This is a genomic window from Agarivorans albus, assembly GCF_019670105.1.
Taxonomy (GTDB): domain Bacteria; phylum Pseudomonadota; class Gammaproteobacteria; order Enterobacterales; family Celerinatantimonadaceae; genus Agarivorans; species Agarivorans albus.
Genome location: NZ_AP023032.1, coordinates 3,838,187 through 3,953,529, shown reverse-complemented (window position 1 = coordinate 3,953,529; position 115,343 = coordinate 3,838,187). Strand labels below are relative to the sequence as shown.

Genomic DNA, 115,343 nt, shown 5'->3' with positions numbered 1-115,343 from the left:
TCGAGTGTTACCGGGTTTACCACCGCAATTTGTGGATCGCTGTTGGCTATCTCTAATAGCGGTGGAAGCCAATTGGCCGTTACGTTTGAATCATTATCAAGAAACATTACGTATTCTGTTTCGATAAGAGGTCTCACTTTTTGCATTGCTTGAATTGGCGAGATTAAACCATAGCTAAGCAGTTCGGCATTATGGTGTTGAGCTAGCTCTTTTTCGATTTTTTGCTTAAGTGAAGACGGATAATCTAAGTCGATGACTTTTAGCTCAAAGCGTTGTTCGGTGCATAGGTATAAATTGCGAATACAATTAATAATGCCTGAGTAACGGTCTCGCGGGGTAATTACAACGGTTATCGAGTTCTTGTCCATGCTGCTCTCGCTTAAGCTTCCTTGAGAAGTTGGTTAAAAATACCTAAATAATTATTAATCATATGCTGGGTATCGAACTGTGAGCGAACACGCTGCTCCGCTGCCTCACCAAGTTTTTCGCGCAATGCTTCAGAATCAATTAGCTTAGAAATGGTGGCTGCTAATTGTTCTGGCTTTGCGGCCGGCACTAAAAAGCCGGTTTCACCATCTATTACAATATCGGGGATGCCGCCAACCTGAGTTGCCACTACAGGAGTATGGCGCAAGCCCGCTTCGATAAATACTAGACCAAAGGCTTCTTCTAACGAGGGTTGCACAAAAATGTCTGCAGCCTCCATCCATTCTGCGGTGTTATTAATTTGCCCAAGGAAATGCACCCGTTCTTGCAGTCCTAATTTATCGCGATAGCGCAGCAGCGCCTTGCTCTCTTTTTTTGAGCCACTACCTGCTATAAATAACTGGCAGCTTTGCTGCTGTGGCAACAGTTTAAAAGCCTTCAGCGTATCTTGATGGCCTTTAATTCGCCCTAAGTGGCCGGCACTAAACAAAATAATTTGATTGTCGGGAAGCTGGAGGTTTTTGCGCGCTTGAGCAGGTTGTAAAGGAGCAATTTGGGTATCGACTCCAGCATGATTAGCTAAGCAGCGTTGTTCGCTTAAACCCAGGTTTTGCATAAGCAACTGCCTGCGTTGCTCGGAAACTGCAACAAAGCAGTTGGCTAAGCGCCTTAAAATGCGATTTATTCGATTTTCTTGGTAGTAGCGTAAAATTGAACGATGAAAAGTAAGTACAGTAGGCACATTGCACACCTTAGCCGCCAAACCTGCCCAGATCATACTGCGGTCGCAGTGGCAATGAACTAAGTTAATCCGGTGTTTTTTAATCAATCTGACTAAGTTGTAAAAAATACAAGGGCCGTCAAAGGCCTTAGTATGCAGCACTTCTAGCTGGTCGGGTTGTTGATCGCTACTGTGAGGCGTTTTAAAACTTACCGGCAGCACAAACACACCGTTGTCTCTTAATCCAGCTACGGTGGTAATGAATCTAACTGTGCGACCGCCTCGCTCGAGGCTTTGTACCACCTCAAGTACTCGCAATGAAGAATCCATTCTGTTAAACCCTTTGATAAAAATTAACAATTTCTTTGAGTTAGAGAGTGATCCTTCACCCCTAACTGGCTTATCATAATGCCACTAAGGATAGTCAAATAAGTAATGATATTGTGAATAGCGCGTTAAGTAAAAAGATATCTCATGTTGTGAGTAGTTTACAGGTGGGAGGAGCAGAACGCTTTGTTATTGATTTATGTGTAGAACAGCGTGCTCAGGGAATGGAGCCTGAAATTATATCTCTGGGGCATCATGATGACCCTCTTGTGGCGGTTGCTGAAGAGCTTAATATTAAAGTGACGGTAATACGCGGCATGAAAGGTCTTGTGCAATTGCGCTTGTGGCAAGCTTATCGGCGTCACCCAATTATTCACATGCATTCTCCTTCTGCAGTTATGTTGTCCCTACCTATCTTGCCGTTTTGTTTAGAGCGTAAAATTGTTTATACCCGCCATGGCGCAGCGCGATTAGCGACTAATCGTTGGCGTAAAGTGCACCGCTTTGCCCGCCGATTTATCGACAGCATTTGTTTTGTTTCGGAAGAGGGTCAGCAAATCTTTCACGAAGAGCACGGATGGGAGCATGTAGATTCTTCGGTAATTGATAACGGTATTGCGATGCCGGAGGAGAAAGACATTGTTCCTCATCCGCAAGATGGGCGTTTACGTATTGGCTCAGTTGGGCGCTTAGTAAGCCTTAAACACCAAATTAGTTTGCTTGAAGCAATCCGCTTATTGCCTAGTGATATACAACAAAAGGTTGAAGTGCACTTTTTTGGCACTGGCGACCAGTTGGCTCCGCTGCAAGAGTTTACCCAACAGCATTTGGCTAATGCCGAAGTTGTTTTCCATGGCATGGTAAGCGATCGCAGCAAAATCTATAACTGTTTCGAATTGCTGGCGATGACGTCAAGAACCGAAGGTATGTCTTTGGCCATTATGGAGGCATTGGCCTACAAGCGGGCAGTGGTTGCCAGCAAGGTGGGCGGAAATGGAGTTCTGGTGCAAGAGCAGCAAAATGGTTGGTTATTTGATTTTGATGATAGCCAAAAGCTAGCAGAGATCATCCAAACTGCACTCGCTGAACCGCAGCGACTCATTGAATTTGGCCGCGCAGGCCGGCAACGGGTTTTGGATGAGTTTTCTTTACAGCGCACTCAACAGCAATATCAGAAGATTTATGAGGATTTTGGTACCAGCATATAACATTGGCCAATTTAAGCTATTGGCCTAACTCGATACTATTGTTATTGGTGTTTTTCTAGCAACTGGCTCTGTAGGCCAATGGCTAGGCAAGCTATTTGGTGAGGGCGCGCTTAGCGCCTTTTTTATTTTGCGGATTACCCATAAGCAAAATACTGCTGTAGCGAGCAGTGATAAAGCCACGGCCAGTGACTCCCATTGGTTTAGGCTCTCAGAGCTGGGAACTGTATTTGCTACGGCACTGCTGCTAAGTAAGCTAGATAAAAGACATAAGCGATTCATAAAGCACCTAGATTAAATGATAATCATTATCATTTAATCTAGGTGCTTTTGTTTTTATATGCAAGCCTTTTAGTTACATATCGCGATGGTGGACTTTGAACATGCGCTTCGCTTCAGTAATCACTAAGTCGCGAAGTGGGTTTTCGGGGGTGTCGTTACGCCATACAAAGGATAAAGACCGTTCAATGTTTAGCTCAGGTACGTTTAGCCTAACCAGCTCACCTAACTCTAGAGCTTTTATTACGTCTAGGTAAGGCAGGCAGCTTAAATAGCTATTGTTGGCCACTAAGGAACGCAGCACCGGCACGTGCTCGTATTCCCGGTGAACCTTTAGTGAGTCAATGGTGCCTTGAATAGCGCTATCAAATACTCTTCGGGTGCCTGCTCCTTGCTCGCGCAGTACCCAACGAGCCTGTTCGAGCTGGGCAATACTCACCCGCTCTAACTTAGCGTAAGGGTGGTGGGCGGCGGCCACAATCACCAAGTGATCGTTACACCATACTTGGTGAGCAATTCGGTCATCGTCACAGCGCCCTTCAATCACACCTAGCTGGTAATCGTAGTTAATTAAGCCGTTAATCACTTCAGCGGTATTTTCTACGGAAAAGCTAATGCGTAGCTGGGGGAAGTTATTATCAATATTACTGATGAGATCCGGGATTAAGTGTTCAGCAGCGGTTTGGCTAGCGCAAAGCTGCAGCTCGCCACTTACTAGCTGCTGTTCGGCAAACCCTTCTTCAATTTGCATGGCGTCTAACAGTAACTGCTTGGCCTTTGGCCGCAGCCACAGGCCCCACTGACTGAGCACCATCCGCTTGCCACGCCTATCAAATAGGGGCTTTCCTAATAGTTTTTCAAGCTGAGCCAACGACATGCTCGCTGCAGATTGAGTGAGCGCGAGCTTGTCGGCGGCTGCACTTACGCTGCCGTGGGTTGCAACGGCTTCAAATACGGTAAGTTGCTTTAAAGAATAGCGCATCGCTTACTCCAGAAATGTTTTTAAGAGGCTGTATTAGCTGCTAAGTATAGTAAACATAGGTGCTATAAGAAGTTTTGATATAGCTCATAAAAATTATCCGCTTACCAGCCCAACGCTTTATCGATATTGTAATAACACGTTCAGTCATTAGCGACTCTAGTTGCTTGTTATTACAGGTTTTAGTGTAGATGAATCATATTCAAGTGGAGCGATTGCCAGCTCCTACAGTAGTAAGCAGTGAAAAGCCTAAAGAGAGCATTTCATCCGCCGCGCTAAGCCCCGATCAAATGACCCAGTTTGCCGAGCAGTATGCTTATAAAAAGGCAACTAATACTACTGCTAAAACCTTGAGTTTAGCGCTTAGTGCTGGCGTGTTTATTGGTTTAGCTTTCGTTTTTTACATCACGGTAACTACTGGATCTTCAGGAGTGGGCTGGGGAGTTAGTCGCCTACTTGGTGGCTTGGCTTTTAGCTTAGGTTTAGTGATGTTGGTGGTATGTGGCGGTGAGCTATTCACTAGTAGCGTGTTGTCAATTATTCCGCGGGCCAATGGGCAGCTTAATACACGCGCCATGCTAGCTAACTGGAGCAAAGTATACCTAGGAAACTTTGTTGGCGCCTTACTGCTAGTACTGGTGGTGAGTGGAGCAAAGCTTTACCAGCTAGATCACGGTCAGTGGGGGCTTAATGCCTTATCTATAGCGCAACACAAATTAGAACATGGCTTTATGCAAGCGGTGATGCTGGGCATGTTATGTAACTTATTGGTGTGCTTAGCCGTATGGATGACCTTTAGTGCTAAAACCAGTGCCGCTAAAGCTGCCTTGGTGATATTGCCTGTCGCCATGTTTGTTAGCACCGGCTTCGAACACGTAGTGGCAAACATGTTTATGGTACCACTCGGCATTGCAATTAAAGCCTGGGCTGAACCTAGCTTTTGGGCACAAGTTGGCGTTCAAGCAAGTGCATTCGAGCACCTAACTTGGGCAAATTTTGCCTCACACAATTTAATACCAGTCACTATCGGCAACATTATTGGCGGCGCTGTGATTGTAGGCTTGGGTTACTGGTCGGTATATAGCCGCGGTAGTCAGCTTGAGCCTGTACGTCCTAAATTTTCTGTTTTATCAAATCAATATTCTGGTCCTGTTGGAGAACCTACTATGCAAAACTTAAAAACAATTACAGTCGCTGACATCATGTCTCCTGCCGACAATGCACTTAGCCCTGACATGACCATTGCAAGTGCTTGTGACGCGCTGGTAGCTCAAGAGTTATCTGGAGCGGTTGTGGTAAACGAAAACAACGAGCTACAAGGCTTTGTTTCAGAGTTAGAAATCTTAAGAAAACTGTGGCTAGAAGATTACAGCAAACCAAGTACAACAACCGTAGCAAGCATTATGCAAAAGGATATTATGACCGTGGCACCTAATCACAACTTATTAAAATTAGCTGAGTACATGAGTGTTGATGTTGCCCAAGTTTACCCAGTATCTGAGTCAGGTGTTTTGCTAAGCTCTACTCACCAACCTTTAGAAGAGCGTTTACGTAACAGTAGTGTTTACCGTCCGAAGATTTTCCCAGTAGTAGATAGTGGTAAACTAGTTGGTGTGGTTACACGTCACCAAGTACTTAAAGCCCTACGCCCAGCTTTAGGAGCTCCGGTAAAGTTAGAAGAGCCACAAGCTGAGGTGGCTGAATCAGTCGCGTAAGCTTTATCGCTAGGCTAGTGATGCTAGCTTGATATAAATTACTCTTATGAGCAGCTGCCCTTACGCAGCTGCTTTTTTATGGGCGAAAATCAACAAATCTAGCTTTTAGAATAAGCTTTAATCTTTATTTTACAGATAGTTAATGTAACTACTGTCCTATACTCATGCTGCTTTGCTTGTAGAGCCTACTTCTTTAACTATTTTTTACAAACTGAGCTATCGCTTACCTAGCTAACAAGTAAGACCTTAAAACTGTATTTGCTGTTTTCCAATAGAGGTAACTAAGGGACAGAAGTTATGATTAATAAAAATAAGGGCTTAAAGGGATTACGGCTAGCCGGTAAAGCGTGCTTTGGCGAGCTTTGTGGCGATATCAATGTTCGCTAGCTAGGCTGATTGTTTCGATTATGCTGCCAGTTCGGGGCTATTCCTATTGGTATCATAAAAAATGATGCTTGATCTAAGTTTTTGTTTTTGTGAGGATTATTTTCTGTTGTTAAGGAGGAGACTTTTGGCTTAAGTATTCTCATGTTTGATTGACAGAGTGTTTGAGCAAGTGCTGGTTTGCCTAAGGGCTGCTATTTCGGTTTAGCTCAGCCCCCAAAAGGCTTTGTTAAGCATTGAACGGGGCGAATTTGACTGAATGTAAGCAGTTTTAAAATACTTAGCTTGGTTTCAATGAGCTAATAACTGCACTTTTGTTAAGTTTTAAATATGTATCAGATTTATTGATTCATATGTAGAGTGCTATTTGAGGTACTTGATGCCACTTAGCTGCGAATAGTTTTAACTAAATTTTATCTGCAAAAGACTAAATAAGTGCCTTAAATCTTTGGGCTGTGAGCTACTTAAGTTAAGCATAAATACATAGCGCTAAAAGTGCTTGCTCAATTAAGCGTTGTTTTTGCAAAAATTAACTCATATATGGATGAATATCATGTAAAATCGGCGTTTGTTTTTTAACATATCTGGCTCAAGGATGAATCGGCGGATCTCTCTACGTTATATTTTGTTTGTTATTTGCATGTTTGCGGCTTTGCTGCCGACCTTAATGGTTAGCTCTTGGGTTCAGCATCAAGTTCAACAAAATGAAACCGCCACAGTGCATGAAAAGCACTTACTAATCGCGCGCAATCTAAGTACTGCACTGGCTCGTTATGCCAACGATACAGCAGCTATTTTTAGCAGTGCTAACCAGCAAATCAGTCTTGAACATTTTCATAATGACTTATCACCACTACTTAAAGAAATAAACTTATACGCCTTGTTTGAGTGGCAGCAAGGGCGAGGCCAACGCTTCTTTTATGGCGAATCATCCTTAAGCATTTTCAACAGTGTGCCTGCGCAGGTTCAAGTAGCTATGGAGCAAGCTCGAGCAAACAAAAACCAAGTGTATTTTAGTGGGGTAGTGGTAGAAGGGGTGCCTCAGCCGACCATCTTTTTAGCGGTTTACCAAGGCCAAGATCGTTTCCTAATGGGCGCTTTGGGCACTCAATACCTGCTAGAAAGTCAGTCTGAAGTGCGATTTGGTGAGCTAGGACATGTGGCTATTTTTGACCAATACGGGCGAGTTTTAGCGCACCCTAACGAGCAGTGGAGTATTCGAGCGAAAGATCTTTCTGGCTTAGCGCCAGTTGTGCTGATGCGAGATAACAACTTTGGTGTGAGTGAGTTTTATTCACCCGCATTGCAAGCCGACATGATCGCTGGTTACGCCAAGGTCGAAAATACTGGCTGGGGGATTATTGTTCCTCAACCCCTCACTGAGCTGCAGGCCTACTCTTTAAAACTGCAGCGCTATGCATTTTTTGTCAGCCTGCTTTGTGTATTTGTGGTGGGTGTAATTAGCTGGTATTTGGCCTGTATGATCGTGCGGCCAATTAGCCAAGTAGTAGATACTGCTCAAGGTATTTCTCATGGTGAGATGGGCAAGTTTGTAAACCCTAAACGCTGGTTTATACCGGTTGAGATTGCCGCGTTAATTGCCAAATTTAATGCTATGGCTGGTGAGGTTTATACCAGTAGAACCTTGTTGGAGCAGCGAGTTAAACAGCGTACTGCGGCACTGAGTAAAGAAGTAGCGGTGCGTAAAAAGGCCGAAGAACAAGTATGGCAGCAAGCAAACTTTGACCCACTTACCGGCTTACCTAATCGGCGTATGCTCAATCGGCTTCTTAGTGATGCCTTAGCCACGCGTTTAGAAACCGAGCGCGTGAGTTTAATGCTGTTGGATTTAGACCAATTTAAAGGCATTAACGATACTCTGGGTCACGACATGGGTGATATGTTGCTGCAAATTGCTGCTCAGCGTATTCAACATTGTATATTGCAAGGTGAACATGTCGCCCGCTTAGGTGGCGACGAGTTTATTATTTTGCTCAATGAATCCGGTGACGGTAGTAGGGTAGCGGAACTGGGGGAGGCGGTACTTAAGACTTTGAGCACCCCGTTCCAGCTTGGCATTGAGCGGGTGTATATTTCAACCAGTATCGGTGTGGCGTTTTCGCCAAATGACGGTGAGAAAATTGACGACCTTCTAAAACATGCCGACCAAGCAATGTATGTGGCCAAACAAGAGGGGCGTAACCGTTTAAGTTACTTCACTGCATCCTTGCAGGAGCAGGCTCAAGTACGCCGTTTGTTAGCAAACGATTTACGCCAAGCGGTCGCTAAAAAGCAGCTGCATTTACACTACCAACCCATTGTGGACTTGAATACCGGTGAGCTGCTTAAGGCAGAAGTCCTAGTACGCTGGTTACACCCTAGCCAAGGCTGGATAAGCCCTAGCGATTTTATTCATGTTGCTGAAGAAACTGGTGTGGTAGTAGAAATCGGTAATTGGGTATTTAGCACCGCGGTTGCTCAACTAAAAGCCTGGAAAGAGCGCGGCTTAAGTCCAATTCAACTAAGTATTAATACTTCTCCCAAACAATATTATGAAGCAGAATGCGATGTTAATCAGTGGCTAAACGAATTGTCGGAAGCGGGTTTATCTAGCGCCGATGTTGTAATGGAAATTACCGAAGGTTTGCTGATGGAAAACAGCCCTGTAGTGAATGAAAAGCTATTAGCCTTTAGCAAGGCTGGCGTTGAGGTAGCCTTAGACGACTTTGGTACCGGTTATTCTTCACTGGCTTACCTGCAAAAATTTGATATTGAATATCTCAAGATTGATCGCATGTTCATTCATAACCTTGAGCAAGACGGTGATGACTTAATTGTGTGTAAAGCGATTGTGGTGATGGCGCATAAACTGGGCATTCATGTTATTGCAGAAGGTATTGAAACAGAGCACCAAGCTAACTTACTGCGTGAAGCCGGATGTGATTTTGCCCAAGGTTACTGGTTTGCTAAGCCCTTGCCTCATGAAGAGTTTGAACTCATGCTTAGTGAAAGCTCGGCTTGTTTGCTGCCACAAAAGCGTTAATAGCCGTTCAACATTTGGTGGCCATTAAGGCTTGATACTTTGGTATTGCCCCTTGCAGCAGTTTGTTACAATGACCACTTCTAGGCGCACAGGCTACTAATAAATTATGCTGGAAATATCTAATACCGTTAGTTTAGGTGAATGGGAAATTGAGCTCAGCGCTATTCGTGCTCAAGGTGCTGGCGGGCAAAACGTAAATAAAGTCTCTAGCGCGGTACATTTGCGCTTTGATATTCCCCATTCAAGCTTGCCTGCATTTTATAAAGAGCGCTTGCTTAAACTCAACGATCAACGAATAAGCAAAGACGGTGTATTAATCATTAAGGCGCAAAGTCATCGTACTCAAGAACGAAATAAAGAAGATGCCTTACAACGCTTAAAAGAGTTGATCCTAAGCGCGGTGGTTGTACAAAAAAAACGTCGTCCCACCAAGGCTACTTATGGCTCTCAGCGTCGCCGCATGGATAAAAAAACGCAGCGTGGCCAAACCAAGCAGCTACGTGGGAAAATTTCTTACTAAACGCGCATTTCTGCTATTTCATTTCTTGAGTTTTTTCAGCTCGTGACCTCGCTCGGAAAATCTTGGGAAACAGCCACAATCTTTTCCTTAGCGGCTGACGTCTGCAGTTTTTATGTGTAACGTTATCTAGCCATTCTTATCGAGGACACACTATGCCGCGCTTACTCGCTTTTGGTGAAGTATTGGTGGATTGGATCCCTTTGGAGTTTCAACGCCAAGGTAAAATAGATATTCCTATTTATGGGCAATATCCTGGTGGCGCGCCAGCCAATGTAGCAGTGGCCGTTGCAGGCTTAGGCCATCAAGCCTTAATGCTAGGGCAAGTGGGAGACGATGCCGCAGGGCACTACCTGCGAGACTGCCTAGTACGTCAAGCGGTAAATTGTGACTACCTGTTAAGCTGCAAGCATTACGCCACTCCTATGGCCTTTGTGAGTTTGGACGCAGAAGGAGAGCGCAGCTTTAGCTTTCAACGCAGTGAGACTGCAGATCTAAAAGTGCGCCTAAATGATTTCCCACAACAGGTGCTAGAAGAGGAGGGTATTTTACATGTTTGCTCTAATACCCTTACCGAAAATGATATTGCAGAAACCACCTCTAATATTTTGTCTGCAGCTAAACAAGCTGGTTTGCTTATAAGCTTTGATGTGAATATACGCTTGCCGCTTTGGGCAAGCACCGAGCAGCTTTTTCAGCGGGTGATAGATACGGCCGCGGCTAGCGATATGCTTAAGCTCAGTCAAGAAGAGTGGGATTACCTTAGTAAACTTGGCCAGGTAAATGATTTAGCGACATTTCTTTTTGAGCGAGGGGTAAGCCTTATCCTATTAACCGATGGTGCCAAAGATGTGCAGCTCCTAACGGCTAATTGGCAGACAAGCCTTGCTACACCCAAGGTTACTGTGGTTGATACCACTGGGGCTGGGGATGCCTTTACCGGGGCTTGGCTGGCTTCACTTATGCAGCAAAACATTTGTAAGCGGGAGTCGTTAACTCAGGCTATTGATTCACAAACTCCACTGCTAGATGCCTTACAAGCGGCAGTGGTCGCAGGGGCGCTAGCCGTTACCAAACGCGGTGCATGGAGCGCCTTACCCAGCGCTGCAGACATTCACGCATTCATTCAAAGCAAGGAGTAGTCATGCTTCCGGTTTTTCGTAGTTCTCAGTTTTTAGAGCAGCATGTAAGTGCGCTTAGTCAGTTTTATCAGCAGCATGCCATTGACCCGCAAGGCGGATATTTTCAAGCCATTGCCGCTAATGGGGAAGCCGAAGAAAAAGGCCTTAAGCAGTTGGTGAGCTCAACACGACTCGCTTACATATTCGCCCATGTTGGTTTATTGGATAATAATACCGAGTATTTGCAGCTGGCAGAACATGGCTTTAAGTTTGTTGAGCAACAGCATTTTGACTCACAACGACAAGCTTACAATTGGGTACTTGATGGTGATAGCCCAATAGACAAAAGTAACCTTTGTTATGGTTTAGCATTTGTAGTGCTGATGTATTCAGCCGCCGTGAAGCTGGGGCGAGCAGGTGCCAAACAACAGTTAGCCGCTACCTTTGATTTGATGGAACAGCGCTTTTGGCAAGCAGAATGGGGCTTGTACGCCGATGAAGCCAGTGCCGATTGGAGCGAATTAAGCGATTATCGTGGCCAAAATGCCAATATGCATGCTTGTGAAGCGATGATTGCTGCGTATGAGGCTACTCAAGAGCAACGTTATTTGCATCGCGCTATCACGATTGCACAAAACATTTGTTTACGCCAAGGCTACACCACAGACGGTTTGATTTGGGAGCATTATCAAGCAGATTGGCAGGTGGATTGGGACTTTAATCGCGACGATCCTAAAAACCTTTATCGCCCTTGGGGCTTCCAGCCTGGCCACCAAACCGAATGGGCAAAATTGTTGGTGATGTTATCTCGTCATCATAAGGCTGGGTGGTTACTCCCTTGTGCAGAGAAACTGTTTGGCTTTGCCATGGAGAAAGCCTGGGATCACCAATATGGTGGCTTATATTACGGAATAGCCCCAGACGGCAGTGTTTGTGATGATGAAAAATACTTTTGGGTTCAAGCTGAATCTTTTGCCGCCGCCGCGCTGTTAGCAACAGCAACCGGCAAGCAGGAGTATTGGAGCGCTTATGACAGCCTGTGGAAGTATAGCTGGCAGTTTTTCTGCGAGACTCAACATAAGCCTTGGTGGCGAGTATTAAGTAGAGAAGGGCAGGTACAAGATACACTTGTTGCAAGGCCCGGAGCAAAGATTGACTACCACACCATAGGCGCCTGCTTAGAAGTGCTACGTGCCATGCAAGCTTAACCCTAGGCAATCCGCTCAATCTTTAATAGCCAACACCCTTAGGTTGGCTATTGGCATTCACCTCTGGATATTTTCATTTCTCGAAATATTGCTTCGTCTGTTAGAGCTTTTGTTTGCGTAGCTGCGCATGGGGAAACCGTTGCTCTTTTAGTAGCGGTGTTGCCTATACTAAAGGCACATCTTCTTGGCAGTACTCGCTGCTCCGCTAAAGGGACTTAAGTCTTGGAAACCTATTACAGTCTTTGTTACTTGGCTGCCTTGGCTATGCTGATTGCTTATATCAATAGCCGAGTGGGGTCGGTGCAATCAACCATTACTATAACCGCTGCCTCTATTGTCCTTTCTTTGATAATGATGTTGTTGGGAGAAACTGGTGTACTAAAAAGCTTTCCGCAGCTTATAGCGTCTATTAATGCGATCAACTTTCAGAATCTGTTGTTGCATGGCATGTTGGGATTTCTGCTATTTGCTGGTGGCTTGGGCATAAACTTAAAACACTTAGCGAGCCAAGGCGTGGAGATTGCTGTTTTGGCGCTATTTTCAACCTTGTTATCGAGTTTCTTAGTGGCTGGTTTGCTCTGGTGCTTATTGCCTTACATCGGTTTACCCTTGGATTTTATTTATTGTCTGTTGTTTGGCGCGCTTATTTCGCCAACCGATCCCATCGCCGTGCTGGCTATTGTGAAGAAAATGAATGCGCCTCAGCAAATCGCGATTCAGGTGGAGGGTGAGTCTCTATTTAACGATGGCTTCGGTTTAGTGATGTTTGTGTCGGTATTTGGCATTGCTTTCTCCCATGAAACCTTGAGTGTTCCCGCTATTTCTTGGTTGTTTTTGCAAGAAGCCGGTGGTGGCATAATTTATGGTTTTGTTTTGGGTTTAGTTGCCAACTATTTAATTAAACATACCGACGATGATTCATTGGAGCTCTTGGTGAGTTTGGCTATTCCCACTGCTGGCTTTGTATTTGCTGAGCAATTGGGCGTGTCTGGCGCCTTAGCAATGGTTGTGGCGGGCATCTATATTGGCAATATCACCCGCGAGCAGCATTTTACCCAAGCTAGTAAACAAAGCTTTGACCACCTATGGCATGTACTCGAAGAGTTCTTGAATAACCTATTGTTTTTGATGATTGGCTTGGTGTTGATCAGCTTTGTTTTTCATTTAGAAGATTTGTGGTTAATGCTATTGGCCATCCCTTTGGTATTGCTAAGCCGTTTAGTGAGTGTTGCTCTTCCTTACTTAGGCTTTTCACTGTTTAAACAGTACAACCCAATGTCACTACCAATTTTAACTTGGGGCGGATTACGTGGTGGTTTGGCTTTGGCTATGGCCATGTCTGTGCCTGCAGGTGTGATGGTATTACCGGAGAAGAACATCGATGTTCGTGAGATGATTTTAGTGATGACCTATGCAGTAGTGGTTTTTTCTATATTGGTGCAAGGAGCTAGCATTGTTCCTTTGATCAATAAGTCTAAATCTTATGAGTCTTAAGTGGCGCAGCATTTATTGCTATTGCTTACTGCGGGGCTAAGTAACGCTGTTTGGTTTTTTCAACAAAACCTTCGTCGTGTAAAAGTTGGATCTGGATGGCGATTTGCTGAACCAGCTTAACATCGGTATTTTTAGAAGCAGCTAAAAATAATAAGTTCGTGACAACGGGATCGCCAATAATGAGTGGCTGCTCGGGAAATTGCTGGTTCCAATACCAAATAGACTCAGGTGTGCCATTAAACCAAGCATCAATGCGGCCTAATTGCAGCATCTTGGCGGTGCTTGGCCCTATTTTGAGTTCCACTATTTGGCTATCTAAAAAATTTTTGTTTTTAAGTATTTGAGCCTGCGCCGAACCTAGACCTACCCCTACCTTGTTAAGTGTTTTTTTGGCTTGTTGATAGTCATTAATACGCAGCTTAGTGGTGGCAAAGCTACGCTCTAGATCCATTATATAAGCTACCCAAGTAAAGTGCTCTTCGCGGCTAGGTAGCAAAGCCAGAGGCATGATAAATATGTTTTTGCCTTCGCGGGTAATCCGTTGGGCGCGTTTCCAGGGTACTTCTTGAAGTAAAACTTGGTGTCCTAAGCGGGTGAATGCTTCGATGACCACATCTCCTACAATGCCAGCTTGTTTCGTATCAAGCATGGTAAGGGGTGGGGCATCGATGCTGTAAACAGTATAGGTAGCGGCCTGCAGGCTGTGGCTTTGCAAGATTTTAAACAATAGCAACAATGCCAACATAAAGCGCATTAATTGGTGTCTCTCAAGATTAAAAAATGTTCTTATAAAAATAGCCTATGCTTTTAAAAACAGCGAGTTATTAAGGTTCTATGTATTCTTTGAAGCGATGAAGCTGCCAGTGTAAAGTTGCCGGACTAGGGTATAATCTTGCTAAGCGAGTTAACGCGGCTTTTGCTAGCTAAATTGAAGTTTTGATACAACAGGATGTTGCTAATGACTAAAAAGGGATGTTTGGTACTTGTAGCACTTATGCTGCAGGCCTGCTCGGCTCAAATTACCGCGCCAGATTATGCGATTGAAGACTCGTGGACAAGCCAACAACTAGAAGATAGGCGCTGGCGTGCAGCAGATGAGCTAGAAAAAGACTATTTAAAACTCGCCTCAGAATCTGAGTTACCTAGCCAACCGGCAACAGTGAAAGTTGTTGGCTCCACGACCGAAGAGGCCATTCAAAGTTTAGCTATTAAAATCCACCTGATTGAACAAGCACAACATAGTGTAGATCTTGCTTACTATATATTTACTCCCGACCTTTCTGGTGATGCCATTTTGGGAGCGTTATGTGAGGCAGTAAAGCGCGGCGTTGATGTGCGCATTATGGTCGACAGTTTGGGCTCGCTAAGTATGGAACATGGCGATCTAAAAGGCCTTATTGAGTGTGCTAAAAGTGCTGGTTTTGTAAAGGCCCGCAATGGTGAAGTTACCACCAATCGAGCACGTGTTCAGGCGGTAGTGTTTAATGCTCTCACCCAGTTTGGTTCAGACGCAAATCGTCGTTCTCACGACAAATTGCTCATTGCTGATGGTGCTTATCCAGATAAAGCGTGGGTAATGACCGGTGGACGTAATGTTTCGCTGCATTACTACGGTTTAGACCATCATGGTGAGCTTGACCCTAATGCTTTTAAAGATTTAGAAGTGCTTATTCGTCCGTTAGCTGACGCTCATATAAAGAATTCTCCCGCACAATTAAGCGAATATTATTACTCGGTGCTGTTCTCAAAGCCTGGCAATAAACGCCTATCAATTACATTTCCTTATAGCGCGAGGATGCAGCAGTCTTTGGATTCGCTAGCAGAGCTTAAAGGGAACGTCGAGTTTGCGGCGGCTTACCAAACCATCGACCAATATTTACAGGAAGGGTTCTCTCCGGTTGATACTCGTTTTGCTCATGAACTTGATAACTTAAGCTCAACGGATTTAGTGAGCAACTACAGTAGCAACAAAAAGGCTAATGCTAATTCAATTAGTGGTATCTTGGCGCGCGCAGCATACGGTGACAATGACTTAACGACTATTCGTGTAGTGTCACCCTACCTGTTTTTACAGTCTGACCTGTTGAAAGATGAAGGGGTGTTAGAAAAAGATGTAAATACGGCCTTAGAGTGGCTGAATAAAGATCCTGAGCGCAAAATTGAAATCATTACTAACTCGGTTCTAAGTAGTGATAATTTTTTCACTCAAGCAGTGATTGATATGCACACTGTGCCGTCTATTTTAATGAGTGAAGAGATGCGCCAAACCTGGTTAGAGTCTGATTTAGATTTACACGAAAATAACCCAGATTTTATCGCCTCGGCAGAATGGCAAGCCTTAGTTAATCACCCTCGAATTTTCTTTTATCAATTAGGTAAACCTGATGCGGTGTCTTTGGGAGGCGATACTTATTACGGCAAATTGCATGCGAAGTTTATAGTAGTAGATGAGTCTGCTTTTGTAGGAACTACCAATCTTGATTTCCGTTCGTTACTTTACAATAACGAAGTGGGCTTTTTCTTCCAGGGCGAAGAATTAGTAGAGCGTTTAAATCAAGAGTTTGAGCTACTTAAGTCACAGTCTTCTCGTTGGGGAAGTAGTGAATGGCTTGAAATTCGCCAGAAGCTACGAGACCAGGGTGGCATGAAAGGAACCACCACCAAAGGCCAGCGAGGTATTTATAAAACCTTGGATAAAACTGGCCTTAAGTATCAGTTTTAGTTGAAACAAAAAACGGCCCCAAGGGCCGTTTTAAATCTGCAAGTTATGGCTGCTTGGTAAGAATAAAACGGCCGTCGCTGCTTACTACAAAGCCATTACGTAAGTAGTTCTTACCTAAAATCATGCTATAGCTAAAGTTCTCTCGGTTTTGCAAGTTAACCCGTACTGTCTCTGTTACGTTTCCTAGTTTAACTTCCATCATTACAACCGGACGAGAATTGGCTTTTTCGCCTACTCGCGCCTTAATGGTCATTTCGTCAACCACTTCTCGGGTGAACTCCTGCTCTAAACCGTCGCTATTGCGATAGGTGAACGTCACCATGGGTTTGCCATTTTTTTCAAAGCGTTTTACTTGCTCAGCATGCATCGAACTGACATCTGCACCGGTATCCAATTTTACTGAAATCGATAAGCCTTCTACTTTGGCTTGTTCTACATAACCGGCGCGAATTACCGCTCTTTTATCAAAAATATTGTTGGTACGTGTATTCACCCATACCGGGCCATCAGCAAAACTCTCGCCGATGAGCAGCTCTTCAGGCTCGTCTTTACTGGCTAGCTCTAGTGCAATGTCAGTTTGGTAGTTTTTGCCAGCTAGGACAATTTTGGGAGTGATCACTGGGCGAGTAACTTCACCAACAACAATGTTGCGGTCAATCGGCTGTTCAAATACATAAACCTTGTTGTAGATGTCAGTGGCTGAAAACGCTGCTATTGGCTTATTTTGCTCGCTTCGTTCTAGTGTTTTTAAGCTTTTCACCCTCATTAGGGAAGTATTAACAGCAAAAGAGGGTTCGGCTTTAAAAGTAACATCATCAATGGTGAGCAGCTCTTCTGGGCTCATCATTAAAGGTGGCTTATTTGCAAAGTCCATGGCAGATTTAAGCGCTTTATCAGCTAAAAACTCAGCACTTAAATCAATGAGGAAGTACTGGTTTAGTGCTTCGGTGCCAAGACGCAGCTGAGTAGAGCGTTTAGAACGATCACGCAGTAGTAACTCTATATGTTTTAGTTCTTGGCCAATACTAATAGGCATGTTCACCATTGGGTGATGTTTATCGCCAATTTTCAACATTTTAAGCAGTGGTAAGGTATAAGCTTTGGATTTATTGTTTTTGCCTACTGCCTCAAAGCTCACTTGCTTCTTGTCTTTATCTACCTTTATATTCGCAGCATTGAGGCTGGTGCGTCGATTAGCCAAAGATACACTTATTGCTAAAGGAAGGTCGTCTAAATAGGCGGTTTCTTTATTGCTGATGATTTTTGCTTCAGGTTCTTGCTGCAAGTAGTCATAACTCGAGTCCACCCAAGCTTGCTCTCGCAAAAAGGTTTTACCAATTAAGATGGGGTAGGAGAAGGCGCTGCGATCGGTAAGGTTTACCGCTGTGTTTACCGTAATGTCGCCCGACGACAAAGCAAGCTCAATCACCGGGCGGTAGAGTATGCCGTGGTCTCCGCGCCCTTGAATACCACTGAGCCTAGCAAGTGGTCGCTCTAAAGTAATTGCTTCACCAGTATGGGGGTGAATTAAATCAAACTTTACTGTGGCATTGATATTTCGCTCAGGCGTATCAAAACTGTCTAGCCACCATTCGCTATCTGGATCGCCAAAGCTTTCTGCGATGCTTTTAAGTAAGGCTTCGCCTTGTAAATCGGCAAATTTGGGGTTGCTACTTTGAATGCTAATGTTAAGTGCATGAATCGAGGTGGTATCGGCACCTGTGTCAATTTTAGCTGGTACTCCCACTCCCTTGAGCGAGTCAACATCAGCATAGTAGATGAACTCGATTCGACCCATTACCAGCTTGTTGTCTAGATGGTAATGCGGTCCATTATTGTAGAAAGGACTTTGTTCTAGAGAGGTAGCTAAGCTGTGAGATTGAGCAGCGAATATACACAGCAAAGAGATGAGAGTTCTGGAAATAAATTTCATCATTGGCCTTTCTTTCAATAAAGATATATTTGTTATAGCACTTAATGTCTTTAATCATAGCGCCATGTAGCGAATAAAGTGAGTTTTTTTAATAAGTTGCCGTATTTAGATAGCAAACTATTTGGTTGGTTCAGAATTATCAAAAGTAGAGTGCGTGCGGCTAAGATTAGTCACTAAGATCGATGTACAGGTCGCCTTTATTACTTGGCTTACTATTCTTCGGAATTGCAGATTGATTGAGCCTGTCTCGAGCTTGGTTTAGGCGTGAGTCAAAAAAGCTGGCTTGTTGGGCAAGTTGGTCTAGCGGTTTTGGCTCGGCGTTTATCATTGCTTTTTGTGCATGATTGATAGCCTGTTGGCTATTGCTGGCATCGATACCCATTACCGATACTCCCATTTGGCTTTGGATAGCCCCCAAGCTGGCTTGGTCGTTGGGTTTCAATAATTGGGTGATAGCTTTATTTAAACGTTGCTGAATAAGTTGTAGCTTTTTGGGCGCACTTAAGAAGCCAGAAATGGCTCCTTTGCCTAAAAAACCTATTGATATGGCTTGGTTGAGTTTTTTTAAATTACCCAGCAATAGCTGTTTAAGGCGTAGGCTTGCTTCTTCATTTTGATGTTCTAGTTTTAGCGCAAAAACGATTAATGTTTCTTGCCTTGATAGTTTCTTTTGAGCCAGTGCCAGTTGTTGAGAAAATTTAGCTTCGCTATTCCAAACCTGCTGTTGTTGAGGGGCTAATTCGGCAACCAGTTGATAAAGGGTAAAGCGTCGTTTTGGGGCGTTAGTATGGATGCTTTTTAAACGAGCATCTAGCGGTACTCGCTGGCCACCAAGGCTTTTAATGTAGTGCTTAACCTTGCCGTTTTCATCGGCATCGGAGTGAACCACTTTACTGGCAAGCAATTGGTAACTGGTTTGTTGTAACGAGGTGCAAGCTGCTTGATTGAGCCAAATAATCGTATCATTTTGATTGCAGATCACTGCAGGAATGAGTTCTGCGCTTAAGTGTTCTTGAATTAACTCTCGTTCTTCAGCTTTACTCAGTAAGGGCAGAATAAACTCGATGGAGCCGTTTACTTGGTTTATTTGTTCTCGCCAAATTAATACTTGGCCAATATAGCGTTTACCTTTGATATTAAAAATCAGGTTTAGCTCTAAAGTTTGTTGCTGGTTCTGAGAATCGAAAATCGCGCGCTGCAAATAAGTGATTTGCTCGGCTTCTAAACGGCTAATTAACTGTTTTAAGCTTAATTGCTGTTCGCTGGGGTACGATAAGGCATCAATTAAAGGTCTATCGCAATGTACTTGGCTGTTGTTTCGAACCCAGTGCCAGGCGAGAGGAAAGCCCTGTAATTGCTTTATGAGATCTTTATCAGTCATACTAACACCATAGAGTCACCAGTAGCTTAACTGTTGATCTTATTTCTAAATGAATAACTCAATATAAACCTTTCAGCTTAAATATTAGGTGATGGATTTGTAAATACAAATAATTGCTGCGCTTTTAAGTTGTTTTGAAGACGTGCTTTTTGCGGGTTGAGCATGATTTAACTCAGTTAGTACCACAATAGTATGATTACCTTAACTGTTTTAATGCCTGTTGATTGCACCTTTGATTGGCTGATTGGTATAGTGCCGCTAATCAATAGTGATAGGTGGTTATGATTGCCACCAACATAGTAGTGTTGGGTTTGTTGCGAACAAACCCAAAGGGAAAGGTCATGGACGCTGAAAATATAGATTTCTTGGTTCACCAAATGCTCGCTGAAGGCGGCTCATTTGATGAAGCATTCTTGGTGGATTTTTTAACCGAGCATAATGGAGAGCCCCCCTCTCAACAGCTTATTGAGCAGGCTAAAGCCAGTGCTCAAAAACAGCTCACTAAAACTTATCAGCAGCAACATGCTATTGCGCAATTGCCGAACGGTTTCGCTAATTCACTAAATGATTGGTTTGTGCAGTTGGCGCAATCAACAGAAGCAAGAATCGAGCGGCTTACCCAAGAAAAACAGCAAGGCTGGGAAGAAGGCCGCGAGACCCTTATTGTGGCGCACCGCCAGCAACTTGATGAAGCCGCAAAGCTACAAAAAAGTGCCGAGCAAGAGTGCCAAGAACTGCGTGAAAAATTAGAGCAAGCAGCAGCCAAAACTAGCGAGCTTTTTGGTGAGTTAGATAAGTCTAAACAACAAAGTGAAGAGCAGGTTCAGCAGCTTAAAGACGCACAGCGAGCCCTACATGATAGCGAACAAAGCACTCAAAGCTACCAGGAGCAGTATCAACAGCTTGAGCAACAAGTTCAAAGCCTTCAAGCTGAGCTACAAGCAGCAGAAAATGACCAGCAAACCTTACAGACCTTGCAGGTAGCAAAGCTAGAACTTGAGCAGCAGCTACAAGAGAATCAACAAGAGCTAGAGGCTTACCAGCAAAATGGTAAAGAAGCCCAGCAACAGCAAACTGAAGTGGAACAGGCTTTGCGCAAGCAATTGGGAGAAATGAGTGAAGCTCTAGACAAAGAGTTAGCGCTAACCAAACAGCTTACCGAAGAACACTGTGATGTAAGTGAGCGAATGACTAGCTTGGTGAAAACTAAGCAAGGCTTAGAGGCCACCAATCAAGAGCTACAAACAAGTCTTGAACAACAGCAGAAACAATTGCAAGAGCGGGATACACAAAGCCAAACATTACAGCAGCAAAGTGACCAACAGCGTGAAGAGCAGCAGCAACTAGCAGAACAAGTCGAGCAACTAAGCCAAGAGTTAGCCGCAGCTAAGCAAGCTCATTCTGAGCTGCAAGAACAAGCTGCCGATGGCAGTGAATTAGCAGCCGCAGCGGAACGTGAAGAAGAGCTTTCTCAAAAGCTGATTGCATTAGAGCAGCGTTGTTTGGAAGATGCCCAAACAATTCAAGAGTTAACTCAGCAACAACAGATTGTGAACCAAGAACTAGAAGAGTTGCGTGGTGATAAACAGGCTTTAGATACTGTGAGTCGAAGCGCAGAAGCTCAGCTAGAGCAAGTACTTCCAGAACTAGAGAAAACGCAGCAACAAGAACAAGAGCTGCGTGAGCGAGTAGAAAAAGTAGAATCTAAATACCTAGAAGCTACTTCCGAGTTAGACCAAATTCGTAAGCAACTTGCAGCAGCTAACTCTCAGCTTGAGTTAAGCAATAGCATGGCAGATACGGATAGCCGCTTATTGGATAAGGAGCATCAACTTAAAGAGCTCAAGCAGCAATTGGTAACGCTCGAATCTAACTACCGAAAAGAGCAACAAGGGCACTCGTTAACTAAGCAAGCCTTGAGCCAGCTAGATGAGCAAATCCTTGATGCTCAAATTGACAGTGGTAACTTGCAGGGGCAACTAAACGAGCTGGAAGACAAGCTAAAAGCCGGTGAGTTAGCTAATCGTCAGCTACAACGAGAAATTGCTGAAGCGCACCAAGATATTAGTCAACTTAGCCAAGCGAACGTAACACTCAATGACAAGCTGGAGTTAGCCTTAAAAGCCAAGGCTAAATCTCCCGCATAGTCTGTTTGTTTTATAAAAAAGGCTAGCAATTTGCTAGCCTTTTTCGTTTATAGTTGGTGGATATTAGCTGTTTGCTAAAGCCTTAAACACCTACCGCTAAACAGGACTCCACTAAACGTGGGATAAAGGTTTTGGCTAAACCTGCTACGTTTATTCTGCCACCACTCACTATGTAAATAGCGTGCTGCTCGCGCAGTTGCTCAAGTTGTAGCTGGTTAAACCCGGTTAATGAAAACATGCCTTGATGCTGGGTTAGATAATTAAAGCGATCGCTGCCCGATTGCAGGGCAAACTCCTGCGCTAAGCATTGGCGTAAATCACGCATGCGTTGGCTCATTTGATTTAGCTCTTGCTGCCATTGTTGGCTTAGCTGAGCATCGTTTAGGATCTCGGCCACAATAGCTGCACCCCAGTTGGGTGGCATGGTGTAGCTGCGACGTGCAAGCTCAAATAGTTTTCCACGGGCATTGGTGGCTTGTTGTAAGGTTTCTCCCACTACTATGGCTACACCACTGCGTTCACGATACAAACCGAAGCTTTTTGAGTTTGAGCTGGCAATCAGCAGCTCTGGGACTTGTTGAGCGAGATGTTGTAAGCCTAGGATATCGTCCATTAAACCTTGGCCAAAGCCTTGGTAAGCCAAATCAACAAAAGGCAAAAAGCCATTTTTGAGTGCAAGTTCAGTAATGCTTTGCCAAGCAGAAAAAGAGATGTCAGCGCCAGTGGGGTTGTGACAGCAGCCATGCAATAGCAATACGTCATTAGGCCCTAGCTTAGCGATTTGCTCTAACATCGCTGGCTCGTCAACTTGCTTGCTAACAGGGTCGAAATAGGGGTAAAAACCCACATCCAAACCTGCTGCCTGCATTATGGGTTGGTGGTTCACATAGCTGGGGTTAGACAGCCATACTTTGGCGTTCGGTTTGGCGCTGGCGATAAGATCGGCCAGTAAACGTAATGCGCCGCTGGCCCCTGGGGTTTGCATGGCTATCGCCCGTGAAAAAGCGTCGGTGCCATTAAGCAATAAGCCTAACATGGCTTGGTTGTAACTGGCGTTCCCCGCTAAGCCAATATAGGCCTGAGTGGTTTGCTGATCCAATAAACGTTGCTGAGCAATACTTACCGCTTTCATTACCGGCGTAGCGCCGTGTTCGTTACGGTAAACCCCTATTCCTAGGTCAATTTTGTCGCTGCGAGGGTCATCTTTAAAGGCTAAGCCTAATGACAAAATAGGATCATCTTTTGCGGCTGGAAGATTAGCAAACATGGTTATTCCTTAAGGTGTAATGCAGGCGCTTTGCTTGGCTTATATCCACTGGCAATCACAACGCCAATGACAGTGCTTATAATACCGAATATTGTTAGTGGGTCGAGGTTTTCAGCAAACAGCCAAAAGGCCAGCAGCGATGCTAATACTGGGGTGAGTGAGCCCAAGGCCGAGCTTAACTCTGCGCCTAAGCGGCTAATGGCAAAGCTATAACAACAGCTTGCTAGTAGCCCAACAATAATACCTTGAATCAGCATGTGACTGAGCAACTCGGAAATGGGAACGTGCCCTGCACCCCAGTTATGGTTTGGGTTTAGCCAAGTATAAATTATAAGTATGAGGCCATTAGGAACGGTAATTATCGCTGCTGTCTCTAGTGGGCTAAGACTACTTTGGCGGGCAGACAAAGTAAAAATTGCCCACAACAAGCTCGCGCATAAAAACATTGCTTGCCCAAGTAGCTGCTGGCTGCTGGATTGGCTAAAGCTGTTAGCTAACAGCAGCAATACTCCAACAAAGATGGCGGTTAAACCTATTTTCTTATAACGCTCAAAGGGCTGCTTAAATACCAATACCGCAATGGCGGTAACAAAAAGTGGAGCGACGCCTGGCACAAGTGTGCTGCCTTGAGCCACGGGCGTATAAGACATCGCAATGGCGGAGCACAAGAAAAATGGCAATCCAGCTCCGGCAATCATTCCCAACAAATAAGGCCAAGCTACCCCAGTGATTTTAGACCAACGTTTTATCAACAGTTGGCATAGTAGGACTGCTGGAATGACATAACGAAACAGGCTTATTTCAAGCACGCTAAGCGGTGAAAGAGCGCTACTACGCAAAGATAGAAAGTAAGTGGACCAAATAATAATGGTTGCAATTGCTGCAATAAAGCCTGAGCGCCTTTGTTGGCGGGAGCATAAGAGTGGAATAACCTGCAAATTAGCTAAGCCTGCTGGAGTGCTTGTTGTAGCCATGATTCATATCCTTATGGAGATAAGGTATTGTTGCTAATGATGGCTAGTTAACGGAGGCTTAATAAATAAAATTTGGCCTTGTTGTTAGCTCAGATTGCTAATCTTTGAATAAATATTGGTTTTGAATGCTGGTGGTGTGGGATGAATAAAGTTGATCGAGAGTTATTACATTTGATTCAGCGTGACTGTCGGCTTACTACAGCAGAGTTGGCGGAACAGGTAGGCTTGTCGGCGTCTCCGGTAGCTAGGCGTTTACGCTTACTTGAGCAGCAAGGCTATATTGAGGCTTATCGCGCTCACCTCAACAAGGCCAAGCTAGGCCTGCAAATTACCACCTTTGTGCACGTTCGTTTAAAGGAGCACCAAGATGCACCGGTAATGGCCTTTGAAGCGGCAGTAAAAGACATGCCGGAAGTGGTCAGTTGCCATACTGTATCAGGCGCTTTTGATTACTTGCTTCAAGTATTAACAGCAGACTTAGCGGCCTATGAAAAGTGGGTGAGGGAGCTACAACGCTTAACTATGGTAAGCCAGTTAGATAGTAGCTTTGCTATACGTGAAGTAAAAAATCATCAGCCATTGCCTGTTTAAAGTTCCGAGAGGCGTATGATTGCTGGTAAACCTAGATAATGACTAACACCACAAGGCTACACTATTACGCTTAAATTTGGGCGTGACGGTTAACAGCTACTCTCAATAGCTTGTTGTTTGCTGAACAGACCTTACAAAAAAGGCGTAGTAGGTATTAACCTTCTACGCCTTTGTATGTGGTGGCCCTTCACAGACTTGAACTGTGGACCTAACGATTATGAGCGCGAGGAAAACAACGTTGATAAAGTTTGATGAACATACTTAATTATATGATTTTATAGTATTTTATCGACGCTTATCTTCGCTCTCGTGCAATTCAAAATAGATGCTTATACCCTGTTTTTGACGCCTTTTATGGCACATACGTGGCACAGGATTTCTCATATGAGCAGATATATTAAGTTTAGCAAGCGTGAAATTGATAACCTAAAGCCGCCTCGGCGCCGCACTCGATATAGGGATAAGGCAGTAAACGGGCTTATTTTAGAGCATATGCCCACGGGATTATGTGTTTTTAGGGTGCGAAAAAATTTCAATGGGAAAGGTGTTACCGTCACTTTAGGCCATTATCCAGAGCTCTCGCCAGAGCTCGCTAAATCCCAAGCAAGAATTATTCAAGGGCAATTAGCTACTGGAATTAATCCAAATCAAGAGAAGCGCAAACAGGCTTCTTTAGGCGTCACGCTGCAAGAGGCTTTAGACAACTACTTAGAGTGTAGAGAGGGAAAAATTCAACCTCGCACAGCCAAGCAGTATCGCAGCGTGTTATCTACCTACTCTTATGCTTGGTTGAATAAGCCGCTTGCCGCAATACGTCGAGCCGATATTCAAAAGATGCACAATAGCATTACCCGAGGAACTATTACTTGGAAGAATGAGCGAGGAGACGTTCAGCGAATGAGAAGGCCTAGCGAAGCCCAGGCTGACTTGTGGGCCAGAATATTTCGAACGATTTTCAATTTCTCCAAAGACTATTATCGTGATGAACACGACCAGCCACTGCTGCCCGAAAATCCTGTGTCGGTATTATCAACTACTCGGCAATGGCACAATGTTGAGCGAAAAAATACTCGAATTCGTAACCACCAATTGAGTACGTGGCTAGATGCCATAGATTTTGTGAGAAATACGGCTGAAGAAGAGTACAACTTAACTCGTGTGGCTATATGTGATGCATTGGAGTTTACTTTGTTTACTGGGTTAAGACGGTCTGAAGTGCTGCAATTAACTTGGAGCAGAGTAGAACTCGATGGGGGTTATTTTTGGATTAGCCAAACAAAAAACGGCCAGGAATTAGAATTGCCAATTACTGAGTCACTTAAAAAAATTTTGTTACGCCGGAAAGAACAGAAAAATGATAGTGAATATGTTTTCCCAAATGCGAATACCCAAAAATGTATTAATGATCCTAAAAAAACCATCTGGGAGATCGAAGCACAAGCTGAAGCGCTTGGAAATCCAATTAACTTTCGGAGTCACGATCTGCGCCGAACCTTTGCAAGTCTAGCTGAATTGGCTGGTGTAGGAACGTACACCATTAAAAGGCTGATGAATCATAAAACGTCTAGATCCCCAGACGTAACACAAGGCTATGTGGTCTTTTCAGCAGATGAGTTGCGTATACCAGCGGAAAAAGTCGAGTCCTATATTTTGGAACGCGCTGGTCGACTAGAAGCAGATAAGAAGTTGGAAGAGCAGATCGTAAACTTATTTTTCAAGTGCGATGGGCAGACTAAAAAGAAAATGGTCAAAATGCTGGGGGTGATGGTCGGTGAAGATAGCTCTGACAGTATTATTATGAAGGCGGAACCGTCTAGCGAATTAAGATAAGTTTTAAAACGTGATATCGACTGATTGGTTTCATCTTTGCTTTTGGGTAATCTACTAATTAACACTTTAGTTATTAATTTTTTGCTGTTTTGAGGACTATTTATGGCGATCCTTTTTACTAAAGAGCAAGCAGTTAAAGAGCTTCCTTTTATCAAAGATAAAGCCTTATACAAGAGCGTTGATTTAGCTTTATGGCTGTACTTAGATAAGCATTGGTGCTTGAAAAATGCAGTAAATAAAGCTGCAGAAAAGCACTCTATAAAACCCAAAGTTGCTATTGAAAGGCTCCTTCGTCAAGTGATCCCTGAAGAATTGATTTGGGAAAGAATGAGTGGAGCTAAACCAAGAAATAAACAGCCAGTTTCTAAAGAGACTGCGATTAGAAGCCAAAAAGTCAATAAAATGGAAAAAGAAGCCAAATCACATGTTATAGATATAACTAGGCGCTGACCGAATAGGCCCTGTAATCTATAAAGTGTTGGTCGAGTGTTTACCTATGATCTCAAGAGGACATCCAGTACGTCTTCTAATCTAAAAGGATAGTTAAATCTAAAACAGAACTCGATTTAGTACAGTGGGAAATAATGATTACCATTATTGCGTTAGAAATGAACTTTCTGCATGTTTCTACAACTCAACATTTTAGCCTAAATTTTTCAGCCCTTCTTTGCCTCTTTTCTGATGTATACCTAATTTCGCATTGAGTAATTAATGGCGAAAAACTGTGCATCGTCGTTTCTGGTGGTGAACACCGATGTTCGTAAAATGTCAATTATTAGTGAAGTTAAATCGTATGATTGTTTGTTTTCTTCCACTAACTAGTAGCTAGGTCAATGTTTTCGAAGGATAAGCTACAAAAACCGTTGATAAGATTGTTTCAAGAAAAGTGGATTGGTAGTATCAAATTAACAAAAATATCTATAATTTCTGAAGGTGAAAATGAAACCTGAAACTAAGACGGGCTCTGCTGTTACCTTTAGAGAGGCACTGGGCGTTCTATCCAAATCTTCCCCTTATTCGGTTTCTACGGAAAGAGAGCCTTCTTCCGATCTCTATCTAGATGAACTCAAGCGTTATTTGTACATACAAACTGATATTGAGAAAGACTTTAACAGCCAGCTCTCTCGTTTGTCATATGAAGGAGAGAGAAAAACTATTTTTCTTTGTGGTAGTAGCGGAGATGGAAAATCTGAAATACTAACCCGAGCAAAGCTAAAATACCCCAAAGTAGCAAGCTATCATTTGGACGCTACGCATAGTTTTAGTCCAGGACAAACAGCGATCCAAGCTCTTGACGAATGTTTTTTGGCGTCTAAAGAGCAATCTAGCTCTTTGGTTATAGGTATTAATGTCGGAATGTTAGGCAATTATGCTGAAGAAGGAGCTGAGCAACATGACGATATTAAAGCTTCTATAAAAGCGTTCCTGGAAAACAGAACCGGCGATATTCCAGATAACCACATTTTCTTAGATTTCGAACAATACCCGAAATTTACGCTGGGGCATGAAGTTAGCACTTCTGACTTTGCAGCCAAGTTTCTAGCTCGTTTAACTGAGCAAACGTTAGATAACCCGTTTTACGCACTTTATGACAGTGAAGTTCAAAAGCTAGGTCACAGCAAGCTCTCGGCGAACTATGCGTTGCTGGGGCTGGAATCTGTGCAGAAGAATATTATTTCTTTGCTACTGAAAGCTCGCTTAATCAAAGATCAGTTCCTAACGGCGCGAGCGTTACTGGACTTTGTGTACCAGATCTTAGCGGGCGATGACTACCTGTTCGATAATCTATTCTCTGGCTCAGATAACGAGCTTTTAGAGCATATTCAAAGCTTTGACCCTAGCAATATTCACACTCGCAAAATCGACGAATTCGTTCTTCAGTTTGGTCTAGGGATTGAAGACCAAGGCTTTACACAACTTAAAGAGCAGGTGAAAGCACAAGGTGTATTTGATGTGCTCACTGCTGCTTCATACCTGCGCATGGTTTATCTGTTGAAAGACGAAGAGCAATTTGCGAATGATTACATTAATGAGCTGAAAGCAGACTTTGATAACTCTTTGGTTGATCTGTACGCAAACATCTGGCTGCTTCACCGTGAGTTTGATGGTTCAGGAAAGCAGAAGAAAGAGCTGAATAAGTTCTATAAAGACACTCTCATTTCAGCTGTGCATCGCTACTGTAACCGCAATTCGCCATCACTTGATAAAGACCAGTTCTTTATCTCTGAATACAACGGCTTTAAAACAGCGGCTGAACTCGAGGTGAAACCTGATTTTTCATCGATTAAAACACAAGCGGTGAGCAAGATAGGCTCATTTAACGCTCATATTCGAGTTGACGAACATTCACTTTTTCCAATGCCGATAAGTATTAACTTGTTGGAGTTGTTGGAAAAAATCAACCAAGGGTACCGTCCGAATAAGCATGATAAAAATGCGGTGCTTTTGTTGGATGAAGTAATAGAGCAGATCATCACGGTAGCGAACGAAAAGAATACTCTGTTTATTCTGAAAAACGACAAACGCTACAAGATCGTGAATGAAGATGATGAATATTTCGAAGTGAGTGGCTTATAAAATGACAATGGATAATTACACCCCACCATTTAATCAATCGTTGCCACAAACTGCGGAAGGCGTGCCGAATAAAAACAGCCTAAGCAGCTACTTACCTATTCGAACTAAAGGCAATGATTTTGATTTTGATGCAGTTATAGGTTTGGTTTTGCGAGGGCTTCTGCGTAAAAAGGTAGAAGGTTATAGCTACGAACAGTTTGTGGCCGACTGCCAAAGTGCGTTTGAAGAAAAGCTTGGTGAAGAAGAGTTTTGGCAGGTGCTAAAAGAGATGTATTTTGAAAATAAAGACATCTTTACTGTGAGCCCTGAACTCCTTCTGTTCCGTGCTCAAAAAGGTGAATTTGCAGCAGGCGATTCACGTGTTGCTTCTATGTTTACTAACTTACTTCAGAACATGCGCGTCGAAGAGTTTGAAGCTAAGTTAAACTTCGTTGAGCGTGAGATGCTTTCTACTTTGCGCGAAAAAATGAAGCCTGATTCGTCGTTGCAAGCGAGCGAAAAACCTTACTTACCATACCTTTCGAAAGCATTTCGTGAAGACCTGAAATTTTTAGCTAGCCGTCCTAAGTATTTGCTTAGTGAAATTGAGTCATTTTTGTCTTTTTACGGTTTTACTTACACTGTTCAGTTAAGTCTAGCTCTAGTGGATTGGCGAAGCGGTCAAGAGCCCGTTGCCAAACCATTGTATTTCATTATGGATCACGAGCGTGCGAGTAACGAACGTACGCATATTAAAAATCATGGCTATAAGCTGTTCAATGAATCAGCCACTCGACTTTTCCCTATGCTGACCATGCTTGAAATACTTCAACCCAGCTCGAGTGAGAAAGGCGCAATAAAAGTTCCACTGTGGGAAATATCTAAGGGTATTCAGGAATCAAAGCTTACTCACTTGAAAGAACGCTTAGAGAAATTTGCTCGTGCGTTCAAGTCGCAGCGAAATCTAGATACGGTTTTAGACGAGTCGGATGCTGCACTGGATTGGTTAGGCAATGTTATGAAGCTAGCATTGGCGCAGTTCAGTATAGGAGAGCGATTCAATATCAACAAGAGATATGTATTGGAAGTCGAGAAATACCTCGCTTCTCACTTTATTCAAAATAGAGGCCGAAGTGGTCGAGTATTAGTGCTCAATCAAGACTACATTATTTTATTAACCAATCTTGTAGTTGGAGAAAAAGATAAACTCCGTTTCTACGAATTGATCACAGCCTTTGAGCAACGTGGCATTTTTGTCGACAAACAAACAGAACAAGAACTAATTAAATTCTATGAGCGCATTGGTAATGTAGAGCGCATGAGTGATAGTGGAGACGCAGTGTATGTCCGTAAAACAATTTGAGACCTTTTTGGTCGAGCAGTTTTTGGCAGACGCTGAAACACACATTAAGGCTGGCTTTCGTTATCAATTTAAGTCACCAGACTATGAAAATAGCATGCGTTTGTATCGGTCTATGACGGCGCATTCTGAAAATAGTATTGATGCGACTAATGACATTAAATTGCCATTCATTGAACTGTCAGGCTGTAGGATCGTACCTGTAATTCACAGTGAAAACCCATCAGAGTTTGAAGGGTTCACTGAAAATTATATCTCACATTTGCGCGACGAAGTGGCGAGCCAATCTGGTTACTTAAAAGGCTGCGCGCTGGTAGTGATCCACAACAGCTTGCTTGATACCTTGATAAATTCTGCAGAAGACTTGGCTCAAGTGGGACAGGTTTGGAGCGCATCAAAGATCAAAGCGGCAATGAAAGGGTTAATCGATCAGCAAGATAAAGGGCGCGATGTGTCAAACTGTCTGCTTGATGATCAATTCGATGCCATTTTAGAAGATGGCGCAACCATGTTTGGTTTCGAGTCCCTATACAAAGCCGTTGAAGACGGTGACTTACGCTTCAATGAATTAGGCATGTTTGAAGATCCGCTCGTAGCTGAAATGAGCGGCAATCCTAAGCAAATAAAAAAACGCCTAGAAGATAACCGTGCACTTTACGAAGAGCTCTCTTTTGAAGTTGAACACTTTGGTGGTCAGCTTCAAGACCGCTTGAAATCATTCGGCGAGAAATTTATTAAAGAGAACTTCTCAGAAACGGATGCATGGAAAGACGTTGAGTTCGAAGCATTCCTACAAGAGAAAAAGCGCAATGCTCAGCAGCAGCTTGTTCTTGAAGAGGAGCAGGCTAGTGACGGTATGACTATCACAGCTCGCAATCGTGCAGAGACCAAAGCAGGCATGCGTGATCGCCACTTAATCATCGAGTTAGATGAAGGTGTAAATGAGTTTGAACTGAAGCTGATCTTCCAAGGCGCGAGTAATCTCGATAAAAGCCAGTTCAAAATTCAGCCAGCAAAAGCGCTTGATAATGAAGAAGTGATTACCACACTGAATGGTCTGAAAACGACACGAGCTAGCTTAAAAGGTACGTACAAGCATGAGCCATTGTTTTTTAACTTGGCTCTAAAGCGTGAGAACAAATCTGAGGTTTATAACTTCCGTTGTTTAGTTGTTCGTAAAGGCGAGTTCTATATTGAACCGTTCAAAAACATCTTCTTGGTAGAGCCTGCACCAGCGAAGCAGCGTTTAACCTTGAACATGGAAGAGAACAAACTGCAAATCAGAGCCAACGAAGGCAGCGCATATTCACTGCTTGATGCCAAGCAGGTTGTCGATGCTGCAGATTACGCCTTCGTGGATTTTGAAGCGTTAGCTAATGAAGCTGACGAAATAGATTTTGCCGTTAAATCAGGTGATAACCAGCTCAAATTTAATGTTGAAGGTGCAGTTGCGACTGATTCATTGAGTTTACCTTTACTGCTTAATAGAGGTCGTTACCACAAGCTTTTCAAAGATGAATATAACGGTGAATTTTATTCTCAAAAAGGCAAAGTCGGCATTGATAACAGTGAGTTTGTTGTTCCAGGTATTCGTTTAAGACTGCTGCGTTGGGAGGAAGAGTTCATCAACAACAAAGTAGTGTCTATTGCAGATTCAGGGGCAATTAAGCTTGATGACCTGCAAGCGATTGATGATGCTATTCATGGTTCTTACGTTGAGCTTTTTGATTACCTAGAACAACGCCGTAGTACGCCATCATTGGTATCTTGGGGCGATGAGTTTACAACACTCGTCCAAAATACAGTTGATGCTTGCTTAGCGTATTTTGAAGCAATCCCAACGGGTAGCATGCTGACAAAAGAGCAAAAATCAGCGTTGAAAATTGGATTGGTACAATCTGAAGATGAAGAGTACTACTCGCCTTTCCATCCGCTGATTTTGGCTTACTACCTCAACCTAAGAGATGCGATTCGTGATGATAAGAGCTTTGCTCAGCTTCCTGATGTCACTTTTGAACGCCTGTCGCCAAAAGGTTTGCTGCCATATGTTTACCATCCAAAGCATGAGTTTTCCTACAACCAGCAAGTGAAAGAGAACGCGTTCTGGATTAAGAGCGTGCCTCAAGAGAAAAGTTCTCTTACGTTCGTTCGTAAGCTGGTAAAAGAGAAAATCGATGAGTTCCAAACTGCATTCAGCCAACTGTTCACTGGCTCTGAGAAGAGCATTATCGTTAATGCGGTGAACCAAGACAGTGCTGAAGAGCTGTTTATGGGGCTGGTGGATTACATCCGTAGCAATCAAGAGCAGTCAGCATCGATTCACATTAACCTGTATGACGATAAGCTAGCGTTTAATGCGTTTGACCGATTCGCAGAAACAGCCAATTACGATGAACTGAAAGAGTGGTTAGAGCTTAACAAGGGTAAAGTACGAGAGGTTGCCGATACTATTATCGATATCCTTCGTACTCGCCTAACGTACAGTAAGTTCACAAATACTCAGGCTGAGAAAGATGGTCAGTCTTACGCGCATCTTTCTTTCTTCCGTAATAACGACAAGGTTGATTGCTCAGATATTGCAATAGAAGACATGGCATCAGGCATTGCATGTGATGGCCTACTAACGGGTGATGCTTCTGAAAGTAAATCAGGTTCTTACTTTACGGGCTTTGGATTGAAAGGTACGGACTACCAAGATCACCCACATTTAATGATGGCGAAGTATGTTGGTGCTTTATTAAAGCCTGCACTCAAACCGAACACTCAATATCACGGTGCAAATGCAGTTGCCTTAGCAGTCAGTGAGGACTTTAAAGGCTTACTGGAACGTTCATACGATAGCTCTATCTGGACGACTATTATTGACCCTAAAGTGACGTTGGACTTCTTCCACAGTAATGAAGATGTAGTATTGATTCACTATTCAGATCAGTACACCAGCTCATCTAGCTACGATGCAATCACCGTTACTGCGCAGCGCGGTTTGTTTGAGAAAGTCATCAAACAAGGTGATGGTGGCCAAATCAATGAGTTCAACGCGTTCAACGGTGATTGGCTGTTGAAAATGATGACTTGCGCGCCAACCATCAATAAAGAGCGCAAAGGTGTGATTGGTGCCTACAAGTTTGTGACCAGCCTAGTGCATGATTCAGATATTACATGGGTGCCGCTGTCTGTTGCCGAGATGATTCGAGTATCGGGTAATATTGGTCTGAAGATGTCTGACAGCGAATTCTCCCGTAACGTTCAAGGTTACAAGAAAGGTGAAATTTCTGATGATGTATTGCTGGTTGGTTTCAAAGACCAAGACATGTATCTGCTACCTGTCGAAGTTAAAACGGGTTCCGTGCCGAATTACAATAAAGCCGTTAAACAATCGAAAGAGCTATTGCGTTACTTAAGCCAAGACTTACTTGGCAACAAAGACTTAGCGAGCAAGTTATACCGTGGTTTGTTCATGCGCCAAGTTTTGATGCAAGTTGATAAGTATCGCTTATACAAAGTATTTGCTGATGATTACTTCGACACTTTGCTAGCAAACAAAGAAGAGTGGCTAAAAGGTGACTATTCACTTGGTCAAATCGCAGATTACCCAGAAGGCTTTGTGGTTAGCCACCTTGAAGGGGCTGGCTGTTTACAACCTGACTACCAAATGATGGAAGGGGTGTTAAAAGTCGACCTACCTATGGGGCTACTTCCTGGCTTGGTTGAAACTCCGCTGCAAGAAGTATTGAACGAATTAGATGTCGTGAAACTTTGCCACGTGCCAAGTGAGTATGTGCTGAATGGTGAAACTCGATTAGAAAAACTCCCTGAAGCTGAACCACAGCCAGCGGTGGTGGAACCTGATGAGGTTGACACTACAGAATCAGTGCAGCTTGAACAACCAGTTGTTGAAGAGCAAGTAATGCCAGCAGTTGAGCCTATGAAGGTTGAGGCTAACAGCAACCTAAACGTGCTATTTGGCCACAATGCGCTAACACAAGCACCATTGAACTGGGAGCCAACCAATACTGCCAAATTCATGAATACCAATACCGGTATTATCGGCACCATGGGTACAGGTAAAACGCAGTTTACCAAATCGGTGATTACTCAGCTTTACCGCAATCAAGCTGACAACGTAAACGGCGCGCCAATTGGTATGCTTATTTTCGACTACAAATCCGATTATGTAGACGACAAATTCCAACAAGTAACCACGGGTAAGAAGTTCAACCTTCACAAGCTGCCATATAACCCACTTAGCCTGTTTGGTGATACACCGATGTTGCCAGTGCATACCGCACGAGGCTTCTCTGAAACCATGGGTAAAGCCTTTGGTTTAGGTCAAAAGCAGCAACTGCGCTTACGTAAGTTGGTGGGTGAAGCGTATGAGTTAGCGGGTATTCGCAAAGCAGATCCAAGTACTTGGTCAAAACCAGCGCCTACAATCTCACAAGTATGGGACTTGTTCATTGAGACAGACCCAGATGAAGATTCATTATATGCGGCACTCGAGAGCCTGTATGAGTTAGAGATTTTTGAAGATGACAACACCAAGTGCATGAGCCTTTATGACTTGGTTGATGGTATCACTGTCGTAGAGCTAGCAGGTTACCCAGCAGAGATTCAGAACCTTGTTGTTGCGCTTACGTTAGATCTCTTTTACTCACAGATGCAGAAGAAGGGTAAGCCAGAAGTGCAGGGCGACTTCCGCCAAATCACTAAAATGATCTTGGTGGATGAAGCCGATAACTTCATGTCTCAAAACTTCCCAAGCTTGCGTAAGATCTTGAAGGAAGGCCGTGAATACGGTGTTGGTGTGATCCTTTCCACACAAGACATTACCCACTTCCAAACAGGCGAGAACGATTACTCAAGCTACGTGCTTACATGGGTAATCCACCGCGTAGCGAAGATTCGTCCACAAGAGCTAAAAGCGATGTTTGGTGTCAATGAGAAAGCTGAACAAGAGAAACTAATGGAAACTATCAACAAGCTAGAGAAGCACTATAGCTTATACATTGATGGAGGGAAGAAGATACTTCCTATGAGAGATAAAGCATTCTGGGAGCTTCTTCAATAAATATCTGATTTTAAAAGACCTTTGTGGGCGTTTTTTGATCTCATAAATACTAACATATGACTCAGTGTGTATAATCGCACTGGGTTTTTATTGTGGAAGTTACTGATGGATCTACTCGAAAAAATTCAAATGATTTCACGATGGCGACGCGGAGATCAACGCGCTCCGAACAAACCCCTAATGTTGTTGTATGCCTTATCTCAGTACAAGCAAGGCCATGAGCGCTTGTTCCAGTTTGAGAAGGAAGTGGACTACCAGGTTAAAGAGCTACTTGTTCAGTATGGCCCTTCGCGAAAAGCCTACCATCCGGAGTATTCATTTTGGCGCTTGGCTAATGAGAAGGATCCATTTTGGGAATTAAAAAATGGTGAAGAGTGCATTCCTCGCAAAAGCAATACAGACCCGAAAAAGTCAGAGCTCATTAAATACAATGTAATGGCGGGGTTTGACGCTTCCTCGTATCAGAGCTTAATTTCTAATCCAGAGTTGATAGAAAAAATTGCTTCTAAGCTAATCCAAGACAACTTCCCTGATACGTTACAGGAAGAATTGTTTGTTCGTTTTGGTTTTGAAGTTGATACATCAACTAAGCAACGTGATCCTAGTTTTCGTAAAAATGTTCTACGTGCTTATAACTATCGCTGTGCAGTGTGTGGTTTTGATTTAGCTTTAGATACTGTCCCTGTGGGTATTGAAGCTGCTCATATAAAATGGAAGCAGTACTTTGGCCCTTGTGAGGTCTCGAATGGTATTGCTCTTTGCAGTATTCACCATAAGGCACTTGATAGAGGCGTAATTACTTTCAATAGTGAACTCAAAGTACAGGTATCTCCAGCTGTGACAGGCGGGAGTATGGTAGAGCGTATGATTTGGGATTATGAGAACAAGCAGATTTACCTACCAAGAGATACGTATTTATATCCATCTGAAAAGGCGTGTGAATGGCATGTAAGAGAGGTTTTCAAGCTTATCTAATATTAAGTCGTTTTATATCGACAGGCTAGAAATACGAACGATATATAAGAATAGTATTTCAGGTTTTAAAAATGACTATCGGGTACTAAATAAATTTTAGATGATGGTGGATTATCATCAATTTTATATAAATTAATTAATCTATTGAGGTATACATGTACAGTGACTATCTAAAAGAAAAAGAATTACCTATTGATAAAATATTTCTTGATCCAAATAACCCTAGGTTTTTTGAAGAAGATAAGAGAGTACCATTTAGTAAGTATACTTCCGATAAGGTTCAGAAAGACTCCCTACGTTTAATTCAAAGATACAATATAGAAGAATTAGTAAACAGCATTCTGATTAATGGCTTTTTACCAATGGATCGAGTAGTTGTTAAAAAAGTAGAAGGTCAAGATGATCAATACTACGTACTTGAAGGAAACCGAAGAATATCTGCAATAAAAACTTGCATTGAAAGGTATGAGTCAGGTGATATTGATGATGCAGAGTTAGGTGAAGATTATGTTGAAAAACTAATTGAATCGATAAAAAGCTTAAAAGTGCTAGAGTATTCAGGGACTGATGAAGATATTTCATGGATGCTGCAAGGTATAAGGCATATTTCGGGGATAAAAGACTGGTCGCCTACTCAACGAGCTAAATTGATACTCGACCAAATAGAAATTAAGAATAAAAGTTTTACAGAGGTGGGCAAACAGTTTGGTTTGTCTGCAAAAGCTGTTGGTAGCTTATATAGAGGCTATAAAGGGTTGCAACAGATGGAAAATCATCCTGAACTTCGTTACAAAGCGAAGAATGAATACTTTTCACTTTTTGAGCAAGCTTATAAAAATAAAGATGTAAGAGTATGGATGCAGTGGAATGATGATGAATATCGTTACGAGAATGAGGATAACTTTAGGCAGTTTTGTGAATGGATAAGTCCAGATGAGGAAAATACTGAACTTGGCAGTACTGGACGAAGAATACATGATCCTAAGCATGTTAGGTATATCGGTAATCTAGTAAATAGAAAAAGAGATGATCTAATCGCAGAAGTTGATAATTTTGACATATCTATAGAGCAGGCTTGGGGAAGAGCTGAACAGACGAAAGAATACGATTGGAAAACAGAAGTTTTAAGAGCGGAGAAAGCAATAACTAATATACCTTATGCTACCATACGAAAATCTAGAGACGATGTGTTTTCTAGCTTGAAGCAATTACGAGAAGTTATTAATAGTATGTTGGAAGAGTAGCTTCCATGACTCCTTCTGAATTAGTTAAAAAACTTGACGAGTTTACTGACAATTTTGAGGATATTGGCGTAAAAAGTTTTACGCCATACTCTTTGGCATACCGTTACTTAAAAGACCAAGAGCACTACAAGCCTTTAGATGCAGAGAAGTTGGCAAAACGTTGCGATGCTGCTATCGAAAATAGAATTGATAAAATCATAGATAGCTATAATTGCCTCGGAGTTTCTCCACCAATATTTTGGATTTCAAAAGACAAGGTCGCAACTCACAAGCATCAGCAAGCTGAATTGAAGTTCGACTGGATTGAATCAAAGAAACTAAATGAATTAATTAGGGGGTTTTGCCCTGATAAACTTCTTCTTGTATCTGTACTATATGTTTTATGTCAAGGTTACCAAAGAGTTATTATTGTTGATGGTAATAATGATGGCGGAATTGATATAATTGCTAAACTATCAAACTCTAGAACTGCTGTAGAGCAAAGAGTGCTTTTTATTCAATCAAAGAAATGTGGTAAGACATTAGATAAGAAATTGGTTGTTTATGAGGATGCATTTTTTCAAGATAGAATAAAGTCGAACTCTGGAATAAGAGAGAAATATTTCAATAGATTAAATGTTAATGCCGCCAGTCCGTCATATGACTTATCCTATTTATTCGTAACCAATGGGAAGTTAACTAATACTATCAGAGATTATGCAATAAGAAATAATATTTGCTTGCGTGATTCATTCTTGATTTCACAAGCTATTTTATCAAGTATGAATTATCAAGATGTATTAGATAAGCTTGATTCTTGGTATGTAAATAAACTCTACCAAAGGGATAGTGAATTTTAGGCTAGCTATACATTATAAATTAGTCTTCTAGAGGCATCACTAGAAGACTAAAGTGTATTATATATTTAATGATAAGTTATTGAGAGTTTTGTGAGTTCTAATTGGTGCAATCCCGTCCTCAACATGTGCTGCCCAAGCCTGTTGATACTCTTTTGTATCAAGTTCTGGATAGTACATTTTCAGCATTAGCTCAGTTACTTCACCAGTCTCACCAAGCCATGTGTACTTATCTAGTACAAGTGAGCCGTCTAGCTTAGTTTCTTGCCCTTGGTATCGAAAGTCACTTTCAATAGAGCGGAAGAAAGCGATACGAGCCGATACGTTTGGAGTGATTCCAGTATAACCCTTTAGCTTTTTGAGCTGCTCTTCTGTAGAGCGGGTTAAATTCATGCGGTTAGGTAGCATTAAAGAGCCTCCTTTATCGATTCTTTCCAGAAGTAACCTTCTTTCAATGTTGAAGCCTTAGTTGTACCGTCGAAACAGATCTCGTAAGTGCGAGCAATATCGTCTTGAATGAGACTTGTGTAGTTTCTATCGATTTCTGTATCTGTCGATAGAATTACCACTTGGTGGCTTGCAGTTGGGAAATAGTTCTCTACCAGTTTGTCACGGTGATGTGAGTCTAATCTGCCTAGCGGAGTGTCAATGATGATAGGTAGCTTACGACCAGATGTACGACCAAGAGCCTCTAGAATCGAGATCGCATAAATCTGTTTTTCACCCGCAGACATCGCCTTACGGTTGATCTTAATACCGTGTTCATCAACTAATTCAACATCGAATGTTGCTGGGTTGATTGAAGCAGTTAGCTGTAAATCTTCCTTACGAGCAAGCTTTTTGTATGACTGAACGAACTCATTTTCTAACTGATTAACACGAGCTTTAGTTAACTGCTCACCAAACATCTTTAGCAATAAGATAGAGTTTTGAGCGTTGCTAATGCTTTGATCTTTATTCGATTGATCTTTGTGCTTATCGTGTAGCTTCTGAATTTGGCGCGCTGTTTCTAAAGCTAGTCGAAGTTCTTGCTTAGCCTTTTCCAGCAAGTCATGATATTTGATAATCAGCTTTTCTTTCTTCTTATCTAAAGCGCGGACATCTGCAAACAACTCCTGCACTTGCTCTTGCTCTGGTGCTCGCGCGATATTGTTTGAAGCGTTGTCGATTTCGTCTTCGACTTTTTGAAGGCGTACTCGTGCTTTGTCGAAACGAGAGAAAGAATCTTGTGATAAGTTTGATAACTGGTAGTCGATGGTGTTCGCTTGGCGATCAGATATATCCAACATAAGCAGAGTTGAATCGAATTCACCGACGTGTGCTTTGAAGCTGTCTGTGATTGCGTTTTGCGCCATCTCGGTATCAAAGCTTGGGTATTTTGAGCATAGAGTTTCTAGGAAGGAATCTAGCTCATTACTAAAGTTCTGCTTCTTCTTAACTTGTTGTTCTTGCTTGATCTGAGTTTGAAGCCTTTGCATCGCCTTCGGAGCAAGTGAAAATGGAAGGTTGGTTTCCATTTCCATTCGAATCTGCTTCTCAAGCTCGACTTTCTCTCTAAGCAAGCTCGTAACTTTGTGTTGTTCATCTTCTCTGGTTTTTGCCCAAGCTCCACCATTCTGTGAAAGCTTGTTCTCCAGAGTAAGAATATCGCGTGATACTAGCTCAATTTGAGCATCAACAATATCAGCCTCACCACGAAGCTTCTCAGCTTTACGTTCGTGATCAATTCTTTGCTCATCTAATGCATTCATCTCTTCTTTTAGAGATTGGCTTAAAGCTTCTGAACCTTGCTTTTTCAAGAAGATATTTAGGTCGCTTTTAAGTTTCGCAATTACATCCAAACCGAGCAGGCGACGCACAGCCGTTTTAAGCACGCTACCTGATTCATCTTCCGCTAGTTCAGCGATTTTTTCGCCGTCAAAGAAAAATAAGTCAGCAATACCTGTTGGAATAAGCTCATTAAGAAAGCCTTGGCATTGCTCGTAATTAAGCTCTGGAATTTGGATGCCATCTTTTTCAAGACATAGGTTGTCTTTCTTGCCAAGTTTCCAGCTTCGAATCACTTTATAAGTACTTTCTTCACCGTTTTGGCTGTATTTAAAGTCGAGCTCGATAGATGCGTTATCTTGACCCCCACCGTGGCCGACACCTTTATGGATGAGCTCGGATAGGGCATCTACATACTCGCCATTGGATAGCACTTGGCTGAATGATTGACGGCCAAAAAGAGCGAGTCGTACAGCTGTCAGGATCGATGTTTTACCAGCACCGTTAAGACCACCAAATAGAATGATAGGTCGTGGGAATGTTATTTCTTGACCTTTTCTATTTACTTGAGCTGGGGCTGGCATCAAATCTATTTCGTGAACACCACGAAATACTCTAAAGTTGTTAAGCGTTAATTTAGTTATTAGCATGGCTTAAGTTAAAACTCTTTTTGTAGCTGTTTATCGACTTCAGCGAGTTGTTGGTTGTAACGTTCTATTTCCTGAGAGTGTATGTCGAATTCGGCTTTACTTTGCAGGGCCGCGTGTTTCTGTTTGATGTCTTCTAAACTTCCCCAATCTCGTTTCAATAGCGATGCGATTTTGTTGGTGATACCACTGCGACGACTTAAGCCTTCCATAGAGATTTCCAGCTCGATCAGTTTCATGATCATCTCTGGCTCTACATCGAAATTGTCGCAAAGTTCATGAATTAACTGTGCGTCATCTTTACCAAAACTTGCGTTATCGTCGTATACCCAATCTAGGTCATAACCATAAACATCTCTGAAGAGTGTCGGTAGAGAGTCATCCCAGTCTGGTTCATTTGGATCATGAATCCACTCTTGGCGAATAGCGTGCAGCTCAGGTACTGTGATTAGTTCAATTTCTCGGCCTTCTGCCTTAAATTTCTTATCTAGCTCTAGTAGTTCACGCAGCCATTGGCGGCGGTATTTAAGCCAGTAAGGACCTGGAGTGTATCGCGACCAAAACCAAGCTTTTCTCTTTTTTTCATCTTTTGAGTCAATCTGATAGCTGGCAGTCTCAACAACAATTTCACCGTCAAAAATTTCGATCATATATGGTTGATTCTTTGAATCATTTACTACACGGAACTCTTGTGTTTCATATAGTTCATCGTGTTTCTCTGATTTTATGTAATTGATAGCCGCTTCTGGAGTTTTTATGTCATAGGGTAACTTCTTAAGTTGATCATGCACTCGGCCTGTTCTTCTCTTGAAGTTTCGAAAAATATCTTTGTCTCTAGGGACATTTGTATCGGCGAGGTTATTTCTAAATTTTAGTAACGGAGCCATCCACTCCTCGCCATTTTGTATGAGACTTTCCATGGCTCGGTCTTTCGTTACAACCGTGCACGTCCAACAGCCAAAACGAGAGTTACCGCAAGAAGGTGTTGTTTCGTCAATAACCATTGGGCATTCGCCTTGGCCTGAAGAGTCTTTATAAAGATTCCAAAGCACAAGGTTTTTGCCACCCCATGGGTTTTCCCACTCTAGGTCATAGTTATCTTTCCAGATGTTTCTAGTACCTAATGGTGTTTCTTTTGTCTCTAGGTGACATAGACGTAAGATTTTCCATACGTCATCGACAGCCCAAGTATCAATCGGCGTGTAAATGAATGCGTTGGCTAAAGTTGTATGGCGAGCTAAACGAGAACCATCAATTTTGTGCTTAGCGATAACTTGAGCACGCGAGGCACTTTCTTGACTGCGAGAGCCTAAGACCACGATCACCTCGTCAAATTGAGAAACTTTGCTTTTAATAAAGTCACTCACTGGGTCGATCTTCATTCGTTCAGTACACCAACGGAAAGAGCGAGTTGGTGCTGGGTAGCCTTTTCCAAGAAGACTTGACCAAAACGTTTGATCTGACTTAGGTACAACTTTGTGGCAGCTGATTGGTAAGTCGTCGCGCTTGGCTCCTTTCTCTATCGCAGCTAAGGAGTCTTTAATGTGGTTAACTACGACGGGAGTCTCAACCAAGGTGTCTGATGAAACGACAAACACAGGCTTGTGGCGCTGTTCTTTTTCCAACCCAAGCAGAGCCATATAAATTAGAGACATTACTGCGGAGGAGTCTTTACCGCCACTATAGCCTATCACCCATGGGCGGTTGTCTGCACAATAGACGCGTTGAACGTCAGCAACATAGTGGCTGAGGTTATTATTTGCGAACTCTTCAGCGTTGATGAATTCTTGGTATTCTTCGGCTAGGTCTTCAGCCATTTTTAGCTCGTGTATCATGATAACTGCTTCTCTAGAGCTTTTTCTTCTGGGGTTAGTGGTAACCCAAGTTCGATTTTAAGTGCGTTGGCGGTTAGCTGAATGTTTATGTTCGACTTACTCAGCTTGCCGTGATTCATGCTGCGTTTGATCCATTCTGGGTTGGTTTTTAGCCAATTAACTTTCCCTAGTAGTTGAAGCTTCTTTTTCCACTGTTTTGGCTCCTGGCACAACAGGTGCTTACCTAAAACGCCAATCGCATGTAACCCGACACCATGTGCATGGATGTACTCTTGGCGCAATTGAGCTGGTGACACTTCTTTTCTAATAACGAGCTGCCAGTCTTTAATATTCTTTGTTACTTCCTGCCAAAATTCAGATGCAATTTGCTGCTCTTCTTCACTAAAGCCGTCTTTGGGTCCTTTGCTCAAAAGAGCCTTAGTTGATTGCTTGATACTGCTTAAAGTAAACAGCTTGTTTGATTTAGGGCTGATGTTGGATTTTTCCATTTCAGTGAATCCGACAAATGGGGTAACAGTATCTGCCAAGTAACGCGCTAGTTCTGAACTAGAGTCTCTATGATCATAGCGAATTCCAAGTGATGGGCTGGGTTTTACTGCATACTTATTTAAATCAGCAAACATTTGTTGGCTACGCGTTAATCCTTCATCTATAAAAAATAAAACCGGAATATTGTCTTGCCCTAGATCTGGGTTTTCTAAAAGAGCTTCTTCGATCGCTTTGCGGCGGTGTTGACCGTCATTAATGAGTATCTGAGCATCCATAGGGATTTTTAAGGTACCCAGGTTTGGTGCACTATCATGATCATCGAATGATATATCTACCCCAACAGAGGCTGTTAGCGCTGAAAAAACGTACTCTTTGGGGTTGTCTAATAGGTATTTCACCATATCTGGAATACGAGTTTTGTTTAGCGTTCGTTGTGCGCGAAGTTCAGGTGGAACATCGTTTTCGTTATAGCTGAATATTTTTGGAATGATTCTTAGTGGGCAAGTTGCAATGAAGAAAGTTCGCCCTGCTTGAATTCCACGTACTGCAGGGAAAGAGTAACAGTATCCAGAATCTTGATTTTGCATATGACACCTATGAAAAATGACGTTTGAGTACGTTGAGTCTAGTTAGTATGTCATTTCCGACAAATATTCATGTGACTTTGTTATATTTTAAGATTAATGACGTAAAATGTTTTTTGGTATGTCATAATTTTACATATTTGACTAAGTAAATTCTATGTTTTATTTGATAAATGCTAGATGATGAGTGGAGCTATTTCTTAACGAGAGTAAACCCTCTAATTTTCTTATTAGCTTTGTCTAGACTGGTTTCTAGCTCAACTCTTTGTATAAGAGCCTCTTTTTGTGGTGTGATCTCTAGTATTCTGGCGAGACGTTTATCGAAGTTCTCTTGTTTATTTTTGTTTATGTCGTCGTTTGATAAATATAAATGTTTGTTTACTAAAGGGGGCCTTCGCATTTCCTCAACATAATCAAAAAAGTCGATATCCTGTTCGGCCATTTTTATTTTTATACGTTCTACTAAAAACGGCACTGACTTTTCAAAGTCATCATAAGCAGTGAGCGTAAGTTTGCCTGAGGTGCTGTGGATCTTAATAAGATCTATGTCCTCGCCTAATTCACCATACATTTGCAAAGCCGCGCCTACATAGGTACGTAGTAGTATCGGAAGTTCATCAACAAATTGTTTGTGGAAGATAAGAGAGTGGCCTTGGTTGAGAAGGCTCGCTGTCATGGTTTTATGGGCTTTCTCACATTGGCGATTAATCAGCTCAGTATCAGCGATAGCAAAAAGCAGTTCTGTTGCTAGTTCAATAGCTGACCTGTATTCACCAAATAATGCTTTGATGTCGCGCTTTAGGTTTTCGGGCTGTTGGGTATAGGGTTTTCTTTTTTCGAACAGTTCCATTGCAAAGTAAAGCAGTAAATCTTCTTTACGGCTTTTCTCTGCTGTTTCAAATTCGCTAGTGTCGTAAAGCTCTTTAAGCAGGTCAAAGGCTTTTTTATGGGAGCCAACCAAGCCCCTGATGGTTTCAGACTCTGCAAACTCATCGTTGCCAGGGATACGGCCTAAGGCTAGGCACTGAATCCAGAAGCTAGTGAAAAGCTCTTGCTGCTGGGCTATGACTAACTTGGCTTTGTCTTTTGACTCTAGGGTTTGTGGGCTTGTTAATTGCTCCCAACGTTGGTTGCGTTTGTATTTACGTTGCAGATAGCTTTGTTCTTCTAGTTTGTCTCTAAACACGTAAAAAATGCCAGGGGCAACGGTGATCGCTTGCTCTTGTAAACTGCGTTCTATATAGGACTTAACTTCAGATTGGGCATAGTACTTTTGGAAGGTATTACGGGAGGTAATTACCCCATCTTTATATGGCTTGAACTGAGCAATGTAACTCTCGTTAGCCAACATCACAGAAATAACCAGTAACTTGTCACTTAACTCCCAAGCGCCAAGCAGTGCATCTAGGCGCTCGTGCTGGTCTTCAATGACGTTAAGCACAAAGCCAAGGTTAACAATATCTGAGTTAAGCTTTTCGGTATCGGGATAAAAATTAGGGTCCCAGCCTATGGCATCTAGGCCATGAGCTTCGAGCTCTCTTAAATCATCGCCACGGCCGCAACCATAATCAAAAATGGAGTATTCACCTTCAAGATAGCCGTGTTTAACTAAGGTTTTCATTGGAGCTGATAGCTCATGACGTACAATAGCGGTACGGTGTCTATCTATCCCTGTAGCCTCAATACTGTTGCTTATGGCTGAAGCTCTAAATAATCGGCCATCGACTAACTCGTAGCCGTGCCGCTTAATTAGATGCATCCAAGAGCTTTTAAACCCGATTAAGCGAGAGTTCTCATATAATCCGGCGTTTTCACCTTCTTGGGTAATCATTTTAAAGGTTTCAAATTCTGGATGCTTTGGGTCAATCATAGTTTCTTTGCGGTGCAGTATTGGCGGGTTATCTGTCCCTATGTAGCTGGTGATCTTGTGATTCAAACGAGCTAAGTCGACATTTAAGCTCTGTGATAAGGCTGGGTACGGGTCATCATAAAAGTTAGGGTAATGCAGCAATGATAGGCGAAAATCGCGCTTAAATAGCTTGATGATATTCCATTGTTCAGGCCCTAACTTTACCGCGTTTGCCACGGCGGGGATAAAGCTTTGTAGCTCACTCGGCAAGCTAAACATCGCGTCTTTGTGTAAATAAACAGCGTCGGGTAGTTGTTTGCCGATTTTAGCGTGTTTCACCAGTTGCGAGTAACGTTGTGCGTCCATGTATGCCCTCTGTCTTTGAACATCTATTATAGATGTTCAAAAAGGCGAATAGTGGCATCGTCGGTCGCACTTTTTGAATTGACTCGAACACCTCGGGTATTCGGCATACGTATCAATGCATATTTGGATTCTTCAGGACCAACGCTGACGTGCAAAGGGCGACACTTTCCATAGAAATATAGCCTATCAAATTGCAATTCTTTACAAATAAATTTAGCTACAAGGTGCATTTGGTGTTCGTAGCCTTCTACTAAAATATCACAAGCCGCTCCATCGCGTTTGCATATATGGTTGTTTCGCGAATTCAACTCCATTGCGGCATGCTGGTCAATATCAGGAGCCATATCACCAGGCGAGTTTTTTTTTATGTACCGAAGAAGTTCAAAACTAGTAAAGCCATAAGTAACCGTCGTTTGCCCCAATGCCCCGGATATAGGGGTCAAAATGGTTTCTTGTAGCCTTTCAAGGTAGGCCATAGAGTCCATATTGGGTTGGTTATGTCCTAAGTAATTCGGATGTCGAGTCTTATACCAGTTTATTAAATTCATTTATCGTAATCAATTCGGTAGGTTTGAAGGCATCGGAGTTAATTATAACCAGTATTTAAGTTAAACTTTCTTTGCTGTGGCGCATTCTAGAAAAGCTCATGATTGAATAACAGGTAAACTTGAAATTTACATTTTTACAAAAGACTTCAACTTAGGTAAAACTTCCTAAATCTAATTGAAGAATTGGTCGATTGCTTCAAAGGCTTTAATCAGTTCTCTTCTACTAGGCTCTATAGTTTCATCGACAGATTCAACGGCACTTATCCCCGATTGTTTTACCATCGTCCAAGCTTCTTGGGCTATCTTTGTGGAGTCTTCTTTAGCCGATTCGACGCATGTACTGAAATCAAAAGTAAGATTCATATTAAATAAAATATTTTCCTCTTCTGATAATTGTCGCTGATCTTCACAAAACTCATTAATCTCAATATAGGTCATCGTACCTATGACTGCGACTGTGCCAATTGTCGCCGCTGATACAGCTGTTGCACCAACTTTTTTTCTTGGCTGTCTTCTTAGCAAAGCGCTTAGTAACTCTAGATTTTTTATTCGCATGGTTATTCTTTAACTTTTCTATTGCTATATTCGATGCAGTTAACTTTTGTAGCTCATTGATAGGAATGGCGGCGTAACCTGCAAAAGACAACAAGCTACTGAAAGATAGTTTTACGATGATGGCCAAAGTAGTAAGGGTTAGTGTAATTGTTGATATTATTACTTTCATGAATACTACCTCGAAAAGTATATGAAGTTTCGGTGACTTAGCCATGGCTTAACAGTTACGGAACTAAAAGAGACAATATCAAATTAACATCCTTTTGGAGTGGAGCAAAAAATCTAAAATTGCCAAAACAAAAAAATGCTAAACAATGAGTGCGCTCAATTAGTTTTGATGTACCTATACAGCGTAGCAACACCGATCCCTACAGCCTTGGCCGCTTTTTCTTTGCTAAGTCCTTTTTCAACATAGGTGAGTGCTTCTTTGCACTTTTGAATTGTTTCTAACGATTGTTGTTTGCCTTTGTACTTACCCTCTGCCTTAGCCCGAGCAATACCGATATGTTGTTTATCGAGGGTATCTTCGCGTTGCATTTCAGCCACCGCTGCAAGGGTGGTTAACACTAGCTTGCCCATTGAACTTGTCACATCTATGCAGCCTAAGTCTTCTACAAGCACCGATATATTCTTGGTTTTCATCAGTCGGATGAAAGCCAACACCTCTTCGGTATTACGGCCAAGTCGACTCATTGACAATACAATGATGATATCTCCGGCTGAGACTATGTTGGTGAGCTTATTGAGAACTGGCCTATCGAGTGATTTTCCACTCGTTTGTTCTTTGAATACTTCAGCATCGTTGTGAAGTGTTAGTAGGTGTTCCGCTTGTTGGTCAACATTTTGGTCGGTGGTAGAGGTTCGAGCATAAATGTACTTCATCGCAGGTACTCCAGATCTAACATTTAGGGGCTTATATGATAATCCTATCTTTTAGGCTGACTAATGAGTCATATGATAGCTTTCTGGTGTTCTCTTCTAAGACCATGCCCAACTGATAGGTTTTTCAGCTGAATGTTTAGAAACAGATGAGAGCCAAACAAATGTTGTTTATTGCATAATTTAGCCACTTGCATAGGCTGCCTTATATAGCTCCTTTGATTTTTGATACTTTCATTCGAGGGAGTACTCTCCAATGTATCGCTTTGCATTTTAGACGCGCGAATTTGCAAATAAACCTGAGTTAATTTATGTGTAATATAAGGTACGTTAATGTGGCTTTTTTTGATTAATGTGGCCAATATGGACTCATTAATGTGGTTTATTACACATGGCCGGGGAAGAGTTAACAGTTGAATTGTTCCAAGATAGTTTTTGATAGGAGTATGTAATGGCTAACACTCAGATTAAAAAAGCAAAGATTACTTCAGAACGTGTTAAGCCTACTAAAGGTAGACCTGAAGTTGATGCCGCTGGGCGTGATCTTTTTCTCAAACAAGTGACTTCCGGTTTGTTAGAGGGACATCTAACCCAAGGACAGGCTTTAAAAGAATTGCGCCTTAAGGTGCTTAATCTAAAGCAAGAACAATACGCTAGTATGGTTGGGGTGAGTCGTAAGGTGCTATCGCAAATAGAAAATGATAAAGGGAATTTCTCTTTTTCGATCATTAATAAAGTGTTTAGGCCGGTGGGGCTACAGGTTGGGATTATCCCTCGTCATCAGGATGTTCTGCGCGACGCCTTGCTTACGCCTTCAAATAAATACAATCTAAAAGACTGATACTAAAAGTAGCGCTGTTAAATGACCAAACCTTAAAGCCATGCGCTGGACGAAGTGAATAGTTAAATGAAATTGATAAAAAAACGAGAACAGTTAGAGGTAGGAATGTTAATTACTGCCTCGTTCGCATCTTCCTTTCCTCTTATAAGCTTAATGACTGGTACCGCGTATATGGTTGGGGCTTACGGTATGAACTATAGCGAGGTGTCTCTGGTTGATGACCCTGAACAGTACTGGGAGTGGATTACTTTTCAATGTTACTGTGTGATTTTTCTTATTTTTTTATCTAAGTTTGAGTTTCCTTTTTACAGCAAGACGCATAAAGCTTTAGATCAATTCAAAGAAGCAAATAAATACGTTTACTATTTAATCTTGTTTATAGCTATTCCCATATTTTTGATTTTACTTTTTGGGGTAGGTATTTGGTTCTTCTCTTAAGTTGTTCAGTAATTTTGCTAAGCAAGTGATTACTAAGATCGTTTTACCCTAACAGCTATTGACTGCTTTGTTATTTAAATTTACCTTATAGCCCTACTATCTGTTGTAGCAGTAAAAGGAACAAACTGTGAGTGAACAAGCCGAGATTTTTCTCAGTACAAAGAGTCGCCAGCTAAAATCGAATGATTTTGAAAATGAAGCAGCATTTAATGCATTCTTAAATGACAACTCTTTGCAATCTGGCAGTTTTTTACATGCGGGAACTCCTTACATTGTTCGCCCAAGCGGGAGTGAAAAACCTACCAATTTAATGCAGCAATGCAGGCAACTGCAAAATATCCCGTCTTGTCATCGTCGTTCGTTAGCCAATGTAAATGCTCAATTAGGTAGCGACATTACACTTGGATTAGCTGAGCTGTTTGACCAACAAATTGCTCCAGCGGCTAGCCAACTTAATCAGTGGGTGGGTGAAGAGAAGGTTAATCTATCTAGTGCTGCTGCTGGGATACTACAAAGTCGTAGTGCGCAGTTTGGGGACAAAGTAAGTGCTTATGAAAAATCATTAATGGAAGTGCGTAGAGGCTATAAAGCCAAGCTACCAAGATTGCAACTGATGAAACTGGAATCAGATGCTCGCGCGGCTTGGAAAGCGTTAAATGATTTGTTCAAAGCTGAATTGATTAAAGCTACCGCGAAAGTAAAAGCGAGAAAGGGCACTGTATTTACTAACCCTCAAAGAGCTATCGACAAGGCGAAAGGAAATAGAACTGACGCATCAATTAAACTAAGTAACGCAAAAGAATTAAAAAATCTCAAGCATATGTCCACGGGCTTAAAGTTGGGGGGCAATATCCTTCTTGCTGCTGATGTGGCTGATAGAGGGCAAAAGGTTAAAGCTGATTTTGATCAAGGTAAGGATTGGGGGAAAACGGCTTCGGTGCAAGCTGCTGGCCTGTCAGCTGCGGTTATTACAGGTTCTGTGGTAGCTAAGGGCGTTATTTCTGGTGCTGGAGCGGCTGCTTTGAGTATTGGACTAACTATGACTCCAGTTGGATGGGCTATCGTAGTTTGTATTGGAATCGGTGCAGCTTATGTTGCTGCAACAAAAGCTGATGAGGTAGCTCAGCGCGAGGTTAAAAACCTTTATGAGCGAAATGGTATCTTTAACCGTATCCCAAGGTCATTGTAATGGAGCATCCACCTTTAAGTTATGAGGATTGGCGTTCACTTTTTTTCATGATTACTTTTGTGTCGTCAATGGTAGCTTGGCTATTAAGTGCAAAGTTCACTATGAGAAGAATTGAGCCTGAATTAAAAAAGCAGGGCTTCAGTTGTGGAAGCTGGGATGGACCTGGTTTTCGTGTATTGAGCTATGCAACGATTATTTTGTTTCAAACAAAGTTGCTTAATGACAGTAACTATCCTTTCGTTCCTGTGGATGCCACCCGTAAGCTAGCTACGAAAAAAGACTGGTACATATCACTGTGGCTTTGGTGCTCATTAGTAGGAATGGTAATCCTAGTGTTCCTATATTGAACGTGTTGTTATGACAAAGCTGCAAATAGGCTGTATTAGTGTGGGAGTAGTACTTAGCTGCTTTAGTTTTGCAAATGATGAAGATGTCATTACTTCCACGGCTAATGGCAAAAGCTATTACCACATGAAGGTTTCATTGGATGAGCAAAGCATTAGTTCAATCAAAGAGTTTAACGAAGATCAGTTTGTTATGAACGGCGGGCAATTCGAGGTGAAGGTTTAACAAAGCTCTTTCCCGATAAAAGCCCCTAACTGTAAAGGTGATTTGATCCTCAGAATGCCTTGGACAAATTCAGACTTAAGTGCTGCTAAGCTTTTCATTGATGAAAAATACAATGTATACAAAGCGATCGTAGATGCGTCAAAAAGTGAGGGGAGTAATGTTGATGTTTACATCGAGCTAAACCCTTATGTTCAAATGACGGGCGATAATTTTGAGCTAACAGAGTGCAATGTGTTTTTCAGGCATGCTAATGATCAGTACATTCCTAAAACAGGGTCGCTAAATTAAGGTAGGTATGAGGGTAAAGGTTGGATTACTGTTTTTAGGGGGACTTTTGGGGTTATCAGGTTGCTATAGCAATAAACCCAAAGAAAGTAACTTTATTGAGTACTCTCGTAGTGTTGAAAAATTAGCACTATTTGTGAATCTTGATGGATTAGAAATTGAATCAGTACATTGGACTTCTGGGCCAGTTATTCGTGAAAATGAACATGATAGCTTTTTGCCTTCTAGCAATGATTGGTGGCTTAGCGCGGTATTAGATATCTCCGGAGAGCAAAAGATCGAAGAGATAACGAAAGGTTGCGAGTTTCTATACTCCATTGGTGTTGGAAATATCGATTCTGATTTCGTAAACGACACTATAAGAAAGCTAACCAGTAATCCTAAATTTGTTAGTACTCCTATAGATGTTTTTGATGCATGTAGGTTTCGGTCTAGTGCTTTACCAGATGGAGTGTTGGTTAAAGATGCCAAAAGCAATCAAATTTTTGTAAGGCTTTTTGTTAACTGACTTGGCCAAGCTAAATGCGTCATAAGGACTCGCATGAAACAAATCTTGCTCATTGTCATTGCTAGCATATTCTTTATTTTGGGATGCACCCAGCCTTCGATAGAAGATAAGACTCTTGTTTTAACTTACAAGGCTTTTGGTCCACCTTCTATGAGCGGCCATTTACTGGGTGTGGAATGGTTTCAGTGGCAGTCGCATGGTGGCTCAAGACCTCGTGAATACCCTGTTAAGGTTGTTGTTTACAAGGATGCACCTTTAGAAGAGTTAGAAGCTGCTTATCCAATTGATGAGGCTTTGGAAAAAGACTTCAGGTATGTTGAATATACAGCTGCAATAAACTATTTCGATAAAAATGTTCACGAACTAGAGGAAATGGCTAAAGAGGGGTTTACAATGGGAGACCTTTCTAGCGAGTTGGTAGAAACCAAATCTCTAATTGTGGAAGCATTAGGTAAATAGATTTTAACTCACTCTCTAAAAGTGAGTCTTTAGCTGTTAAGGATGAAGACTCGTACTTACCCTTAGCTCAATTCCAGAATGAATTACAGTGCTGCCGCTCGCATGGCACTCCATCACCATCACCGTCCATTTTAGTATTAGGGCAGTTTGCTAAGTAGAATTTGGCTTCCTCACACGAATTCATTTGGCTGCAGTGCGTTTTGCCTTCACAGCTAAAGTTACTGCTGGTAGAAAAGCTTGAAGAACTATCCAATGCAGAACTTTCTATATTGGGGGTATGTGATGCGCTCTTAGTAGTCGAGTATTGAGGAGCAAAAGATTGATACAGAAAAATAGCGCCTATAACCGCAAGAACCGGAATCAATTTTGCCAATACACTTGGCTTTTTATTGCGAGCTACTTTCCTTTGCTGTGAATGGTTAAAAGGCTTCTTAGAGCTTATGGGCGTTAGCCCTTGAATACTGCAATTGTATGCTTTGGTTTTTCCATTCGACTGGTGCTCGATCTGAAATAAAATGGTGTCGCCAACTCGTGGCTTTCTGGGCATTAATTTTAAAGATGAAATATGGATAAACACATCGTTGGGCTTTCCAGTTACTGATATAAAGCCAAACCCTTTGGCATCATCCCATTTTTTTAATACGCCTGTTTCCATTTTATCTACCGTATTCCTGAGCTGTGACTAATTCTATACAAAGTTATCAATCAATAATCTTGATTGATATCAACTAGACTTGCTCTCTCTTAGCAGTTTCATGCAGATTGGTAGGGGATTCTGATGATAGGCTGGGACTTGTAGCATATCTGCTATTGCATCATTAGGGGGATTTCTTTTTGTGCTGTGGAAAGTGCGTATACCTGAAGGATGTCAGCCTTTATTTATTTGCTACCATGATAACAATTAATGCCAAAACAATGTTTAATTGTCATTATGGTAGCTATAAATGCCCATCTGTTGCCTTTTATCCTTCGTGTTACTGAATTAATGACTACCAGTGCTTTTAGTTTGTTACAAGGATAGCAAATAAGTCATGTATTTTGCTATAATTGCTATTATGGTGACAATTTTGAGGTGTGTATGTTATCTCTTTATACCGCTTATGATTTGCAGATGGAACTAAAAGAGTTTATCAAGTCTGCTCGGAAGAAAGATAAACTCAGTGTTCAAAAGATGGCCGAACTCTCAGGCGTACCTTACGCGACGATCCGAAAGTTTGAGTCATCTGGCAACATCTCACTACGTCAGTTCCTCATGCTTTATGAGGCAGTCGGTGACTTGAAAAAAGTGAAAGAGCTGACCAAGTCGTCCGAGCCTGAATTTAAGTCAATTGAGGATGTGCTTCGACATGCTTAAATCTGCCCTAACCGTAAAACGAACGCTTAGCACAGGTGAAAAGGTACTGGTCGGAAAGCTCGTTGAAAATAGTACGCAAAGCTTCTTTCAGTTTGATGAGTCTTATTTAAGTAATCATTCCACCTCTTTGGCTCCGTTCAATTTAAAGGCTGATACAAGCCTGCAAGTTGCGCCTAGAGGGCCGCATTACGGTATTCATGGAGTTTTTGGAGATAGCCTTCCTGATGGTTGGGGCCTTTATCTCATGGATCGTGTATTTAGAAAGAACGATCATAACCCAAAGGAAGTCACCGCCCTAGAGCGTTTGGCTTACCTAGGGGACAGATGTATGGGGGCGTTGAGCTATGAGCCAGAATTAGATTTACTTGATGAGTTAAAGCAGTCGATTGATATCATTACCCTTGGACGAGCTGCGATTGAAGAGTTTGAAGGCACTGAGTCTGCTTTGCTTGAACACTTGATGAATACTGGTGGTTCGGGTGGTGCTAGGCCCAAAATGAACGTTACACGTTTATTAAATGGGCAATATTCAACATTAGATGACTCACCAGGAACAAAGCTTATCGTAAAGCTTACATCTGAAAAGTTTGACTTGAAGCACTCTGAATCATTAGTCGAATATTGCTACATGCAGATGGCCAGTAATGTCGGCATTGAAGTTCCTAACTTTGATTTGATAGATGTGGGTAATGGACGATTTTGGCTAGAACAGGAACGATTTGATTGCACCGAGCAAGACGGTCGAGTCCATATGATTTCTGCGTGTGGGTTGTTAGATGCACCGTTTCGAGAGCCTTCTTTGGACTATGTGGATTTAGTTAAAGCTACGCGCATCATGTGTAGTGTCACTGAATCTCAGAAGCTCATTAAGCGCTGCATGTTTAACTACTTAACTGTTAACCAAGATGATCACAGCAAGAACTTCAGTTTCCTTGCCAGTGACACAGATAGCTGGACTCTATCGCCTTTTTACGACATTGTTTACAGCCCTAACCCTTACAAAGAGCATATGACGGCATTCGGTGGCAATGGGCGAACGCCAAAGAGCGCACTAGACCAGTTAGCTGCTCAGTCGGGATTATCTTCAAAGAAAGCAATTATGGTTATGGCTGAGGAAATATTTGAAACAACACGTTCGTTTAGTCATGAGGCCAAACATCTGGGCTTGTCACCTAATCTAATCAAAGAGATTGATAAGGATATGTTAGAAAAATTTAAAGCGCTATCAGTGTAGTGGATAAATCATATCTGCCATGGCTTTGGGGCCGATTTTGAGGGGGCGGGTACAGTAACCGAGGTTATTCGAGTTAACTTTGTAATATAAAGTTCGTAACAAGCTTTGCCCCAAAATGCTTTAGGCCTTATTGCGAACAGCAAAATTTCCCTCTGCTCTTTCCATACCAAAACTAATGGTTTTGAATCTGATTTTACGAGCCAAGTTGAATCGCCAACTAGAATGCATAAGCGCCTTGATGCTCTTTTAGTAAGTCATCTATTTTGCAGCTTGAACCAAGCCCTCTAAAGGGCTTTTGACGCCCGTGGTATGACGACCTATAACATGCGTATAAATCTCAGTCGTTGTTACATCCTGATGACCAAGTAATTCTTGTATAGTTCTTAAATCCGTCCCTTGTTCTAATAAGTGGGTGGCAAAACTGTGCCTAAAGGTGTGGCAACTTGCAGGTTTATGTATACCTGCAACGCGCACAGCTTTTCTCACAGCTTTTTGGAGCACACTATGATGAATATGATGGCGTTTGAGCTCACCTGTTCTAGCGTCGATACACAGGCGAGTTGAAGGAAACAAAAACTGCCAAGAAAACGATCGTTGAGAATGTGGATACTTACGGGCTAACGCGTAAGGCATCGTTGCTCCAGCGTAATGTAGACTCATATCATGGGCAAAAACACTTTTGCTCAGGAGAATGCTATCACGAAGCTTTGGGATCAAGTTAGGGGGTAACAAAGTCACGCGATCTTTATTTCCTTTGCCTTGCCGTACGGTGATTGTATTTTGATCAAAATCTAAGTCTTTAATCCGTAATCGCAAGCATTCACAAAGTCTTAGTCCCGACCCGTAAAGCAGTGAAGCCATGATCTGATAATCCGCGGGTAAATTCGCAATCACTTGGCTTACTTCACCTCGAGTAAAAACCATGGGAATGTTGACTCGTTTCTTCGCGCGTTTCGCCTGAATTCCAATCATTTCGATACGTAGTACTTTGTTATAGAGAAACATTAAGGCATTAAACGCGATGTTTTGAGTAGCCGGAGCGACTTGCCTATCTACCGCTAGGTGCGTTAAAAAATCTTCGATATCTCCCGCGGCCAATTTTTCAGGGTGTTGCTTGTGGTGAAAGTACAAAAAACGTTTTATCCAATGCCAATAGGTTTGTTCGGTACGAATACTGTAATGATGTTGATAAATCGTATTTCTGAAACGCTGTTGGAGTCGCGGAGGTGATTTTGTCATGCTGCGCACTTATTGTCTGTATGTATATACAGCATTTGTAGTTTCGTATGCTTCTTTTGTCAAAGTAGTCAACAGAAAAATAGTTACAGCTATTGATTGATTATTGATAAAAAGTGAAAGTAGACAATAGCTTAAGATAGAAGACACGCTGATGGGATAAATGTGCGTCACATCACATTTTCGGTGATGGGAAGCGTGCACATTGAATGGGATAGGAAGCACGTGCTTCCTACTTAGCGTTAGGTTTTAGCTAACCAATCATCAAATTTACGAGAACTAATATGGAAATAGTCCCTAAAAATAAAACGTTAGATGTAACAAAACATGGAATAACATTAGGAAATTTAAACTGCAGTGACATAACTTATAAATGCACCATATCAGTAGGATCATCACCAGGAAGAACTGTTAAAAAAGAACTAGGTATAAACGATGCATTGCTTTTTCAAACAGAAAGCTTCGGATTGAAAGAAGTAAGGATCTTCGAGATAGATAGGGATGAAATTAAAGTAAAAGTTAGCAATGTATCTCCTTCAAATATTTTTTTTGGAATGGACCCTGAATCAATAGCTGGAGATGTTCCAATATCTGAAGATGAATATGAACAGTACGTTTCAAACTTAACTAAATTGAAGGAAGACTTTTCTAATAACACTAATATATCAAAAGAAGAGTTTTCTTACTTGTCTGCTCAAGTAGATTATTTGATAGCATTTGCTGGAAGAGCTGGCATTACGAAGAAAGATATAATCCTTCAAACAATGGGGTTGGTCTGCAATTTCAGTGTTGCAACAATTTTTGCGCCTGATATTGCTAAGGAAATTTTTATTGGTTTTGCTAATTCTATTCCGTGGTTAATTGATTCCGTTGTACACTCTTATTCATTATTAGGTTCAAAAATCCCCCCTGAGATAAGCAAATAAAAACCTAACAAGTCATTAAAGCAGGACAAAAAACAGTTGGCTTTTTCTCCTTCGTCGCTAATTTTAGCCAACAATTTTTTGCCTCTTAATGAGGCGTTATGTTTAAAAGGAAGTTGTATTGGTAACCAAAGCTCTCAAAGGGATATATGCTTTGATTCTGGGGTTCTTGGTTTGGGACCGAAGCACAATCGTGCTTACACAACTGAGTGAAATGCCGGCGCCTCGGATACCAGACCTGGTTTCTGCCGTGCTGGCTACTGCCTTCTTTGCTGGATATGTGGCTTTCCTAGTTACCCGAAACCGGATGCTGCTCGGTCTTTCATTCGCCGTTTACAGCGTCTACGCACTCAGAACTATTCTGCAAACTTTCAGTCACCCCATACTCTCCGAACAAGAGTACATCGCAGCAATAGCCTTTTACTTCGTTTTGGGGCTCCCGATGCTTGTAGCCTTGGTGGCAAATTTTAAACATAACAAGTCAAGCAAATCGGACGCTGAAAAGCGCGCCGTTTCTTGAAGTGTTATACGTAGAAAGACAATGAGCCGGAAACTGACTCAGGCAGAAAAAGCGCTATGGAATCGAATATCCAAGATACTTTGGAAGAATTGGGATCCTATAGGCGTTTATAACGAAGATGATGAGTGGGATGATGAATATGATTCATATGTCCCTAACATTTTTAGACTCGCAATAGAAGGTGCAGATGAGTACCGAATTGCAGCTTCTCTTACAGCGACAATAAATCAAAGCATTGGTCTGTCTGCTACAGATAACAACGAACATGATAGAGCCACTGCTCGATTAATTATACAGGCGAAGATAGAGTTAATTGATTCCTAAACGTATAACAATTAGTTCTTGTCGCCATAAAACGGCTAGGAAATTTGCAAAAGACGCAAATTCCTCAAAACAAAAAGCGTTATAAATCATGATATATCTAGTAAGAATTCAGCAGATTTTATACTTTGTCGCATTAATTGTGTGGGGGCAATCTGCTATCAGGTATGCCATGGATGATTCGTTTGGCAATAGGTTTGTTGGCGCTACAGGTATAGCTACAATCTCGCTGGTTGTTCTTGCTGTGTCGTATTATTATCCAAGAGTAATAACCTATATATCATTCGTATTTATTGTTGGTATAGTAGCTTTAATAACACTTCTGCTACTTCAGTAGGAATTTATAACAATCGCAATCACTCGGACCGTATTTAAGCTGTCTTCGTTTTTGCAAAAGGGCCGCAAAAAGCGCAGCCACCTCAAATCCGTCCGGTGTTGCGGGCGTTACAAGTCATTATGAGGTTAGCTTGGAAGAATCCACTATTGTCGAAAAAATTGTTAGTAGAGAATTACCTGCAGCCATTGTTTATGAGTCCGATGCTGTAATTGCATTTGCTGACCACGATCCAATTAATTTCGGTCATATATTGATCGCACCTAAGAAGCCTTATAAAACATTCTTAGAATTACCAGCAGAAGTATTTGGTGAAATTAACGAAGTTGCAAAGGATCTTTATAAAAGGTTAGAGGCTAAGTACAGCCCAGATGGTATTGGCTTCATGCAAAATAACGGTACCTATCCTGACTTTAATGCACTCGACCATTATCATCTACATATATTCCCAAGATTTAAGGGAGATAAATATGGTTGGGTTACTAGCGAAATAGGTATTCAAACGGTCAAAAGCCTTAGAGAGTCAATCGCAGACTTGTAACAAACCAAGGTTGGGCATGCCCGCCAAAAAACGCTCCGTGGCGGGCATCGGTTCGCCGCAACTTAGGAGCGTTAACACCAACTGTTCCATACTTTCGCTAATCCGAAACACCATTGAATAAGTCATCTCCCAAACACGCTTTTGTCCAAAAGTATGTTATGCCTGTTTTGCAAATCAGATTAAAAAGTATAACGGATTCAGTTTGCGCTAATAGGCTTTGATTCTGGTATACGAATAGTTGAGTTTTTAGTCGCGCAATTACTAACTAAAATCTCATTATTTAGAAAATTGAACTGATATCGATTGAACGATTTAGTTCTAAGTAAAAAGCTTTTTACAGCAACAATCAAACTCTAACACATGTAAATCGTTGAATAGCGTTAATCTGTTGAACGAGCTTTTTTGTCTGCAAATTCCTTATCGATTTTGGATACAAAAATAGACGACAGTTTTATCGCTGTTCTAACCGATTTGCACAATCCCCCCTGCACACCCATGAGAAAAACACAGTCAAATTAGTCCCAAGTAATGAGAAAAATGTGCTCAAGTTAAATCCTGGGGGGGATTGTGCAGGGGATTGTGCAGGGGATTGTGCAGAGCTATTTTTCAGCTGGAAATTTATCTTTTTCAAGGCCCCAAAAAAAATTATTCGAATTAAGCCAAGAAACAGTTTGAATCGATAGATTGTGCTCAGGGTGATACTTCAATGAATAAAATCTATCGAGCTAAAAGCTCGATAGATTTTATGCGTCTTTCATCGAGTTTGCCTATCCAGAAATGCGATCAGTGCATCAGCGGGATAATAGATCCGCGAACCCACTTTTAAGTAGTGCAAGTCATAGCGTTTTGCACATCGCCAATTGGCTAAGGTGCTTATGCGAACCGATAAAACCCTAGCTGCCTGCGCGGGGGTGAGAATGTCTCCTGAATGAAAGCCTGCCGAGAGTAATGCATTTGTACCGAAAGTATTATTTTCCATGGGTGGTCCTTAGGTTGTTTTTATAAGGTCAAAACTCATGGGGTAATGTTTTGGGTTCTTCGGTGTGATGCCGATCATACTTTTGGTTTGTTTACTATTTTGGCGTATTTAGTGGAGGCGCAGGCTTAACTAGTTTTTGCTGAGGTGGTTAGTGTATCTAGGCTTGAATGGAATAATGCAAATAAAGCTTATAGAGCCGTATCAACTCTATAAGCCTTCCTGGGTATTAATTTTACCTGATTTGGCTATCAAGATAAGCAATGACCGCTTCTGCAGGGTAGTATATGCGTCCGCCAACTTTCATGTACTGCAACGTATAACGTTTGTTGCAGCGCCAAGTTGCTAATGTGCTCACTTGTAAAGATAAGACGTCAGCAGTCTGTGAGGGTGTTAGTTTTTCGCCAGCTGAATAACCGGCTTTAGCCAATATTTGAGTACCGAATGATTTTTCTTTCAAAACAAATTCTCCAATAGATTTTTAAGATTTGCTTATGAAAAGGGTAAATTCATCTGGCACACAATGTGATTTTGATCACATTTTAGCCTTGGGGTTGAAAGTATTTGGTTTGAGCTTTTCGAGTGAAAAATAAGGAAAATCTCTCTATTATCTCACTAGGGTATTGGTATTGAGAATAGGTCTTTACGGGTTATATACGGCACAGGGCCGGCACAGAAAAAAGGCGTAGTGGTTACTAACCTTCTACGCCTTTGTATATGGTGGCCCTTCACAGACTTGAACTGTGGACCTAACGATTATGAGTCGTGTGCTCTAACCAGCTGAGCTAAAGGGCCAAATTGGGTGTTGCGAGCTTAGCTCAAACAACGAGAGGCTGGATTATAAAAAATCATATCAGCCTTGTCTATGCGTTTGAAACTAAGCGCTTATTTATTCGCCGTTTAGCTCGCCTATTCGTCTAAGAAGCTACGTAGCTGCTCAGAACGAGAAGGGTGACGAAGCTTACGCAGTGCTTTGGCTTCAATCTGACGAATACGCTCACGGGTTACGTCAAACTGTTTGCCAACTTCTTCTAACGTATGGTCGGTGTTCATACCAATACCAAAACGCATGCGTAGTACTTTAGCTTCACGCGGGGTTAGGCCTGCTAGTACTTCTTGAGTGGCAAACTTGAGGTTTTCGCCTGTTGCTGCATCTACTGGCATCGACAGGGTGGTATCCTCAATAAAGTCACCTAAGTGCGAATCTTCATCATCACCAATTGGTGTTTCCATGGAGATTGGCTCTTTAGCAATTTTAAGTACCTTACGGATCTTGTCTTCTGGCATTAACATGCGCTCTGCCAACTCTTCTGGAGTAGGCTCGCGACCCATTTCCTGAAGCATTTGACGGCTAATACGGTTTAGCTTGTTAATGGTTTCGATCATGTGAACCGGAATACGAATAGTACGTGCCTGGTCCGCAATAGAACGAGTAATCGCCTGACGGATCCACCAAGTCGCGTAAGTAGAGAATTTGTAACCACGACGGTATTCAAATTTATCTACGGCCTTCATTAGGCCAATGTTACCTTCTTGGATAAGGTCTAAGAACTGCAAACCACGGTTGGTGTATTTCTTCGCAATAGAAATTACCAAACGCAGGTTAGCTTCAACCATTTCTTTCTTAGCGCGGCGAGCTTTTGCTTCACCAATGCTCATGCGACGGTTGATGTCTTTAATGTTGTTAATGGTTAAGCCAGTTTCTTCTTCAACACTTTTTAGTTTGAAGATACAACGGCGCACTTCTTCGTCTACTTCCATTAACGCGGGGGCGTAATCTTTAGCAGAGGTTTTGTGCTCGTTAAACCATTCTTCACTGGTTTCGTCTTTAGAGAAGGCTTTTACAAATGCTTGTTTTGGCATTTTGCCTTGCTCTACACACAGCTTAAGAATTAGGCGTTCTTGAGTACGCACACGTTCCATCATGGTACGCATGCTGGCTACTAGCTTGTCGAACAGTTTTGGCACTAGGCGGAAAGTATGGAAAATTTCGCTTAGCTCAAAAATCTCTTTAGTGGCACGGGCAGACATACGGCCGTGCTTTTCGATAGCGGCGTGAGTTTTTTCGTACTGCTCACGTAAGGTGTCGAAGCGCTCTTTTACCAATTCTGGGTCAAGACCGGTGTCTTCTTCTTCCTCGTCTTCATCTTCATCTTCGTCTTCAAGATCTTTTTCTTCAAGCTCTGAGCCGATGTGCGTCGCAGTTGGTGCGGCTTCGGCTACTTCGTCTTCGTCGATGAAGCTGTTTACAATATCGCTAATTTTTAGTTCTTCTGCTTGGTACTGGTCGTACATTTCAAGCAAGATAGAAATGGTTTCTGGATACTCAGAAACACTGCGTTGAACTTCGTTAATACCTTCTTCAATGCGCTTGGCAATGTCGATTTCGCCTTCGCGGGTAAGTAGTTCAACGGTACCCATTTCACGCATGTACATACGCACTGGGTCAGTGGTGCGGCCTAATTCTGATTCTACCGTAGCAAGTGCTTGGGCTGCCGCTTCGGCGGCGTCTTCGTCGGTAGTATTTTCGGCCAACAATAAGTCATCGGCATCGGGTGCATTTTCATGTACCTGAATACCCATGTCGTTGATCATTTGAATGATATCTTCAACTTGATCGGAATCTACGATATCAGCAGGTAAATGGTCGTTTACCTCTGCATAAGTTAAGTAGCCTTGCTCTTTACCTTTTGCGAGAAGGAGTTTGAGTTGAGACTGTGGGGTTTGTTCCATAGATGTCATCCGAAGTAGATTAAGCTAGCAAAACCATAAACGTAAGCGCTGCAAGCGCAAACGAAGAATTATATCAAGTATGGGTTAAAATTTCTATATCAAGGGCATTTAACCAAAAACTTTTTGTTTATTCCTTAAACAAGCCAATTAAGGCTTTAATTCCACTACCAATTGCTGCATTTCGTATTTCTCTTCTACGCTAAGTGTACCTTGCAGTGACTTAACATTGAGTTGCTCGTAACGCTGCAACAGCAGTTGCTCCACAAAACTGGCAATAATATCTTGCAGCTCGTCTGGGTAGCCTGATTCGTCAATTTCTAAATTATAGCCTGCCAGTGCACTCAAATGTTTTTGCTCAGGCTGTTCGCGCCAGCGTTCTAGCAGCTGGCCAGTGGTTATCTCGGGCTTTTTGTGTATCTCGCCAATGAGCGCCAATAACAGTGGCATGCCTTTAATGTTAACTTGCTTTAGTTGTTCTGAAGGCGGCAACTCATTAGCAATATCAGGTCGTTGCAAAATCATCGCAATAGCTTTTCGCATTGGGGTGATTTTGAGGGTGTTGGCCTGCGTGTTTTGGGGCTTGGGGTCGCTTGCGGCAAAAAACTTAGTTAAGCGGTTACTATCCCAGCGCAACCATTTGGCCAACTCGCCCTTGAGCATTTCGCGATAAAATTCAGCTTGGACCGGCTTAATTAGCTCAGAAGCGCGGGCTGCTAAATGGCTTTTGCCCGCATCTGTAGTGACGTCGATTTCTTGGCTTAAACGCTCAAACATAAAGCGTGATAAAGGCATGGCCTTGTGCATGCGTTGTTCAAAGCCGTCTTTACCTTCTTGGCGAACCAAAGTGTCTGGGTCTTCCCCGTCAGGTAAAAACATAAACTTAAGTTCTACGTTGTCGCGTAAATGCGGTAGGGCGTTTTCTAGGGCGCGCCATGCTGCGTCGCGGCCTGCACGGTCGCCATCGTAGCAACAAATAATTTGGTTGCTAGTTCTAAATAGCGTTTGTAGGTGCTCTGGAGTAGTAGAGGTACCTAGTGAGGCAACCGCATAGTCAATCTCAAATTGGGCTAAAGACACCACATCCATATAGCCTTCTACCACTAGTATTTGTGGTATTTGCTTATGCGCTTGGCGCACTTCGTAAAGGCCGTAGAGTTCACGCCCTTTATGAAATACGCTGGTCTCTGGTGAGTTTAGATACTTTGGTGTGCCGTCGCCAAATACTCGCCCGCCAAAGCCAATATAGCGGCCACGTTTATCACGAATTGGAAACATAACTCTATCGCGAAAACGATCGTAGCGGCGGCCTTTGTCGTTTTCTATCGATAATCCGGCATCAACAAGTTGTTGGCTGGCCTGCTTAGAGCCACCAAGAGCTTTGCCTAGCGCGTCCCACTCATCGGGCGCATACCCAATGGAGAAGCGTTGTACTACCTCGCCACTTAAGCCACGGCTTTTTAGGTAGTCGATAACCTGTTGTTTGTTGGGGTTAGTACGTAGTTGCTGCTGAAAAAAGCGGCTGGCGTGACCAATCAGTTCGTATAAGTCTTTACTGGCTTGGCGTTGTTGTTGGCTTTTTTCTTTATCAAATTTACTGTTGTTGCTGTTTTCACGCTCTACTTCCACACCCATTTGGCTGGCTAAATCTTCAATGGCATCGACAAACTCCAGTTTGTCGTATTCCATTAAAAAGCTGATGGCATTGCCGTGGGCACCACAACCAAAGCAGTGATAAAACTGTTTGTCTTGGCTTACGGTAAAAGAGGGGGATTTTTCATTATGAAAAGGACAGCACGCTGAGTAGTTTTTGCCGGCTTTTTTTAAACGCACACGTTGGTCGATAAGGCTTACGATATCGGTACGAGCCAATAAATCATCGATAAACTGTTGCGGTATTCTTCCAGCCATTCACTACCATCTTCAGCGAAAATTAAAAACAAACAAGCCGTGAACTCAATGAGAACACGGCTTGTTCGAGTATTCTAAGGGACGAGCTTAGGCTAGTTTACTGCGGACAGCGGCGCTAATAGCACCCATGTCTGCACGGCCTTGTACCTGAGGTTTCAGGATGCCCATCACTTTACCCATATCTTGCATTCCTGCAGCGCCGGTTTGAGCAATAGCAGCTTCGATTAACGAGGCTACTTCTTGTTCGCTAAGCGCTTGAGGAAGGAACGCTTCCAAGATTTCAATCTCGGCAAGTTCTTTATCAGCTAAGTCTTGACGTTCGGCAGCTGTAAATTGTTCAGCTGCGTCTTTACGCTGTTTTACTTGTTTAACAATGATGCTCAGGATCTGGTCATCATCTAAAGTAATGCGCTCGTCAATTTCTACCTGTTTAACAGCCGCAAGCAACATACGCAGTGTGCCAAGACGAAACTTGTCTTTGGCGCGCATTGCTGCTTTTTGCTCATCTTGTAAGGTTGCTTTTAATGACATAGGTTATTAACAGCGCTTAGTACAAGCGAACGCGACGTGCGTTTTCACGAGCCAATTTCTTAGCGTGACGTTTAACAGCAGACGCTTTAGCACGTTTACGAGCTGTAGTTGGTTTTTCATAAAACTCGCGACGGCGAACTTCAGAAAGAATACCTGCTTTCTCGCAAGAGCGCTTGAAACGACGTAGAGCTACGTCAAATGGTTCGTTTTCACGTACTTTAACGATTGGCATATGCCTATCACCTTCCGGTTTATTAATGGCCGAACAAAAATCAGCCTGAGTGTTTAAAAATGGTGCGGAATTTTAAGCCGAACTAGGGGGCAATGTAAAGCCTATTTGTAATCCTCTGGTGAAATAAGCCGCTAGCAAGTAATATAGCTGCGATTTTAAGCGGGCTTAAGCATTAAAAACACCTATTTTTAAGCCAGTAACTAAGCAGGAAAAGCAAGATTATGCGTGTACTAGGTATTGAAACGTCGTGTGATGAAACGGGCGTGGCCATTTATGATGACCAACAAGGTTTATTGGCCGACGTTCTTTACAGTCAGGTTAAATTACATGCCGATTATGGTGGAGTAGTACCAGAGTTGGCCTCGCGCGACCACATTCGTAAAACCATTCCTCTTATAAAAGAAGCGATGGCGAATGCCAAATGCACGGCAGATGATATTGATGCAGTAACATACACCGCTGGCCCAGGTTTAGTAGGGGCTTTATTGGTTGGCTCGCTAACAGCGCGCAGTATTGCGATGGCGTGGAACAAACCTGCTGTGCCGGTTCACCATATGGAAGGGCATTTGTTAGCCCCAATGCTAGAAGACAACCCACCAGAGTTTCCTTTTTTAGCCTTGCTGGTTTCCGGTGGTCACACTCTATTAGTAGAAGTGGACGGCATTGGTGAATATCAAATTCTCGGTGAATCTATTGATGACGCAGCTGGAGAAGCCTTTGATAAAACCGCCAAGTTATTAGGTTTAGATTATCCAGGTGGCCCAGCGCTAAGCCGTTTGGCTGAAAAGGGCACACCAGGCCGCTTTACTTTTCCTAGGCCAATGACTGATCGCCCTGGTTTAGATATGAGCTTTTCCGGCCTTAAAACCTTTGCTAAAAACACCATCGATGCCGAAGGCAAAGATGAACAAACCCAAGCAGATATTGCCTTAGCATTCCAACAAGCCTTGGTTGAAACTTTAATCATTAAGTGTCGTCGCGCCTTAAAGCAAACTGGCTTAAAACGCTTAGTGATTGCCGGTGGTGTAAGCGCCAATAAATCATTGCGAGAGCAGCTCGGTGAGTTACTAGAATCGCGTGGGGGTAAAGTGTATTACCCGCGGCCAGCGTTTTGTACCGACAATGGCGCTATGATTGCTTACGCAGGTATGCAGCGTTTTAAAGCAGGCCAAACCGAAGGTTTATCAGTAAAAGCGATGCCTCGTTGGCCGCTTGATGAGTTACCGCCTGCTAAAGCGATTTAGATGTTAAAAAGCGCCTTAAATAGGCGCTTTTTTATTGGTCTTTATTGACTACTTTGCTTTCGGTGTGATTGCGCAGGCGGGTAATGTTGCCCTGGTGGCGAATAATAATAAGGCAGGCTAGCATCGCTACGGGGAGAGTGTATTCAGGTTTGATTAACCAAGTGTATAAAGGCGCTAAACTTACACTCACAATAGCAGCTAACGATGAATAGCCGCGCAGTTTTAAGGTAATAATCCAAGTTACTATCAGTAAAGCTGCTAAGTCTAAGCCAATTGGCAGTACGCCACCTAAGGCTGTTGCGACACCTTTGCCACCTTCAAAATGAAAGAAGATGGGGTACATGTGGCCTAAGCATGCAGCTATACCTACAAATCCCAATACTATTGGTGCTAGTCCCGCGTAGTAACCCATCCAAACTGGCACCATGCCTTTTAATAGGTCACATACTAATACTAATGCTGCAGGAATTTTGCCGCCGATGCGGTAAACGTTGGTGGCACCTGGGTTGTTTGAGCCGTGTTGGCGAGGGTCGGGTAAGCGGTAAATTCGACATATTAGTACGGCACTGGATATAGAACCCAGCAAATAAGCTGCCGTAATAAAAAATAAACCGAGTAAACCCATTAGCTTAGAAGCATTCCACCAATTGCCGAATTGCGGTATTATCGCGCTCTCTCAAAGGTCAAATCATACGCTGTTTTTTTAGCTAAGGCTAATAAGCACGTTTGCAGCACAGCAGCCAGAACTATGGATAAAGTATTTATTAAAGATCTCACCGTATTAGCCACCATCGGTGCTTACGAGTGGGAAAAAGAGATTAAGCAAAAGTTGCTTATCGATTTAGAAATGGCGTGGGATAACAAACCTGCCGCCCAAAATGATGATTTATCGCTAGCGCTCGATTACGCCTCGGTGAGTCAAGCGGTGAGTGATCTCGTTACTGGGCAAGCCCACGAGTTAGTTGAAACCGTGGCCGAAAAAGTGGCGAGCTTAGTGATTCAGCAGTTTTCTGTGCCGTGGCTTAAGGTCACTATCAATAAACCCGGAGCCGTTCCATTTGCTAGCAACGTGGGTGTGCAGATTGAACGTGAGCAAAAGGATTACGCTTCGTAATGGCCGATATTTTTGTAGGCATTGGCAGTAACATTGAACGTGAGCAATACATCCAACAAGGAGTGGCTGCATTACGCGCACAATTTGGCGAGTTAACTTTAAGCCCAGTTTATGAAAGCCCAGCCTTGGGTTTTGATGGGCCCGAGTTCTACAATTTGGTGGCTAAATTTACTAGCCCTTTATCCTTACAAGCGGTGTTTGAAGCGATTAAACGGATAGAATTTGAACACGGGCGGGCAATGGATGCGCAAAAGTACTCGTCACGCACCTTAGATATCGATATTCTTTTATATAACCACTTAGTGGTAGATTCACCCTGTGTATTACCCAGAGCCGAGATAAGTAAAAGTGCTTTTGTATTAAAGCCGCTGGCAGATATTGCTGGCGAGTTGGTACATCCAACGCTTCATCAAACTTACACGCAACTATGGCAAGATTTTGATCATAGTAGCCAAGTGCTCACTCTTGTAGAGAGTTTCAACTTTTAATTTTTTAGCAGCAAGGAACCAAGAATGAGTACATTTGAGACCATTTTTTTGGCTTTGATCCAAGGTTTGACCGAGTTTTTACCTATTTCCAGTTCTGCCCATTTAATTTTGCCCTCGCAGATTTTTGGTTGGGATGATCAGGGGATTGCCTTTGATGTAGCGGTGCACGTAGGTAGTTTGTTTGCCGTATTGGGTTACTTTAGAAAAGAAGTATGGGCCATGCTTAAAGCGTGGTTAAGCTCGTTTACTGGTAACCGCAGCCCCGAGGCTGTGCTTGCTTGGTTAATTATCTTAGCCACTATTCCTGCGGTACTGTTTGGCGGCTTGTTTAAATCGTTGATTGAAGAGTACTTGCGCTCTGCGTATGTGATTGCAACTACCACCATCGTATTTGGTGCTTTGTTATGGTGGGCCGATTCGCAAGCTAAGTTAGTGCACGACGAGTACAAAATTGGCTGGAAACAAGCGCTGTTTGTGGGTGTTGCACAAGCGATAGCGATTATTCCTGGTACTTCGCGGAGTGGTATAACAATTACAGCAGGCTTAATGTTGGGCTTAACCCGTGAAGCCGCGGCGCGTTTTTCATTTTTAATGTCTATACCGGTAATTGTTGGCGCTTGTGTTCTTATGGGCAAAGATATGGCTGATAATCCGGTGGATATCGATTGGTCGGCTATGTCGCTGGGTATATTGGTGTCGTTTATCAGTGCTTATTCTTGTATTCACTTGTTTATTAAGTGGGTTAACAAGGTAGGTATGAAGCCGTTTGTTATCTACCGCATGCTACTGGGAATTACTTTGTTTGCCTTTTTAGTCTTAAGTTAAACGACCTTAAGTTTGAACAAAAAAAGCACGCCAATGGGCGTGCTTTTTTTATTGTAATGAACTGCTTGGCTTGGTTACTGTTCAGTCAGCTTATTGCTCAAGATGCTGTAAATAACGCAGCTTTTCTTGCTTAATCAGCTTAAGCCGCGCTAGGTGCACCTGTTCGCGAATCGCTTCACCTTTATAACCTTGTTGCACAATGGCTTGAATATTCACGCTGTTGGCTACCTCGAGCTGCGATAGCAAATAGTTGTAAGCAGGGTAATCGTTTTGTTCAAAACCTAAACGACCACGAATATCGGCTACACCAGCTTCTAGTATTTGGGTAAAACGCTCTGGTTTGCGCCAAGCATCGCAGCGGTTAAACAGCTTTAATACGGTTTCGGGACGAAGTTCCAAAGCGCTGTGAATGGTAATGTGATGCTCAGCGACAAGTAGCGCTAAATCTCGGTACTCGTTAGGTACTTTGATGCGTTGGCAAAAGGCTTTAATTAACTTTACCCCCTTAGGCCCGTGGCCTGGATGAGAAGGTAGCTTTTCTTCAGGGGTTAAGGCTTTACCAAAGTCGTGGCACAAAGCTGCAAAGCGCACTAGGTTGCTATAGCCATGTTTAGCACTTTGCTCTATTACCATTAAGGTGTGAATACCGGTGTCTATTTCTGGGTGCCATTTAGGGCTGGCTGGTACACCAAACAAATCATCCAGTTCTGGTATTAAGGCTGCCAGTGCGTCTGCTTCTCGCAATACTGCAAAAAATACTTGTGGTGATTGGCTGCCAAGCGCTTTTTCTAGTTCTCGCCAAATACGCTCTGGGGTTAAGCTGGCTAATTCGCCCGAGTGAGCGATTTCTCGCATTAACTCGATGGTTTCATCGGCAACTGTAAATCCTAGGTGATGGAAACGCGCGGCAAAGCGGGCAACTCGTAATACCCGCAGCGGATCTTCTACAAAGGCGGGCGATACATGGCGTAGTAGCTTCGCATCTAAGTCGCGTTGGCCACCGTAAGGGTCAATTAACTCACCATTTTCTGCGCGGGCAATGGCATTTACGGTAAGGTCGCGTCGTAAGAGATCGTCTTCTAAGCGAATATCATCGGAAAAATCACAACTAAAACCAGTGTAGCCTGTGCCTTGTTTACGCTCGGTGCGCGCCAATGCATATTCTTCTTGGCTGTGAGGATGCAAAAATACTGGGAAATCTTTGCCTACTTGGCTGTAGCCAAGTTGCAGCATTTGTTCGGGAGTGGCGCCAACCACAACGTGATCGCGGTCTTTTACTTGTAAACCTAGTAGTTGATCTCGTACTGCTCCGCCGACTAAATAGGTTTCCACTTATCACTCCTCGTTAACTAATATCCACAAACGCCTTGCGTGGGGGTATTATACACCTATCAATGCTCAATAGGGCTTGGATTGCGACTTGTAATATAAGTGGCAGCCATAATCGGTGAAAGGATAGCGGTTTAATGTATTTGGATTACTTTGGCTTAAAGGAAAGTCCCTTTTCAATAGCGCCAAACCCTGATTTCTTGTTTATGAGCGAGCGTCATAAAGAAGCCTTGGCTCACCTTACCTTTGGTTTGGGCGAGACTGGTGGCTTTGTATTGCTTACTGGTGAGGTTGGTACCGGCAAAACCACGGTGTCGCGCGCCTTGCTTAAACAAGTGCCCGAAAACACCCAAGTGGCCTTGGTGTTAAACCCAAGCCTTACCGAACTAGAGTTGTTAGCCACAGTGTGTGACGAGTTGAGCATAGAATATGACCGTGACTCTTTTAGCGTAAAAGATTTTGGTGATGCTATTCGCCAGCGTTTGTTAGAGAACCACTTCCAAGGCGGCAATACTATGCTGCTGATTGATGAAGCGCAGCACTTGTCGGTAGAAGTCCTCGAACAATTACGGCTATTAACCAATTTTGAAACCGATACGCGCAAGTTATTGCGGGTAGTATTAATTGGCCAACCCGAACTGCAACAAAAGCTTAAGCAACCTGTTTTACGCCAATTGGCTCAGCGTATTACCGCTCGCTATCACTTGCTACCATTAACCGTAAATGAAGTAGAAGCCTACGTGCGCCACCGCTTAATGGTGGCGGGGTGTGAACGCCCTCTATTTGCTCCCTCGGTGATTAAGCAGTTGTTTAAGGCTGCTGACGGTATTCCGCGAGTGATTAACTTGCTATGCGACCGCGCGCTGTTAGCCGCCTACGGCCGCGACCAAATGCAGGTAGACAAAAAAGCGCTTAACCAAGCGATTGAAGAAGTGGCCTTGGGCGAGCCGAAGTCTCAAGGCTTTAACCTTAACTATGTATTGAGTGGTGCTTTATTAGGCTGCTTGATCGTGGCGGCTTGGTTTATCTTGCAGCAAACGCCAGCAGTTGAAATAGAAAACCAGCCGATAGCTGCGCCAGTTGTTGAGCGCCCAGCCGAGATTGTTGCTGTAGAACCTGCTCCAGTGCTGGAACAAAGCGAAGATGACATTCAAGCAATTAAGCAAGAGTGGCAGCAACTACGAGCGAACAACAGCTTGCCAGCGCGCTCTTGGCAATTATTGTTGCGTACTTGGGGTTACGATGTGGCGAATGCGCAAGCAAACTGCAACCTAGTAACAAGCTTAGAACTATATTGTTTAAACCTTACAGGCGGCGAGCGGGCTTTGCGTGAAGTGAACCTTCCCGCTGTAGTTGAGCTAGAGGAAGATGGTCACTATTTTTATGCGGTGGTGCGTCATTGGGGACCTAAATTAGAACTATGGATGGGTGACCGTGCAATTATGGTTAGCCGATCTTGGTTTGGCCAACGTTGGAATGGCGAGTTTCAAGTACTCTGGAAGCAACCCCCAGGCTTTACTGGGGTGCTTAAACAGGGCAACCAAGGCGAAGCAGTTTATTGGCTAGAGCAAAGCTTGTCGTTAATTCAAGGACAGCGTCCACGCAAAACCTTTAATTTTGATGCCCAGTTAAGCCGTCAAGTGCAGCAGTTCCAGCAGCAAAATCGCCTTAGTGCCGATGGCATAGCTGGTGTATTTACTTTATTACGTCTTAACCAACAGATTTACGTTGATCAACCGCGCTTGCAGGAGTTGAACTAATGTCCAGTATTTTAGACGCACAGCGCCGTAGTCAGCCAAACGAAGCGGTTGCTTTAGTTGCGCCCTCGCCAGTTAATCCAGTATTAACCGCAGTGCTAAGTTCGGTTCTCACCTTATCTTTAGGCGCTGGCGGTTTTTGGTTGTGGCAGCAATCAAACAAGGATACCGCGCCAGCTAACGTTGAGGCTGCGGTTCAGCCTGTAACTAAAGAGTTAGAAACCAAACCAATAATGCGGGTCTCTCGGGTGGTTGAGCCTAAGTTAGAGATTGAGCTGTTGCCTTTGCCTCAATTAGAAGGGCTAGAAAAGGTTGATTTGCTAGCACTACGCCAAAAGCAGTTTGAAACCTTATTAAATGCACCTATTCCGCAGTATCAAGCGCCAGAGCCACTGGCTACGCCAAACGCCCGCTCTACTGTGCTGGCCAGTGAGCCTGCGCCAGTGCAGCAGTCGGCACCAGCCAAGCCTAGCTCGGCAGAAGAAAAGGGCTTAGAGCAACGCTTTGCTGCGGCTGTGCAAGCAACCAATACCTTAAGCTGGGACGCCGAGCTTGACCCAAGTACCTATGACAATGCCCCCATGGTTGGGGCGCTCGACCCAGAGGTGCAAAAATTGGTACCAGCCATTACCTTTAACTCGCATGTATTTTCGTCAGATCCGAACCGTCGTTATGTCACTCTTAATGATAAAGAGTTGGTAGAAGGCGATTTTGTTACCAAGAACATCGAGTTGGTGGCGATTCGTCTTGATGACATTGTGCTGCGGGTAGCAGGTAACTTATGTCGACTGAATGCTTTGTCAGATTGGGGTTAACAAAAAAGTAGGGCTAACAATAAAGGCGCACTAAGCGCCTTTTTTAATGGGAAAATAACAGCGATTACATCCACTGATTATCGCGCTTTTTGCGACGAGGGATCATTGGCAGCAATATACCTAGAATTAAACCAATACCCGCTACACCTGCGCCTCGCATAAACCACTGCATTTGCACCGCTTCATCTTTGGTGTCTAACTCATGTTGGATGGCGTTATTTTGCTGGCTAATTTGTGTTAGCTGCTCGTTTAACTGATCGTTAGTAAGCTGAAGTTGTTCTATTTGCTGTTGCTGGGCATCAATTTGCTCAGCTTGTTCGGCAGAGGCTGCGCCGCTGTCTTGTTGCTGCTGCTTAAGCGCAGTTTGGCTTTTTTCTAATTGGCTTTTCACTTGTTCTAATTGAGCAGCTAAGCCTGGAGAGCGATTAAGGTATTTAGCTTCTACCCAGCCTTCGCGGCCATTCTCTAAAACAATTTTGGCATATTTGTTTTCTTGGTTGAATTCAACCTGATTGATCTTAGTACCTGCGTTAACGCTACCCACAATTCGAAATTGGTTGCTAGGACCAGAATGCATGAAGACATATAAGTCGTCAGAGATGTAACGAGTTTGAGCAAAAGCAGGGAAGGCGAGGGCAAGCGATAAAAAAGCAGCAGATAATGTTCTGACAATCACGGCGTATCTCTTTATTTAGAATAGTTTCGCCGTTAGTGTACGAAACAACGTTGCTAGTCTCAACCAGCAACGTTGTTAATGTGAGTAAAGTTAACTAGTTTAGCGAGATACTAGTTAAAAATAGCCAGCATAATGTAGTAGAACACGATAGATAGTGCTGCACCAGCAGGCAGTGTTACTACCCAAGATACTACAATACTACGTACTACACCGAGGTTAAGCGCGGCAATACCACGTGCCATACCCACACCTAACACCGCACCTACTAGGGTTTGAGTGGTAGAGATTGGCAAGCCAGTACCCGAGGCTACTACTACTGTTGTTGCAGCAGCGAGTTCAGCAGCAAAACCACGGCTAGGTGTAAGGTGGGTAATACCTTTACCAATAGTGGCAATTACGCGATGACCAAACAGGGCTAAACCGGCCACAATACCTAAACCACCTAGTGGTAAAATCCACCATGCTAGTGAGGCTTTAGCGGCAATTTCACCGTTGTTGTTTACTACGCTAACTACTGCCGCCAATGGACCGATAGCATTTGCTACGTCGTTTGAACCGTGAGCAAAAGCCATACAACAAGCGGTAATTACCATTAGTACTGCAAATACTTTTTCTACGTTGGTGTAGTGCATTTGACGGTCAGCTTTAGGATCGATTTTTAGGCGGCTAATAATCACCTTACCTACAATAGCAACCAATACGCCAACGGCTACTGCCCAAACGTAACCTTCAACACTGCTTAGCTCTAAACCAATGTGCTTGAGGCCCTTTTTGATGGTTACTAGCGCCATCATAAAGCCTGCTAAGAACATGTAACCTGGCACGTAGCGCTTAGCGGCTTCTAGTGGGTTATCATGTTCAAAAATAAGCTTCTGGGCGCTCACAAAGATTAAGTAAGCAAATACACCCGAGATCGCCGGAGTGATAATCCAGCTACCTACAATGCCGCCCACTTTGGCCCATTCTACAGCTTCTGTGCCTACACCTACTGCGGCGAAACCAACAATGGCACCAATAATAGAGTGAGTGGTTGATACCGGCCAGCCGTTGTAAGAGGCAATTAATAGCCACGTACCAGCAGCAAGCAGCGCGGCAATCATACCGAATACTAATAGCTCGGGAGTGTTAACAAACGCACCAGAATCAATGATGCCTTTACGTACGGTATTGGTTACCGCACCACCGGCCAAATAAGCACCGGCAAATTCAAAGATCATCGCGATAATAATCGCTTGTTTAATGGTAATAGCGTTAGAGCCTACCGATGTACCCATAGCGTTGGCTACGTCGTTGGCACCAATACCCCACGCCATAACAAAGCCAAAAACGGCCGCAATAATAATCAGCGTAGTGCCGTAAGTTGCAAGAATTTCCATTGGAGTTACCTAAGTATTTTCTTTGTTTAGCGATAGATCATCAGTTCTAAGCGAGCACCAACGCGCTGCGCTTGGTCGGCTAATTCGCCGATAGCTTCAATGATGAAATATAGGAACATTGCGTCGATAGGATCTAGTTTCTTCTCTAGCTTTTGTAATTTTCGACGAATTTTGATTTGCTGTGCGTCGGTATCGTCTTCGATGATATCGAGTTCGTGTACCATTTTTTTCACTAGGTCTACTTCACGGCCTTTAAAGCCTGTTTCTAGTAGATCTTCCAGTTCGTTGATCACTTCTTTAGCTTTACCGGTTGCATCTAAACAACGTGCTAAGTAAGTCATGAACATTTCAGCAAGTTTAGGTGGTAACTCCATCTTTCGGCCTAACATGCGACCTGAAATGTCTTTTGCTTTATTGGCAATTCGATCTTGGTGAGTAAGCAGCTCGAGTACGTCTGAACGTTCAACTGGCATGAAAATACCACCGGGTAGATTCAGGCGAATTTCACGCTTCATGCGATCAGCTTCTTTTTCTAAGTTTGAAATGTCTCTACGACGTTTTGCCGCAGTTTTCCAATCTTTATTAAGTACTGCTTCAAAAAAAGGTACAAGACCTTCACAGCATTCGTGTACTACATTGATATGCTCTTCTAGAGGTTTAATCGGCGATTTAGCGAACAAACCTAGAATTGTATTTCCGGACATAATCTCTGTTCCAATTAGCTATGCAAAGGATATATTTTTTGCGAGGCGCATGGTAACGTAGCGGAGCTTAAGTGCAAGCATTTATCTTACAATTTGTTGCTTTTTACTTGAGCTGAATCAAAGGTTTTGTATGAAAACTGAACAGAGGGAGCAGGTCGCTGCATCAGCCTACATGGATAAACCATGAACAATGAAATTGAAATCAAGCTCTTAGCTACACCTCAATGCGCGTCGGTGTTATTGGCTCGGCTCAATCAGTATAGTGTGCTGCAAACCGAAGTGAAAACCCTCACCAGTGTTTATTTTGATACTGATGACCGCCAACTGATGCGTTGGGGCATGGGCTTACGTATTCGCAGTGGCGATGGCGACAATGTTCAAACCATTAAAACCGATGGTTTAAGTGTAGGCGGTTTACACCAGCGTCCCGAATACAATTGTGTGCTTCAATCTAACCAACCGCAATTAGCCTTGTTTGAAGAAGTTGAATGGCCAGCCGGCGCCGAACTTTCCAGTCTTAATAATCAGCTAAGCCCTTTATTTACTACCACCTTTGATAGACAAACTTGGTTGGTTGATTTGCCTAACGATACCTTAATTGAAGTAGCTTTCGATCAAGGTTCGCTTACCGCAGGAAGCGAGCACGAAGCCATATGCGAAATTGAGCTGGAGTTTGTGAAAGGCGACATTAGCCAGCTTTTCGAACTCGCCAGCGACATTGCTTCAATAGAAGGTTTACGCTTAGCAAACATTAGCAAAGCTCAGCGTGGATATATGCTGGCTACCGCTCATGTACAACAAGTTAAAACCCTAAGCGCAGTTAAACTTAGTGATGCTGATAGTACTAGTGAATGCTTAAATCGAATTTTTGCTGGTGCACTCGAACATTGGCAGTACCACGAACAGCTATTTGTTGAGCAGCGAAGTTTTGCCGCTTTGGAGCAAGTCTCTCTAGCGGTGCAAATGTTGTTTCAAGCCTGCAAAATGTTTAGTGAGCGCGATTTAGTAGAATGCGCTTGGCTTAAGGAATTACGTTGGCTGCGCCAACAGTTTGCGTGGTTAACCCAAGCTGCCAGTTTAAATAAACTGACTGCTGAACGGGGCGCATTGATTAAGAAGTTACCTCAGCAACGCTCTTTATTGAAAACCCTGCAACAGCGTCAGCATGATTTGCCGCAACCTGATGATGTTTATCAACTAATGCATAGCGCCCGCTATTGTAGTTTGATGTTAAAAATAACCCGTTGGCTTTATCAAGCTAAATGGCAGCACAGCCAAGCTCTACAGAAAGAGAATATTCAGCATTTAGCCAAAGCAATGTTGCAAACTAGTTGGGATTACTTGCAACAATCGCCTTTGGCTGAACCTCAGCTTGATTGTAATGCCTATATGAAACAAGCCACTAAATTGCGACGTAACCTGCTGGTGGGCATGTGTGTGGGTGAGTTATTTGACCAAGAGCTGCGCCAAGAATTCCGCTTGCCTTGGGTAGATATTCTATCGGGCATTGAAGAACTGAGTTTGTTTAAGCCAATGCGAGAACTATTGCCAGAGCTGGATGCTGAGTTACAGCAAGCCATTGAAAAGTGGGTGCAGCGTAAAGAGCAATCCTTACTAGATGCCTTAGAGTTTTCTCGCCAGCAAGCGCTGCAACAAGCGGTGTATTGGTAAGTCGTGGACGGTTTCGCCTTAAAAAAACTACTCACCGTGTTGGCTATGCCTAGTACTTCACTATGGCTGCTGTTGTTGTTAGCCCTCTTTTTTGGACTGCGCGGTCATAAGCTACTAGCCCGCAGCTGCGCCGTAATTAGTTTGTTGCTGATGTTTTGTTTAAGCCTATACCCGGTAAGTGGCGCACTTCTTTATCATTGGGAAAAGCAATACAACGGTTTACATTCTCTACCGCCAGATACGCAAATAATTGTGGTATTGGGCTGTTTGCATTATCAAGATGAAAACCAGCCGTTATCTAGTCAGGTGCTACCTTGTGGCGCAGTTAAAGTTGTGGAAGCGGTTCGTTTATGGCGCCAGCAACCGCAAGTGAAGATATTATTATCGGGGGGTGATAATGAAGGCAGTGGAGTACAGCATGCCGATATGCTTGCCAAATTGGCCTTGTCTTTAGGGGTGCCTGAGTCTCGATTAATTCGTAGCTATCAGCTTAAAGACACTGCTGAAGAAGCTGCCAACATTGCCAAGCTTTACTCGAATACTCAGTTAACCTTAGTCACTCAAGCTTCTCATATGCCAAGAGCGATGCGCCTATTTGCCATGCAGGGGCTTTATCCTACTGCAGCACCTACTTATTATCAGGTGAAAAACTGGCATGCAGGCTTTACCTGGCAAAGCTTTATTCCGCGGCTTAGCCATATAGGCAAAGCAGATACCGCGGCATACGAAGCGCTAGCCCATGCTTGGCTTAAGCTGCGAGGTAGTTAATTATACCGCGCTTCAATGAGACTTCTTTTGTAGTTCACTCAACTGCTGCTGAATATTGCTCAATTGTTGTTTTAGTTGCTGATGTTCTTTTTGTTGCTCTACGAGCAACTGCTGAATTTGATGCTCTGAATTAGATTTTCCACGAAGTAAAAAAGTAGACATCAAACCTGATATCGCACCAAAAAAGCCAACGCCGGTTAAAATCATCACTCCAGCAATAATGCGTCCAGCATCTGTAACCGGCACAAAATCACCATAACCCACGGTAGATATTGTCACTATTGCCCACCACAAGGCTTCACCTGCGCTGCTTATTTGGCTGCCTGCTTGGTCTTGCTCGGCCAACAGTATGCCAATAGAACCCAGCAGGATTATCACCAGCAAGCAGAACAAAACGGTTGCCGCGGCGGATTCTACTCGACGATGTTTTAAGCTAGCCAGCAGGTGGCGCTGCTCACTTAAAGCTTTAATCAGTTTTATCGCATGGAAAAAACGTAATAAGCGCAGCGCCTCCACCATAGGAATACTCGCGAGTAGGTCTATCCAATGATGTTTGCAATAAGCAAGTGGAGATTTGCTGCGAGCGGCGCTCACAATAAAGTGCACAATAAATACAACGCAAATAAGCGTATCTAGGTTGATCAGTAAGGCTTTAAGTTGAGAATCTGCAGGGTAAAAGAACAAGCTGCTAACAATCACAATGGCTATTAGCGACAGAAACAGCATCACTAAGTCGAAGGCATTGATGTGCGTTTTCATTTATTAATTCCGAAGGATAAGAACGGCTGATTTTACTATACGCCAGTTTTATCAAACAACGGTTATTGGTGCTTAAAAATGGCAGATGAAGTCAATTTTTGCTTGGTTTTTTGCTATCAGCTAATCACCAGTTTGATATGGCTTACACTCCCTGCGATCCAGCTTGTGCTTAAGCATGAATCATGATGATATTAAGCCAAATTTTGGATTCGGGTTTCTTCATCATGCCAAGCACTCTTCCTGTCCCTAGCGAGCTTTCTACTATTGCTGAGCAATCTTGGGAGCGCCTTATCGAGTTAGCGCCAAATTTATTAGAGCAACTAGATCCCCAACAACAGTTGCAGAGTAAAACCGCCTTTGCTTTGAGTGATTTTATCGCCCGAAGCTGCATTAGCCAGCCAGGTCTTCTCTCTGATATTTGGCAACAGCAATTGTTAGAGCAGCCTTTAAACGAACAGCAAATGCGTGAGCAGTTAAGTGCCACGTTGGCCGAGCAAATTACCGACGACGGTGCCAAAAAGGTACTGCGTCACTTCCGCCGCTTGCAAATGGTGCTTATTGCTTGGCGTGATTTACTTCTTAAGCAAGCCGTAACAGACAGCTTTGCCCAAGTGTCGGCTGTGGCTGATAGCTGCGTAGATTGTGCTAATCAATGGTTATACAAACGCTGTTGCAGTGAGTCTGGTACACCCAGTGATGCCGAAGGAAATGCGCAACCATTAGTGGTCATTGGTATGGGCAAGTTGGGCGGGCGAGAGCTAAATTTTTCATCCGATATCGATTTGATTTTTTGTTTTCCCGAGAACGGCGAAACCCAAGGTGGCCGCCGTAGTATTGCCAATCAGCAGTTTTTTATTCGCATGGGGCAGCGGCTTATTCAACTGATTGACCAAACCACTGTAGATGGTTTTGTATTTCGCGTAGACATGCGCTTGCGACCATTTGGTGAGTCTGGTCCTTTGGCGGTAAGTTACGCGGCCTTTGAAGATTATTATCAGCATCATGGCCGAGATTGGGAGCGCTACGCCATGGTTAAGGCGCGAGTGATTAACCAAGACTTGCGCTTTGACCAAGATATTCAAGCCATGCTTAAACCCTATGTTTATCGTCGCTACATCGATTTTAGTGCTATTCAAGCACTGCGCTCGATGAAGGCTATGATTAACTCCGAAATCCGTCGTAAAGGCTTGCGCGACAATATCAAACTGGGCTCGGGCGGCATTCGTGAAATTGAGTTTATTGTACAAACTTTCCAGCTTATTCGTGGTGGGCGCGAGCCGGTGCTACAAACCCGTTCACTACTGCAGGCTTTGTCGCAGCTAAGTGAGCACGGTGAGTTGAATGAAGCTCAAACCAAGATGCTACGCGAACACTATTTGTATTTACGCCAAGTGGAAAACATTCTGCAGCAAATAGACGACCAGCAAACTCAAACCCTACCAGATACAAGCGGTGACCAGCAGCGCGTTGCTTGGGTAATGGGTCATGACAATTGGGAGAGTTTCTACCAACAATTGCAGCAAGGACTTGCTCAGGTGAATGCCTGCTTCCAATCTGCCATTGGTGAAGAGGAACAAGAAGAGCATCAAGCAGGCCAAGAATACGATGATTTGTGGCATTGCGGCGCTGATAGAGAAGCCCTTGCTAGCTTGATGAGTAAACATGTTTGTAGCGAGGAAGAGCAAAAAAAACGCGTAGAAACCATGTACCACTTTATGCACGCCGTAGAGAAGCGCCAAATTGGTCAGCGCGGTCGGCAAACCCTAGAGCGGATGATGCCAAGTTTACTGCAGCAGCTGTTTGAGCATCCTCAAACCAGTTTGGTATTGCCGCGGGTAATGGTATTGCTTGAGCGGATTCTATCAAGAACCGCTTATCTAGAGCTGTTAGCTGAAAACCCAGCGTCGCTTCAGCAGCTATTAAGGCTTTGCGCAGGCAGCGCCATGTTGGCGCAAAAGTTGGCGAGCTTTCCTATTCTTTTGGATGAACTACTTGATCCTAAGCTTCTGTATAACCCGGCCAGTGAAGACAGCTACGCCCAGCAGCTCCGTGAGTTTATGTTACGTATTCCACCCGATGATATGGAACAGCAAATGGAGGCGCTGCGTCAGTTCAAACAAATTCAGCAGCTACGTATTACAGCGGCCGATATTGCTGGTGCATTGCCGCTAATGAAAGTGAGCGATCACTTAACCGCGGTAGCCGAAGTAATAGTAAACGCGGTGGTTGAGCAAGCCTGGAGTCAGATGGTAGAGCGCCATGGTTACCCAGAGCATTTAGGTGAACAACAACGCGGTTTTGCGGTAGTGGGTTACGGCAAAATTGGTGGTATTGAAACAGGTTACAGCTCCGATCTAGATTTAGTCTTTTTGCATAATAGCGATAGTAGCACCTATACCAATGGGCCAAAGCAAATCGACAGTAAGCAGTTTTATCTAAAGCTGGCACAGCGAATTATGCACCTGTTTAATACACGCACCGCCTCAGGTGTACTGTATGAATTAGATATGCGCTTACGTCCTTCCGGTGCTTCTGGTTTATTGGTTTCCGCCATTGAAGCCTTTGAGCAATACCAAGTGAAGGAAGCGTGGACCTGGGAGCACCAAGCGCTAGTGCGTGCCAGAGTGATTTATGGCGATGCAGAACTCGCAGAGAGTTTCGCCCAAGTTCGCCATAAAATTTTAGCTCAGCCACGCGACGCTGCAGAGCTAGCCAAACAAGTACAAGAGATGCGCAGTAAAATGCAGGGGCATTTAAGCCGAGAAACTGAAGACGTTCTGGATCTCAAACAATCTCCTGGCGGCATGGTAGACATTGAGTTCATTGCTCAATACTTAGTATTACTGCATACCCAAGAGTACCCTCAGTTAAGTAAATGGACTGACAACGTAAGAATATTTGAAAGCTGTGCCGAGCTTGATTTATTAAAGCCTGAACAAGCGCAGGGGCTAAGCCAAAGCTATTTGGATATTCGTGATGAGTGTCACCGCTGTGGTCTGCAAGGTTTGCCACGTTTGGCCAACAAAGCCGAGTTTAAGCAAGATTTAAGTGTAGTTACCGATACTTGGCAACAGCTGTTCACTTAGAACTAAATAACAGTTTCAAGGTTTAAAAAAGGCGCTGCTTTTAAGCTAAAGTCAGCGCCTTTTTATTAGTAAACGCCTTTTTCACCTTCTGGGCGAGATTTAAAGCGGCGGTGGATCCACATATATTGCTCGGGCGCGCGTAGAATGGCTTTTTCTACCACTTGGTTGATGGTGTGGGCATCTTGTTCATCATCACCTTGCGGGTAGTTATCTAGGGCTGGTTCTATCACCAAAGTAAAGCCTGAGCCGTCTTCATTACGTAGTGCATAGGTTGGCAATACTTGCACGTTTTTCACTTTCGCTAAGGTGGCGGTACCGGTAATAGTGGCAGCTTTATCTTGAGCAAAAAACGGTACAAATACCGCGGCGTGGGTACCGTAGTCATGATCGGGTGCATACCACACCGCATTGTCTTGGCGCAGTGCTTTAATCATGCCGCGCACATCGGTGCGATCTACTAAGTATTTATTAGACTTAGTGCGACCATGATATTGATAGTACTCATAAACCGAGTTTTTGTTAGGCCGGTAGATCCCAACACCGGGATCCAAAGTGCCATAGGCACGAGCGTGGCTTTCTAAGGTCCAGAAGTGGGCACTTACTAATAAAATCCCCCCTTGTTGCTCACGCGCTTTTTTAAGGTGTTCAAGGCCTTCTACTTTAAAGTGTTTTGCAAAGCGCCATTGTGGCCAAAACCAAGCATTGGCGGTATCCACCACCGAATGCCCTAAATGCCGAAAACAGCTTTCAACCAGTTGCTCTCGCTCTGCTTCACTTTTGTCTGGAAAACAAATTTCCAAATTGCGGTGGGTAATATGTACACGTGACTTCATCAATGCTCGGCCTAAGCGGCCAATGCCTAAACCCAAGTAATGCTGAACGCGATAAGGCAGCAAACTAATACTGAACATAAAGCCAATTAATACCCAGGCCCCCCAGTTCTTTGGGTGAAAAGATTGTGCGTTAAGCTTGGGTGATGAAATTTTCGCCATATTTTACTTTGTCACTGTAATAATGTGTAAAGTCTACTGGATATCAAGAGATTATGCCGCAGACCATAAGTTTAACTATGATAAACTGTTAATAATTATTTTTCGATGAGAGTGAACAATGAGAATAACCCTCCCTGAGTTTGCCCAAGCTAAGGTGTTAGTAGTTGGCGATGTAATGTTAGACCGCTATTGGCATGGACCTACCGGGCGCATCTCGCCTGAAGCCCCGGTTCCAGTGGTTAAAGTTGAACAAATTGAAGAACGCCCCGGCGGCGCGGCTAACGTAGCCTTAAACGCCGTGGCCTTAGGCGCAGGCTCTACGTTATTAGGTATGAGCGGCGAAGACGAAGCAGGCATAGCCTTAGAAAACAAGTTAGCAGCGGTTGGTGTAGAGTGCCAATTTACTAAGTTTGCTGATTACCCAACAATTACCAAGCTACGGGTACTAAGCCGTCACCAGCAATTAATTCGTTTAGATTTTGAAGAAAATTTTCATGAAGTAGATAGTAAAGACTTAAGCGCTAGTTTTGCTGAACAAGTGAAGCAACATCAAGTGGTTATTTTATCTGACTACAACAAAGGCGCATTAAACCAAGTTGGCGATTTAATTGCTCTGGCACGCGATGTCGGTGTTCCTGTATTGGTTGACCCAAAAGGCAGTGCCTTTGATAAATATCGCGGTGCAACTTTGCTCACGCCTAACTTTTCTGAGTTTGAAGCGGTGGTTGGTCACTGTAAAGATGAAGACGAAATTATTAGCAAAGGCGAAGCACTAATCGAGCAGTTAGACCTTGAAGCATTACTGGTGACACGCAGTGAACACGGTATGACGCTTATCCGTAAGGGCCAACCAGAGTTGCATTTAGCCGCGCTAGCACAAGAGGTTTACGATGTAACCGGTGCAGGCGATACAGTGATTTCTACTTTAGCCAGCTCACTAGCGGCTGGCTCGAGTTTAGATGATGCTTGTGCCTTAGCCAATGCCGCTGCAGGCATTGTGGTTGGAAAGCTAGGTACGTCTACGGTGTCTACCATTGAGCTTGCCAACGCAGTATATGGTTCGCAGGAAACAGGCTTTGGCGTACTAAGTGAACAACAGCTTAAGTTTGCTTTGGAGGCTGCTAAGCGCCGCGGCGAGACGGTGGTGATGACCAACGGTTGTTTTGATATTTTGCATGCCGGTCATGTGTCTTACCTTAATCACGCACGCACTTTGGGTGATCGTTTAATTGTTGCAGTAAACAATGATGATTCTGTTAAGCGCCTAAAAGGTGAAGGGCGTCCAGTAAATAGTGTCGATCGCCGTATGGCGGTGCTTGCTGGTTTAGGTGCGGTTGATTGGGTGGTTGATTTTAGTGAAGACACGCCGCAGCGTTTAATTGCCAACTTATTGCCAGACTTATTGGTGAAAGGCGGCGATTACAAGCCAGAAGAGATTGCTGGTGGGCAAGAAGTGATTGCCAATGGCGGAGAAGTGCGAGTGCTTAATTTCGAAGATGGTTGTTCAACTTCAGAAATCATTAAGTCTATTCGTCAAAATCAAATCGACTAGTTTTGTCGTTGATTTAAAAAAGGCGCCAATTGGCGCCTTTTTTATTGCGGAATTTTTACTAAAGATACTACTGGGGAGGCATTAAGCCAGAGTTAACCAGGGCTACGTCTTCTTCAGTTAAAGTACCGGCTGCTTGTTTAAGCGCTAGCATGTTAAGAATGTAATCATAACGGGCGTTAGCTAAATCACTTTTTGCAGAGTACAAGTTACGTGTGGCGTCTTGTACGTCAACAATGGTACGAGTACCCACTTCAAAGCCTGCTTCGGTGGCTTCTAGTGCACTTTGTGAAGACACTACTGTCTGTTCAAAGGCTTTAACCGAACCAATACTGGCACTTACGTTATTCACTACCGAGTTAACCGTGCTTTGCACTGTGCGGAAGGTTTGCTCTAGCGCTTCTGAAGAGGCGATGTAGCTAAACTGCGCTTGTCGTACTTGTGAATCAATGCTGCCACCTAAGTAGATAGGCCAGTTGAACTCAAGACCAATATTACCAGCATTTGAACTACCGCCTTGAAGCGAATCATAGGCGTCGTTACCGTATTGGTTATTGTCATAACCAATACCTGCTGTTAGGTCTAGGGTTGGTAAGTGGCCACTTTGCGCTAATTCGATTTGCTCTTGGGCAATCTCTTTACTAATGCGTTGAGCGTTTAGCTCTAAGTTGCGGTCGGTCGCAGTAGCTAACCAAAAGTCTGAGCCTTGCTCAAGCGGGTTTGGCTCAAAACGCTGGGTGTTAAGAATGTTAAGCTCGCGGTGCTCTAAACCGGTTAGCTCTCGTAAGTCTTCGTAGCTGTTAGATAGATCGTTACGCGCTTGAATTTCTTGGGCAAGGGTACGGTCATATTCAGCTTGGGCTTCGTGTACATCGGTAATCGCAGTAAGACCAACGTTAAAGCGTTGTTTAGTTTGCTCTAACTGACGACCAACGGCTGTTTTGTTAGCTTCAACAAAAGTAACGTTATCCATGGCGCGTAGTACATTGAAGTAGGCATTACTTACACGAATAATCAGGCTTTGTACGTCATTACCATATACGGCTTCAGAACGTGTCGCATTCTTTTCAGAGATACTTAAGCTGGTCCAGTTGGTTTTAGAGTAAAGCGACTGGCTAAGGCCAACCGATGCATTGGTGTTGGTAATGCTGTCGATGGTGTCGTTACTGGTAGTAGTGTATTTAGCTCCGGCACCAAAACCAATTTGTGGAAGCAGTGATGCACGAGATTCGGTAATTTGCTCAAAGGCGATGTCACGCTGAGCTTTACTTTGCAAAATTACAGGATCTTTTTCTTGAGCGAGTTGATAAATTTGCAATAAATCATCAGCTTGGGCTTGGAATGCTAAAGAGCTCATTCCACAAGCTAATATTAACGATTTGATTTTCAGCTTCATTACGCCTTTCCTTTGGTCGCTGTGTTAGCGAGGTTATTTCGGGAATAGATATTTACTTTGTGTAGACTAAATCTTAATAGTTTAAAACTACCACAGTTTAATTAATGCTAGTCTATACCAGCTTTATTTCTAGAGTAAGACCTAGATAACAAAGAAAAAGCATAAATTTACGGTCAATCTTGTGTTTGATCAATAAGTTCTGACAATTTTTATACCAACCGTTACAAAAAGGAGTCTTGGTCAATATGACAAAGTTGCAAAATAGTAGTCAATTCTCTCATCAAGATGTGGAAATCAAAGATGTAGAAGATGTATATCAAGGCTTCTTCAAGATGCAGCGCTATACTCTGCGCCATCGTTTGTATCAAGGCGGTTGGAGTAACTGGATTCAGCGTGAAATGATGGACCGTGGTCACGCTGCCGGTATTTTGTTATTTGACCCTAAGCTAGATCAAGTGGTGTTGGTGGAGCAGTTTAGAATTGGCGCTATTGAAACTGGCGCTAGCCCTTGGTTACTGGAAATTGTTGCCGGCATGCTAGACAGCGGCCAACCACCTTTAGAGGTGGCAGTGCGCGAAGCCGAAGAAGAGGCGGGCTTAAGCGTAAATCGGGTATTTTCTTGCAACAGTTTTTTGCCGGGCGCTGGTGGCTTAAGTGAACGTATTCATTTGTACATAGGTGAAGTGGATGCCAGCCAAGCGGGCGGTGTTCATGGTCTAGATAAAGAAAACGAAGACATATTGGTTAAAGTGGTGAGTCGCGAGCAGGCCTTTGAGTGGGTGCAGCAAGGTATTATAGATAATGCAGCAGCGGTTATTGCTATTCAGTGGTTGCAGTTGAATTTGCAGAAGGTACGCCAGCAGTGGCAAAATGATGGCGATGGTGATGCCCAGTAATACTGGCCCCACCCGTTATCGGGTCAATCTCGACGAATTGATGCAGCTTTATGCTGCCAATTACAGCTTGATGACGCGTTTATTTCCAGGGCCACTTGAAGTGGGACAAGTTTTACGTTTGGTCCCCAAATTGGGTGAAGATTATTTACTGGAAAGCAAAGAACTTACTCGCTACACGGCGCTCTACGAGATAAGGCAAGCCAGTGCTCAAGCCTATAATTACCTACAGCCGCAGCTGTTGGTGCGTTTGTATCACGATGCACGGTTGGCGGAAGTGTGTGCTAGTCAGCAGATTTATAAGCTTAAACCAAGGTATGATTACCCGAATAAAAAGATGCATCATCAAGATGAAAAGCATCAAACAAATCAGTTTCTTAATGACTGGTTAGTATTTTGTTTAAAACAGCGGATTAAAGTTGAGTTTGCTTAAGCAAACTACAAGAAAAAATTGTGGCATTTAATAAATTAAACATAAACACAGCACCAGACGGAAGTGTGCACTTATTGCAGGTTACCGATACGCACTTGTTTGCCGATGAGCAAACTGGCTTGTTGGGGGTTAATACCAACGACAGTTTCAGTGCAGTCATAGAAAACATTAAAAGTGACAATATCCCCTTCGATTATATTCTTGCAACGGGTGACTTATCTCAAGATCACACCAAGCGCTCTTATCAACGTTTTGCTGAACGAATTGCCGAGTTAGAACGCCCTTGTGTCTGGTTACCGGGTAATCATGACATGCAAGAAAATATGCTGACACTTGAGCAGCACGGAGTGCTGGCTGCAAAGCAATTGGTGAGTGAGCATTGGCAAATCATTATGTTGGATACTCAGCTAGAAGGTGAGCCTCACGGAATAATGAGTCAACGCCAATTAGATAACCTAGCTGAAGCCTTGGCTGAGTATCCCGACAAACATGTGTTGATTGCTATGCACCACCAAGCGATTCCCGTGGGCAGCAAATGGTTAGATCAACACAACCTTAAAAATGCCGATGAGTTTTTTGCGGTTATTGCTGATTTTCCAAATGTTCGTGGGGTGATCTTTGGCCATGTTCATCAAAACTATGAGTTCCAGTTCGACGGCATTGCTTTTATCGCAACGCCCAGCACTTGTATTCAGTTTTTGCCTTTATCGGCTAATTTTGCCTTAGATCATCAGCAACCTGGTTGGCGTTACTTGCAATTAACAGCTGAAGGACGCATTGCTACTCGCTTGCGGCGTCTATCTGAGCGCAGTTTTCTTCCTGATCCTAAATCGAAAGGTTATTGAGTGGAGCCACCTTCAGTATTATTGTATTTACACGGATTTAATAGCTCTCCTAATTCGGCTAAAGCGCAAGCAATGGCCCAATACCTTGAACCATATCAAGCTCAAATTCAGCTGGTATGCCCGCAACTTGCTTGTTATCCCAACGATGCTTGGCAGCAGATTGAAGACATTCTCAATCAACACCGTGGCAAAAAGTTCGGTGTCGTGGGCAGCTCTTTGGGCGGCTTTTTAGCAACCCGAGTGGCTCAGCAAACTACAGCTAAAGCGGTGCTGGTTAATCCAGCAGTTAAACCCTATGAACTGCTAAAAGACTATTTAGGCGAGCAACAAAACCCTTATACTCAGCAGCATTATCAATTAGAGCAACAGCACATCGAGCAGTTAAAGCAATTAGAAGTAAGCCAATTAAGTTGTCAGCAGCGACTTTGGGTGATGCTACAAACCGCAGATGAAGTGCTGGACTTTAATTTAGCAGTCACAGAATATAAGGGAGCAACTTTCACCATTGAAGAAGGCGGCGACCACAGTTTTCAAGGATTTGAAAATCACTGTGCTGCCATTCTCGACTTTTTGGCACTTAGGTAACAATTTCTATCATGGCTGATCAATATAATTCAGACTCTATTGAAGTATTAAGTGGTTTAGACCCGGTTAAACGCCGCCCTGGCATGTATACCGATACCACTCGCCCCAACCACTTAGCCCAAGAAGTTATCGACAACAGTGTCGATGAAGCCTTAGCCGGCCATGCGCGTGCTATTACCGTTACCTTATTTGAAGACCAGTCCATCGAAGTTATTGATGATGGACGTGGTATGCCTACCGATGTTCACCCAGAGGAAAAGGTAAGCGGAGTAGAGCTTATTTTCACCCGATTACATGCTGGTGGTAAGTTTACTAACGACAACTACCAGTTCTCTGGTGGTTTGCATGGTGTGGGTATTTCCGTGGTGAATGCCTTGTCTTCAAGAGTGGAAGTTCAAGTGCGCCGCGATAGCCAGCTATTTGAAATGGCCTTTGAAAACGGCGATAAGGTTCAAGAATTAACGGTCACGGGTACGGTAGGCAAGCGCAATACCGGAACACGTGTACGTTTTTGGCCAACAGCCAGCTACTTTGATAGCCCGAAATTTTCAGTCTCTCGTTTACGTCATTTGCTCCGAGCTAAAGCGGTACTCTGTCCTGGCTTAAATATTAAGTTTGTCGACAAAGTTAACAAACAAAACGACGAGTGGTTTTTTGAAGACGGCCTAAAAGATTACTTAAGCCAATCATTTAAAGATTACATAAGCCTGCCAGAAGACCCTTTCACTGGTGCATTTTCGAGTAAAGACGAAGCAGTAGACTGGGCAGTAAGTTGGTTGCCAGAAGGTGGCGAAAGCATTACCGAAAGCTATGTAAACCTTATTCCCACTGCCCAAGGCGGTACTCATGTAAACGGCTTACGCCAAGGTTTACTTGATGCCATGCGTGAGTTCTGCGAGTTTCGCAATATCTTACCGCGAGGCTTAAAACTAACGCCTGATGATATATGGGATCGCTGTTGTTATGTCTTGTCGGTAAAAATGCAAGATCCGCAATTTGCCGGACAAACTAAAGAGCGATTATCTTCGCGCCAATCAGCAGCCTTTGTGTCAGGGATTGTTAAAGATGCCTTTAGTTTGTGGCTGAATACCCATACCGATCAAGCAGAGCTATTGGCCGAAGTGTTCATTAGTAATGCCCAGCGTCGACTTCGCTCAACTAAAAAGATTGCCCGTAAAAAGGTCACTTCTGGCCCGGCATTACCCGGCAAGCTCACCGATTGTACGAGTCAAGATCCGTTAACTGGCGAACTGTTTTTAGTGGAGGGTGATTCTGCGGGCGGTAGTGCTAAGCAGGCTCGAGAACGTGAGTTTCAGGCTGTTATGCCACTGCGCGGAAAAATCCTAAACACTTGGGAAGTTGATGCGACAGAAGTATTGGGTTCACAAGAAGTTCACGATATCTCAGTTGCTATTGGTATTGACCCAGACAGTAATGACTTAAGCGGATTACGTTACGGAAAAATCTGTATTTTGGCAGATGCTGACTCCGATGGCTTACACATTGCCACACTGTTGTGCGCCTTGTTTATGATGCACTTCCGACCATTGGTTGAGCAGGGGCATATTTACGTTGCTATGCCGCCTTTGTACCGAATTGATGTGGGTAAGGAAGTTTTCTATGCACTCGATGAAGATGAGAAGCAAGGCATACTAGATCGCATTGAGGCCGAGAAAAAACGCGGTAAAGTTAATGTACAGCGCTTTAAAGGTTTGGGTGAAATGAACCCTTTGCAACTGCGTGAAACCACCATGGATCCAAATACACGTCGCCTAGTTCAACTTACCGTTGAAGAGGAAGAAGCCACCGTGCAGCTAATGGACATGTTGTTGGCCAAGAAGCGCTCGGGCGATCGTAAACAGTGGCTAGAGACCAAAGGCGATATGGCCTCAGACTTGGTATAGGGAACAGATTGAGCATGCGCGATTTGCGATTAGGTTTAGCCAGTAAAGCACTGCTGCTGTTATGCGGTGTTTTGTTAGTGACCTTGGTGGGCTTAATCAGCTTCAACCATGACAACTTAAAAAGCTTTTTTCAGCTTGGCCGCGCGCAAGTTATCGACAACCAACAATACCAACTGCAAAAATACTATCGCGATGTGTTTGCGCGCTTACAAGGCGTAACCTCAAGCCAGTCTTATCGTTTTGATTCTTACCAACAAGAAAATCTCCCCGCGATATTCGATTCTTTCTGGCAAGACCTACGGGCTAATACCGAACTACCAGTGCGTAGCATTGCAGTGGTAGACCCTCTAGAGGGTTTAAAATACGAATTTGGTTACATTGCCCATAGCGAGAAAGCGCTAGAGTGGATGCTAAAAGATCCCGACGACGTGCAAGCAAAATGGATACTCGATTGTCCCTTAAGCTGTCGCATTATCATCGCAACTGACCTCGATAAAATGGAAGAGCAGGGCAGCTATCGAATTTTCTACAGTATTGATTCCTTACGATTGCTGGAGCTTTTCCCAGCAAGCCAAGGTAGCCATCACTTTTTAGTTGAGCTTAACGACGATAACAGCCTTGAATTACTTTACGCAGAGTCGGCTTTTCGTGAAATGGTTCAAGACTTATTAGTAGGTTTAAACGCTGAAAATATAATACATGGGGTGGAGCAGTTTAATACTGAGATGGGCCTTACCGAGCTGCATGCTTTTAAGGTAAATAATACCAGTCAGCAAAAACCTGTTTACTACGCCATTGTGAACGACATTAATACTCAGCTAAATCAGCTTAAGCGTGCGGACTACAACAACCTACTGTTTGGTATTGGCGCGTTGTTTTTTGCCGGCGCGATTGTTGTATTTGCATTGAGCCCATCACTTAGGCGGATCCGCCGCACCATTGATAACCTGCCGTTATTAGCTCGTTCGTCACATAACCTGTTCCGTCGAAACCTAGAAAGCAACAGCAAGCGTTTCTTACAAGATGAATCTGACGAGCTTAATCACACCTTAATTCGCCTTTCCTACCAGCTAGAAGCTTTGGAGCAGCAGCTTAAAAGCCGCGCCGAAGAACTAGAGTGGGTAGCCAATTACGACAACTTAACCGATTTACCTAACCGCCGTAAGTTTGAGCGAGTCATTACCCAAATGGTTAAAGAGAAGCGCTACGGCTGTTTGCTAATGGTGGATCTGGATAACTTCAAATATGTAAATGACATCAGTGGTCACGGCGCGGGTGATGAAATGCTGCGCCAAGTATCTTCTAGCTTGGAGCGCTTACTGCCAAACGATACTTTACTGGCGCGTATTAGTGGTGACGAGTTTGCAATCTATTTGGAAGGCACCAGCCTTGCCTATTCCGAAGTGGTGGCTCAGCGAATCATTAGCATGTTGGCGCAGGTGAGTGTACCAGGACATAACATTATTCATACCGCGTCGGCCTGTGTGGGCATCGTTGCCTTCCCTGAGCACGGCAACGGCTTTGAAGATTTAATGGCTAAGGCAGACATTTGTAACAACCAAGCAAAAGAGCTAGGTAAAAACTGCGTGGTTACCTTCCAAGCAGAAAACAGTGATACTGAACTGGCTAAAAAACATTACTGGTTAGACTTAGCACAAAATGCCATTGAGCGTGATCGCCTAGAGCTGCACTATCAGCCAATCATGAATAACAAGCTCAACAAGGTTGAACACTACGAAGTGCTATTGCGAGTGCGCGATGAAAATGAGCAATTGCATTCGCCTTATCAGCTTATTTTGGCTGCTGAGAAAAACGGTCAAATTGATAAAATTGATTTATGGGTAGTACAGCAAGCCCTGCAACAAATGGAAACAAACCTGCGTAACGGCTTTACCGATAAACTTGCAATTAACTTGTCGGCACGCTCTTTCTGTAGCGAAAAGGTGATTGCGCGCATTGCTCGCGAGTTTGTTAGCCGCAATATTGCTGGTGATATGATTATCTTCGAAATTACCGAAACCGCCGCGCTGCCAAACATGAAGCAAGCAGAAGAGCATATTCGTCGTCTTAAAGCTTTAGGCTGCGCCATCGCGCTGGACGACTTTGGTGTCGGCTATTCATCGTTCCATTCGCTGAAGCATTTGCCCTTTGATTATCTAAAAATCGACGGCTCATTTGTCCGCGAAATTCTTAATCAGAATGAAGACAAGGTATTTATTCAAGCCCTAGTTGATATTGCCAATCAACTTGGCCATAAAACAGTAGCCGAATTTGTAGAGTCGGAAGCATTAAACAACGAACTTATCAACTTGGGAGTGGATTACTCGCAAGGCTATTACATCGGTAAACCAGCTAGCGCACGCTATTTCTGGCAATTTGACAAAGCATCAGCAGTGCTAGCTTTGCAAGGAACATAAAAGGTTATTAAAGCATGAGTGATGCCAATGAACTCAGTTTAGAAGGCGTTGAACGCCTATCAATGAGTAACTTTACTGAGCAGGCGTATTTAAACTATTCCATGTACGTCATCATGGATCGCGCCTTACCGCATATTGGTGACGGCTTAAAACCGGTGCAACGACGCATTATTTACGCCATGTCGGAGCTAGGTTTATCGGCCAATGCGAAATACAAAAAGTCGGCACGTACCGTGGGTGACGTACTGGGTAAGTATCACCCACACGGTGATTCGGCCTGTTACGAAGCCATGGTATTAATGGCTCAGCCATTCTCCTATCGCCACCCTCTGGTGGATGGGCAAGGCAACTGGGGTGCTCCAGATGACCCGAAATCCTTCGCTGCAATGCGTTATACCGAAGCCAAGCTATCTAAGTTCTCAGAAGTATTGCTGAGCGAGTTAGGTCAGGGAACTTGTGATTGGATCCCTAACTTTGATGGCACAATGAATGAGCCTAAGACGCTGCCAGCGCGCTTACCACACATTCTACTAAATGGTGTTACCGGCATTGCGGTGGGCATGGCTACCGATATTCCGCCACATAATGTGAAAGAAGTCGCTAATGCTTGTGTGCATTTGTTGGATAACCCAAAAGCGCAACTTGAAGACTTACTAGAGCACGTTCAAGCACCTGATTACCCCACCGAAGCTGAGATTATCACGCCAGCCAAAGACATTCGTAAAATTTACGAAACTGGTCGTGGTTCGGTGAAGATGCGTGCAGTATTTCATACCGAAGATGGTGAAGTAGTTATTACGGCATTGCCACACCAAGTGTCTGGTGCCAAAGTCTTGGAGCAAGTCGCCGCGCAAATGCAGGCTAAAAAGCTGCCAATGGTGGTGGACTTACGTGATGAATCAGACCACGAAAATCCTACCCGCATCGTAGTGGTTCCGCGCTCAAACCGAGTAGATGTTGATCAGCTGATGAATCACCTGTTTGCTTCTACAGATCTGGAGCGTAATTACCGAGTTAACCTCAACATGCTGGGCTTAGATAATCGCCCACAAGTGAAAGGTTTAGTGCAAATATTAAGTGAGTGGTTGCGCTACCGCCGTGATGTAGTGCGCCGCCGCCTCCAGTATCGCCTTGATAAAGTGCTGGCACGCTTACATATTTTGGATGGCTTGTTGATTGCCTTCCTTAATATCGATGAAGTGATTGAAATAATTCGTACCGAAGATGAACCTAAAGCCGCCTTAATGGAACGCTTTGGTTTATCTAATAAACAAGCGGAAGCGATTCTTGAAATCAAGTTACGCCAACTTGCCAAACTTGAAGAAATTAAAATTCGCGGCGAACAAGCCGAACTTGCTGAAGAGCGCGATAAGCTTGAAAAGCTATTAGGCAGTGAGCGTCGCATGAGCACATTGCTTAAGAAAGAACTCATAGCCGATGCTGAAACCTATGGTGATGAGCGTCGTTCACCTTTAGTGGAACGCTCAGAAGCTAAAGCCTTAAGCGAAAAAGAACTCATGCCGAACGAAGCCATTACCGTGGTCTTATCGGAAAAAGGCTGGGCAAGAGCTGCTAAAGGTCACGAGGTAGATGCGCAAGGCCTAAGCTACAAAGCGGGCGATAGCTTCCTTGGCAGTGCTAGTGGGCGAAGTAACCAACAAGCGGTATTCTTTGATACCGCAGGGCGAAGTTACGCACTAGACTCACATACTCTGCCGTCTGCACGTAGTCAGGGCGAGCCTTTAACTGGGCGCTTTAATCCTGCACCTGGTGAAATGTTTAGCCATGTGGTGATGGCCGATGATGAACAGCGCTATTTAATTGCCTCGGATGCTGGTTATGGCTTTATTGGCAAATATGCCGACATGCTTAGCAAAAACAAAAATGGTAAGGCTTACCTAAATCTGCCAGCGGGCAGCAAGGTACTCGCGCCGATTGAAGTGCGCAGTTACGATACCGATAGCTGCTTAGCTATTTCCAACGAAGGGCGCATGTTAGTTTTCCCACTTACCAGCCTGCCAGAGCTGGCAAAAGGTAAAGGGAATAAACTAATAAGCATTCCAACGGCGCGGGTTAAGAATCGCGAAGAATACGTCACCCTGTTGCAAGTGGTGCCCGCCGATGCATCGGTCACCTTGTTTGCCGGTAAGCGCAAACTTACCCTAAAACCAAGCGATTTAGATCACTACCGTGGCGAGCGAGGTCGTCGTGGTAATAAACTGCCGCGCGGTTTGCAACGTGTTGATGGCATTGAAATTGAGGCCACTGCCTTAGAAAATGACGAGCCAACAACAGATGACGCTTAGATTAAGTTTTTCAGCTTACACTTGTTCACCTAAATGACAGCGCGTATACTGCGGGCTGTTTTAATGGGGGTGCCATGTTAGCCGTAATTCGAATTTTGTTTATTGCCTTGGTAATGCTGACGGCATTTCCGTTTGTGATTTTGTACTGTTTAACGCGACCTCGCCATCCCGACTTAGTGCATCAAATTGGTGTACTTATCGCAAAATGTGGTCGCTTTGTGGGTATTGAAGTGGAGCTTAGATATTTAAGCGACGATATTCCCGATAAAGCAGTGTGGATCGCCAACCATCAAAACAGCTACGATATGTTCACCTTACCTTTTGCTTTGCGCAAAGGTGTGGTGTCGATAGGCAAAAAGAGTTTGGCTAAAATTCCATTTTTTGGCCAAATTTACTGGATCACCGGTAACATTCTTATTGACCGTGATCGCCGAAGTAAAGCCGCTGATACGATTAAACAAGCCGCCGAAGCCATCGATAAACGCCATCTTTCGGTATGGATGTTCCCAGAGGGGACACGTAGCTACGGTCGCGGTTTACAAGCCTTTAAAACCGGCGCTTTTCATCTTGCCATGCAAGCTAAGGTACCAATGTTACCGATTTGCTGCTCGTCTACTCACGGCCAAGTAAAGCTGAACCGTTGGAATAACGGTAAAGTGATTGTAGAAGTGGGCAAGCCACTAGATGTGAGCCAATGGAAAGACAATTTACGTGCCGAAATTAGCCAGTTGCACGATACTATGGAACAACGCATCTATGAGCTGACCATGGAAGCGCGTGGCGAAGCCGCCGATTACCAAGAAGTTCATAAAAAACAAGTCGATTTAAATCAAGCCGCGGTGGGAGAGCAAGCATGAGCATGCAGCAAATTATCAGTGATTGGCAAGAAGAAACCGATCTGATTATTCAAGAGTTGTTGGCCGATGGCAGCGATCCTGACGCCGAATATACCATTGAGCATCACATTGCTAGTAAAGACTTTAAAGTGCTTGAAAAAGCTGCTGTAGACGTTTTTAAAGCAGGTTTTGAAGTAAGTGATGCCGAAGAAGCTGAATTAGAAGATGGCGGAAAAGTATGGTGTTTCGACGTGATTGTTGAAGCCTCTCTTGAAGCCGATGGGATTAAAGAAGATATAGAAACCCTAGCCAAAATCGCTGACAAACATAAAGTGATTTACGATGGTTGGGGCACCTACTTCGAATCGGGTGAAGCAGACGAGCAATAAGCTTTAACTATTCATTATTAAAAGGCGCATTTAGCGCCTTTTTTTTTGACTACACTATTAACAACATAAGCCTAAAGGACTAGCTGTGACTTTGTTGCGCATTTTTCTGTGTTTGCTGCTTAGCTACCCAGCGTGGGCACAACAAACCCTCACTACCGCAAATGCGCATTGGCCGCCATGGCGAACCATTGAATCCGACGGTAGCTTGACTGGGATAGAAATAGAGCTGCTTAAGGTTTTAAGTGCGCGTCTGGATTTACAATTACATACCAAAGGGTGTGGCTGGAAGCGTTGCTTAAAGCACATGCTGATGGGCGAAAGCGACGTAATGACCGGGCTTTATAGAAATGCTGAGCGCGAACAGTATATGACGTTTGTGGAGCCTGCTTATCGAAGCTTTCAAAGTAATTGTTTTTACTTGAAGCGTGACAGCCAATTTGATCTAAATAGCTATCAAGATTTGTACTCCTTGACTATCGCGGTACAAAGCAAGGTGGCTTACTTCAAGCGTTTCGACCAAGACCAAGGGCTGAGCAAACATGAAGTCATTGATGACCTGTCAGCGTTTCGTTTACTCAAAGGTCAGCGAGTTGATGCCGTGGTGATGTCTTGCGTGGAGGGGGATTATTTCTTAAAAGAGCAGGGCATTGCTTCATGGTTTAAACATGCTGATTATCGCCAGCAAACACAGCGCCCTGTTTATTTGGCTATCTCAAAGCTGTCACCCTTAGTTGAGCGTGAGCAAGAAATCTCAAACTTACTACAAGCGATGTTAGATAGCGGAGAGATAGACGCCTTGATAGCAGGAAAACAGCTAGCTGGCAGCAACTAGCTGGATGTTACACCAATCGTACTAAGTAACTGTTCATTCTATCTGGTTAAAATACTCGATAACTGCGTTAGAATTTTTGAGTAGAGTAACTACTTGTCGAAAAATCCGCCCTTATTCTCGAGTATTTTTCCTGCGTTGTTTCTGGTCACTTACTTAGGGTGATTGCTATTACAATTTACACTAAGCCATGTATTAGGCCAAACACTCCACCAAAAACACCGCCCCAAACGACCAGCCAGCCTAGGTGCTTGCGAATCATCTCTTGGATGATTTGTTTAACCAATTGCGGAGTGAGCTCAGCAAGCCGCTGCTCGATGATTAAGGTGATTTTTTGCTGCACATCGCCTAGGTGTTCAGGTTGCTCTAATTCTTCTCTGAGTGCTTCGCTAAACTGCTCATCTTGGCTAATTTCAATCACTGCATCTTTAAGTTTTTCTACAAAAGGCTGCTCAAGTGGAGTGAGTGCCTCTTTGCCACCAACCATCGCTAGCATTCCGCTAAAAGATGAGTTTTCGATAGTATCTACCAAAGCATGATAAGCGGGGCTAAAGTCAGTTTTATCAATTACTGGGCGCAGGTTTAATTGTACCGCTTTTCCACTCGCATCAGAAAGAAAACGGTCGATGTTTTCTGCAGTAAAAAATTGGGTCAACATTAACTGCTTGATGCCGTCTTTAAAGTCGTCAAAGCGCGCCGGAATAACCCCAGAGCCATATAAACCGGGCACTTTTTCAAACAACATATGCACCGCTATCCAATTGGTAAATGCGCCGGATAGAGCAAACAAACCAATCGAGAAGATTAAGTCATTGGCAGTAAAATAGCCTCCAGCTACCAGTAGTAAAGTGGCTAAGTTAGTGAGTAAACTCTTGTTCATTGTTTATCCTTTCACAAATAAAAAAGTCCTCCACTGGAGGACTTTGTCATAAGTTGCAAACTAAAGGGCGGCGATGGTCTCTTGCTGGGCTACCAACTTAGCCTTAGCACTTTCCATTTCGTCTAGTTTGGCACGTTCTTTAGCAATAACTTGTTCAGGTGCATTGGCGACAAACTTTTGATTTGATAGCTTGCCAGACACTTTTGCTAGCTCTTTTTCTAGTTTCTCAAGTTGCTTGCCAATACGCGCTAGCTCTGCATCTTTATCGATTAGGCCAGCCATAGGAATAAGTATCTCCATGTCGCCTAAAATAGCCGTTGCTGAGGCCGGAGCCGCTTCGCCTTCTGCCAATGCGGTGGTGCTTTCTAGTTTAGCTAGAGAAGCCAAGAACGGTGCATTATCGTTTAAGCGGCGCAAGTCTTCGCTAGAGGCGTTTTTCAATAGAACGTTAAGCGGTTTGTTAGGGCTAATGTCCATCTCACCGCGAATATTTCGAATCGCTAAAATAAACTGCTTAAGCCACTCTAAATCGGCTACAGCGGCTTCATCGATGCGTGAGGCATCAAACTCTGGAATGCTTTGCAGCATAATGCTATCACTGGCCTGTGCTTTACCGGCCAATGGCGCAACTTGACGCCAAATAGTTTCAGTAATGTAAGGCGTGATTGGGTGCATTAAACGCAGTAAGCTTTCTAAAATGTTTAGCAAGGTATAGCGAGTACCACGTTGCTGCACTTCGTTGCCTTTAAACAGCACTGGCTTAGTTAGTTCTAAGTACCAACCACAGAACTGGTTCCAGGTGAATTCGTAAATTAGCTGGGCAGCAATGTCGAAGCGGTAAGTATCTAATGCTTCACGGTAAGCTTTGATGGTTTGCTGATATTGGCCTTCGATCCAGCGGTCTGCTAGAGAAAATTCCATTTCGCCGCCCTGCTCTTGTGAAGAGAGGCCGCAATCTTGCTCTTCGGTATTCATTAATACGTAGCGGCTGGCATTCCATAACTTGTTACAGAAGTTTCGGTAACCTTCAAGGCGGTTCATGTCCCAGTTAATATCACGACCGGTGGTCGCCATAGCGGCTAGGGTGAAACGTAAGGCGTCGGTACCGTGGGCTTCAATGCCGTTTTCGAAAGTTTTACGGGTATCTTTTTCGATTTTTTTGGCCAGTTGAGGCTGCATCATGTTGCCACAACGCTTAGTCACTAGGCTTTCTAAATCGATACCGTCGATCATGTCTAGAGGGTCAAGTACGTTGCCTTTAGACTTCGACATCTTGTCGCCATTTTCATCACGAATAAGCCCCGTTACGTATACCGTTTTAAAAGGTACTTGAGGCTTGTTGTTTTCGTCTTTGATGAAGTACATGGTCATCATGATCATTCTGGCTACCCAGAAGAAGATGATGTCAAAACCGGTTACCAATACATCGCTTGGGTGGAAAGTAGCAAGGTTTGGCGTTTTCTCTGGCCAACCTTGAGTCGCAAATGTCCATAAACCTGAAGAGAACCATGTATCTAGTACGTCGTCGTCTTGGCGTAGATTTACTTCGTCACCTAAGCCGTGTTTGCTACGCACTTCTGCTTCGTTACGACCAACATACACTTTGCCGTTTTCATCGTACCAAGCGGGAATGCGGTGGCCCCACCAAAGTTGGCGTGAAATACACCAATCTTGAATGTCTCGCATCCATGAGAAGTACATGTTCTCGTATTGTTGTGGTACAAATTTGATGTCGCCATTTTCTACCGCTTCGGTCGCAGTTTTAGCAAGCGGCGCGGCACGTACATACCATTGGTCGGTAAGCATTGGCTCGATCACTACGCCGCCTCGGTCACCGTAAGGTACAGTGTTGTTGTGGTCGGCTACTTCTTGTAACAGGCCTAACTCGTCAAACTTGGCCACAATGGCTTTACGCGCTGCAAAGCGCTCTAAACCTTGGAACTCTGCCGGAATATCCGTTGAATAAACTTCTGATGGCTCACCATTGCTAGTGAATACTTCGGCTGCGTCACGAATGTCTGCATTCAAGGTAAGAATGTTGATCATTGGAAGTTTGTGGCGCTTGCCAACTTCACAGTCATTAAAGTCGTGAGCGGGAGTGATTTTTACACAACCAGTACCTTTTTCCATATCGGCGTGTTCGTCGCCTACGATAGGAATACGGCGACCGACTAATGGTAGCTCGATGAACTTGCCAATAAGGGCGTTGTAGCGAGGATCTTCTGGGTTAACCGCAACACCAGTATCACCTAACATGGTTTCTGGACGGGTAGTGGCAACCACCAAATAATCTTTACCTTCACTGGTGGTTTCACCATCGGCTAGCGGGTAGCGCAAGTGCCACATGTGGCCTTTCTTTTCTTTGTTTTCAACTTCAAGATCAGAAATAGCTGTGTGTAGTTTTGGATCCCAGTTAACTAGGCGCTTACCGCGGTAGATAAGATCGTCTTCGTAAAGGCGTACAAAGGCTTCTTCTACGGCTTTAGACATGCCGTCGTCCATGGTGAAGCGCTCGCGCTCCCAATCGACCGAGGCACCTAAACGGCGTAGCTGCTTAGTAATTGTGCCGCCAGATTCTGCTTTCCAATCCCAAATTTTGTCGATGAAAGCCTCACGACCATAGTCATGTTTGGTTTTGTCTTCTTCAGCGGCAATTTTACGCTCTACCACCATTTGGGTTGCAATGCCGGCGTGGTCAGTACCCACTTGCCACAAGGTGTTTTTACCTTGCATGCGTTGGTAGCGGATCAAGGTATCCATAATGGTGTCTTGAAACGCATGTCCCATATGCAAGCTGCCAGTGACGTTTGGCGGTGGGATCATAATGCTGTAGGCCTCTTTAGTGGTATCGCCATGCGGCTTAAAGTGGCCTTGTTGTTCCCATTCTTGATATAGCGCTTGTTCAATTGCGCTTGGGTTGTAGGTCTTTTCCATTGGATGTACTGACTCTATATAATTTCTGGGTTTGTGTACGCTGCGGTGTCTAATTGTAGACCCTGTTGGCGATACACTCGATAACGTTCTCTAGCCGCAGCCTTGCCGGTTTCATCTGCTGGCACAAAATCGATAATATGTTGAAAATTTCTAGCAAAATCTGGTGCCGTTTCAGTGAGGTTCACTAAACACTGGCGACGTTGCCTAGGTGCCTGCCACGATATTTCGACAGGCGCCCCTCCTTGGGGGCCTTCACCACTGAGATTGTGCGGCACAAATTGCTCGGCTTCAAATTGCCAAAGCACTTCGTCAATCCGCTCTGCATGCTGCTTGGAAGAGGTATACACCTGTATGCGCTCCCCGTTTCGATAGTATTGTGCAAGCACATCGCACACTATTTTATCGAACGCTTCGCTGTCAGTGATGACAGAATCGGGCATGATATAAAATTTCGCTTTCATACGCTAGAGACTACTTGTTTGAAATATGCACGGCAATGCTTAGTTTTAGGCCTTTGAGCAAGAAATTTTGCCCTGAAAAGAAAAGAGGGAGCAAATGCTCCCTTCTAGTAAATAAGCGTATTGGCTTATTCTTCTATTTCTTGATCAGTTTTGCTAATTAAGAATTGAGTAAGCAATGGCACTGGGCGACCTGTTGCGCCTTTTTCGCCGCCGCTCTTCCAAGCTGTACCGGCAATATCTAGGTGAGCCCAGTTGTACTTTTTAGTAAAGCGCGACAAGAAACAAGCTGCAGTAATAGAGCCTGCGGTTTTACCACCAATATTGGCCATGTCGGCAAAGTTACTGTTTAGCTGCTCTTGATACTCTTCACCTAAAGGTAGTCGCCAGGTTTTATCACCACTTTGCTCGGCACAGTTAAGTAAGTCGTGTGCAAGTGGGTTGTGTGGCGTCATTAAACCAGTGGTGTGATGGCCTAGCGCAATGACACAGGCACCGGTTAGGGTGGCTACATCAATCACTAGCTCAGGCTCGTAACGCTCTACATAGGTAAGCACGTCACACAATACCATGCGGCCTTCAGCGTCGGTATTTAGTACTTCTACAGTAATGCCCGACATAGTGGTGATAACATCACCTGGGCGATAGGCGTTGCCGCCAGGCATGTTTTCACAACCGGCAAGAATGCCGGTAACTTTAAGCGGTAACTGTAATTCGGCCAGCGCTTTCATGGTGCCATAAACACCTGCAGCACCGCCCATGTCGTATTTCATTTCATCCATGCCTGCGCCTGGTTTTAGTGAAATACCACCTGAGTCAAAAGTAAGCCCTTTACCCACCAATACAATTGGTTTTTGATCTTCGCAGCCTGGTGCACAGTACTCAATCACACTCATGATTGATTCGTTATCTGAACCACGACCTACAGCCAAGTATGAGTCCATTTTAAGTGCCGCCATTTGCGCTTCACCTAAGGTGGTTACTTTTACGTTGTCGTAGTTGCTTTGTAACTCTTTAGCTTGTTCGGCTAAATAAGCTGGGTTACAAATGTTCGGCGGCAAGTTGGCTAGATCTTTAGCGTGTTTAACCCCTTGAGCAACTGCTAAACCGTGTTGAACGGCACTTTCACCAATGGTTAGCTCACGGCGGGTAGGCACATTAAATACAATTTTACGCAGTGGGCGACGGGTTTCTTCGCGATTGCTTTTCAGCATATCAAAGCTGTAGAGCGTTTCTTGAGTGGTTTCTACCGCTTGGCGAACTTTCCAATAGGTATTGCGAGACTTAACATGCAACTCAGGTAAGAAACATACCGCTTCCATAGAACCCGTTTCGTTTAGGGTGTTAATGGTTTTAGTAATGATTTGGCGGTACTGACGCTCGTTTAGTTCGCGCTCTTTACCACAGCCAACTAATAATACGCGCTCGCTTAATACGTTAGGTACATGATGCAACAACAGTACTTGGCCAGCTTTGCCTTCTAAATCACCGCGACGTAATAAGGCGCTAATATAGCCATCGCTAATTTTGTCGAGTTGTTCGGCAACGGGCGATAAACGACGTGGTTCGTACACACCTACAACTATACACGCACTACGTTGCTTCTCCGGGCTACCGCTTTTTACGCTAAACTCCATGAATACTCCTACAATCTCCAAAACTGGGTTAAGATAGCTAACCTGCTAGAACGGGTGGCCGATTCTATCTACTGTTTAAATAAATATGAGCTATACAGGCACATATTGCTATGTGAAACTGTAAAAAATAGAAAGTTTATCTGAATTTTTTGCTATTACCAGCAAAGTTCTATGTTTGAAGTGAATGACTGAGTGCTAATATTCCGTTACTTATTTAGAGAAACAGCAAAAACCCAACTGGCGGTGTTGGCTGTTTTATTATTGATTTTTACCTCGCAAAAGTTTGTTCGAGTCTTATCTCAAGCTGCTGAAGGCAACGTTGCGGGTGAAATTATCGCCAAAGTCATGTTATTGAACATGCCTGCCTTTTTGATTCTTATCCTGCCAATAAGTATGTTTATCGGCGTTTTGGTGGCTCATGGCCGTTTATACGCAGACAGTGAAATGGTGGTGCTGCAAGCCTGTGGTTATAGTACCGCCCAGTTGCTGCGCGATACTATGGTGCTGGGTTTGCTGTCTACTGCGGCCGCAGGTTTTAACACCTTGTATTTAAGCCCATATACCAACGAGTTAGAGCAACAGCTATTTGACCAAATGGATGCTGAAGCTGGCATATCGGTGTTGGTTCAAGGGCGCTTTGAGTCTTTGGGCGGCGGGGTGGTGACCTTTGTGGAGCAAATTGAAAACAAAGGCCAACATCTTGAAAAAGTATTTGTAGCGCATACGCCTTCCGAGGGCAGCGATACTCGCCCCTCTGTGGTAATGGCAGAAGAAGGTGGCATTGAGCGACGAACCGATGGCTCTCAATGGATGGTGCTAAGTAATGGTAAACGTTATGAGCAAGCACCAGAGGAACTGGATTACAGCATCCTACACTTCGAACGTTATCGAGTGTATTTACGTGAGCAAGAAGGTAACCAATCGCAGCGCCGCTTGTGGTCTTTACCCACAAAACAGTTAATTGGCTCTGAGGATCTAACCCAAATTGCTGAGTTGCAATGGCGTATTTCTCTGCCGCTTACAATTCCTATTTTAACCCTAATGGTAGTGCCTTTAGCGGCAGTTAATCCACGCCAAGGCCGTTACGCCAAATTACTGCCTGCTATTTTGTTGTACCTAAGTTATTACCTGATGCTGAGCGCTGCAAGAAGTGCGCTGGAAGAAGGTAAAATACCGCCAGAAGTGGGCTTGTGGTCGGTACATGCCTTAATGTTGTTTATTTCACTCAGCTATTTGTTTATACGCAGTGAGTATTATTTGAAAGTTCGCGGAAAAGTTAAAGGGAAGGCCTGTGTTTCGGATTCTTGATTGGTATATAGGCCGCACCATCATCATGTCTAGCTTGCTAGTACTGGTTACTTTGCAAAGCTTGAGCATGATCGTGAAATTTGTCGAACAGCTGGGCAGCGTAGGACAAGGCGATTACCAAATTGCCGACGCTCTTTGGTATGTATTGCTTAGTGTGCCTCGCGAGCTTGAAATTTTCTTTCCCATGGCGGCGCTGCTTGGCTCGTTGATTGGCTTAGGATCTTTAGCTAGCACTAGTGAATTAGTGGTCATGCAAAGCTCAGGTTTATCACGGTTTAATATTGCGGTAGCAGTTCTAAAAACTGCAGTACCAATGATGATTGTGATGATGTTGTTAGGTGAATACGTGGCTCCTCGCGCAGACATGGCCGCTAAAGAGTTGCGCTCAAGTAAAATGTCGGGCGGAGCCATGGTTGCTGTGCAGCGTGGTGTGTGGGCAAAAGATGGTGAAAGCTTTGTAAATATTGGCGAAGTACAAGAGAGTAAAGAGCTATTTAACATCACCATTTATCGCTTTAATGATGATGCAGAGTTGTACCAGCAGGTTGAAGGTGACCAGGCTGTATATGATACCAACCGGTGGTTGATTAAAGACGCCAAAGTTATCGACTTTAGTGATGATGGGGTTATCGAGACTCGCTATGAGAACTACCCTTGGAGCAGCACCTTAACTCCCGATAAACTGAGTGTAGTAACCGTTAAACCTCACGATCTGTCTATCTCTGGCATGTACTCTTACATTGGCTACTTAAAGCAAAACCGCCAAGATCCAGCACGGTACGAGCTAGCATTGGCGCGTAAGTTAATGATGCCGATACTCACCGGTATTATGATGCTATTGGCTTTGTCGTTTGTATTTGGCCCACTGCGTAGCTCGAGTATGGGAGCAAAAATCATGTTGGGTGTGGTGGCTGGCTTTAGCTATTACATCTTAGATCAGGTGCTTGGTTCAATGAGCTTAGTTTACGGGGTGCATCCTTACATTAGTGCTTCAATACCTAGTGTACTCGTACTAGGTATTGCGTTCTTTTTGATTAATCGTAGAACCTAGCGTTACTTTTTAGGCAAGGTCACCACTTGGCATCTGCCCCAAATATCTTGGAAAGCAGTGTTGTCTTTGGTGACTATTACCATCAAATTTCCTACCCCAAGTGCCGAAGTAAATAAACGAATAAGTGCTTGGGTGTAAGAAATGTTCGAGCCGTCTTTATTTTGCACCCGTAAACGCCAAGCTCGCATTCCAATGGTTTGGCCATGGTTATGCCAAAACCAAATATAAAACATGATTATGCTGCCCCAAATTAAGCCCTGAAACCAAATTTGACCAACTAGGTAGGTAGAGTGCTCAACCCCTTCGGGGAGCGTAATAAGCCCTATGCTGGTACCTATGGCTACTGCAGCTAAACCAAGCATGGTGGCTACCATGCCTATAGCAATGGCCATTAAAGCATCGTAAATATAAGCCCCTAAACGACGAAAGAAACCTGCGGTTGGCAGTGAAGTGGTGGCGCTAGCGTTAGCCATGGTTTTGTTGCCTCTAAGAAATTTCTTGTATGGTAGCAAATCTGCGCTGGCTGAGAATTAATCTGAGCAGCAAAATCATCGACTTTCTTTCACTAATAGGCTGCTAGCACAATTCTTAAACACTTAGTGGGCTTTAAAACAAAAAGCGCTTGCCAATCTAAAAACGCAGCTTATAATGCCAATCACTCGCCAAGGCGGGTAAACAAATGCCAGAGTGATGAAATTGGTAGACATAGGGGATTCAAAATCCCCCGCTAGTGATAGCGTGCCGGTTCAAGTCCGGCCTCTGGTACCAAATTAGAAAAAGCCGTCCTAGTGACGGCTTTTTTGCGTTTTAAAATCAACGTTTACCTCCGTTATTAGTCCCGAGACGTTTTTGTCGTCTTGTTAAATCCAGATCTTTATGTAATCCCTGATAAATTCCAAGTAACCCCATGTCAATGGAGACTTGAACGAATGGCCAGAACAGCTGTACCCCCTAACTAACACTCAAGCTAAGCAAGCCAAAGCCAAGCAGTAAGAGTATTCCTTGGCGGACGGAGGTGGTTTGCCATTGCGAATACGACCCAATGGCAGTAAATGGTGGTTTTTTGATTATGTTGCACCAGTCAGTGGCAAACGCTTTAAAATTAGTTTTGGTCAGTATCCCGAAGTTTCACTTGCAGATGCCCGCCGGAAAGTAGCGGAAGAAAGAGCATTGGCGGCAGCAGGGGGAGATCCTAAAGTTCATAGTCAACATATGAGAAAAGAAGCAGAACAGGAATATAACCACACTCTAAAGGTGGTTGCTAAACACTGGTTTGAACGTTGGAAGCAGCAAAAACGCATTGGAGAGCTTACGGCTAACAAAGCGTGGCGCTTATTAGAGTTACATGTATTCACAATACTCATAATCCTTCTATAGATATACACTAGCTCCCCGAATTGATTCTCAACGTTATGAGTTCAATTACGCGTCATCAACCTATCCAATTTCTGCAATTGAATTTCACTTTTCCTCCATTAATCACTATTTGACGCACAGCTAACATCAATCTACTTTTTATTTTTTTTAATTGAGTGCCATTTGAAAAAAAAAGTGAAAGTCAAAGGTGATGGGCTCAGCCTCTTACAGAGCTCTATTGTTTGAGTTGGGCAAACTGCACTAGGTAAATAATTAAATAAAATCAGTATGTTGATTACTGTTGTTAAAGTGAGAATCGTGAAAAGTGTACTAATTAACAGACGGTAAACGGGTATTTGAAGTATTAGTGGAGCTCAAGCAAAGGTTGGCAAAGAAGCAATAGTTAGTTGGGGATATGCTTAGCGAAACTGATATTCGCACCTTTGTAACGTTAATACGTTTCGATGTCGCCTATTACGGCCTCTTTAAAACTAATCGCAAACAAGTTGTCGATTACCCCGAGTTATCAGCATACATGCAGCGAATATCAGCCATACCTGGTGTGGCTGAGGCGGTGAGTATCGACCATATTACTCGCGAATATTATTCGATTAAGGCTTTAAATCCTTCTGGTGTGCGGCCAATAGGGCCTGCGCATATTGATCGCATGATAGGGGCTTTAGGCTAGTGTTATTGCTTAAACTGAGCAGCATTTACATATTTTCATTTTGTAAGCGCTTCCTTTTTGTTGTAACCAAAATACAGGGGGTAATATAAAAACATACTCATGAATTCTCTATGTATTCCTTAATTTAAATGGATTTTTGGGTGATTTTTCTTTCTTTTTGGTTTTCTTATTTTGTGATTTAGGTAGATTGAAAAAGAAAGCGCTTTCATTGTAACCTGTGCACAATTTAGATAAACAAAGTTGAGTGAGTAAATGAAAGCAACACATTATAGAACACTTGAGCGCACCGGTGAGCGATGGGCAGAAAAAGCGGCAGTGCAATTTAAGCCTCTTTATAAAGTGCAGCAATCGATGATTGCGGTTAACTCGGAAGAAAAATTTCAAAGCCATATCGGCTTCGGTGGCGCGTTTACTGAAGCCGCTGCTAGTATTTTTCACGAGATGCCAGAAGCCTTACAAGAGGAATTTATTAAGGCCTATTTTGATAAAGAACAGGGCTTGGGTTACGTATTAGGGCGAGTGGCTATTCATTCCTGCGACTTTGCCTTAGGCAACTATACCTATATCGAAGAAGGGGATAGTGAGCTTAATAGCTTTGATATTTCTCACGAAGAGCAATGGGTTATTCCCATGATTAAGAGGGCGGCTGAACAGGCTGGTGAGCCGATCACTATGTTGGCATCGCCTTGGAGTCCGCCGGCATTTATGAAATCTAACGGTGAAATGAATTACGGAGGAAAACTGTTGGCCGAATATCAGCAGTCTTGGGCGAATTATTACACCAAATTCATCGAGCAAATGGAGCTGCGTGGCGTACCTATTTGGGGCATTAGTATTCAAAATGAGCCAGAAGCCGACCAAATCTGGGACTCATGTTTTTATACCGCAGAGGAAGAGCGCGATTTTATAAAAGATTACCTAGGCCCAACTATGCATGCTGCAGGCTACCAAGATAAAGCGATTGTCATTTGGGATCATAATCGTGATGTTATGGTTCAGCGAACAGCCATTGTATTAAGTGACCCAGAGGCCGCTAAATATGTATGGGGCGTGGGTAATCATTGGTATGTGAGTGAAGATTTCGAAAACCTTTCTATGGTGCATCACCTTTACCCAGATACTCATATTATCTTTACCGAAGGTTGTGTGGAGCTAACCGATACCTCAGTAGATAAGAATGACAAAAGTGGCTACTTAGGCGCTTGGGGTAATGGTGAGCGTTATGGCAGAAACATAATTGGAGATTTTAATAATTATTCTGAAGGTTGGATTGACTGGAATTTGTTGTTAAATGAACAGGGTGGTCCAAATCACGTAGAGAACTTCTGCGAGGCTCCCATTATGTATAATCGCCAGGCTAAATCACTGATTTATAATAACTCATACTACTACATTGGCCATTTATCTCGCTATGTTGAGATTGGCGCTAGGCGAATTAAAACTCAAGTGATCGGCGAAAATTTGCATGCGGTGAGTTTTGAAAATGGCAATGGAGATCGAGTCGTCGTAGTACAAAATGAAGGGCATGTGGCCAAGCTTACTTTGGTGGTGGATGGCTTAGGTGCGGAGCTGTCTTTAGCGAATAACTCGATCAGTACTTTTGTTTTGAAGGAATAATTACTGGTTAACCTTTTGATCTTTGTTTTGGTAACCATCCTGATACAAGTTGACGCTTGATTGGATAAAAAGCTCGATGTCTCTCATCGAGCGATTAATATTTTGGTACATCGTAAGGTCTACACACATTGTAAAACTAGACTGATTCCGCGACCAATAACCTGGCCTCATTTAAGTCCTTGGGATCACTTAGCAAGTACGCTACCAGTATTGTCCATGCCAGTACGTTCTGCTGACAGCCAGCTCACTTTTACTAATGCAAGGTTTGCTTGTTTCGGTATTTATTAGTAAGCGCTTTCTATTTATCTGTCTCGTCAATACACGTTTCCCTTTCTTTTCTATCCTCAGGGGAAGGAAGTAATTTTTACTTTAAGTGATTGTTAAATGTGAGTTTGTACGCATATATGCATAGAACTTAGGCTGGGGTTAATTGTATGGTTTTAAGCCTATACCAACAATGCTATAAAGAAAGCGCTTTCAAAATTAACAAGACAAGGATGACAAAATGAATGTTAAGTTTTGTTGTAAGGTGGCGGCGCTTCCTGTGCCGTTGTTGTTGCTAGCCTGCGGGTCTACAGAGCAGGCCAAACAATCTGAAGAAGCTTTATCTCAGCCAGTAGGTAGCCCGGCTGCGTATTGGCAATTGGTATGGAATGATGAGTTTGATGCTGATGAGATTGATCAGCGTAAGTGGAATGTAGAAGAGCATTGCTGGGGCGGCGGAGGTGCTAGTCAGCAATGTTATACCAAACGAAAAGCCAATATTCAGGTATCTGAAGGTAGCCTCAAACTGCTGGCAAAAAAGGGCAGTTTTACTGGGCCGAGCTTACCCAGTGGTGATAAACGAGTAACTAAAACACAAGCTTATACCTCGGCAAAACTGAGCACTAAAGGTAAGGTCGATTGGCGTTATGGTCGAGTTGAAGTGCGCGCAAAACTTCCACAAGGACAAGGTACTTGGCCTGCCATCTGGATGTTACCCTCTGAAGAAAAGTACGGACAATGGCCCGCATCTGGCGAGATTGATATTGTAGAGGCAGTAAACTTAAAAACGCCTAGCGATGCTAAGGGAGTTGATAGCTCTGCTTTAGAGGACCGTTTGTATGGCAGTTTGCATTATGGACGAGCGGTGCCTGAAAATTTACGTTCTGGAAAAGACTATCAGTTGCCTAATGGCATTAACCCGGCTGATGGTTTTCACACATACACAGTGGAGTGGGAAGAAGGAGAGATCCGCTGGTTTATTGATAATGTGCACTATGCAACTCAGCGACAGGATGAGTGGTATAGCCAATACCGCAACAATGGTCACTTGATTACCGCTGAAGGAGCTGCTCCTTTTGACCAAGCATTTTACTTAGGCTTGAATCTCGATGTTGGCGGCTCTTGGGCTGAAAACGCTAATGCCACAGGCGTAGATGGTGATGTTTTTCCGCAGGCATTAGAAGTGGACTTTGTGCGGGTATATCAGTGCACTGTGGAGCGAAGTAGTGGCAAAGGTTGCAATAGCGTACCGCAAGAAGCAAACCTAGTTGAAGGCTTTAGGCCTCCGATTACAGTAGCTGTGGATACGCAATTTGCAGAAGGGCCTCGATTTAGCTTATTTGATGATGAACTGGACTACAGCTTAATGTTGAACAGTTATGACCCAAGAAATGCGATGCGCTATCGACTAACTGCCGATCCTTACCGCGGGCAGGTGATTGAGATTAGTAAAGCAGGCAAAGCCGGTAATGTGCATTTGACCGCACCTGAAACCAACATGAACCATTGGCAGGAGGGTGGACAACTCATCTTTGATTTAAAGCTACTTAGTCATGCTAAAGGCGCTAAATTGTTGGTGAAAATGGATAGCGGCTGGCCTAATGCTAGCGATTATGAAGTAGAGTTACCAGCGCTAGATACGTGGACTGAAGTGAGGATAAACGTGGCAGATCTAGCCGCTCGTGGAAACAGCTTAGTGTCTGGCAAGTCGGTAGATTTGACCAAAGTGGTTAATCTGTTTGTTATCGAGCCAACAGCCAGTATGGATCTGCAAATTGACAAACTACGCTTTGAGTACCCTGAAGCAAGTTTGCCCTTTAACTTTAGCCAACGTGGCTTGGCTTACTACTTCTCAGATTTCGGCGGCAACAATAGTCAACTAATCCAAGATCCTAGCAAGCAGCGTAGCCGGGTTGCTCTCACTCGTAAATCAGCCAATGCGGCTGGTTGGGCGGGAACCAGCCTAGGAGAGGGAGCCGGTTTTAGCCAGGCTATCCAATTAGATGAGCTTAAGCCAACCATGAGCCTGTGGGTGTACTCTCCTGCTGCAGCAATCCCAGTAAGGTTAAAGATAACCGACAGTAAGCAGCCAGATAGTTTTGCCGAAGTTGAAGTGCTTACTCAAAGCCAAGGGCAGTGGGAGCAGCTAATATTTGACTTTAGCCAAGCCACGCCAAGTTGGCAGAGTGATACTCGCTACAACAAAGTGACTTTATTTTTTAACTACGGTGTACGCGGAGCAGAAGCTGGAGAACAAGTTTTCTACTGGGACCAACTGAAGGTAGGCAGCTAACATTGCTTGAATGCTATTAAGTAAAAAGGGGGGAGAAGCCTAAGCTTCTCCCCCCTTTTTTGTGCCAGTTTACATGGCTATTTTTTCTCAAATCGAATGTTATCTAATTTGAAGGTCATTTTGTCGCTTGGTTCAAATACCAATAGATTGCTGATTGCAGCAATATCAGCTTTCTTACCTGCTGCATGGCTATTTCCGCCAGCGAGAATATCTTTAATATTTAAGCGAACTTCTTTCCATTCACCCTCTGCTGGTAATGGTACTTCAACATCACTGGTGTGGGGCCAACCGCTATCGAGTTTCACCAGTAGTTTGGCGTTGCTGGCTTGCTCTTCAACTTTAATATCAAAGATGAGTTGGCCGCTTTCTAGCCAGTGGCTTAAATCGGTAAGAGGTGCTCTAAAGTAAATATTGCCGGCTCCACTGCTCTTACTCACTTTAATCACTTTACCGCGACTCGCTTCGTCAACTTCCGAATACTTAACTGTGTCTACCGGGTTGTAGCTTTCAAAGGCTAGAGACTTGTTTAGACTATCGCTGTAAATGTCTAATAGTGGGCCATCTGCATAGGCATCATCTACTGCCAAAATAGCTGGTGGTTTTACGCCAGCAACTAACACTGCATCGTCAGATCTTGCAGCACAACCTTTGCCTTTCCAGCGGTCCACGGTACAGCGATATACTTTTACTGAATCAATCGAGAAGGTTTGAGGGAAGATTGATTCATCAATGCCGCCTTCATTGGCCTTAGCTGCCCAGTTACCGCCTACGGCGAGGTTAAGCAGTAAGTGGAATTTTTGGTTAAACGGCGCTTCTGATTCTGCATTAACCAGCATGCCATCTTTCTCATATTGGCTATACCAGCCCTCGTGAGTTTGTGTTGCGTAGTGGTAGTTATCAACGTACCAGCGAATTTCACCTTCTTCCCACTCAATTGCATAGGTATGGTAATCATCTGCTGGGTTAGCACCATTCGGCAATTTTACACCTTGGCCTACGTGGGCGTTATCGGGCCACTTTTTACCAAAGTGTAGGGTGCCGTGAATGCGTGATTCAGGCTCGCCAATAGCGCCCGTTTCATCAGATTTAGCTTTTAGGTTGACTGCTTCCATGATGTCAATTTCACCCGATGCAGCCCAGCCGCCATATACCCAGTCGGACGGTAACATCCAAATAGCTGGCCAAGTCCCTTGACCCGATGGCAACTTAGCACGGATCTCAAAGCGACCGTATTTCCATTCTTTCTTGTTTAGGGTGCGTAAACGGGCAGAAGTAAACGGAAGGGTTTTGTTTAAGCCTTTTTTACCGTCGGGATTGTCAGGGCCGGTGAAGTTTCCTTTCTTGGCAACAATGTTAAGTTTGCCGTCTTCAACAAAGGCATTTACTTTGCGGTCGGTATAACACTGCTGTTCGTTGTTGCCGCCACCCCAACAGTTTTCTTCAAAGCCCCATTTGCGGGTATCAATTTCATCACCCTCAAACTCGTCGCTCCAAATCAGTTTCCATTTGTCACTTGGAGTAACCGGCTCGCCAGTAATTTGTTTGGCTGGTTTAGTTTGAACCAAGCCACTACTTCCGTCTGAAGAAGACGAAGTGGAACCACAAGCTGTAAGTGTGGTGGCTAGCGCTAGTGCTGAGAGTTTTCCAACAGAACTCGGCTTAATCATCATTATTCTTCCTTGCTAAGCTAAAATCATTTTGTAAGCGCTTTCTTTATAGCATTTGTGTGTATTGCTTTAAATATCGTCGTTTGGGATCTGCTTAATTGTCATTAATATTTGCGCATTGCTTCACAAAACCTAGTGTTTAAAGGGGGTTTGAGCGAGTTTGGCATAGTGTTGGTTTTGCTTGCTTAGTTGGCTTCGCAGCGTGAGTTGTTCTTTTTTGTTTGCCTTATTTAGCAAGCGCTTTCTTTTTGTTGGGTGTTCTGTAAGTGCAAAACCTTCTTTCGGCCGACTTATTCAGTAAACGTGTAGCTACACAAAGCGAGCAAACATGGGCGGTGATGCCACTTTGCTCTGTTTATAGTGTGATAGTATGTTGAAAATATGCGCGATTTTATTTTGTTAGCGTTTACTTTGTCGACTATATCGCCGTTTCCGCTCATATTACTAGCAAGCTGCGGCGATATTTAGTAAAAAGTAACATGCATTGCGCTATGCGCATGAGTAAAGCAGGTATTGAACAGTAGGGTTAATGAGTTGATAACAATAAAGGAAGTGTCTGAGCTGGCCAAAGTGTCTCAGGCCACTGTATCAAGAGCGATTAACGGTCACTCTTCAGTAAAGGAAAAAAATCGCGTTAAAGTGTTTAATGCGATAGAACAACTCGGCTATAAACCTAATACTTTCGCCCAGGCTTTAGCGTCTAATCGCTCAAACAGTATTGGCATGCTGGTGGGGAGTTTAGATGGTCCGTACTTTGGCCCCTTAATGCACAACACTGAAAACATTATTCGTGAAGAACGTCTGCACCTTATTGTTACCAGTGGCCAGGAATCTAAAACTAAAGAAGTCGATTCGATTGAGTTTTTGGCCTCGAAAAAGGTTGATGGATTGATCATCCACTCAGACAAGTTGTCAGACAACGAACTAATTAAGATTGCCGAAGATACGCCTGCATCGATTATCTTAAACCGCAATATTCCTGAGCTAGCAGGGCGCTGTATCTGGATTGATAATGAGCTTGGTGGTTATTTAGCCACCAAGCACTTAATCGATAACGGCCATACCAAGGTTGCCTGCATCACCGGGCAAATGAGTAAGGTGGAAAGTCGCGACCGCTTGCAGGGCTATCGCAATGCTTTAGCCGAGGCGGGCATAGCTTACGATGCAAACTTGGTAATTGAAGGTCGTTTTGATCACGAAGGCAACCACGAAACCGTGCACCGTTTAATGTCTCGCAATAAAGGTTTTACCGCTATTTTTTGTCAAAACGACAACATTGCTCTAGCTGTGTATAACGTATGCAGTGACGCCAAGCTAACCATTGGTGAAGATATTTCAATTGTTGGTTTTGATAACGACACTTATAGCCAGCACATTCGCCCTCGATTAACTACGGTGAGCTTTCCCATCGAACAGCTTAGTTACGAAGCGGCTCAAGGCGTACTGGCCTTAATTAATGACAGAGCGCACACGATAACTGAGAAACTAGCTCCAGAGTTAATCATTCGTAACTCAGTTAAGCAGTTGAATAGCGATAAAGCAGGGTAATCACTTAGCCAATAGCCTAAGTGATTAAACAGGATTTTAGCTGCCCCAAAGCTGGGCTTTTAGGTGGCTAAGTTGTTGCTGAATATCACCAGAAACGGTGATTTTAGGTGAGTTGTTATCGTTAGTATCTTGGTTTTCTACAATCAGCACTTTGGCGTCTTGGCTTAGTGTATGAGTGTGGTAAACCCCTTGCTTAATGTTGTAAAGCTTTCCGGCTTGCATGTCGGTTGCAACAATCTCTCCGAGCTTTCCTTGAGTGGTTTCGGCGCAAAATAGAATGCACTTTCCTTCAAGTAAAACAAACACTTCATCGGTTGCTAAGTGACACTGAAAGTTGTCGATGAGCTCAGTTTCGAGCTCATCAATGTAGTTTAATATGGCGACTCGCCAGGTCTGAAAATCCACGACGGGAGCATATCCCGCCGCGTTGTAATCAGACACCTCTACTAGGTGGCTGTTCACTGTTTTTCCTCTTGTTTAGCTCAGTAACATTTGGCTTGGCACCGAAACAAACACCTTGGCCACTTGTCCGCTACGTTCAAAGATTTGCTTACTGAGTTCTTCGCTCATCTCTAAGGACTCGCTTGACCACTGTTCACCATTTTTATAACTCACCACTAGCTGGCCTTGGCTTTGCTCAGTGCTGGCGTAAATAAACGGCACTTGGCAATAGGTAAAGGCTAATTGCTTAGCCTCTAGCG

The 115,343-nt window shown here is 43.6% G+C and carries 97 protein-coding genes and 2 tRNA genes (2 of these 99 running past the window's edge); 58 read left to right on the top strand and 41 right to left on the bottom strand.

Annotated features, from left to right (window positions below; all coding sequences use genetic code 11):
- Positions 1 to 368, bottom strand: the beginning of a protein-coding gene (locus K5620_RS17895; protein ID WP_152784182.1) for a glycosyltransferase family protein. The gene continues 637 nt to the left of window position 1, outside the view; 368 of the gene's 1,005 nt are visible here — the first part of the coding sequence; its start codon is at positions 366 to 368; its stop codon lies off the left edge, out of view.
- An 11-nt stretch (positions 369 to 379) separates the two neighbouring features.
- Positions 380 to 1,477, bottom strand: a complete 1,098-nt coding sequence (locus K5620_RS17890) for a glycosyltransferase family 4 protein (protein ID WP_016403403.1) — start codon at positions 1,475 to 1,477, stop codon at positions 380 to 382.
- A 149-nt stretch (positions 1,478 to 1,626) separates the two neighbouring features.
- Between K5620_RS17890 and K5620_RS17885 the strand changes: the two genes are divergently transcribed.
- On the top strand, positions 1,627 to 2,682 hold the full coding sequence (locus tag K5620_RS17885) for a glycosyltransferase family 4 protein (protein WP_016403402.1): 1,056 nt from the start codon (positions 1,627 to 1,629) through the stop codon (positions 2,680 to 2,682).
- A gap of 352 nt (positions 2,683 to 3,034) precedes the next feature.
- Here the strand turns inward: K5620_RS17885 and K5620_RS17880 are convergent, their stop codons facing one another.
- A complete protein-coding gene (locus K5620_RS17880; protein WP_016403401.1) occupies positions 3,035 to 3,940 on the bottom strand; it encodes a LysR substrate-binding domain-containing protein in 906 nt (301 codons plus the stop codon).
- A 188-nt stretch (positions 3,941 to 4,128) separates the two neighbouring features.
- Between K5620_RS17880 and focA the strand changes: the two genes are divergently transcribed.
- The 6 genes from focA to K5620_RS17850 all read left to right on the top strand — a co-directional run bounded on the left by focA (position 4,129) and on the right by K5620_RS17850 (position 13,419).
- Positions 4,129 to 5,652: a formate transporter FocA gene (gene focA / locus K5620_RS17875; RefSeq protein ID WP_016403400.1), complete on the top strand. Its 1,524-nt coding sequence runs from the start codon at positions 4,129 to 4,131 to the stop codon at positions 5,650 to 5,652.
- A 979-nt stretch (positions 5,653 to 6,631) separates the two neighbouring features.
- A complete protein-coding gene (locus K5620_RS17870; protein ID WP_016403399.1) occupies positions 6,632 to 9,079 on the top strand; it encodes an EAL domain-containing protein in 2,448 nt (815 codons plus the stop codon).
- Between the two features lie 106 nt (positions 9,080 to 9,185).
- A complete protein-coding gene (gene arfB, locus K5620_RS17865) occupies positions 9,186 to 9,599 on the top strand; it encodes an alternative ribosome rescue aminoacyl-tRNA hydrolase ArfB (protein WP_016403398.1) in 414 nt (137 codons plus the stop codon).
- 152 nt (positions 9,600 to 9,751) lie between these two features.
- Complete coding sequence (locus K5620_RS17860) at positions 9,752 to 10,738, top strand: carbohydrate kinase family protein (RefSeq protein ID WP_016403397.1); 987 nt, start codon at positions 9,752 to 9,754, stop codon at positions 10,736 to 10,738.
- A gap of 2 nt (positions 10,739 to 10,740) precedes the next feature.
- Positions 10,741 to 11,925, top strand: coding sequence for an AGE family epimerase/isomerase (locus K5620_RS17855; RefSeq protein WP_016403396.1), 1,185 nt, complete (start codon positions 10,741 to 10,743; stop codon positions 11,923 to 11,925).
- Positions 11,926 to 12,147: 222 nt separating this feature from the next.
- A complete protein-coding gene (locus K5620_RS17850) occupies positions 12,148 to 13,419 on the top strand; it encodes a cation:proton antiporter (protein WP_016403395.1) in 1,272 nt (423 codons plus the stop codon).
- Between the two features lie 25 nt (positions 13,420 to 13,444).
- Here the strand turns inward: K5620_RS17850 and K5620_RS17845 are convergent, their stop codons facing one another.
- Positions 13,445 to 14,173 carry a substrate-binding periplasmic protein gene (locus K5620_RS17845; RefSeq protein WP_016403394.1) on the bottom strand — a complete coding sequence of 243 codons (729 nt, stop codon included), beginning with the start codon at positions 14,171 to 14,173 and terminating at the stop codon, positions 13,445 to 13,447.
- A 204-nt stretch (positions 14,174 to 14,377) separates the two neighbouring features.
- Here K5620_RS17845 and K5620_RS17840 point away from each other — a divergent pair, with 204 nt between their 5' ends.
- Positions 14,378 to 16,141 (top strand): phospholipase D-like domain-containing protein, encoded by a 1,764-nt coding sequence (locus K5620_RS17840; RefSeq protein ID WP_016403393.1) that lies wholly within the window; start codon positions 14,378 to 14,380, stop codon positions 16,139 to 16,141.
- A gap of 43 nt (positions 16,142 to 16,184) precedes the next feature.
- Here K5620_RS17840 and K5620_RS17835 read toward each other — a convergent pair whose 3' ends face one another.
- Entirely contained in the window at positions 16,185 to 18,077 is a 1,893-nt protein-coding gene (locus K5620_RS17835) for a putative ATP-dependent zinc protease (RefSeq protein WP_051147661.1), read from the bottom strand.
- Between the two features lie 163 nt (positions 18,078 to 18,240).
- Complete coding sequence (locus K5620_RS17830) at positions 18,241 to 19,455, bottom strand: hypothetical protein (RefSeq protein ID WP_016403391.1); 1,215 nt, start codon at positions 19,453 to 19,455, stop codon at positions 18,241 to 18,243.
- A gap of 341 nt (positions 19,456 to 19,796) precedes the next feature.
- Between K5620_RS17830 and K5620_RS17825 the strand changes: the two genes are divergently transcribed.
- A complete protein-coding gene (locus tag K5620_RS17825) occupies positions 19,797 to 21,602 on the top strand; it encodes a coiled-coil domain-containing protein (RefSeq protein WP_016403390.1) in 1,806 nt (601 codons plus the stop codon).
- A gap of 82 nt (positions 21,603 to 21,684) precedes the next feature.
- On the opposite strand, the gene K5620_RS17820 is transcribed toward K5620_RS17825, so the two are convergent.
- Both K5620_RS17820 and K5620_RS17815 read right to left on the bottom strand, forming a co-directional pair.
- The gene (locus K5620_RS17820; RefSeq protein WP_016403389.1) at positions 21,685 to 22,869 is read right to left on the bottom strand and encodes an amino acid aminotransferase; all 1,185 of its coding nucleotides are present in this window, start codon (positions 22,867 to 22,869) and stop codon (positions 21,685 to 21,687) included.
- Between the two features lie 2 nt (positions 22,870 to 22,871).
- Positions 22,872 to 23,843 (bottom strand): DMT family transporter, encoded by a 972-nt coding sequence (locus K5620_RS17815; RefSeq protein ID WP_016403388.1) that lies wholly within the window; start codon positions 23,841 to 23,843, stop codon positions 22,872 to 22,874.
- A 141-nt stretch (positions 23,844 to 23,984) separates the two neighbouring features.
- Here K5620_RS17815 and K5620_RS17810 point away from each other — a divergent pair, with 141 nt between their 5' ends.
- The 9 genes from K5620_RS17810 (at position 23,985) to K5620_RS17770 (ending at position 38,306) form a co-directional block, all read left to right on the top strand.
- Positions 23,985 to 24,434, top strand: a complete 450-nt coding sequence (locus K5620_RS17810; protein WP_016403387.1) for an Lrp/AsnC family transcriptional regulator — start codon at positions 23,985 to 23,987, stop codon at positions 24,432 to 24,434.
- A 384-nt stretch (positions 24,435 to 24,818) separates the two neighbouring features.
- Positions 24,819 to 26,264, top strand: coding sequence for a tyrosine-type recombinase/integrase (locus tag K5620_RS17805; protein ID WP_016403386.1), 1,446 nt, complete (start codon positions 24,819 to 24,821; stop codon positions 26,262 to 26,264).
- A gap of 102 nt (positions 26,265 to 26,366) precedes the next feature.
- Complete coding sequence (locus K5620_RS17800) at positions 26,367 to 26,714, top strand: hypothetical protein (protein WP_016403385.1); 348 nt, start codon at positions 26,367 to 26,369, stop codon at positions 26,712 to 26,714.
- Positions 26,715 to 27,203: 489 nt separating this feature from the next.
- Positions 27,204 to 28,841, top strand: a complete 1,638-nt coding sequence (gene dptF / locus K5620_RS17795; RefSeq protein WP_016403384.1) for a DNA phosphorothioation-dependent restriction protein DptF — start codon at positions 27,204 to 27,206, stop codon at positions 28,839 to 28,841.
- Between the two features lies 1 nt (position 28,842).
- Positions 28,843 to 30,183, top strand: a complete 1,341-nt coding sequence (dptG, locus tag K5620_RS17790; protein WP_040307559.1) for a DNA phosphorothioation-dependent restriction protein DptG — start codon at positions 28,843 to 28,845, stop codon at positions 30,181 to 30,183.
- The gene (dptH, locus tag K5620_RS17785) at positions 30,164 to 35,248 is read left to right on the top strand and encodes a DNA phosphorothioation-dependent restriction protein DptH (RefSeq protein ID WP_016403382.1); all 5,085 of its coding nucleotides are present in this window, start codon (positions 30,164 to 30,166) and stop codon (positions 35,246 to 35,248) included. Before dptG ends, dptH begins: the two co-directional genes overlap by 20 nt.
- Positions 35,249 to 35,353: 105 nt before the next feature.
- Positions 35,354 to 36,223, top strand: a complete 870-nt coding sequence (locus tag K5620_RS17780) for a phosphorothioated DNA-binding restriction endonuclease (RefSeq protein WP_016403381.1) — start codon at positions 35,354 to 35,356, stop codon at positions 36,221 to 36,223.
- A 155-nt stretch (positions 36,224 to 36,378) separates the two neighbouring features.
- On the top strand, positions 36,379 to 37,467 hold the full coding sequence (locus K5620_RS17775) for a ParB N-terminal domain-containing protein (RefSeq protein WP_016403380.1): 1,089 nt from the start codon (positions 36,379 to 36,381) through the stop codon (positions 37,465 to 37,467).
- A 5-nt stretch (positions 37,468 to 37,472) separates the two neighbouring features.
- Positions 37,473 to 38,306: a hypothetical protein gene (locus K5620_RS17770; protein ID WP_016403379.1), complete on the top strand. Its 834-nt coding sequence runs from the start codon at positions 37,473 to 37,475 to the stop codon at positions 38,304 to 38,306.
- 57 nt (positions 38,307 to 38,363) lie between these two features.
- Here the strand turns inward: K5620_RS17770 and dndE are convergent, their stop codons facing one another.
- From dndE to K5620_RS17730, 8 genes are all read right to left on the bottom strand, one after another.
- Positions 38,364 to 38,711, bottom strand: coding sequence for a DNA sulfur modification protein DndE (gene dndE / locus K5620_RS17765; RefSeq protein ID WP_016403378.1), 348 nt, complete (start codon positions 38,709 to 38,711; stop codon positions 38,364 to 38,366).
- Positions 38,711 to 40,720, bottom strand: coding sequence for a DNA sulfur modification protein DndD (gene dndD / locus K5620_RS17760; protein ID WP_016403377.1), 2,010 nt, complete (start codon positions 40,718 to 40,720; stop codon positions 38,711 to 38,713). Before dndD ends, dndE begins: the two co-directional genes overlap by 1 nt.
- An 8-nt stretch (positions 40,721 to 40,728) precedes the next feature.
- Positions 40,729 to 42,552 carry a DNA phosphorothioation system sulfurtransferase DndC gene (locus tag K5620_RS17755; protein ID WP_016403376.1) on the bottom strand — a complete coding sequence of 608 codons (1,824 nt, stop codon included), beginning with the start codon at positions 42,550 to 42,552 and terminating at the stop codon, positions 40,729 to 40,731.
- The gene (gene dndB, locus K5620_RS17750; protein WP_016403375.1) at positions 42,549 to 43,628 is read right to left on the bottom strand and encodes a DNA sulfur modification protein DndB; all 1,080 of its coding nucleotides are present in this window, start codon (positions 43,626 to 43,628) and stop codon (positions 42,549 to 42,551) included. Before dndB ends, K5620_RS17755 begins: the two co-directional genes overlap by 4 nt.
- Before the next feature lie 190 nt (positions 43,629 to 43,818).
- Positions 43,819 to 45,840 carry a DNA phosphorothioation-associated putative methyltransferase gene (locus K5620_RS17745; protein ID WP_016403374.1) on the bottom strand — a complete coding sequence of 674 codons (2,022 nt, stop codon included), beginning with the start codon at positions 45,838 to 45,840 and terminating at the stop codon, positions 43,819 to 43,821.
- Positions 45,841 to 45,866: 26 nt separating this feature from the next.
- Positions 45,867 to 46,316, bottom strand: a complete 450-nt coding sequence (locus K5620_RS17740; RefSeq protein WP_221077408.1) for a hypothetical protein — start codon at positions 46,314 to 46,316, stop codon at positions 45,867 to 45,869.
- A gap of 243 nt (positions 46,317 to 46,559) precedes the next feature.
- Positions 46,560 to 46,943 (bottom strand): hypothetical protein, encoded by a 384-nt coding sequence (locus tag K5620_RS17735; protein WP_040307557.1) that lies wholly within the window; start codon positions 46,941 to 46,943, stop codon positions 46,560 to 46,562.
- Positions 46,944 to 47,267: 324 nt separating this feature from the next.
- Positions 47,268 to 47,825 (bottom strand): recombinase family protein, encoded by a 558-nt coding sequence (locus K5620_RS17730; RefSeq protein ID WP_016403370.1) that lies wholly within the window; start codon positions 47,823 to 47,825, stop codon positions 47,268 to 47,270.
- 448 nt (positions 47,826 to 48,273) lie between these two features.
- On the opposite strand from K5620_RS17730, the gene K5620_RS17725 reads away from it, so the two are divergent.
- The 6 genes from K5620_RS17725 to K5620_RS17700 all read left to right on the top strand — a co-directional run bounded on the left by K5620_RS17725 (position 48,274) and on the right by K5620_RS17700 (position 52,112).
- Positions 48,274 to 48,663, top strand: coding sequence for a helix-turn-helix transcriptional regulator (locus K5620_RS17725; RefSeq protein WP_016403369.1), 390 nt, complete (start codon positions 48,274 to 48,276; stop codon positions 48,661 to 48,663).
- Positions 48,664 to 49,228: 565 nt separating this feature from the next.
- The gene (locus K5620_RS17720) at positions 49,229 to 50,290 is read left to right on the top strand and encodes a hypothetical protein (protein ID WP_016403367.1); all 1,062 of its coding nucleotides are present in this window, start codon (positions 49,229 to 49,231) and stop codon (positions 50,288 to 50,290) included.
- A 357-nt stretch (positions 50,291 to 50,647) separates the two neighbouring features.
- Positions 50,648 to 50,860, top strand: coding sequence for a hypothetical protein (locus tag K5620_RS17715; RefSeq protein WP_016403366.1), 213 nt, complete (start codon positions 50,648 to 50,650; stop codon positions 50,858 to 50,860).
- Between the two features lie 54 nt (positions 50,861 to 50,914).
- Complete coding sequence (locus K5620_RS17710; RefSeq protein ID WP_016403365.1) at positions 50,915 to 51,148, top strand: hypothetical protein; 234 nt, start codon at positions 50,915 to 50,917, stop codon at positions 51,146 to 51,148.
- A gap of 7 nt (positions 51,149 to 51,155) precedes the next feature.
- Positions 51,156 to 51,653, top strand: a complete 498-nt coding sequence (locus K5620_RS17705; protein ID WP_215426476.1) for a hypothetical protein — start codon at positions 51,156 to 51,158, stop codon at positions 51,651 to 51,653.
- A 33-nt stretch (positions 51,654 to 51,686) separates the two neighbouring features.
- Positions 51,687 to 52,112 (top strand): hypothetical protein, encoded by a 426-nt coding sequence (locus K5620_RS17700; protein ID WP_040307553.1) that lies wholly within the window; start codon positions 51,687 to 51,689, stop codon positions 52,110 to 52,112.
- A gap of 67 nt (positions 52,113 to 52,179) precedes the next feature.
- On the opposite strand, the gene K5620_RS17695 is transcribed toward K5620_RS17700, so the two are convergent.
- Positions 52,180 to 52,767 carry an excalibur calcium-binding domain-containing protein gene (locus K5620_RS17695; RefSeq protein WP_040307552.1) on the bottom strand — a complete coding sequence of 196 codons (588 nt, stop codon included), beginning with the start codon at positions 52,765 to 52,767 and terminating at the stop codon, positions 52,180 to 52,182.
- Between the two features lie 423 nt (positions 52,768 to 53,190).
- Here K5620_RS17695 and K5620_RS17690 point away from each other — a divergent pair, with 423 nt between their 5' ends.
- A complete protein-coding gene (locus K5620_RS17690; RefSeq protein WP_040307551.1) occupies positions 53,191 to 53,466 on the top strand; it encodes a helix-turn-helix domain-containing protein in 276 nt (91 codons plus the stop codon).
- Positions 53,459 to 54,700: a type II toxin-antitoxin system HipA family toxin gene (locus K5620_RS17685; RefSeq protein WP_016403363.1), complete on the top strand. Its 1,242-nt coding sequence runs from the start codon at positions 53,459 to 53,461 to the stop codon at positions 54,698 to 54,700. Before K5620_RS17690 ends, K5620_RS17685 begins: the two co-directional genes overlap by 8 nt.
- A gap of 258 nt (positions 54,701 to 54,958) precedes the next feature.
- On the opposite strand, the gene K5620_RS17680 is transcribed toward K5620_RS17685, so the two are convergent.
- On the bottom strand, positions 54,959 to 55,939 hold the full coding sequence (locus tag K5620_RS17680) for an integron integrase (RefSeq protein WP_016403362.1): 981 nt from the start codon (positions 55,937 to 55,939) through the stop codon (positions 54,959 to 54,961).
- Positions 55,940 to 56,220: 281 nt separating this feature from the next.
- Here K5620_RS17680 and K5620_RS17675 point away from each other — a divergent pair, with 281 nt between their 5' ends.
- The 4 genes from K5620_RS17675 (at position 56,221) to K5620_RS17660 (ending at position 58,575) form a co-directional block, all read left to right on the top strand.
- Positions 56,221 to 56,862, top strand: a complete 642-nt coding sequence (locus tag K5620_RS17675; protein WP_016403361.1) for a hypothetical protein — start codon at positions 56,221 to 56,223, stop codon at positions 56,860 to 56,862.
- 118 nt (positions 56,863 to 56,980) lie between these two features.
- On the top strand, positions 56,981 to 57,379 hold the full coding sequence (locus tag K5620_RS17670; RefSeq protein ID WP_040307550.1) for a hypothetical protein: 399 nt from the start codon (positions 56,981 to 56,983) through the stop codon (positions 57,377 to 57,379).
- Positions 57,380 to 57,400: 21 nt separating this feature from the next.
- A complete protein-coding gene (locus K5620_RS17665; RefSeq protein WP_040307549.1) occupies positions 57,401 to 57,703 on the top strand; it encodes a hypothetical protein in 303 nt (100 codons plus the stop codon).
- Between the two features lie 464 nt (positions 57,704 to 58,167).
- A complete protein-coding gene (locus tag K5620_RS17660; protein ID WP_016403359.1) occupies positions 58,168 to 58,575 on the top strand; it encodes an HIT family protein in 408 nt (135 codons plus the stop codon).
- 754 nt (positions 58,576 to 59,329) lie between these two features.
- Here the strand turns inward: K5620_RS17660 and K5620_RS17655 are convergent.
- The 7 genes from K5620_RS17655 to rpsU all read right to left on the bottom strand — a co-directional run bounded on the left by K5620_RS17655 (position 59,330) and on the right by rpsU (position 64,955).
- Positions 59,330 to 59,554 (bottom strand): helix-turn-helix domain-containing protein, encoded by a 225-nt coding sequence (locus K5620_RS17655; RefSeq protein ID WP_084681974.1) that lies wholly within the window; start codon positions 59,552 to 59,554, stop codon positions 59,330 to 59,332.
- A gap of 232 nt (positions 59,555 to 59,786) precedes the next feature.
- Entirely contained in the window at positions 59,787 to 60,011 is a 225-nt protein-coding gene (locus tag K5620_RS17650; RefSeq protein WP_016403357.1) for a helix-turn-helix domain-containing protein, read from the bottom strand.
- A gap of 258 nt (positions 60,012 to 60,269) precedes the next feature.
- Positions 60,270 to 60,346, bottom strand: a tRNA-Ile gene (locus tag K5620_RS17645).
- 114 nt (positions 60,347 to 60,460) lie between these two features.
- Positions 60,461 to 62,284, bottom strand: coding sequence for an RNA polymerase sigma factor RpoD (gene rpoD, locus K5620_RS17640; RefSeq protein ID WP_016403356.1), 1,824 nt, complete (start codon positions 62,282 to 62,284; stop codon positions 60,461 to 60,463).
- A 147-nt stretch (positions 62,285 to 62,431) separates the two neighbouring features.
- On the bottom strand, positions 62,432 to 64,192 hold the full coding sequence (gene dnaG / locus K5620_RS17635) for a DNA primase (RefSeq protein WP_016403355.1): 1,761 nt from the start codon (positions 64,190 to 64,192) through the stop codon (positions 62,432 to 62,434).
- An 87-nt stretch (positions 64,193 to 64,279) separates the two neighbouring features.
- Positions 64,280 to 64,723, bottom strand: coding sequence for a GatB/YqeY domain-containing protein (locus K5620_RS17630; RefSeq protein WP_016403354.1), 444 nt, complete (start codon positions 64,721 to 64,723; stop codon positions 64,280 to 64,282).
- 16 nt (positions 64,724 to 64,739) lie between these two features.
- Entirely contained in the window at positions 64,740 to 64,955 is a 216-nt protein-coding gene (gene rpsU / locus K5620_RS17625) for a 30S ribosomal protein S21 (RefSeq protein WP_016403353.1), read from the bottom strand.
- A gap of 221 nt (positions 64,956 to 65,176) precedes the next feature.
- On the opposite strand from rpsU, the gene tsaD reads away from it, so the two are divergent.
- The gene (gene tsaD / locus K5620_RS17620; protein ID WP_016403352.1) at positions 65,177 to 66,199 is read left to right on the top strand and encodes a tRNA (adenosine(37)-N6)-threonylcarbamoyltransferase complex transferase subunit TsaD; all 1,023 of its coding nucleotides are present in this window, start codon (positions 65,177 to 65,179) and stop codon (positions 66,197 to 66,199) included.
- 31 nt (positions 66,200 to 66,230) lie between these two features.
- Here tsaD and plsY read toward each other — a convergent pair whose 3' ends face one another.
- A complete protein-coding gene (plsY, locus tag K5620_RS17615) occupies positions 66,231 to 66,824 on the bottom strand; it encodes a glycerol-3-phosphate 1-O-acyltransferase PlsY (protein WP_016403351.1) in 594 nt (197 codons plus the stop codon).
- A gap of 123 nt (positions 66,825 to 66,947) precedes the next feature.
- Here plsY and folB point away from each other — a divergent pair, with 123 nt between their 5' ends.
- From folB to K5620_RS17600, 3 genes are read left to right on the top strand one after another with little or no spacing between them, the layout of a single operon-like run.
- The gene (folB, locus tag K5620_RS17610) at positions 66,948 to 67,313 is read left to right on the top strand and encodes a dihydroneopterin aldolase (protein ID WP_016403350.1); all 366 of its coding nucleotides are present in this window, start codon (positions 66,948 to 66,950) and stop codon (positions 67,311 to 67,313) included.
- Positions 67,313 to 67,801, top strand: a complete 489-nt coding sequence (gene folK, locus K5620_RS17605) for a 2-amino-4-hydroxy-6-hydroxymethyldihydropteridine diphosphokinase (RefSeq protein WP_016403349.1) — start codon at positions 67,313 to 67,315, stop codon at positions 67,799 to 67,801. The genes folB and folK overlap by 1 nt, the downstream gene beginning before the upstream one ends.
- Positions 67,802 to 67,825: 24 nt before the next feature.
- Positions 67,826 to 68,626, top strand: a complete 801-nt coding sequence (locus tag K5620_RS17600) for an undecaprenyl-diphosphate phosphatase (protein WP_221077407.1) — start codon at positions 67,826 to 67,828, stop codon at positions 68,624 to 68,626.
- 90 nt (positions 68,627 to 68,716) lie between these two features.
- Here the strand turns inward: K5620_RS17600 and K5620_RS17595 are convergent, their stop codons facing one another.
- Complete coding sequence (locus tag K5620_RS17595) at positions 68,717 to 69,958, bottom strand: multifunctional CCA addition/repair protein (RefSeq protein ID WP_016401673.1); 1,242 nt, start codon at positions 69,956 to 69,958, stop codon at positions 68,717 to 68,719.
- A 134-nt stretch (positions 69,959 to 70,092) separates the two neighbouring features.
- Between K5620_RS17595 and K5620_RS17590 the strand changes: the two genes are divergently transcribed.
- Complete coding sequence (locus tag K5620_RS17590; protein WP_016401672.1) at positions 70,093 to 71,715, top strand: ExeA family protein; 1,623 nt, start codon at positions 70,093 to 70,095, stop codon at positions 71,713 to 71,715.
- Positions 71,715 to 72,527 carry a general secretion pathway protein GspB gene (locus tag K5620_RS17585; protein WP_016401671.1) on the top strand — a complete coding sequence of 271 codons (813 nt, stop codon included), beginning with the start codon at positions 71,715 to 71,717 and terminating at the stop codon, positions 72,525 to 72,527. Before K5620_RS17590 ends, K5620_RS17585 begins: the two co-directional genes overlap by 1 nt.
- A gap of 64 nt (positions 72,528 to 72,591) precedes the next feature.
- On the opposite strand, the gene K5620_RS17580 is transcribed toward K5620_RS17585, so the two are convergent.
- The 3 genes from K5620_RS17580 to K5620_RS17570 all read right to left on the bottom strand — a co-directional run bounded on the left by K5620_RS17580 (position 72,592) and on the right by K5620_RS17570 (position 75,283).
- A complete protein-coding gene (locus tag K5620_RS17580) occupies positions 72,592 to 73,203 on the bottom strand; it encodes a TIGR04211 family SH3 domain-containing protein (RefSeq protein WP_016401670.1) in 612 nt (203 codons plus the stop codon).
- 110 nt (positions 73,204 to 73,313) lie between these two features.
- Positions 73,314 to 74,579, bottom strand: coding sequence for an inorganic phosphate transporter (locus K5620_RS17575; protein ID WP_016401669.1), 1,266 nt, complete (start codon positions 74,577 to 74,579; stop codon positions 73,314 to 73,316).
- A 26-nt stretch (positions 74,580 to 74,605) separates the two neighbouring features.
- Positions 74,606 to 75,283 (bottom strand): TIGR00153 family protein, encoded by a 678-nt coding sequence (locus K5620_RS17570; protein ID WP_016401668.1) that lies wholly within the window; start codon positions 75,281 to 75,283, stop codon positions 74,606 to 74,608.
- A gap of 183 nt (positions 75,284 to 75,466) precedes the next feature.
- Between K5620_RS17570 and K5620_RS17565 the strand changes: the two genes are divergently transcribed.
- Both K5620_RS17565 and K5620_RS17560 read left to right on the top strand, forming a co-directional pair.
- On the top strand, positions 75,467 to 76,954 hold the full coding sequence (locus K5620_RS17565) for a CYTH and CHAD domain-containing protein (RefSeq protein WP_016401667.1): 1,488 nt from the start codon (positions 75,467 to 75,469) through the stop codon (positions 76,952 to 76,954).
- A 3-nt stretch (positions 76,955 to 76,957) separates the two neighbouring features.
- Complete coding sequence (locus K5620_RS17560) at positions 76,958 to 77,722, top strand: YdcF family protein (RefSeq protein WP_016401666.1); 765 nt, start codon at positions 76,958 to 76,960, stop codon at positions 77,720 to 77,722.
- A 12-nt stretch (positions 77,723 to 77,734) separates the two neighbouring features.
- Here the strand turns inward: K5620_RS17560 and K5620_RS17555 are convergent, their stop codons facing one another.
- Entirely contained in the window at positions 77,735 to 78,481 is a 747-nt protein-coding gene (locus K5620_RS17555) for a potassium channel family protein (protein WP_016401665.1), read from the bottom strand.
- 182 nt (positions 78,482 to 78,663) lie between these two features.
- On the opposite strand from K5620_RS17555, the gene glnE reads away from it, so the two are divergent.
- A complete protein-coding gene (gene glnE / locus K5620_RS17550) occupies positions 78,664 to 81,567 on the top strand; it encodes a bifunctional [glutamate--ammonia ligase]-adenylyl-L-tyrosine phosphorylase/[glutamate--ammonia-ligase] adenylyltransferase (protein ID WP_016401664.1) in 2,904 nt (967 codons plus the stop codon).
- 65 nt (positions 81,568 to 81,632) lie between these two features.
- Here the strand turns inward: glnE and lpxL are convergent, their stop codons facing one another.
- Entirely contained in the window at positions 81,633 to 82,559 is a 927-nt protein-coding gene (lpxL, locus tag K5620_RS17545; RefSeq protein ID WP_016401663.1) for an LpxL/LpxP family Kdo(2)-lipid IV(A) lauroyl/palmitoleoyl acyltransferase, read from the bottom strand.
- 118 nt (positions 82,560 to 82,677) lie between these two features.
- Here lpxL and hldE point away from each other — a divergent pair, with 118 nt between their 5' ends.
- Positions 82,678 to 84,111 carry a bifunctional D-glycero-beta-D-manno-heptose-7-phosphate kinase/D-glycero-beta-D-manno-heptose 1-phosphate adenylyltransferase HldE gene (gene hldE, locus K5620_RS17540; protein WP_016401662.1) on the top strand — a complete coding sequence of 478 codons (1,434 nt, stop codon included), beginning with the start codon at positions 82,678 to 82,680 and terminating at the stop codon, positions 84,109 to 84,111.
- A 67-nt stretch (positions 84,112 to 84,178) separates the two neighbouring features.
- Here the strand turns inward: hldE and tolC are convergent, their stop codons facing one another.
- Positions 84,179 to 85,504 carry an outer membrane channel protein TolC gene (gene tolC, locus K5620_RS17535; protein WP_016401661.1) on the bottom strand — a complete coding sequence of 442 codons (1,326 nt, stop codon included), beginning with the start codon at positions 85,502 to 85,504 and terminating at the stop codon, positions 84,179 to 84,181.
- Between the two features lie 245 nt (positions 85,505 to 85,749).
- Here tolC and nudF point away from each other — a divergent pair, with 245 nt between their 5' ends.
- The 10 genes from nudF to K5620_RS17485 all read left to right on the top strand — a co-directional run bounded on the left by nudF (position 85,750) and on the right by K5620_RS17485 (position 96,944).
- Positions 85,750 to 86,400, top strand: a complete 651-nt coding sequence (nudF, locus tag K5620_RS17530) for an ADP-ribose diphosphatase (protein WP_016401660.1) — start codon at positions 85,750 to 85,752, stop codon at positions 86,398 to 86,400.
- Complete coding sequence (locus K5620_RS17525; RefSeq protein WP_040307140.1) at positions 86,390 to 86,830, top strand: DUF1249 domain-containing protein; 441 nt, start codon at positions 86,390 to 86,392, stop codon at positions 86,828 to 86,830. Before nudF ends, K5620_RS17525 begins: the two co-directional genes overlap by 11 nt.
- 20 nt (positions 86,831 to 86,850) lie before the next feature.
- Positions 86,851 to 87,675: a 3',5'-cyclic-AMP phosphodiesterase gene (gene cpdA, locus K5620_RS17520; protein WP_246612298.1), complete on the top strand. Its 825-nt coding sequence runs from the start codon at positions 86,851 to 86,853 to the stop codon at positions 87,673 to 87,675.
- A complete protein-coding gene (gene yqiA / locus K5620_RS17515; protein ID WP_016401657.1) occupies positions 87,676 to 88,260 on the top strand; it encodes an esterase YqiA in 585 nt (194 codons plus the stop codon).
- A gap of 11 nt (positions 88,261 to 88,271) precedes the next feature.
- On the top strand, positions 88,272 to 90,164 hold the full coding sequence (gene parE / locus K5620_RS17510; protein ID WP_016401656.1) for a DNA topoisomerase IV subunit B: 1,893 nt from the start codon (positions 88,272 to 88,274) through the stop codon (positions 90,162 to 90,164).
- 14 nt (positions 90,165 to 90,178) lie between these two features.
- A complete protein-coding gene (locus tag K5620_RS17505; RefSeq protein WP_016401655.1) occupies positions 90,179 to 92,581 on the top strand; it encodes a putative bifunctional diguanylate cyclase/phosphodiesterase in 2,403 nt (800 codons plus the stop codon).
- A 14-nt stretch (positions 92,582 to 92,595) separates the two neighbouring features.
- Entirely contained in the window at positions 92,596 to 94,887 is a 2,292-nt protein-coding gene (gene parC / locus K5620_RS17500; protein ID WP_016401654.1) for a DNA topoisomerase IV subunit A, read from the top strand.
- Between the two features lie 74 nt (positions 94,888 to 94,961).
- Positions 94,962 to 95,744: a 1-acylglycerol-3-phosphate O-acyltransferase gene (locus tag K5620_RS17495; protein ID WP_016401653.1), complete on the top strand. Its 783-nt coding sequence runs from the start codon at positions 94,962 to 94,964 to the stop codon at positions 95,742 to 95,744.
- Positions 95,741 to 96,112, top strand: a complete 372-nt coding sequence (rraB, locus tag K5620_RS17490; RefSeq protein ID WP_016401652.1) for a ribonuclease E inhibitor RraB — start codon at positions 95,741 to 95,743, stop codon at positions 96,110 to 96,112. The genes K5620_RS17495 and rraB overlap by 4 nt, the downstream gene beginning before the upstream one ends.
- Before the next feature lie 85 nt (positions 96,113 to 96,197).
- On the top strand, positions 96,198 to 96,944 hold the full coding sequence (locus K5620_RS17485; protein ID WP_016401651.1) for a substrate-binding periplasmic protein: 747 nt from the start codon (positions 96,198 to 96,200) through the stop codon (positions 96,942 to 96,944).
- Between the two features lie 175 nt (positions 96,945 to 97,119).
- Here the strand turns inward: K5620_RS17485 and K5620_RS17480 are convergent, their stop codons facing one another.
- The 4 genes from K5620_RS17480 to pepA form a co-directional block, all read right to left on the bottom strand.
- Entirely contained in the window at positions 97,120 to 97,821 is a 702-nt protein-coding gene (locus tag K5620_RS17480) for a DUF445 domain-containing protein (protein ID WP_016401650.1), read from the bottom strand.
- 60 nt (positions 97,822 to 97,881) lie between these two features.
- Positions 97,882 to 100,755 (bottom strand): valine--tRNA ligase, encoded by a 2,874-nt coding sequence (locus K5620_RS17475; protein WP_016401649.1) that lies wholly within the window; start codon positions 100,753 to 100,755, stop codon positions 97,882 to 97,884.
- Between the two features lie 14 nt (positions 100,756 to 100,769).
- Entirely contained in the window at positions 100,770 to 101,216 is a 447-nt protein-coding gene (locus K5620_RS17470; protein WP_040307119.1) for a DNA polymerase III subunit chi, read from the bottom strand.
- Positions 101,217 to 101,341: 125 nt separating this feature from the next.
- The gene (gene pepA / locus K5620_RS17465) at positions 101,342 to 102,850 is read right to left on the bottom strand and encodes a leucyl aminopeptidase (protein WP_016401647.1); all 1,509 of its coding nucleotides are present in this window, start codon (positions 102,848 to 102,850) and stop codon (positions 101,342 to 101,344) included.
- 192 nt (positions 102,851 to 103,042) lie between these two features.
- Here pepA and lptF point away from each other — a divergent pair, with 192 nt between their 5' ends.
- Together lptF and lptG are read left to right on the top strand one after the other, a co-directional pair.
- On the top strand, positions 103,043 to 104,158 hold the full coding sequence (gene lptF / locus K5620_RS17460; RefSeq protein ID WP_016401646.1) for an LPS export ABC transporter permease LptF: 1,116 nt from the start codon (positions 103,043 to 103,045) through the stop codon (positions 104,156 to 104,158).
- Complete coding sequence (lptG, locus tag K5620_RS17455) at positions 104,142 to 105,209, top strand: LPS export ABC transporter permease LptG (RefSeq protein WP_016401645.1); 1,068 nt, start codon at positions 104,142 to 104,144, stop codon at positions 105,207 to 105,209. Before lptF ends, lptG begins: the two co-directional genes overlap by 17 nt.
- Before the next feature lie 2 nt (positions 105,210 to 105,211).
- On the opposite strand, the gene K5620_RS17450 is transcribed toward lptG, so the two are convergent.
- A complete protein-coding gene (locus K5620_RS17450; protein WP_016401644.1) occupies positions 105,212 to 105,682 on the bottom strand; it encodes an RDD family protein in 471 nt (156 codons plus the stop codon).
- A gap of 208 nt (positions 105,683 to 105,890) precedes the next feature.
- On the opposite strand from K5620_RS17450, the gene K5620_RS17445 reads away from it, so the two are divergent.
- The 5 genes from K5620_RS17445 (at position 105,891) to K5620_RS17425 (ending at position 111,427) form a co-directional block, all read left to right on the top strand.
- A tRNA-Leu gene (locus K5620_RS17445) sits at positions 105,891 to 105,977 on the top strand.
- Between the two features lie 234 nt (positions 105,978 to 106,211).
- Positions 106,212 to 106,586, top strand: a complete 375-nt coding sequence (locus K5620_RS17440) for an integrase arm-type DNA-binding domain-containing protein (protein WP_040307118.1) — start codon at positions 106,212 to 106,214, stop codon at positions 106,584 to 106,586.
- 394 nt (positions 106,587 to 106,980) lie between these two features.
- Complete coding sequence (locus K5620_RS17435) at positions 106,981 to 107,253, top strand: glutathione S-transferase C-terminal domain-containing protein (protein WP_016401642.1); 273 nt, start codon at positions 106,981 to 106,983, stop codon at positions 107,251 to 107,253.
- Between the two features lie 252 nt (positions 107,254 to 107,505).
- Positions 107,506 to 108,870: a glycoside hydrolase family 30 protein gene (locus K5620_RS17430; protein ID WP_016401641.1), complete on the top strand. Its 1,365-nt coding sequence runs from the start codon at positions 107,506 to 107,508 to the stop codon at positions 108,868 to 108,870.
- Positions 108,871 to 109,375: 505 nt separating this feature from the next.
- A complete protein-coding gene (locus tag K5620_RS17425) occupies positions 109,376 to 111,427 on the top strand; it encodes a glycoside hydrolase family 16 protein (protein ID WP_016401640.1) in 2,052 nt (683 codons plus the stop codon).
- 77 nt (positions 111,428 to 111,504) lie between these two features.
- Here K5620_RS17425 and K5620_RS17420 read toward each other — a convergent pair whose 3' ends face one another.
- Positions 111,505 to 113,097, bottom strand: coding sequence for a glycoside hydrolase family 16 protein (locus K5620_RS17420; protein WP_246612297.1), 1,593 nt, complete (start codon positions 113,095 to 113,097; stop codon positions 111,505 to 111,507).
- A gap of 531 nt (positions 113,098 to 113,628) precedes the next feature.
- On the opposite strand from K5620_RS17420, the gene K5620_RS17415 reads away from it, so the two are divergent.
- The gene (locus K5620_RS17415; protein WP_040307137.1) at positions 113,629 to 114,642 is read left to right on the top strand and encodes a LacI family DNA-binding transcriptional regulator; all 1,014 of its coding nucleotides are present in this window, start codon (positions 113,629 to 113,631) and stop codon (positions 114,640 to 114,642) included.
- Between the two features lie 36 nt (positions 114,643 to 114,678).
- Here the strand turns inward: K5620_RS17415 and K5620_RS17410 are convergent, their stop codons facing one another.
- Together K5620_RS17410 and K5620_RS17405 are read right to left on the bottom strand one after the other, a co-directional pair.
- Entirely contained in the window at positions 114,679 to 115,104 is a 426-nt protein-coding gene (locus tag K5620_RS17410; protein ID WP_040307117.1) for a WxcM-like protein, read from the bottom strand.
- A gap of 15 nt (positions 115,105 to 115,119) precedes the next feature.
- Positions 115,120 to 115,343: the final stretch of a hypothetical protein gene (locus tag K5620_RS17405; protein ID WP_215426391.1), read on the bottom strand. Its footprint extends 3,208 nt past the window's final position; 224 of the gene's 3,432 nt are visible here — the last part of the coding sequence; its start codon lies off the right edge, out of view — the gene reads right to left on this strand; its stop codon occupies positions 115,120 to 115,122.

Excerpts from the sequence above, each read along its gene's own strand:
- K5620_RS17630 (WP_016403354.1), bottom strand. The coding sequence starts at position 64,723 with ATGTCATTAAAAGCAACCTTACAAGATGAGCAAAAAGCAGCAATGCGC.
- dnaG (WP_016403355.1), bottom strand. The coding sequence starts at position 64,192 with ATGGCTGGAAGAATACCGCAACAGTTTATCGATGATTTATTGGCTCGT.
- K5620_RS17565 (WP_016401667.1), top strand. The coding sequence starts at position 75,467 with ATGAACAATGAAATTGAAATCAAGCTCTTAGCTACACCTCAATGCGCG.
- K5620_RS17480 (WP_016401650.1), bottom strand. The coding sequence starts at position 97,821 with ATGAACAAGAGTTTACTCACTAACTTAGCCACTTTACTACTGGTAGCT.
- K5620_RS17525 (WP_040307140.1), top strand. The coding sequence starts at position 86,390 with ATGCCCAGTAATACTGGCCCCACCCGTTATCGGGTCAATCTCGACGAA.
- K5620_RS17570 (WP_016401668.1), bottom strand. The coding sequence starts at position 75,283 with ATGTCCGGAAATACAATTCTAGGTTTGTTCGCTAAATCGCCGATTAAA.
- hldE (WP_016401662.1), top strand. The coding sequence starts at position 82,678 with ATGAGAATAACCCTCCCTGAGTTTGCCCAAGCTAAGGTGTTAGTAGTT.
- K5620_RS17825 (WP_016403390.1), top strand. The coding sequence starts at position 19,797 with ATGGACGCTGAAAATATAGATTTCTTGGTTCACCAAATGCTCGCTGAA.
- K5620_RS17780 (WP_016403381.1), top strand. The coding sequence starts at position 35,354 with ATGGATCTACTCGAAAAAATTCAAATGATTTCACGATGGCGACGCGGA.
- dndD (WP_016403377.1), bottom strand. The coding sequence starts at position 40,720 with ATGCTAATAACTAAATTAACGCTTAACAACTTTAGAGTATTTCGTGGT.
- K5620_RS17690 (WP_040307551.1), top strand. The coding sequence starts at position 53,191 with ATGTTATCTCTTTATACCGCTTATGATTTGCAGATGGAACTAAAAGAG.
- rpoD (WP_016403356.1), bottom strand. The coding sequence starts at position 62,284 with ATGGAACAAACCCCACAGTCTCAACTCAAACTCCTTCTCGCAAAAGGT.
- K5620_RS17675 (WP_016403361.1), top strand. The coding sequence starts at position 56,221 with ATGGAAATAGTCCCTAAAAATAAAACGTTAGATGTAACAAAACATGGA.
- K5620_RS17505 (WP_016401655.1), top strand. The coding sequence starts at position 90,179 with ATGCGCGATTTGCGATTAGGTTTAGCCAGTAAAGCACTGCTGCTGTTA.
- K5620_RS17755 (WP_016403376.1), bottom strand. The coding sequence starts at position 42,552 with ATGATACACGAGCTAAAAATGGCTGAAGACCTAGCCGAAGAATACCAA.
- K5620_RS17425 (WP_016401640.1), top strand. The coding sequence starts at position 109,376 with ATGAATGTTAAGTTTTGTTGTAAGGTGGCGGCGCTTCCTGTGCCGTTG.
- K5620_RS17775 (WP_016403380.1), top strand. The coding sequence starts at position 36,379 with ATGTACAGTGACTATCTAAAAGAAAAAGAATTACCTATTGATAAAATA.
- tolC (WP_016401661.1), bottom strand. The coding sequence starts at position 85,504 with ATGAAGCTGAAAATCAAATCGTTAATATTAGCTTGTGGAATGAGCTCT.
- K5620_RS17575 (WP_016401669.1), bottom strand. The coding sequence starts at position 74,579 with ATGGAAATTCTTGCAACTTACGGCACTACGCTGATTATTATTGCGGCC.
- dptF (WP_016403384.1), top strand. The coding sequence starts at position 27,204 with ATGAAACCTGAAACTAAGACGGGCTCTGCTGTTACCTTTAGAGAGGCA.
- K5620_RS17420 (WP_246612297.1), bottom strand. The coding sequence starts at position 113,097 with ATGATGATTAAGCCGAGTTCTGTTGGAAAACTCTCAGCACTAGCGCTA.
- dndB (WP_016403375.1), bottom strand. The coding sequence starts at position 43,628 with ATGCAAAATCAAGATTCTGGATACTGTTACTCTTTCCCTGCAGTACGT.
- lpxL (WP_016401663.1), bottom strand. The coding sequence starts at position 82,559 with ATGGCGAAAATTTCATCACCCAAGCTTAACGCACAATCTTTTCACCCA.
- K5620_RS17470 (WP_040307119.1), bottom strand. The coding sequence starts at position 101,216 with ATGAAAGCGAAATTTTATATCATGCCCGATTCTGTCATCACTGACAGC.
- K5620_RS17475 (WP_016401649.1), bottom strand. The coding sequence starts at position 100,755 with ATGGAAAAGACCTACAACCCAAGCGCAATTGAACAAGCGCTATATCAA.
- K5620_RS17555 (WP_016401665.1), bottom strand. The coding sequence starts at position 78,481 with ATGAAAACGCACATCAATGCCTTCGACTTAGTGATGCTGTTTCTGTCG.
- K5620_RS17695 (WP_040307552.1), bottom strand. The coding sequence starts at position 52,767 with ATGGAAACAGGCGTATTAAAAAAATGGGATGATGCCAAAGGGTTTGGC.
- K5620_RS17700 (WP_040307553.1), top strand. The coding sequence starts at position 51,687 with ATGAAACAAATCTTGCTCATTGTCATTGCTAGCATATTCTTTATTTTG.
- folK (WP_016403349.1), top strand. The coding sequence starts at position 67,313 with ATGGCCGATATTTTTGTAGGCATTGGCAGTAACATTGAACGTGAGCAA.
- focA (WP_016403400.1), top strand. The coding sequence starts at position 4,129 with ATGAATCATATTCAAGTGGAGCGATTGCCAGCTCCTACAGTAGTAAGC.
- pepA (WP_016401647.1), bottom strand. The coding sequence starts at position 102,850 with ATGGAGTTTAGCGTAAAAAGCGGTAGCCCGGAGAAGCAACGTAGTGCG.
- tsaD (WP_016403352.1), top strand. The coding sequence starts at position 65,177 with ATGCGTGTACTAGGTATTGAAACGTCGTGTGATGAAACGGGCGTGGCC.
- K5620_RS17495 (WP_016401653.1), top strand. The coding sequence starts at position 94,962 with ATGTTAGCCGTAATTCGAATTTTGTTTATTGCCTTGGTAATGCTGACG.
- K5620_RS17655 (WP_084681974.1), bottom strand. The coding sequence starts at position 59,554 with ATGGAAAATAATACTTTCGGTACAAATGCATTACTCTCGGCAGGCTTT.
- K5620_RS17805 (WP_016403386.1), top strand. The coding sequence starts at position 24,819 with ATGAGCAGATATATTAAGTTTAGCAAGCGTGAAATTGATAACCTAAAG.
- K5620_RS17685 (WP_016403363.1), top strand. The coding sequence starts at position 53,459 with ATGCTTAAATCTGCCCTAACCGTAAAACGAACGCTTAGCACAGGTGAA.
- K5620_RS17715 (WP_016403366.1), top strand. The coding sequence starts at position 50,648 with ATGACAAAGCTGCAAATAGGCTGTATTAGTGTGGGAGTAGTACTTAGC.
- K5620_RS17730 (WP_016403370.1), bottom strand. The coding sequence starts at position 47,825 with ATGAAGTACATTTATGCTCGAACCTCTACCACCGACCAAAATGTTGAC.
- K5620_RS17725 (WP_016403369.1), top strand. The coding sequence starts at position 48,274 with ATGGCTAACACTCAGATTAAAAAAGCAAAGATTACTTCAGAACGTGTT.
- K5620_RS17585 (WP_016401671.1), top strand. The coding sequence starts at position 71,715 with ATGTCCAGTATTTTAGACGCACAGCGCCGTAGTCAGCCAAACGAAGCG.
- nudF (WP_016401660.1), top strand. The coding sequence starts at position 85,750 with ATGACAAAGTTGCAAAATAGTAGTCAATTCTCTCATCAAGATGTGGAA.
- K5620_RS17815 (WP_016403388.1), bottom strand. The coding sequence starts at position 23,843 with ATGGCTACAACAAGCACTCCAGCAGGCTTAGCTAATTTGCAGGTTATT.
- parC (WP_016401654.1), top strand. The coding sequence starts at position 92,596 with ATGAGTGATGCCAATGAACTCAGTTTAGAAGGCGTTGAACGCCTATCA.
- glnE (WP_016401664.1), top strand. The coding sequence starts at position 78,664 with ATGATGATATTAAGCCAAATTTTGGATTCGGGTTTCTTCATCATGCCA.
- arfB (WP_016403398.1), top strand. The coding sequence starts at position 9,186 with ATGCTGGAAATATCTAATACCGTTAGTTTAGGTGAATGGGAAATTGAG.
- K5620_RS17835 (WP_051147661.1), bottom strand. The coding sequence starts at position 18,077 with ATGATGAAATTTATTTCCAGAACTCTCATCTCTTTGCTGTGTATATTC.
- rpsU (WP_016403353.1), bottom strand. The coding sequence starts at position 64,955 with ATGCCAATCGTTAAAGTACGTGAAAACGAACCATTTGACGTAGCTCTA.
- K5620_RS17800 (WP_016403385.1), top strand. The coding sequence starts at position 26,367 with ATGGCGATCCTTTTTACTAAAGAGCAAGCAGTTAAAGAGCTTCCTTTT.
- K5620_RS17450 (WP_016401644.1), bottom strand. The coding sequence starts at position 105,682 with ATGGCTAACGCTAGCGCCACCACTTCACTGCCAACCGCAGGTTTCTTT.
- K5620_RS17830 (WP_016403391.1), bottom strand. The coding sequence starts at position 19,455 with ATGACTGATAAAGATCTCATAAAGCAATTACAGGGCTTTCCTCTCGCC.
- K5620_RS17665 (WP_040307549.1), top strand. The coding sequence starts at position 57,401 with ATGAGCCGGAAACTGACTCAGGCAGAAAAAGCGCTATGGAATCGAATA.
- K5620_RS17840 (WP_016403393.1), top strand. The coding sequence starts at position 14,378 with ATGACTAAAAAGGGATGTTTGGTACTTGTAGCACTTATGCTGCAGGCC.
- K5620_RS17600 (WP_221077407.1), top strand. The coding sequence starts at position 67,826 with ATGAGTACATTTGAGACCATTTTTTTGGCTTTGATCCAAGGTTTGACC.
- K5620_RS17890 (WP_016403403.1), bottom strand. The coding sequence starts at position 1,477 with ATGGATTCTTCATTGCGAGTACTTGAGGTGGTACAAAGCCTCGAGCGA.
- K5620_RS17590 (WP_016401672.1), top strand. The coding sequence starts at position 70,093 with ATGTATTTGGATTACTTTGGCTTAAAGGAAAGTCCCTTTTCAATAGCG.
- K5620_RS17845 (WP_016403394.1), bottom strand. The coding sequence starts at position 14,173 with ATGCGCTTTATGTTGGCATTGTTGCTATTGTTTAAAATCTTGCAAAGC.
- folB (WP_016403350.1), top strand. The coding sequence starts at position 66,948 with ATGGATAAAGTATTTATTAAAGATCTCACCGTATTAGCCACCATCGGT.
- K5620_RS17740 (WP_221077408.1), bottom strand. The coding sequence starts at position 46,316 with ATGGCCTACCTTGAAAGGCTACAAGAAACCATTTTGACCCCTATATCC.
- dptG (WP_040307559.1), top strand. The coding sequence starts at position 28,843 with ATGACAATGGATAATTACACCCCACCATTTAATCAATCGTTGCCACAA.
- K5620_RS17860 (WP_016403397.1), top strand. The coding sequence starts at position 9,752 with ATGCCGCGCTTACTCGCTTTTGGTGAAGTATTGGTGGATTGGATCCCT.
- K5620_RS17870 (WP_016403399.1), top strand. The coding sequence starts at position 6,632 with ATGAATCGGCGGATCTCTCTACGTTATATTTTGTTTGTTATTTGCATG.
- K5620_RS17880 (WP_016403401.1), bottom strand. The coding sequence starts at position 3,940 with ATGCGCTATTCTTTAAAGCAACTTACCGTATTTGAAGCCGTTGCAACC.
- K5620_RS17770 (WP_016403379.1), top strand. The coding sequence starts at position 37,473 with ATGACTCCTTCTGAATTAGTTAAAAAACTTGACGAGTTTACTGACAAT.
- K5620_RS17820 (WP_016403389.1), bottom strand. The coding sequence starts at position 22,869 with ATGTTTGCTAATCTTCCAGCCGCAAAAGATGATCCTATTTTGTCATTA.
- K5620_RS17680 (WP_016403362.1), bottom strand. The coding sequence starts at position 55,939 with ATGACAAAATCACCTCCGCGACTCCAACAGCGTTTCAGAAATACGATT.
- K5620_RS17435 (WP_016401642.1), top strand. The coding sequence starts at position 106,981 with ATGCTTAGCGAAACTGATATTCGCACCTTTGTAACGTTAATACGTTTC.
- plsY (WP_016403351.1), bottom strand. The coding sequence starts at position 66,824 with ATGGGTTTACTCGGTTTATTTTTTATTACGGCAGCTTATTTGCTGGGT.
- dptH (WP_016403382.1), top strand. The coding sequence starts at position 30,164 with ATGTCCGTAAAACAATTTGAGACCTTTTTGGTCGAGCAGTTTTTGGCA.
- K5620_RS17705 (WP_215426476.1), top strand. The coding sequence starts at position 51,156 with ATGAGGGTAAAGGTTGGATTACTGTTTTTAGGGGGACTTTTGGGGTTA.
- K5620_RS17810 (WP_016403387.1), top strand. The coding sequence starts at position 23,985 with ATGAATAAAGTTGATCGAGAGTTATTACATTTGATTCAGCGTGACTGT.
- K5620_RS17430 (WP_016401641.1), top strand. The coding sequence starts at position 107,506 with ATGAAAGCAACACATTATAGAACACTTGAGCGCACCGGTGAGCGATGG.
- parE (WP_016401656.1), top strand. The coding sequence starts at position 88,272 with ATGGCTGATCAATATAATTCAGACTCTATTGAAGTATTAAGTGGTTTA.
- K5620_RS17855 (WP_016403396.1), top strand. The coding sequence starts at position 10,741 with ATGCTTCCGGTTTTTCGTAGTTCTCAGTTTTTAGAGCAGCATGTAAGT.
- dndE (WP_016403378.1), bottom strand. The coding sequence starts at position 38,711 with ATGCTACCTAACCGCATGAATTTAACCCGCTCTACAGAAGAGCAGCTC.
- rraB (WP_016401652.1), top strand. The coding sequence starts at position 95,741 with ATGAGCATGCAGCAAATTATCAGTGATTGGCAAGAAGAAACCGATCTG.
- K5620_RS17745 (WP_016403374.1), bottom strand. The coding sequence starts at position 45,840 with ATGGACGCACAACGTTACTCGCAACTGGTGAAACACGCTAAAATCGGC.
- K5620_RS17710 (WP_016403365.1), top strand. The coding sequence starts at position 50,915 with ATGCCTTGGACAAATTCAGACTTAAGTGCTGCTAAGCTTTTCATTGAT.
- K5620_RS17735 (WP_040307557.1), bottom strand. The coding sequence starts at position 46,943 with ATGCGAATAAAAAATCTAGAGTTACTAAGCGCTTTGCTAAGAAGACAG.